The organism is Orbaceae bacterium lpD01 (genome assembly GCA_036251705.1).
In the GTDB taxonomy this organism is placed as follows: Bacteria; Pseudomonadota; Gammaproteobacteria; order Enterobacterales; family Orbaceae; genus Utexia; species Utexia brackfieldae.
Genome location: CP133959.1, coordinates 865,071 through 980,413 on the forward strand (window position 1 = coordinate 865,071; position 115,343 = coordinate 980,413).

A 115,343-nucleotide genomic window follows, 5' to 3' on the forward strand; every position below is an offset into this window, starting at 1 on the left:
TTATGCGCTCTTATTGGTATCAGCATCTAATCTTACTAATATCGAGTCTGTTTTTAATCATGTTGTGTTATTGGGTATTTTTATGGAACAAACATAGCCATCTGGCTGAGCATCAGCTAATGTTACAGGCACTGCAGCAGAAACTTGAACAGATTAACAGCCAGCTAGCACAATTACCCTCGCAGGCCACATTAACCGAAATACTCGCGACCTCCACGACAGATCATTATCGCGATAATATCGCTGATCAAACAATAATATTGGCTAAAGAGAGCCAGATGATGTTGATGTTATTAAAGCGTTATGATGAGCGTCAGGAACCTGTCTGGTTAATCGAATTGCGTGGACATTACGCGCAATTTATCGCTTTCATTCAGCGAGTGAATCAAGCGATTGACCGCTGGCGGATTGTACAAATCACGATTATCCCTGACGACGATATGCTCATTTTTTCTTTAACGCTGAAAAGGTAAATTATGTCTAGCAAAGTGGTATTTTTTATCATTATGATGACGCCATATGCATACTGCCAAAACGCTTTAATCATGCCGACTTGGCATCGAGATCCTTTTCAGACAAAACAGACTGAGTCTTGTCAGCAGCTTAAAAATCACTATTTATCGCAGATTAAGCCTTGGTTTTGGTCTGGTTTTATTCGCGCATCGGCGCCACTTGCGAAGCAGAATAGTCATCGACCTTTTCAGCTCTGGTTAGTGAACGGTGAGCTTTGGCTGGCGATTTCTGCAGAAAAGAGTCAGTTATTTGACTCGTTGTGGACGCTGATTGAGATTCAACGCCATAAGCTGATTTGGCAGCATGTATTACCTGATTATTGTGCCTCTCCGATGATTTATTCGATGCAGTTTGGCGGTGAACAGTGAACGGTATCATTTGCTGTGTTGTTCGATATGCGAGCGTAGGCTATTTAATATTAGCCAGTCATTTTGGTTTTGCTGAGACGACGATATCGTCAAAAGTATCCCTCAATTTTAGACAAGCGCAGATAACCACTGTGTTACAGGCGCTGGCTGAACATCAAAAACTCAATCTGGTGATGATGGATAATACCGATCAGATCATCACCTTAAAATTAAATGATGTTGAGTGGCAAACCGCATTAGATATCGTGTTAAATACTGCCAGGCTCGAAGCAGTCAGACAGGATAATCTGCTCTATATTTCGATAAAACCGAATCAGATCAATGACCTTGAACGCTTGAAAAAAGCGCGCATGATTGCGCTTTATCAAGCGCCATTAGTCTACTTGAAACTGAATATTGATTATGTCGATGCCGAGACGATAGTGAATATGATCAAACAGCAAGATTTACTGTCGGAAAGGGGCACTATTTTTTTTGATAAATCATCATCGAAAATCATCATATATGATATTGCCGATCAATTTTCGGCAATCAAAACCTTAGTCTCTGAATTTGATCAACCACTGCCACAGGTACAAATTCAAGCGCATATTGTTACCATGAATGATGAAAGTTTGAACTCGCTAGGGATAAGCTGGGGATATGATGGACATCGTTCACAAACTGCCCATCAAGTTAATATTGATCTCGCGGTGATGCAGCCGACGGTAAAATTGGGGGTTACACTGGCAAACTTATCGAGTCAATTATTAAATCTAGAACTATCCGCTTTAGAGGCTGAAAATCAGGTAGAGATTATTGCCAGCCCGAGTTTGTTGACAACGAATTTAAGGCCAGCCACTATCCGGCAAGGCGCAGAGATTCCTTATGAGGTCTCATCTGGAAAAAATGGTACCGTTTCGATTGAATTTAAACAAGCCGTATTAGGTTTGACCGTCACGCCAAGGGTGCTGCGTAATGGCTATATTGAATTAGATTTACAGATTAGCCAAAATACGGCCGGACAGGCCATTAAACGCGCCGAGGGCGGGGAGGCTTTAACCATTGATACGCAAGAAATACAGACCCATGTGATTGTTAAACGCGGGCAGACATTAGTGCTCGGCGGTATTTTTCAACAATCGAAAACTCAGCATCAACGGCAGGTGCCTAGTTTATCACAATTACCCGTTGTGGGTCATCTATTTCGTTATCAACAAATGAGAGAGCAGCGTCGTGAATTAGTCATTTTTATCACACCGGAGATTATCGAACGGCCAGGTGAGTGATGACTTTTATGGCGACGATTTTATGGCAATAATTAGTATTTTAATGATTAATCAATGAGATATTGTTTATCTTATGTAGATAAAACTTATCGATGATTTGAGTTATAGGCATCAGTGTTAGAAATTTTTTAATGTTGTTTGAGAGTTTGAGTCAGCTGATGTATCATAATGGCTAAGATCTGCGTTGAGATTATCCATCTCATTTATTTCGGTAATGTTAGCATTATCATGAATTTATAACGAAAATCCCCCTTCATCATTAAACATTAGAGATCACTATGTATCGTATTGTTGCATCAGATTTAGATGGTACTTTGTTGAACCATGAACATCGTTTGTCCGCTTTTACCAAGCAAGTTTTACAAGCGCTTAGAAAACGGCATATTCATTTTATTTTTGCGACCGGTCGGCACCATATTGATGTGGCGCAAATGCGTGAAAATATGGAAATTGATGCTTATACTATTACGTCGAATGGCGCTCGGGTGCACAATAGTCAAGGTGAGTTAATTTTAAGCCGTAGTATTGATGCGTCTCTGGCGCCAGCTATTGCTCAAATGGCTGTTGACGATCCGTTGATCTACACGCATATTTATCGTGGTGATGAATGGCTCATTAATCGTGAAGATAGTTTTTCACTCTCCTATTTTGAAGAGTCTGATTTCTGTTATCAAATTTTTAATCCTTATGATTTTCCAACCAGTGATATTGCTAAAATCTACTTTACGACCGCCGGTGAACAAGATCAATATGCGCATTTGGTGAAGCTCAAAGATAAATTACAGCAACGTTTCGGTAATAATATTAGTGTCGCCTTTTCAACATTGAACTGTCTGGAAGTGATGGGTAAAGGCGTTTCAAAAGGAACAGCGCTTGAGTTTGTCGCAAAACAGCTAGGTTGTGATTTATCTGAGACTATCGCTTTTGGTGATGGCATGAATGATTATGAGATGTTATCGATGGCAGGTAAAGGCTGTATCATGCAAAATGCACCTCAGATGCTTAAAGCGGTATTACCTGATTTAGAGGTGATAGGCCTGAATTCGGAAGATGCGGTGCCCCATTATTTACAAAAACTGTTTTTAAATGAATCCGATGAATGATACCACCCTATTGATAGCTCGTGAACTTGATACCCGCGGTTTACGTTGTCCTGAACCGATCATGCTGATCCGTAAAACGATGCGTGAATTACAAACTGGTGATATTTTGTATGTGATTGCTGATGATCCGGCAACGGTGCGTGATATTCCCGGTTTTTGCCGTTATATGGATCATGTATTGCTTAAATTCGATACTGAAAATAGACCCTTACAATACTGGATTTGCAAGGGCTGATAAGTTGACGGCATGATTTAAATCTGCATTAAGGGTATGCTCACCCTCATGGTGATTATAGCGTCCAATAAATGCTCAGTGGTGTTTTATCCTGATGAAGCACCGCTCTGATTGGCATATCATTAATATCTTTGCCTGCCGATGCCTGACTTAACACCTGCTTTTTATTCTCGCCAACTAAATGGAGATATAATTGACGGCTGGCTAAAATGGTTGGTAGTGTCAAACTAATTCGATCGAGTGGTGCTGTCAGTGGCGTCATCCCGACTAAAGTTCGCCCTGAGTGCATATCGAGTCCATTCGCCAAATTGGCCGCATGTGGGAAGAGTGATGCGGTATGGCCATCATCGCCCATGCCTAGAATTAAGGCATCAAAAGGTAACGGAATCGTCTGTTGGAGGCGCAGTTCTGACTCTTTTTCACCGTCAAAAGGGCTACTCGCCGCGGTTTTTAAGCCAACAAAATGGGCTTTTGACGCATTGTTTTGTAATAAATGGCTTTTCACTAAGCGTGCATTACTGGCTTCATCATGCTCATCTACCCAGCGATCATCAACCAAAGTAATATAGACTTTATCCCAGTCGAGGGTTTGCTGACTGAGTAATTTGAATAATTCGGTGGGTGTTCTTCCCCCCGATACCGCCAGTGAGGCTTTGCCGCGTAACGCGATAGCTTGCGATAGCTGTGTAATAATATCGTGTGCTAAAGCGTGATTAAGCTCTGCTGTCGAATGATATTCATTTAAATGATACATAATAAAATCCTGTTAACTTTTATTCAAATTCGCTCCATGAGCGATCGTCTTTAGTGATTAATGCCACAGAAGAGACTGGGCCCCAAGTACCGGCTTGATAAGGTTTTGGCGGTTCATGCTCATTTTCCCAGGCATTCATAATTGAATCTACCCATTTCCAGGCTGCTTCGACTTCATCTCGATGGACGAACAGTGCCTGTTTACCGCGCATGACTTCGAGCAATAATCTTTCATAGGCATCCGCAATCGGCTGCTCAAAGGCTTCATTGAAACTTAGATCCAGTTTAGTTGTTTGTAAACGGTGATTGTTTTCAAGTCCCGGCACTTTATTGAGAATTTCGATATCCACCCCTTCATCAGGTTGTAGTCGAATCGTCAGTTTATTGGGCGGAAGTTCAGCATATGAGCTCTCAAATAAGTTGAGGGCAGGGCGTTTAAAGTAAACCACTACTTCAGAGGTTTTAACCGGTAGGCGTTTACCCGTACGAAGATAAAAAGGTACACCAGCCCAGCGCCAGTTATCAATATCGGCTCTGATTGCAACAAAGGTTTCGGTGTTACTCTGTTTATTGGCCCCTTCTTCTTGTAAATAACCCGGTACTTTATTGCCTTGGATAAATCCAGCCGTATACTGTCCACGTACCGTGGTCTCTTTGACATTATGCTTATCAATAATACGAAGCGCTTTGAGCACTTTTATTTTTTCATTTCGGATACTTTCATCACCTAGATTTGCCGGCGGCGCCATCGCAATCATAGTGAGGATTTGCAGTAAATGATTTTGCACCATATCGCGCATTTGACCGGCTTGATCAAAATAGCCCCAGCGACCTTCAATACCGACTTGTTCGGCAATGGTGATTTGCACGTGATCGATAGAGTTGCGATCCCAACGGGATGCAAAGAATGAGTTGGCAAAACGTAAGGCTAATAGATTGAGTACTGTTTCTTTGCCTAAATAGTGGTCAATTCGATAAACCTGTGATTCATCAAAATATTCGGCGACGGCATCATTGATTTCTTGTGATGATTGTAGATTCGTACCAAGTGGTTTTTCCATCACAATGCGATTTTTCGATTGGTTAAGCCCAGCTTCTGCCAGACCCTGACAAATCGTGCCAAAAGAACCTGGATGCATAGCGAAGTAGAAAATAGTTGGACAAGTACAATTTAAACGATCAGATAAACGATGGAAACCTGCCATATCATTAACATCTAATTTATGAAAATCGAGACGTTGACTGAATTTTTGCCAAATCTCTTCATCCAACTCATCTTTCATAAAGGTGGTTAGTGCTTCTTTAGCGATCTCTTGATAGTCAGACTGACTCCAGTCAGCACGACCAACACCCAGAATTTTGGTTTCAGGAGGTAGATGTCCATATTTCTCTAATTGATACAGTGAGGGAAGTAATTTGCGGCGAGTTAAATCACCTTTAGCACCAAATATAACCAGCTCACACATTGGTGCAACAGCATTATCTTCTGACATAAAAACATCTCCTAATATACATGAATATCTATTTAATGATAATTATCTTTATTTATCAAAAAAAGATCCAATCATTTATTAATATTAAAATAATAGTTATTCTTGAATGCAGATAAATTCATCTTTTAAGCGTATGGTTTTATCTTCACTGAATTGATTGCTAGCTGTTGAACTCACCCTTGTTGATTAAAGGGATAGCTAAGCATGGTATGAGATTTAAAAGAGAAAAAAAAGGCTACAAAATGTAGCCTTTTATTGCTTTTTCTTAAAAAAGATTAAGCGCGAACGAAATCCATATGAAGCACTTTCGGTTTGAATGGATGACGTTGAACTGCTTGAACTTTTACTTTAGTCGCTTTACCATCAACATTGATAGTTAAAACGTCGCTGTAAAACTCAGCTTTATCTTGGATGTTAAATACAGCATCATGATCGAGTTCAATTGCGATCGGTGCTTCTTCCCCACCATAAATAATGGCTGGGAATTTGTTTGCGTGACGCAGGCGGCGGCTCGCACCCTTACCCTGGTCTTGTCTTACAGTTGCATTCATTGTAAACATAATAAATCTCTTAAATTTGAGTGAGTTTCTATTTAAAATTGTCTATTCATAAAATAGAAAAACCAATTACAGGCGACCCAGCAATTGATACAATTCTTCATAAGCTTAAAAAAAGCCGGCTAATTATAGCGTTTTATTGGCGATGAGGCAACTTTATAAGTGGTTAAGTCATCAAGAGGGCAATTAAAGCCTAAACATAAAGCGCAATGTCACGGCTGATGGTTTTAACCTACCGGTCATCGGCGTGATGAATTTTGATGATTGATAATGATATGCTGTTTGTCGGTGACTATCTGTGGCAGCTGAATATCCCACGGATGATTGGGGACGGATTCAATTTGCTGACAGTCATGTGCTAGTCCTATGGGTAGAAAGGATTGCTTGTGATAATCGGCAAGTAACCGGTCATAGTAGCCGCCTCCCATACCAATCCGATAGCCACGTTTATCAAAAACGACCAGTGGCGTGAAAATAATATCTAACTGCGATGCAGCAACGAGATGTCGAATATCAAGTTGTGGGCGGAGAATGCCAAATGGCCCCGCAATAAGTGGGGTATCCGGTCGATAGGCAATAAATAGCAACTGATGAGGTGTAAAGGGATGAATCAGTGGCAGATAGATTGACTTCTGCTGTTGCCAGAGTGCTGTGATCAGTGGCGCAGTATTGATCTCGCCATCGAAGGATAAAAAGAGTGCAATATGCTTAGCCTGAGTTACACTCGATAGTTTCAGGACATGCTCTTTTAGCGCTTGACCAGCCATTTGTTGTGCTTGTTCGGACAGCGATTTTCTAAATCGACGCATTTGTTGGCGAAGTGTTGTTTGTAATGAAAAGAGATGGTGACTGTTGGATAGATTCAAGTTATACCTGCTACTTTTATCTAACTGATGGGGGAATAGTGGTCTCCAAGATGCCGTTTCGGGGTTGAAACCCTTGAACCCTAGGTTCAAGGTGAATGATACGCTTCAATCTTTAGGTTTCCCTGTCAAGCAGGGCCTACACACCGATTGAGAACCGTAAGATTCTATCTTTTGGAATATCGGCTCAGGGGACTGACCCTTTATCGAACATCTCAGAGATTGATTACATAATACAAAATTATGCCAAGTAAACAATCATCTTTTTACTATTTTTGCGATATGGATCGCCGATTGTTGTTATTTAGAACAGATTCTAGCGTATCTTGTAATGCTTGTAGTCTTTTCGTATATAAATCATTCACTTCGTGTTGACTGGCGCGCGCTTTGGTCAGTTCATAAGCGATATTTAACGCGGCAGTAATAATAATTTGATCGCTATTGAGCACTTGCGATTTATTGCGCAACTCATTAAGCCGTTGTTCCAAATCTTCGGCGGCATGATTGAGTGCCGAAATCTCTTCTTCCGGACAGTTGAATTTCAAATATCTACCAAAAATCTGAATATCGACAACTTTTGATGCCATAATTATACCTTAATAATCATTTTTAAACGTTGTTCTATACTTGTTTGAATTCCTTTGGCATCAAGACCTAAATCGGCAAGAATATCTTGTCGCTCTCCTTGCGCAATGAAACTATCGGGAATACCTAAATTCAGCATATCACATTTCAAACCAAGTTTGTTAATCAGCTCATTGACGCCGCTGCCAGCACCGCCTGCGATCACATTCTCTTCTAGCGTGACAATGCAGGTATGATTTGCGGCAATTTTTTCGATCATAGCTTCATCTAATGGTTTCACAAAGCGCATATCGACAACCGTTGCATTGAGTTTCTCTGCTGCCTGTTGTGCCTGCTCAAGCAATACGCCAAAATTAAGAATGGCAATCTGTTGACCTTGACGTTTTTGAACCGCTTTACCGATCGGTAAAATCGTTAACTCAGTGAGCGGCACATCTTGACCACACCCTCTTGGATAACGAACCGCAGCCGGACCCTGATGATGATAGCCGGTATACAGCATTTGTCGACACTCATTTTCATCACTTGGCGTCATAATCACCATATTCGGTATACAACGTAGAAAAGAGAGATCAAAAGTACCTTGATGAGTCGGACCATCAGCACCGACAATGCCGGCACGGTCGATGGCAAAAAGTACCGATAGATTAGGCAGCGCCACATCGTGGATAACCTGATCATAAGCACGCTGCAAAAAAGTAGAGTAAATCGCCACCACCGGTTTTAATTGACTGATGGCAAACCCGCTTGCCAATGTGACAGCATGCTGTTCGGCAATCGCCACGTCAAAAAATTGTTCAGGAAATTGCTTAGCAAATCGCGTCATGCCCGAACCCTCGCGCATGGCGGGAGTGATAGCCATTAAACGGTTGTCCTGACTTGCTACTTCACATAACCAGTCACCAAAGATATCGGAATAACTTTTTTGGACTGTTTTGGTGGCCGGTAATACGCCACATTGTGGATCGAACTTGGGCACACCATGCCAGCGAATCGGATCGGCCTCAGCCGGTGCGTAACCTTTGCCTTTTTTAGTGATAACATGTAGTAACTGAGGGCCTTTAAACTGACGGGTTTTTCTCAGTGACGAGACTAAATTTTCAATATTATGGCCATCTACCGGGCCAATATAGTTGAAACCGATCTCTTCAAATAGCGTGGCTGGCGTGACTAAGCCTTTAATACGCTCTTCCGTTTTTTTCAATAGCTCTTTAATCGGCGGAAGACCAGACAGGACTTTCTTACTACTTTCACGTAAAGACGTATAAGTTTGACTGGCGAGGATTTCGGCTAAATGCCGATTAAGGCCACCCACATTTTCAGAAATCGACATATCATTATCATTTAAAACCACGACCATATCGGGATGTAAATGACCTGCATGATTCATCGCTTCAAAGGCCATACCGGCAGTAATCGAGCCATCGCCAATCACACTGACGACTTTCCTATCGCTGTGTTTACGCTGTTCGGCGAGAGCGATACCTAAACCCGCACTGATTGAGGTTGATGAATGACCGGTTGAGAGTACATCATACTCACTTTCAGCGCGCCATGGAAAAGGGTGCAAACCATTTTTTTGGCGAATGGTTAACATGGCATCACGGCGACCGGTTAATATTTTATGCGGGTAAGCTTGATGACCGACGTCCCAGATCAGTTGATCGTAAGGTGTATTATATACGTAATGCAGTGCCGTGGTGAGTTCAATGACACCCAAACCAGAGGCTAAATGACCGCTTGAACGGCTCACGCTATTGAGTAAATAACGACGAAGTTCATCACAAAGCTGAGGCAATAACTCTGCAGGCAATAAACGTAAATCAGCCGGAGAGTTAATTCGCATTAATAATGGATAATGACTTGCATCCACCCTGATACCATCCTATTTTTCTCGTTGCACAATAAACTGAGCGAGTGCTTGTAGTGTTTGACTATGATAAGGTAACTGTGTAATCGCATCGATTGCCTGCTGGTGCAGCGATTGGGCGACCTGTTTGGCCTCATCTAAACCCAACAAGGCTGGATAAGTGCTTTTAGCTAATATTTTATCTGAGCCTTGCGGTTTCCCCATTTTACCCTGATCGCCAATGACATTTAAAATGTCATCTTGAACCTGAAAGGCAAGACCGATTGCGGTTGCATATTCATCCAATATATTTTGATAAGCAAGCGCTTTTTCGCCCGCAGCATACATACCTAACCGAATCGCCGAACGGATCAGCAAACCAGTCTTGTAGTGATGAATGGTTTTGAGCTTCGCGAGATCAGCGTGCTGCTGCTCAGCTTCAATGTCCAATACTTGTCCTAGACACATGCCATTTGCACCACTCGCTTTTGAGAGCTCTTGTATCATGGCAAGTTTTGTTTCAGCCGTAAGCGAAGTGGCCGTAGCAAGCACGTCAAATGCAAAACTTTGCAGTGCATCTCCGGCTAGAATCGCATTTGCTTCACCATATTGTATATGACAAGTGGGGCGGCCACGACGCAAATTATCATCATCCATCGCGGGCAGATCATCATGAATCAGTGAGTAGGCATGAATGGCCTCAATTGCAGCCGCAGCAGCATCGAGTTCATTTAAGGGGACACCAAACATTTCACCGGTGGCATAAACCAAAAAGGGTCTAATCCGTTTACCTTCTGCGAGCAGACTATAAGACATCGCTTGGGATAATTGTGAGGGAATCAAACTTTGCAAATAGGTCTGTAAAACCGAGTCAATACGCTGGGTATATTTAGTATGTTCGGTGGTGAAAATTTGAATCGTCATAGTGTATTATTATTCTTCATTATCACTAAATTCAACGAGTTCTGACTCGGCATTCTCATTGAGTAAAATTTGGATGCGTTGCTCCGCTTGTTGTAGCTGATATTGTCCCTGACGTGTTAATTTGACGCCCTCTTCGAACTCTTTTAAAGATTCATCAAGTGACAAACCACCTGATTCTAAGCGGTTAACAATCGACTCTAACGCCTTTAATGTTTCTTCAAAAGAAACTAATTTTGTCGCTTTTTTAGCCATAACTTACTCCATTGATATTCGCAAATAGTATACATGACATTGTCTGGTGAGAATATATTTATATGAAATTGGTCATGATAAGCTAGTGCTCAAGATGATCATGTTCAGCGAGTGGAAGTGATTTTCCTGTGATGAAGTGTAATCCAATTTTCTCATCATAAAATAGGCGGATAATCAGCCGCTAAACGTCATGCTATCATGTAAACAAATAGATAAATACGATAACAATACTATTATTTAGGCGCCAGAATTGTTAAAATTAGCGCTTAATTAAATAAGGTATAAGATTATACAGACATGAAGAAGCATACTGTTGATATTATGATATCAGAACAAGACGTTAAAAATCGTATTGTTGAGTTGGGTAAACAAATAAGTGCAGATTATAAAAATGCACATAATGAGCTGGTTCTCGTTGGGTTATTAAGAGGATCATTTATTTTTATGGCTGATCTGTGCCGGGCGATTTCGGTTGGGCATGAAGTGGATTTTATGACCGCATCAAGTTATGGCAATGCCATGGATAGTAATCGTGATGTGAAAATTCTTAAAGATCTAGATGAAGATATTCGTGATAAAGATGTTTTACTGGTTGAAGATATTATTGATACTGGTAATACCCTAAGTAAAGTTAAAGAGTTACTCTCATTACGGGGTCCTCGTTCACTGAAAATTTGTACCTTACTTGATAAACCTTCTCGTCGCGAAGTACCGGTGAAAGTTGATTATATCGGTTTCTCCATACCTGATGAGTTTGTTGTAGGCTATGGTATTGATTATGCACAGCATTATCGGCATCTCCCTTATATTGGTAAAGTCACGTTATTAGAAGATTAATCTGTTGCTGTGATGCTACTTTTTTTGAAAGACGCCATGTTTGATGGCGTCTGTTGTGGATTAACGGCAATCCTTTTTATTTGAAAAAATAGCGCGCGTTGCATTTTTTTGCGTTTTTGTGCTGCTTGCCTTTATTGTTGGCAACTGGTCACAGGTTAGTTTGTCTAACACACAGTTGGATTATTCGGAGAGAACAGTTTGCGCATTATTTTACTTTTACTCAGTTTGTTATTGTGCGTGTCGTTTGCTCAGGCGCAGACATTACGTTTACAAGTAAAAGGGCTCGATGGTAGTCTTGAACAAAATGTGGATGGTCGTTTATCGACGATTGAAGCCAATGATATCGTTGATACGGCTCAGTTCAGACGATATGTCTCCGATGAAATTCGCAAAGGATTACGTGCTTTAGGTTACTATTTTCCTCAAATATCCTTCTCGCTCAATGAGAGCGCCTTTCGTCCCGCTTTAGTTGCCACTGTCGATGCCGGATTGCCGATACTGATTGAAAGGGTTTCGGTGAATATTACCGGCCAAGGTAGCAAAGATAAAGATTTCGTGGAATTATTAAGAAAGAATACACCGGTTGTGGGCGATATCTTAAACCACGGTGTATACGACGCCTTTAAAAATAGTTTACTCAGTTTGGCCATGCGTAAAGGCTATTTCGATTCAGAGATGACGCGTAATCAACTGCTGGTATCAGAAAAACTGCATGAGGCATTTTGGAATATTGATTTCAACACTGGCGATCGTTATCGCTTAGGTAATGTCACTTTTCGTGAAGGCCCAATTCGCGAGAGTTTTTTACGCAATATCATTCCATTTAAACAGGGCGATTATTATACCTCTGAGCAGCTCAGTCTGTTTAGCCGCCGCCTCTCATCAACGAACTGGTTCAATTCCGTCACGGTGTTACCGAATATCAATCGTGTTGGTGCGGACAAAGAGATCCCAATCTATGTGGTGACAACACCGAAAAAACAGAATCTGATTGATGTCGGTCTTGGCTATTCAACCGATGTGGGTGTGCGAGGTAAGCTGGGTTGGACGAAACCTTGGGTCAATTCGCGCGGACAAAGTTTTCAGAGTAATTTATCGTTATCAAGAGTGGAACAGACGATAACTGGGAGTTATAAGATTCCGTTAGAAAAATCGCCACTCGAAGACTATTATACTGTACAGGGCGGTTTTAAACATCAGGATAATAACGATACTAAAGCCGACTCTTATACTTTTGGTGTCGTACGTTATTGGGATAGTTTTGATGGTTGGCAAAAAGCCATTGGTCTCAACACCAGTTATGATAACTTTACTCAAGCCAATAGTAGCTACAATACCTTTTTAATCTATCCCTCTTTTAATTTATATCGACTACGTCAACGAGGTGGTGTCCTGCCGATGTGGGGAGATTCGCAGCGTTATGCCTTAGAAGTGGCGAACGATAAGTTGGGTTCTGATATCTCTTTTTGGCGGTTTACCACCCAGCAATCTTGGCTCCGTTCTTTATACGATACCCACCGATTTATCGCTAGAGCAAATTTTGGTTATATTAAAGTCAATGAGTTTGATCGTGTGCCGCCCTCTTTTCGCTATTTTGCTGGGGGTGATCGTAGTATTCGCGGTTATAGCTACCAATCTATTTCACCTAAGGACCATGACGGCAAGCTATTAGGAGCCTCACGTTTGTTAGTTGGATCATTAGAGTATCAATATAACTTAACCGGCAATTGGTGGAGTGCGGTATTCGTTGATTCCGGCGAGGCAGTGGATAGTTTTAGAGATAATGATTTCCATACTGGCGCTGGTGTTGGGCTTCGCTGGGTTACGCCAATCGGCCCGGTTAAACTGGATATTGCTGCGCCGGTCGATAATAAAGGCAGTAGTTCTGTGCACTTCTATATTGGTATTGGGGCTGAGTTATGATTAAGCTGAGAAAGCGAAGTATTATTCCATTATCAGTACTGCTGTTTTTGTTGGTTTTTTTTGCGGTATTTATCTATACCAGTTTAGGCTTACGGATGGTCAGTTATGTACTGAATAAATATGTCCCAGAGGTACAAATTGAGCAGGTGGATGGCGCTTTATATGATTTTGAAGTGAAGGGTTTTGCCCTCAAATTAGCGGGTATTGATGTTAAAGTCGATCACGCTGCACTGGCTATTTCGGGATTGTGTCTGCTTGAAGGCAAAATCTGCATTAAAGACTTAGAGGCCAAAAATGTGTTGGTTGATATTGATACCAGCAAATTTACCGCAAGCCCAACAGAGACAGAAGAGACAGATACCGTCTCAGTGATTAAAACACCGATTGCCATCGAGCTGAGAAAATCAAACTTAGATACCGTTAAAGTCAATGTGGATGATATGCATTTTGGGCTTGATCTATTTCAGGGACAGGCATCTTGGGTAAAAAATCAGATCGTGGTTTTTTCCGCTAATATTGATGGCGTGAAAGCGATATTTCCCGATACGGCACCCATATTACCAAAACCGGCGCCTAAGTCAACGGTTTCATTGCAAACCGAATTGCAAAATCTATTTGCTCAACCATTACTCTCCAGTCTGCCGAATGTGAATATTCCCGTCAATGTGATTATCTCTGAATTAAAAGGGGATAATTGGTTGCTGCATATGGGCAACGATTATCGTTTTAATCAAATTGCACTTCAGGGTAATGTGATTGATAGCAAGGTCTCGCTGTCAACATTATCACTCGATTCAATCAATCCATATCAAAACGCGCGAGTCCAAATACAAGGGAATATATTACTGGCTAAAAAATGGCCTTTATCTGCCAAGATTGCCCTGAGCACCCTCTCTGATGATAAATTAGCGACAACAATTAAAAGTCAGATTGACGGTGAATTACTCGGTGTTATCTCTTCTAAAACTGATGTCAGCGGTAAAAATAATTTAAAACTGGATGCCAATATCAACTTTATTAAAGCCTATTTACCGGTAAAGATAAAGTTAACCGGTCAGTCGGTTCAATGGCCATTGACCGGTGATGTGCCGCTGTATCAACTCAATGATTTCAATCTGGATTTAGCAGGTCGTACCCGGCAGTTATCGCTTTCTAGTCAAGGTGCTTTTAAAGGGATTGATTTACCTGATGTGGCGTTTGAGCTTGATGCTCAGGGTAATCAAAATGGCATGGTGCTCAATCATATCCGCTTACAGCTACCACAAGGTAAGATTGAGACTACTGGAAACGTTGATTGGCAGGATAAACTCATCTGGCATCTAAATACTGACTTAGCTGAGATTAATTTACCCAGCGAGATCCCCAATTTTCCGCTTAATTTAAATGGTCAATTGAAGTTACAAGGCTGGCTTGATAAGCAGCAACGCTGGCAGATTGATGCACCTTTGCTCTCATTAAATGGCTCTATGCGCCGGGCACCGTTTTCGCTCTCCGGTGGTATATCAGCCAATTCTGATCTACAAATTAGTGCCCAACAATTTAAGCTGATGTGGGGCAGTAATACGCTGGCTTTAAATGGTGATATGCAAGATGCACATCAGTTGCAACTTGATATCAACATGCCGACTTTAGCCGTGATAACGGATGGATTGACGGGGAAAATAAAAGGGCATTTCGACTTATCCGGTAGTTTATTGCAGCCGAATCTGCAGACAAACGTAGCCGTGGATAATTTTACCTTTAATGGCGTGTCGATAGGGCAAATCTTATTAGAAGGGCGCTCTCACTATAATAAACAAGTTTCCGGTGAATTATCTTTACAGGTTAATAACCTGATTTATGGTGATGGTGTTCATATCAATAATATGGAAACCCGCCTATCGGGCTCAGAGCAAGATCATCAATTGACCGTTAATGTACAAGGTGAGCCGGTTGAAGGTGCCTTAAAACTAACCGGTCATATCAACAGTGCCAGAACAGCCTGGTCTGGTTTATTGGTCAGCGCATCATTAGATACACCGGCAAAAGAGTGGACACTGAATAAATCAGTACCGTTAAGCTATGATTTTAAACAGCCAAAGATAACCGTCGGTGCTAACTGCTGGCTCAATGGCGATTCCAGTATCTGCCTGACAAAAGATATGATTATCACCAATCAGGGACATGCAGATCTCGAACTTAAAGATCTGGATCTGAAGATTTTTGATCTGATTTTAGGGGGCGATACCCAGATTATGGGTAAATTATCCGCTAAAGCGAGTATTGACTGGAATCAAACGGATAGTTTTCCGGTCGTCAAAGCCAATGTGCATAGTAGTGAAGTTTATATTAAGCAAGCCCTTGGTACACAGACGCTGACTATCCCTTTTGATATTTTTGATATTAATCTCAACATGAATAGCCGTTTAGCCAAGCTCGATTGGCGCATCAGTTTAAAAGAGTATGGCGATATCTCCGGACAGGTTGAAGTGATTGAACCTGCTACACAGAAAAAACTGGCCGGTCAGCTGAATATTGATAAATTGTCGCTGTCTATTTTCACCCCAGCCTTACAAGGTGATGATTATGCTGAAGGACTCATCAATGCGCGTCTTAAATTTGGTGGGACCTTAACCAGTCCTGAAATTACTGGAAAACTGGCGCTCAATCAAAGTGATATTAAGGCAAGCCAGTTGCCGGCTGATATTAAATCGATTGCTTTAACCATTAATTTTTTAGGACATTCGTCCAGCCTTGATGGTGTGCTTAAAACCGCACAGGGCAATATTAACCTCAATGGTCAGGCAAGCTGGAAAAATATCGATACCTGGCAAGCGAAACTCGCCGTAAAAGGTGAGGGTATTTTGATTACGATGCCGCCAATGCTGAGTATGACGGTAGTGCCAGATATAAATATTACCGCCAATCAGGATGAGATTAATTTGAATGGGCGAGTTCGGGTGCCTACAGCAAGGATAACCGTGGATTCATTACCGGACTCAATCGTCGATGTCTCTCCTGATGAAGTGCTAGTCAATGAGAATATGGAAGAGATCCAGAAGAAAACGCTGCCTTTCCGCATTAATAGTAACCTGATGGTGATTATTGGTGATGATGTGAAAGTGAATGCTTTTGGCCTTAATGCCGATCTAAAAGGTCAGCTATTTGTTCGCCAGAATAAACAAGGGCTCGGTTTACATGGCCAAATTATCATTCCTAATGGCCGTTTTCATGCCTATGGTCAGGATTTAGTGATTCGTAAAGGGGAGCTGATTTTCTCCGGCCCGGTTGATCTGCCACAGTTAAATATCGAAGCGATTCGTAATCCAGATTCGATTGCCAATAATGTGATTGCCGGTATTCGAGTGACGGGATTGGCTGATAATCCTAAAATCGAGCTATTCTCTGATCCTGCGATGTCTGATCAAGAAATTTTATCTTATATTCTTCGTGGTCAAGGCTTAGAGGGCAGTGACCAGAGTGAAAATGATATGATGACCGCTATCCTGATTGGTTTAGGGACCGCGCAGGGAGGCAAATATGTGGGTAATATTGGTGAAGCTTTTGGGATAAAAGATCTGTCACTCGACACACAAGGTGTCGGTAATAATTCACAAGTGGTCGTTAGTGGTTATATTTTGCCTAATCTACAAGTCAAATATGGGGTCGGGATTTTTGATTCGTTTGTGACACTGACCCTGCGTTATCGTTTATTACCTAAACTCTATTTAGAGGTGGTCTCTGGTTTAGCGCAGTCGGTTGATCTTCTCTATCAGTTTGAATTCTAGCAACAAATATATTTAGGTGATATTCTTGTCACCTAAATAGTTATTTTCACTAATAGTTCTGTTTTTGCATGGTTTTATGACATTTTTATGGTATAACTGTGTAATTTCTAATCAATAATGGCTGGTTTTTGCTTGATAAGATGAGTAAATCTTGTCATCTTTGGCAGATACCGTTATTATCCTTGCCTTAAATTTTCGAATAATAGTCATCAATCACGCTCAGTTTCGCGCTATTATTTAGGATGCGATTAATAAGATATGGTCGTTTGGCGATATTTGTTTGATACAGGCTAAAAGAGTTAATTCAGTCTATTTACTGTTTTGTCTTACCGATAAGTCATCATCATTGATGATAGGCTTAAAGATTATCGGCAAAGATAACATCACCGGTAGGCTCTGAACAGATGTATGCGATTTATCATACATGTGATTAGAGATTTGATTTAAAAAGATGAGGTAATTGATGTCAAGTTGGAAAGAGGGATTGACGATAATCGTTGATATACTGAACACGCATTTAAGTTATGTGCTGATTGCGGTTTTGTTGGTCGCCGGGATCTATTTTACGATTCGGTTAGGTTTTATTCAAATCCGTCATTTTGGTCATATGTTTGGTGTACTGCACAACAGCCGCCAATTAGAAGGTGAAGGGATCTCTTCCTATCAAGCGTTTTGTACCTCAATGGCTGCCCGAGTCGGTACGGGTAATGTTGCTGGTATTGCTATTGCGATTACGCTAGGGGGTCCAGGTGCCATTTTTTGGATGTGGTTGATCGCGATACTGAGTGCTGCCACCTCATTTGCTGAGTCAACCTTAGCTCAGCTATTTAAGCAGAGAGATGATCGTGGCCAGTTCCGCGGCGGCCCGGCCTATTATATGGAAAGAGGACTGAATGCTCGCTGGCTCGGTATTCTCTTTTCGATTTTCTTGATTGTTTGCTATGGTTTCGCTTTCAATGCCGTACAGGCCAATACGATCACAGAATCGATGAGTTCGATATTACATATGCCGGCTTGGGGATCGGGTGTGTTTGTGACTTTTTTCTCTTTCTTGGTTATTTTTGGTGGACTGCGCCGTATTGCCAAGGTTTCTGAGTATGTTGTTCCGCCAATGGCCGGTTTATATATTCTAGCGGCTTTAATCATTGTGGTCGCGAATTATTCACGGATTCCTGATGTTTTTGGTTTAATCTTTCGTAGCGCCTTTGGCCTGCAGGAGTTTGCTGCCGGTGGCTTTGGCGCTGCGGTAATGAACGGGATTAAACGAGGTCTGTTCTCAAATGAGGCCGGCTTAGGTTCCGCGCCGAATATTGCGGCTTCTGCAACACCTTATCCGCCACACCCCGCTTCTCAAGGTTATGTACAAATGGCTGGTGTTGTCATTGATACCGTGGTTATCTGTACGGCCTCAGCAGCAATCGTCTTGTTATCGGGTGTTCCACTTGACTCAACCTCTGGGATCGTCTTGGTTGAGCACGCCCTGAGTACACAATATGGTGACTGGTCAAAATATATCTTATTACTGATTATTCTATTTTTTGCCTTTACCTCGATTATTGCTAACTATACCTATGCCGAGAACTGCTTCTTATTTTTACGAAAAGAGAAAACGGCTAAATTATATGGTTTTAGAGTGATGGTTTGTTTCGTAGTCTTTCTGGGGGCGGTTGCGTCACTGCCACTGGTTTGGGCGATGGCCGATATTGCGATGGCGCTGATGGCCATGACCAATTTAGTCGCCGTCTTATTGCTTTCACGTTTAGTCACCAAACTGGCTAAAGATTATAATCAGCAGCGTGCAGAGAAAAAACTGCCGACATTTGATCTCAATCAGTATCCAGAAGTTAAAGATAAAGTGGCTAAAGGGGTTTGGGAATAGTGAAGATAACCCTGAGTTATCGCTGATTAAAACTAAAAAAGTCTCAATATTGTTGTTATAAAACAGCCGATTAGCGATGATTGGCTGTTTTTTTATCTCTTAATAGACTTGAGTCTTATTACTTTGATATCTATCGCTTAGATTAGTCTACATTAGGTGCATCTGGTCATCGCGATAAAATAGTCCATGATACGATTATCGGGTGTTAATTCTGGATGAAAAGCCGCAACCAATATATTCTGCTGTTTTGCCATCACGATATGATCGTCAATGGTGGCCAGCACCTCAACCCCAGCACCCACCGAGGTGATATAAGGAGCACGAATAAATACTGCCGGTATATGATTACCAATATGCTGAATATCCAGCTCAATTTCAAAACTATCCACTTGCCGGCCGAAACCGTTGCGTTCGACAATCATATCCATTAAGCCTAATGGCTTGATTAAGCTACCGTTTAATGGTGATGGTTTGATTGATTTAGCACATAAAATCAGGCCCGCACAGGTCCCTAAAATAGCTTTGCCCGATTGCGCAAAACGCACAATGGCCTCATGAAAATGATTCTCTTCAATCAGGCGACTGATCGCGGTAGACTCTCCACCAGGGATGATTAAACCATTAAGCGTCTCTAGTTGGTCTGGCTGCTTGATACTGATAGCGTCCACCTGTAACTTTCTGAGCATGGTAAGATGCTCACAGACCGCGCCTTGCAGAGCCAATACACCTATTTTTTTCATTACCAACCGCGCTCCTGCATTCTTTCACTTTGGGTTAATTGGCTGATTTCGATGCCGGTCATTGCACTACCTAGCTGTTTCGATAATTCGGCTAAACGAGCATAATCATCAAAATAGGTGGTCGCTTGGACAATGGCTCGCGCAAATTTTTCCGGATTTTCTGATTTAAAGATCCCCGATCCGACAAATATGCCGTCAGCCCCTAGTTGCATCATTAAGGCTGCATCAGCCGGGGTAGCAATCCCACCCGCCGCAAAGTTAATCACCGGCAGTTTGCGTGACTGTTTAATCTCTTTGAGCAACTCATAAGGCGCGCCAATCTCTTTTGCATAAGCCATCAATTCATCACTATTCATGGCAACCACTTGACCTATTTGCTGATTGATTCTGCGCATATGCCTGACCGCTTCAACAATATTACCGGTACCTGGTTCACCTTTAGTTCTTAACATCGAGGCGCCTTCCCCGATTCGGCGAAGTCCTTCGCCTAAATCTCGACAACCACAGACAAATGGCACGGTATAGTCGCTTTTTAATAAATGATACTGCTCATCAGCCGGCGTTAAAACTTCACTCTCATCGATATAATCAACGCCCATCGCTTCTAAGATGCGGGCTTCGGTAATGTGGCCAATGCGGGCTTTAGCCATGACAGGAATGGAGACGGCCTGCATGACGGCTTCAACAATACTGGGATCGGCCATTCTGGCGACACCGCCAGCCGCGCGAATATCCGAAGGAACGCGTTCCAACGCCATCACGGCAACGGCGCCGGCAGCCTCGGCAATTTTGGCTTGCTCGGCGTTAATGACATCCATGATGACGCCACCTTTTTGCATCTGTGCCATACCGCGTTTTACGATTTCACTGCCGATAACTTTATTCATATGTTTATCCTGAAGAGGTTAGGTTGAAGAGATTGTGACTATTTTGGCGAAGTTTAATGAAGAAAAAAACAGCCAATTGGACTATTTTCAGGTCATCCAATTTGTTATGATGATAAATAGACTTATAAACAGGCAGATGATGATGTGGGATAAAGGGTTATTAGTGCGTTATAGTGGACCACGCTATCGCCGAATTGTGGCTTTAATTGAAGACTATATTCAGCAAGGACTATTAGTCGATGGCGAGCGTCTGCCTGCTGAACGTCGTTTAGCTCAATTGTTAGAAATGAATCGTTCAACCGTGATCCATGCCCTTGATACACTGACTGAACGCGGTATTCTAGTTCGTAAAATCGGTAGTGGCACTTATGTGAATAATCAGAAATGGGGCGTGCTGAATTATCCCGTCATTAACTGGCAGCATCCGGTTTCGATGACGGCAAAAGTCTCTCAATATAAGCAAAAAGTGCAACAGATTAAGCACCAAGCCAGAATTTCTCAGCAGACAGCCTATGATTTGGCCAATGGCGATTTACCGGCTAATCTACTGCCTAAGCTCTCGCTACCGGCCATGACAGCGCAAGAGTTGATTGAACAAGAGGCTGATCCTGCTGCAAGCTTATCGGGCTTACTTTCACTAAAACAACATGTGATTGATTATTTAACCTTTCATTTTGCCATGACGGTCGATCCGGCAGAGATCTTGATAACGTCAGGTACTCAGCAGTCTCTATTTTTACTCTCTCAAGGCCTATTAAAACCAGGGGATGCGGTCGGTATCGAAGCGCCTTCTTATTTCTATTCACTGCCGCTATTTCAGGCGGCGGGACTGCGCATGTATGGCATTGAGTGCGATGAAGAGGGGGTAACCGTGGCTGGACTGGACAAAGTTATGACTGAGCAGCGCTTAAAATGGATATTTATCAATCCGGTCTTCCAAAATCCAACTGGTCGCTGCATGAGCCTTGCTCGTAAACAAACGATTCTCGACTACTGTCATCAGCAATGTATTGGTATTATAGAAGATGATGCTTATAGTGCGCTTTACTTTGATGAGCAAGTTCATCGTGCACCAATCAAACAATTAGATCGTTTTGGACAAGTTATCTATTTAGGTTCGTTATCGAAATATATTGGCCGACATATCCGGATTGGCTGGATGATTGCCCCTGCGCATTTGGTGCGTCAGCTAGCCGAGATTCGTCAATACATTGATTCAGGATTGAGTATCTTGCCGCAGCTATTGGCACAAGACTATTTGGCCAACCATTATCAGCAACATCAGCAGAAATTAAGAACCTGTTTATCGCAGCGGCTGATGGGTATGCATCAGTGGTTAGCCACTGAGTATCGAGATAGCTTTGATTATCAGTTACCGAGCGGGGGATTGCATCTCTATTTAAAACTGCGTGCATCATCTCAGATCACAGAGCCATCGATACTCAATACCTGGTTGTTAAAGCTGGTATTTATTGCGCAAGGCACTGAATTTGGCGATCGCCATGGACACTTCCGTTTAAGTTATGGCCATTTTTCTGGTGACTTATTGGGTGATGATATCACTCAAAAATAAAGGACGATATTTATCGTCCTTAATGTATCGAGCGAATGTTAGGCTTTGACTATTTTAAGAGTGATTTAGCCTGTGCCACGACATTTTCAACCGTGAAGCCGAACTCTTTAAAGAGTAGCTCAGCAGGGGCTGATTCACCAAAGCTGCGCATACCAATAATACGACCATTTAAGCCCACATATTTAAACCAGAAGTCGGCGATACCTGCTTCGATAGCGACGCGAGCAGTGACGACTGACGGTAATACCGATTCACGATAGGCCTGATCTTGACGATCAAACACCTCAGTTGCCGGCATTGACACGACGCGAACTTTATGGCCTTCTGCAGTTAATTTATCATAAGCGGCTACAGCAAGCTCTACTTCTGAACCGGTCGCAATCAAGATAAGTTCAGGCTGACCTGCACAATCTTTCAGAATATAACCACCACGATAGACATTCGCTAATTGCGCTAAATCACGGGTTTGCTGAGCTAAATTCTGACGTGAGAAAATCAGTGCCGTTGGACCATTTTTATGCTCAATCGCATATTGCCAAGCGATAGCTGACTCAACCTGATCACAAGGGCGCCATGTGCTCATATTAGGTGTATAACGTAAACTCGCCAGCTGCTCAACCGGTTGATGCGTTGGGCCATCTTCACCCAGACCAATTGAATCATGCGTATAGACAAAGATATTACGAATTTTCATCAAAGCGGCCATACGAACCGCATTTCGGGCATATTCCATAAACATTAAGAATGTCGCACCATAAGGAATAAAGCCACCATGTAGTGAAATACCATTCATGATAGCCGTCATACCAAATTCACGTACGCCATAATGGATATAGTTGCCGGCAGCATCTTCATTAATCGTCTTAGAGCCAGACCAAATCGTTAAATTACTCGGCGCAAGGTCGGCAGAGCCACCTAGATATTCTGGTAACACTTTACCGAAAGCTTCAATGGCATTTTGTGAGGCTTTACGGCTGGCAATATTCGCTGGATTATCTTGTAACTGTTGGATAAATGCTTTCGCCGTTGTCTGCCAGTTATCTGGTAAATCGCCTTGCATGCGACGAGTAAACTCTTTAGCCAGTTCCGGGAAGGCTTTTTGATAAGCCGCAAAACGATCGTTCCAGGTTTGTTCTAAATGCTGGCCTTTGATTTTGCCATCCCACGCTTGATAGTAATTTTGTGGAATTTCAAATGGTCCATAGTGCCAGCCTAACGCTTTGCGTGTCGCTTCAATTTCAGCATCACCTAACGGTGCACCATGGCTATCATGTGAACCCGCTTTATTTGGTGAACCGAAACCAATGATAGTTTTACAGATAATCAAGGTTGGTTTATCAGTCACAGCCTGCGCTTGTTCAACGGCGAGTTTAATTTTTTCTGCATCATGACCATCTACATCACGAATAACATGCCAGTGATAAGCTTCAAATCGTTTCGCTGTATCATCGGTAAACCAGCCATCGACTTCACCGTCAATTGAGATACCGTTGTCATCATAAAAGGCGATAAGTTTACCGAGCTTTAAAGTACCAGCTAATGAACACGATTCATGGGAAATGCCTTCCATTAGGCAGCCATCACCTAAAAAGGCATAGGTGTAATGATCAACAATATCGTAGCCAGGACGGTTGAATTGTGCCGCTAAGGTTTTTTCGGCAATCGCCATACCCACCGCATTAGAGATACCTTGACCTAACGGGCCGGTCGTGGTTTCGATGCCGGGTGCGTAATCGTATTCTGGATGACCAGGCGTTTTAGAATGTAACTGACGGAACTGCTTTAAATCTTCAATAGAGAGATCATAGCCGGTTAAATGTAACAGGCTATAAATAAGCATTGAACCATGGCCATTTGATAGGACAAAGCGGTCACGATCAGCCCAGTGCGGATTGGTTGGGTTATGTTTTAAAAAGCCACGCCATAAAACTTCAGCGATATCCGCCATACCCATTGGTGCGCCAGGGTGGCCCGATTTCGCTTTTTGAACGCCATCCATACTAAGTGCGCGAATAGCATTAGCGAGTTCTCGATGTGAAAGTGCAGTAGTCATTTATTATATACTCCGTTTAGTCATCTTTATTCTTGTCCGAACAATCGGTTAAATCTGATTTAGATAAGCCCTCGGATGAGGGCTTTGGGGATATTACAGTTGTTGGATGAGCATATCTTCAAGTTTCTGCTGATCGGCCGCGAATAAGCGAATACCTTCCGCTAGTTTCTCGACAGCCATTGCATCTGAGTTATGCTGCCAACGGAACTCAATCTCGGTCATCGGGCTCGGTCTGTTGGTGGCATTTTTTGCCGGTGACAGACGACGTTCGACTGGATCGGTAGATGCTTTCAGTTCATTGAGCAGGGCTGGTGAAATAGTTAAACGATCACAACCTGCCAGGGCTAAAATTTGCTCTTTTTTGCGGAAGCTGGCGCCCATGACAACCGTTTCATAACGATTTTCTTTATAGTAGTTATAGATATTACGTACCGATACCACACCCGGATCTTCATCAGCGATATAATTTGTTACTGGCTGTTTAGCTTGATACCAGTCATAGATACGGCCAACGAAAGGGGAAATAAGGAATACACCCGCTTCAGCACAGGCTCTGGCTTGTGCAAAAGAGAAGAGTAACGTCAGGTTACAATTAATCCCTTCACGTTCTAACTCTTCCGCGGCTTGAATACCTTCCCAGGTTGCAGCAATCTTAATCAGAATGCGTGATTTATCGATACCTTTTTCTTTATATAGTGCGATTAATTTACGCGCTTTAGCCAGACACATTCCTCTATCAAATGAGAGGCGTGCATCCACTTCGGTTGAGATACGACCCGGGACATATTTTAAAATCTCAGCACCAATATTGACCGCAACTTGATCGCTGGCATTAATTAGCTGAGTCTCTTTGTTGCCACCCTGTTTTTTAGCCGTGTTAATCGCATCATCAATGAGATATTTATATTGGGGTAATTGAGCCGCTTTTAAAATAAGAGAAGGATTGGTTGTGGCATCTTCAGGGGAGAATTGCTTAATCGAATCAATATCTCCGGTATCAGCAACAACAACAGTGTATTTTTTTAATTCGTCTAGTTGGCTCATCTTTTTATATCCTCAAGTTTAAATTCTAAGTAAAACTCGTTCGTTAAAATCTGATAAATTAGGTGATGTAATAGGTCAAATTATATCAATAAGCACGAAATAAGCTATGAATAACGTCTCTTTCCATTTTGAAAATCGATAAGTATGATCTAGATCGCATAACTCTGCTTATCTATCGGACTTTAGCTACCTTATTTGCTGAATTAATCAACAGTGACACGGTGAAAATAAATCGTTTTGGCTGATTAATCAGTATGATAATTAAGCGATAACAGCGCTAAATACGCAAACGCGATTAAACTGAACATCGGTTATTGTTTATCATCTCATTAGTTCACTGACATCATTATCTACAGCATCCTTACTGATAGGTTATCATTCATCAAGATGGGTATCTCAGCATGTTGCGTCAGCCTATCGATGTGATCAGTCAATGATGATGATTAAGCAGTCTTATTTTGTTCAAATGAACATGATGGTAACTTTTGTTAATTCAGTATATCGATAATCTCAGTGTTGATCAAGCTATCCCTTTAGCTGAATTGAGTGGCAGTACCGATAGCATTGATTGTAAAATGATATTGTAGACTGCGCGCATACGGGTTAAATCTCTTTGTGATAGTGAGATTTAACCATCCGATTAACAAGCCGTTCGCTTGAACAGTAAAGATAGTCAGCTAAGCGTGATAGTGATAAGCGGTTAAATGCGCTGACTTAAGGTTGATTCTTCAGTAAATTAAGTACCGTACGCGCATTGCTGGCACTGGTAGCAATCACATCGATAACCCCTGAGCGTAACGCACCTAAAATAGCCATGGCTTTGGTATTTTCTGAGGCTATCGCAATGACACAAGGAATCTGTTTAAGTTCTTCAATACTTAAGCCAATCACCCGATCGTTCATCACGGTATCCACACTGTGCCCCTGAAGATTAAAAAAGCCATAACCGGCAATATCACCCACGACACCTTGATTGATACTGGCATCGGTAATCTCTTGTGGGGTAAACCAGCCGAGTTGAACCATATAACTGTTTTCATTCATATCGCCCAAACCGACTAACGCGATATCGGCTTTACGCGCCCGATCCAGTGTCTCTTTGATGACCCGGTTTTGCATAAAAACGTGTTTGGTCTCTCGGTTTTCGACATAAGCCGGCGCATACAGTGTTTCACTGGCGGCGTTAAATTTACGGGCTAGATTTCGGCTAATATGATCGGCATCGATAAATTCACCATCGCGTAGTGTACCGCCAATCCCGCTGATAAATTTGCACTGTTTTTCTGGAAAAACGCCAATGTGGCTGGCCACAGCGGCCACATTACGACCTTGACCGACAGCAACAGTCATGCCATTTTTTAATAGGGTTGAGAGATAGTTGGTGACTAACGAGGCGACTTGCTGACGCTGCTCCGTCTCATCTTGATGATCAACGGCGATTAACGCTCGTTTCAGATTAAAATGTTGTAAAAATTGCTGCTCGATGCGCGAACTGAATATTGGATGATATTTAACATTGATTTCAACAATGCCTTCTGCCCGGGCTTTTTTGAGCAAACGACCGACTTTGATACGTGAGATATTAAATCGTTTGGCGATCTCTTCTTGAGTTTGTTCATGTTGATAGTAGGCTACGGCGATTTCTGTCAGTAACTCACTATCTTGATTTTCTTCAAAAATATCCATTTAGGCGCCTTAATATAACCATGGTGTCTGCTTTTTATCTTGATGATCGAGTCTGCGATGATATCGTCAATATGTGCTTAATCTGCGCATACTTATCAATTATCTGATTGTTATATCATAATTGAGAGATGAAAGCCTAAATAATTATACGGGCTCATCTTTTAACTGCGTCATATCGATTGATGCTTTGGTATGAAACAATCAGGGTAAAATACGCCGAAAGGCCGCTGAACGATATTGATATAAAGTTCGATTGTGGATAAAAAAAGCCTCCAAAATGAAGGCTTTTAGTCTATTTTTATTGCATTAAATTATTTTTTTGCTCGTTCAAATGACGCTAGGATCTCATCACGCGCTGCATCAACATTAGCCCAGCCATCAATTTTTACCCATTTACCCTTTTCAAGGTCTTTGTAGTGTTCAAAGAAATGCGCAATTTGCGCTTTCAGTGATTCAGGCAGATCGTTAACATCTTTAATATGATCATACTCTTTGGTTAATTTTGAGTGAGGGACGGCAACGAGCTTCGCATCTTGTCCTGCTTCATCACTCATATTTAACACACCGACCGGACGGCAACGAATCACTGAGCCTGGTTGAAGTGGGAAAGGGGTTGGAACCAGCACGTCAACGGGATCACCATCAAGTGATAATGTATTGTTGATATAACCATAATTACATGGATAGAACATGGCGGTTGACATGAAGCGATCAACAAACAGTGAACCAGATGCTTTATCTACTTCATATTTGATTGGATCGGCATTGGCTGGAATTTCAATTACCACATAAATATCATCAGGTAACTCTTTTCCAGCTGGTACATTATTTAAACCCATTTCGTTTTCCTCTATAGTCTATAAATTAAGATGTAAAGTGTTATTACTCGATACATCTCTCAATATGTTTTGTTTAATCACTGAATATGGCCCTATGAATTATCGATAGATAGTTTCATGCTGCTTATCGTGACGATATCAATTCGGTCTATATTATAAAGATTATTGCGCTTCACTCAATTCTTTTAAGTACTGGAATATCTGTTTGGCTGATTTATTCGGCTTATTGGTTTGCAGCTCTTTTTTAGCTGTTCGGGCTAATGTGCGCAGTAACTGTCTGTCAGCGGTAGGGTAGAGCGACATAATCTGTTCTGCATCGCCGCTTTCGACTAAATTATCACGCAGTTGCTCTATTCGATGCAATAAGGTGATTTGCTGATTATGCTTATTTTTGAGTTTATCTAACGCTTCATTGATCGGCTCAATATCCCGGCTGCGGAGTAATTTACCCACCCACTGAATTTGTCTGCGATAACCCTCTTTTTTTATTCTTTGCGCAAGTTCAATAGAGGCTTTTAAGCTATCATCAAGCGGAATCTTTTCTAATTCATTTTTACTTAACTTGATTAATTCTACACCAAGTTTTTTGAGCTCTTCAGCATCACGTTTAATCTCACTTTTACTGACCCATATAATTTCATCATCGTCATCAAATGCAGCATCTTGTTCAGGAGAGTGATTGTGCCAAAGTTCATCTTGTTGTTTATTCATAGCGAGCCTGTTGATATAAAATAAATAAAAATGCGCAATAAAATTTGCTGCATGGCTATTTTAACCGAAAAACGTTTGTTTATCAGCACTGATTCAGTGATTAGTGTGCTGTTCTGCGATAATATATCATCAATCAACCTGATATAAGCGCAATTTTTCTTTTTTTTGTATTATTAATCATTAAGTTATGTTTTATTGCGCGGCGCAGAGAACGATAGAATTATTTTATCATCGATAGTCAGATATCGATAAATCGGTGTGGTTGCTGAAGAGGACTATTTTCTCTGTAAATTAGCGCTTGAATAGAGAATTATTGCTGTTTTATTGACTGATAACGTCAGTCGTTATCATGATAAAATCGTCGCTAACTTTAAGATTTCTATATCATGATGAGAATGATTGATACAATAATAAATGAATATAGCGTATGATAATTCTCATTGATTAATGGTATTTGAAAAAGATGAAGATTAACAAAATTAAGCAAGATGCGTCAGCGCAAAAAGAGAAACTTTCTCAGGCGGTTCAGTTGGCTTTAAATGAATCGATGAAGGTGGCAGAGGCCGCAGAAGTGGCGATAACACAATCAACCGGTATTGATGTTAGCACGCGTCTGGGTAATATCGAGAATGTCGAATTTAATAGTGATGGCGCATTAAGTATTGTTGTCTATAGTCAACATAGAAAAGGCAGTGCATCGACTAATGCGCTTTCGCCTCAAGCGATTAAACAAGCGGTCAAAGCGGCATTAGATATCATGCAATATACCAGTGTCGATCCTAATTCAGGCATTGGTGATAAAGCCCTAATGGCTTTTAATGCGCCAGATTTAGATCTTTTTTATCCCAGTGATCTCAATGTCGATAATGCGGTTAAATTGGCGTTAGATGCCGAACAGGCTGCACTGGCTATTCCGCAAATTACCAGCAGTGATGGCAGCAGCTATAGTAGTAGTTATGGTATTCATGTTTATGGTAATAGCCATGGCATGTTAGAGAGTTATTGTGCGAGTCGCCATTCATTATCAACGTGCGTGATAGCGGAGCAAGACGGCCAAATGGAGCGTAGTTACGCTTATACCACAGCCCGAGATACGCGAGATTTACGTTTAGCGCAATGGGTTGGCGAAGAAGCCGCCAATAAGACGATTGCTCATTTAGGTGCAAGGCAAATTGAGACCATGAATGTACCGGTCTTATTTAGTGCTGAGGTAGCAACTGGATTATTTAGTCATTTAGCCGGCGCTTTAAGTGGCGGCGCTATTTATCGTCAATCTTCATTTTTAGTTGATGCGCTCGGTCGTCAAATCTTTCCGTCCTGGCTCAATATTGTAGAAAATCCGCATATTTTAAAAGGGCTGGGTTCGGCACCTTTTGATAGTGAGGGCACGCGTACAAAACAACAAGAGATTATCCGTGATGGTGTTGTCAGTACCTACTTACTAGGTAACTATTCGGCCCGTAAATTGGGGTTGATTACAACCGGTCATGCCAGTGGTATTCATAACTGGCAAATCAGTCCTAATCATGGTGCATTTGAGGATATGCTCAAATTGATGGATCGCGGTTTACTGGTCACCTCATTAATGGGCCAGGGCGTGAATATGATTACGGGTGATTATTCGCGTGGTGCCAGCGGTTTTTGGGTCAAAAATGGCCAGATACAGTATCCGGTCAATGAGGTGACGATTGCCGGTAATTTAAGTGAGATGTTTAACCAGATTATCGCGATTGGACGTGATACAGAAATGCGTGGTCGTATTCAAACGGGTTCAGTATTAATTGAAAATATGAGTATAGCCGGTAAATAGTGACTGCTTAAAGTCAGTATTGCCCTTAATATGACGTTAATATTATTAGACTAAAATAGTGGTTATATAAAAACGATATGATTTATTTTTTCGGTCGAGACTATTTTATCGGCTGAGTTTTTGATTGTGATATGTCTATGCTATTGAGCTTTATGGTTAATAACAAAATTGGCTAACTGACACAGTGTAAAGAAGATAATCGCTTGACCTCCTCGTCCTGTTGCGCTGTTTGCCGATAACAATAATATTCAATAACGCCACCGAATAGTCATAGATATATTGCGATGAGGCAGAAGGAGGAATATTGATGGCCTTAAAAGATCGCGCTTCTTTTCAACAGTTCATGCGCTGGATGCCTGGACTGGAAAGTCTGCTATTTTATCAACGTAAACATTTAAGTGCGGATATTCGGGCTGGATTGTCGGTTGCCGCTGTCTCTTTGCCGGTATCGATTGCTTATGCTGAACTGACTGGCGTCGGGGCGATAGCCGGATTGTACTCGACCATTCTACCCTTAATCGTGTATGCGCTTTTTGGCTCATCCAGACAGTTGATTGTCGGGCCTGATACGGCAACTTGTGCGGTGATTGCGGCGGTGGTTGCCCCTTTAGCGATGGGGGATCCGATTCTACGCTGGGAACTGGTGGTTATCACCACACTGATGATTGGATTTTGGTGTATTATTGCGGCAAAATTTCATCTTGGTTCTTTAGCTGACTTACTCTCCAAGCCGATCTTAATGGGACTGTTAAATGGTATCTCTTTAACGATTATCTTAGATCAGCTCGCTAAAAGTGCTGGTTTTAAATATGAAGTAAATGGTTTTATTGAACGATTAATTCGTTTACCGACCTATCTTTTCGATATGCATATTCCTACCGCGACGATCTCGGCCTGTACTTTATTAATTTTACTTGGGGTTAAAAAAGTCAGACCACGCTGGCCTGCGCCATTAATTGCGGTGGTGATCATGACACTATTATCCTGGATGCTGAACTTTGAAAAGCAGCATGTCGCTATTATTGGCCGGATTACAGCAGAGGGATTACCGCTCTCTTCCTGGCTCGATTTTGATGTGAGCTTGACCCGTGAGCTGGTGGTACCCTCGATCAATATCGCGATTATCTGTTTTGTCAGTATGATGATTACGGTGCGTAGCTTCGGGGTAAAAAATAATTATGATACCAATGCCGATGTTGAATTTAGAGCGTTGGGATTCGCCAATATAGCAGCTGGTCTATCGCAGGGATTTGTGGTCAGCGGCACGTCATCGAGAACGGCGGTGAATGATGCCAGTGGTGGAAAAACGCAATTAGTATCGATTATTGCCGCGGTTTTAATTGGTATTGTGGTGCTATTTTTTCTTAAGCCATTACAGTATATTCCCGTCAGTGTTTTGGGTATTATTTTGATTTACTCCTCCTGGTCATTAGTCGATTTACGGTCTATCTTTCAGCTATTTAATCGTAATCGAGACGCTTTTTATCTCAGTTTAGCGACATTAGTTGCGGTATTAGTGATTGGCATTATTCCCGGTATGGGGCTGGCGGTATTACTCGGCCTGTTTCTATTCCTGCGAAAAATATTTAGACCCACAGAGCAGTTACTGGGCGTTGATAGTAATGGTTTAATTCACTCGATTGGCGGGGATACTAAACCGATAGCCAATGTTTTGATGTATCGATTTAATTCACCGTTAACCTATTTTAATATTGGCTATTTTAAACGTCGCTTACTGACGCTGATTGATGAATCACCCGTGCACTGTAAATGGATTATTATTGATGCGGTGCCGAGCTTCACCTATCCTGATGTCAATGTGTTAAGTGGGATTGAAGAGTTACTGCGCTCATTTAAAGTGCGTGATTGTGTGTTAGTGTTAGCCGGGCGGCGTGGAAGCTTAAAACGCTGGTTTAAGGATATGGATATTGATTTAGATAGAGATCATATCGAATTTGTTTCGGATCTCTATTTAGCGATTCGAATGGTACAGAGTAAAGATCAGGCGAGTTTGACCAGCGTAACAACGGATGAATCAACACCAGCAGAATCGGCATCTCAGGCAAACGGATAACCCACAGTCAATTGGTAAGGAACGCACCATGGCACAGTTAAATAAGATCAACATAGAGATGCTCAGTACCGGTGTTGAGGTTCTCTATGGGCAAATTATTGATACCAATGCCGCTTGGTTATCCGACTTTTTGTTCCAACAGGGCTTTGCTATGACGGCACGTACCACGGCTGGTGATAATCTACAGCAACTTATTGCCATGTTGCAGGCGCGTAGTCAAGAGAATGATATCTTAATTGTCAATGGTGGGCTTGGACCAACACAGGACGATTTAAGTGCACTAGCCGCGGCCATCGCTTGCGGTGAAACATTAGTGCTGAATGAGCCGTGGCTTAGGCAGATGCAGCGTTATTATGCTGCCAGCGGTCGTGAAATGTCACCAGCAAATGAGAAGCAGGCGATGTTGCCCAAAGGTGCGGAGATGATTAGTAATCCGGTGGGTACCGCTTGTGGCTTTTCGCTGCAAATGAATGGTTGCTGGTTATTTTTTACGCCAGGTGTGCCGTCAGAATTTAAAGTCATGATAAAAGATGAAATTTTGCCGCGTATACGTCAATTATATCCTGAGACGGAGCCGATGTTATGTTATCGGTTAACCATACTGGGTCGCTCAGAAAGCGAACTAGCCAGCGAATTGGAGCGTAATCTAGTCCTGCCTGAAGCGGTCTCATTAGGTTATCGCGCAGCTATGCCGATAGTTGAACTCAAACTGACGGGACCGGCTCACTGTCAACCGGCCATGGACAACATTTGGCAGCAGATCCAGCAGCAGGTTAATGACAGTACTATTTTTCATGGTACTATCGGTTTACCGGCACTTATCGCGACATTGTTGGGGCAAAAAAACTTGCATCTGACGGTCATCGAACAGTATACCGCCGGCTTATTAAGCTATCAGCTCTATCAGGCCGATGCCCCGCTGGTAAAATCAACAGTCTGTCAGGGACAGGTGCATGATTTACGGCAACTCGCGGCGCAGCAGCAAGCTGAAACTCAGGCTGATATCGTTTTAGCTATCGGCGATTATCAGCCGGATGAGCACTTTTTTGAGATTGTCTTACTTTCTCAGTCTCAGTCTCAGTGGCAGACCGCCCGCTTTCGCATGACCTATACCAGTCGGCAATATGCCAAACCCATTTTACAAGAGACGTTCTTAACGGTGGCTTTAGATTTACTCAGACGCCATCTGCTTGGTTTGCCTATGGTAGCGCCTAATATTTGGCTCACAGTTGAACCCATTTAATCTGATATTCTAGGCCTCATCCTGCCAGGTTTCCGGTAGATGTTTCCAGAAACGTTTGGGCATAAATTGTTTTTGCAACTTAGGATTTATTCGTTCTTTGATGGTTAATGCTTTGAAATAGTTACGCCACATTTGCATAAATTTCTCTTCCCCTTCCGCCATATATTGCTGATTTAAACGACCATTCACTAAAAAGTCACTGGCGTCATCGAGTGTGATGTCCATGATCTGCTTACCATCAAAAAAATAGCCGTAGCCACGCTGTTCATCATAAATAGCCCATTTTTGATCGGCAAAGCGATCCTTAAAATGACCACAAACCAGCGGTAATACATTGTATCTTGGTGCGATGGGGGAAAAGTAGATATCATCAGCGGTTTTGTTAAAACGCACAAACATCAAGACATAATGGCGTTCGTGGCTCACTTTTTTCGCGAGCTGTTTAACGGCTAAAATATCCGGATCAGCAAAGTGCTGTTCAATATTTCTTGGTGAATCGAAGACTTTACGGATATAACGGAAAATTAGCATGCGGCTTTCCGGTGTTTGCGCCAACCAAACATAGCTCAGCTGATTCAGGGCAAATTTAGAGAGCTTTTTCTGTAGTGCCTGACTCACTCGTTCATATTTACTATTGACCGTATCGACTTGATGAGTCTGCTCAGTGAGTAGCGGTTCAATTTCACCCTGACAGAGTAATGCATCCGGAAATGATTTGAGTTTATAAGCATCAAACACGGCACAAAGCAGGCCCTGAAAAGTATTATCGAAGTAAAAAATATTCATCACTATCTTAATGTTGTAAGCTGCATTTAACCGGTTATCGGTTAAGATTAAAAACCAATCGAGAGTTGCTCAGGTTGGCCACGGGGGATTGGGGTTGGTGCGATCAACGCTAAACGCACATTTTCTGGTTTGGCCTCATGAATCGTCAGCATTGACTTATCCCGACAGTGAATAAAATATTGTGCCCGTTTCAGTACGACCCCAATCCGTTTCAAGGCATTTAGGGTGAGTGCGCCATGCTGACGGGCACTGACAATCATCCGTGCGGATTTAATGCCGATGCCAGGTACGCGCAATATCTGTTCATAACTGGCTCGATTCACGTCGACCGGAAAGTATTCCGGATGGCGAAGCGCCCAGGATAGTTTAGGATCAATATCGAGTTCTAATTCCGGATGAAGATCATTCACAATTTCATTGACGTTAAATTGATAGAAACGCAGTAACCAGTCAGCCTGATAAAGTCTGTTTTCGCGTAACTTGGGCACATCTTTGACGACAGGGAGGCGTTTGTCGTACTCATTGACCGGAATAAAACCGGAGTAGTAGACGCGTTTCATGGTCGGCCTTTGATAAAGCACTGAGGTTAAATTCAAAATATCTTTATCGGTTTCATTAGTGGCACCAATAATAATTTGGGTACTTTGACCAGCCGGTGCAAAGCGGGGAGCATTGCGATGCTTTTTGCGATCTTCTTTGCTTTCCAGCGTATATTGTTGAATATGATGCATCGGCTTATAAATACTTTGATGATCTTTTTCTGGCGCAAGCAGCTTCAGGTTCTGTTCAGTTGGGATTTCAAGATTGATACTCAGTCTATCCGCATAGAGACCAGCCTGATAGGTGAGCTCTTTGCTCGCGCCCGGAATCGTTTTCATATGAATATAGCCATTATATTGATGCTCGGTACGGAGTAATTTAACGACATTAATCATTCTTTCCATGGTATGATCAGGATTTTTGATAATGCCGGAACTTAAAAACAGGCCTTCAATATAGTTTCGTCGATAAAATTCAATCGTTAAATTCGCCAGCTCTTTAGGTGAAAAAGCGGCACGCGGAATATCATTACTACGGCGATTAATACAGTAAGCACAATCATATAGGCAAAAGTTGGTCAGCATAATCTTTAGTAGCGCCACACATCGGCCATCTTCCGTATAGCTATGACAAATTCCCCAACCATTGGCATTACCAATACCTTGTGAGGTATTGTTACGTGTGGTGCCGCTTGATGCACAAGAGATATCATACTTAGCTGACTCAGCCAGAATGACAAGTTTATCTATGATCTCTTTTCGCATAGAATTTCCCAATGTTAACTGTTTATTTATACAGTATAATGCAAATAAGGTAACTTGTCATTGATTAAAAATGACTTTAAATCATGGGACTAGGTGTAATCAATTCACGAAGAACCGTTGGATATGATGATGAAGCGATAATATATTGATGAATGATCAATGATGAATGATGAATTGTGAGCATTTTTGCTGGCTTAGACTATCGGTATTGTCTCAATGAAGCACGGTAACTTTGTAGATGGTAGTTTACAACGTCACCGTGTCTTCTCTTAGGCATTGATATATTTTTCTCTATCGGGTAACCAGCAATCCACTAACTGGCGAGCACTTTGCGGATGATGATCGAGTAGATAGTGAGAGACCCGCTGAATCTGGCCAATTAGATGCTGATCTCGCACCAGATCGACAACTTTAAAATCAGCGGTACCAATCTGTTTGGTGCCCAGTATTTCGCCAATACCGCGAATCTCCATATCTTTTTGGGCGATGACAAATCCATCATTGCTATCGCGCATGACCTGTAATCGTGATTGCGCCGTTTTAGAGAGCGGTGCTTGATAGAGCAGGACGCAATGTGAGACGGCACTGCCTCGTCCCACTCGGCCACGTAACTGATGTAATTGGGATAAACCAAGACGTTCGGCATTTTCAATGATCATTAAGCTGGCATTGGAGACATCAACCCCTACTTCAATCACCGTGGTTGCGACTAACAATTGAATCTGATTATCCTTAAAAGATTGCATGATCTGCTGTTTTTCGGCGGGTTTCATTCTGCCATGAATCAGACCTACGTTGATTGGGGCCAGATAGGCTTGCAGCTCTTGGGCTAAATTTTCAGCCGCTTGTGCGTCGAGGGTTTCCGACTCCTCGACCAGTGTACAAACCCAATAGACCTGACTGCCATGTTTACAAGCTTGTTTCACTCGCTCAATAATCTCCAAGCGACGGGTATTGGCAATCACCACGGTAGTAATCGGTGTGCGGCCCGGCGGCAGTTCATCAATGATGGAGATAGCCAAATCGGCATATATCGTCATCGCTAACGTTCGTGGAATTGGGGTGGCTGTCATAATTAATTGATGTGGGCAGCGCTCATTTTTGACCCCTTTTTGCCAAAGACTTAATCGCTGGTTAACACCGAAGCGATGCTGCTCATCAATAATCACCAAAGCCAGATCGGCAAATTGGGCTTTATCATAAAAGATGGCGTGCGTACCAATGATCATGGTGATCTCACCCCGGGTAATTGCATCAAATTGTGCTTGTTTCGCTTTACCTTGTAAACGACCGGAGACCCAATCAAGCGTAATATTCAACGGTTCAAACCATTTTTTGAAGTTGAGATAGTGTTGTTCAGCCAGAATCTCGGTCGGCGCCATCAAGACAACCTGTTTACCATTTTCGATGGCCATTAATGCTGCCATTGCCGCAACCATGGTTTTGCCGGAACCGACATCGCCTTGCACTAATCGCATCATCGGAACGGGATACTTTAGATCTTGTTCAATCTCTTCTGTTACACGCTTTTGGGCATCGGTTAAGGAGAAGGGGAGCTGAGCCAAAAAAGGGCTAATCAGCTTCTGACTGGCAATGAGCGGATAAGCTTGCTGATCTTGATTGTAATTTTTGGTCAGTTGCATGCTCAGTTGGTAGGCTAGTAGCTCTTCAAAGATTAGCCGTTTTTGCGCCGGGTGCTCGCCGCTATCGATTAGTGCCGGATCAATATCAACCGGCGGCTGATGAATGGTGGATAAGGCAGTGACAATATCTGGCATGGCTTGCATTAAATTCGTCGGTAAGATCTCTTCAGGCTGATTACGCTTGAGTAGTAAAAGTGCTTGGGTAATCAGTTTACGCAGTACGGTTTGCGTCATGCCTTCGGTGGTTGGATAAACCGGCGTCAGTTGACCGTCATCGGTCTGTAGACTGGCTTGATGACGAATAAGCTGATATTGCGGATGGATGATCTCAACACCGCGTTTGCCTTGCTTGATTTCACCATAAGCTCGGACCCATTCACCTTGGCGTAGACTATTTTGGATACCAACATTAAAGTACATAAAGCGTAAATTGGCCAATCCAGTACCGTCAGAAAGGGTACAGACAAGCATTTTACGACGGCCAGCAATAATCTGTTTTTGGACAATTTCCCCTTCAATGGAGATATGCTGACCCACTTTTACATCCGCGATTTTACTGGTGAGTGCACGATTTTCATAACGAAATGGAAAATGTAGTAGGAGATCTTGGATGGTATTGAGGCCCAGTTTATGAAGTTTCTGTTCTAATGCCGGACCAACACCAGAGAGGTTTTTTATAGGAATATGATTAAACAGTCGTGAATTCATGATTGGAAGCTCAATACCGGTAACGCAGAAGTTAAAGTTAACGTGCGGCAGATGACCGCGATTTGCCTTTATTTTATCGTAGAACTTATCAATACACGATACTTTTACTCAACCTTATTAGTCGAAAATGCGCGAGCTGTGGTTGTGTGATTAATTAATATTACGCGAGGCACTCACTACATCAGGTAATGTACTGATCCGATCCATAATCTCGTTAAGCTGACCGGTGTTATTGACTTCAATCAAGATACAGATCGCATGATGACGATCCTCTTTCTCATCGGTACTTAAGCCTTGAACATTGGCATGATGATCATTGATGATGGAGATAATGCTGGCGAGTGCACCTTGATTATTTTTTATCTCAATGCGAAGTTCTGCGGTAAATTTTTGATGTGGTTCTGTTGTCCACTCAAAGGAAATATACTTTTCTGGCTCATTACGATAGTCAGAAATATTTCGGCATGCTTCATGATGAATGGTAAGACCTTTTTCTGGACTCACATAACCAATAATGGCGTCATTTGGAATAGGATGGCAACATTTAGCAAAGTGAATAATATTATTACCGGTATCTTTTAATGCCAGTTTGCGACGTTCCCCGGAAATCAGATCAACGATATCACTATTTTCCAGTCCTCTGGCCACAAAACCACTCATAATATTGCCTGAACCAATCTCTGCAAGCAGATCATCGAGTGTCTCTAATTTCATAAATTCAAGCGAGCGTTGCAGATTAATTGCCGGAATCTTATCAATTCCTCCTTCAATCGAGAGTGCACGATTGAGTAAACGTCGACCGAGTGAGATAGCCTCTTCTCGTTTGAGATTTTTTAATGCCTGACGAATACGAGAACGGGCTTTAGAACTCACCACGAAATTAAGCCAAGCGGCGTTAGGTAAACTCTCTTTATCGGTGATGATTTCGACGGTTTGTCCACTATCAAGTGGCTTGTATAATGAATAGGCGTTACGATCAACAATCGCGCCAACGCAGTGATGACCGATATCGGTATGCACGGCATAGGCAAAATCAACCGCCGTTGCACCTTCCGGTAATTCGACAATGCGCCCTTTAGGCGTAAAGACATAGATCTCTTTCGGAAATAGGTCCGATTTAACATTTTCAATAAATTCGAATGAACTACCGACACTTTGCTGTAATTCCAGCAAATTTTGCATCCAGCGCTGCGCTTTGATTTGTGCGGTGGTGTTGTTGAGCTCATCTTTTTCACTATAAACCCAATGTGCAGCGATGCCCATTTCAGCCATTTGATTCATATCTTCGGTACGAATTTGTACTTCAACCGGTACGCCACGTGGACCAATCATCGAGGTATGTAATGATTGATAGCCGTTGGCTTTAGGAATGGCGATATAGTCTCGGAAACGGCTAATTCTCGGCTTGTAAAGATTGTGCATTAAGCCTAAGACGCGATAACAGGCATCAACATCTTTAACGATAATGCGAAAATCAAAAATATCCATAATAGAGTGGAATTTTTGTTCTTTAAGCTGCATTTTTAAGTAGATATTATAGATATTTTTTTCATAACCTTCGACTTCACCGCTGATTTTCGCCTCGTTCAGACGACCTTGAATTTCCGACAGGATTTTTTGGATCATCTCTTTACGGGTACCACGAGCGGCATTGATGACTTTTCTAATCACATTGGCGCGGTTTGGATACAGGGCAGAGAAACCGAGCTCTTCAAGTTCAGTTTTAAGATTATGAATGCCTAACCGATAGGCTAGCGGTGCATAGATTTCTAGGGTTTCTTTAGCAATTCGACGTCGTTTTTCCGGCCTTAGGGCTCCGAGTGTTCGCATATTATGGGTGCGATCGGCCAGTTTGATTAAAATGACCCGGACATCTTGGACCATTGCCATGACCATTTTACGGAAGTTTTCTGCCTGTGCTTCCTGGCGGGTACGAAATTTAAGTTTATCGAGTTTTGAAACGCCTTCAACTAATTCAGCAATATGGTGGCCATAACGTTTAGTGATGTCTTCATACGTCACTGAAGTATCTTCAATAACATCATGGAGTAGTGCGGCAGCAATGGTCTCTGAGTCCAGACGCATTTCCGCTAAGATACAGCCTACAGAGACTGGATGGGTAATATAGGGTTCACCGCTAGATCGGAACTGCCCTTCATGCGCTTGACTGGCAAAAGTATAGGCATCTTGAATAATTTCAATCTGTTTTTCTGGAAGATAGGCCTGAATAAGATGCTTGAGGGGTTCAAAAATTTGCATGTTAGTCAGACCTTGTTGAAGATTAGAGCGTTGCGTTGTCAAAAAGTACCATTTCGTGCATGGCGGCCCGCGTATCTACTTCACTTTCCTGACGTTCACGGAAATCAGTGGCATCAAGAATATTTTTATTAATTAAGCCTTCTTCAATCTCTCTTAATGCAATAACGGTTGGTTTATCGTTTTCTTCAGGAACCAACGGCGCCTTATTGCCAGTCTGAATTTGGCGAGCTCGTCGGGTGGCAACTAATACTAAGTCAAAACGATTACCAATTGCATCTACTGCATCTTGCACTGTTACGCGAGCCATTATTTACCTCAATTTAAATTACAATTGTATCAAAATGATACATATTTTCAGATGATCTGATTATTTTACTTAATTTATCAGGTTATTGTCTATAATAAACTTATGCCAACCACTCTTTTAGTCAAAAAAAAACCGCCATTAAGTGGTGAAAATCTGATATAAGTCAGCTGCTTATAGGCACTGTTTATTTTTCAAATTTAGTCTATCCGCTTATTAAAATCGTAGCATTAATTCAGCGATCAGTTTTTGATTGATGAGAGATTGTTTATCGGTTTTCAGTTTTTCTACTTGGGTAATCATCTGTAATTGGGTTAAAGAGTGATTAAAATCATCATTAATGATCAGATAATCATATTCCGCATAGTGTGATATCTCTGATTGCGCTTTGAGCATCCGTTTTTTGATGATTTCCTCACTATCCTGACCGCGTTTAATTAAACGATTTTCCAGTTCGGTTAACGAAGGAGGCAGAATAAAAATACTTTTGGCATCCGGCATGGCTTGTCTCACTTGTTGTGCACCTTGCCAGTCAATATCTAAGAAAACATCAATATTTTGTTCAAGGCAGCCTTCAATGGCTTGGCGAGAAGTGCCATAGTAATTGTCGTATACTTTGGCATATTCAATAAAAGCCTGTTGTGCAATCATCTGCTCAAACGTGGTTTTATCGACGAAATGATAATGTTGACCATCTTGCTCGCCAGGACGGCTATCGCGCGTTGTGTGTGAGATAGAGACTTTGGTTTTTCGGGTTGTCTGAGTATTTAAATAGGCATTAATTAAACTCGATTTACCTGCGCCACTCGGTGCTGAGATAATAAATAAGGTTGCGCTATATAATTTTTCTTGCATAGGTTATTTTCGGTTCACAATATGAAAAGAGGAATTTTGCTGGTTCACTTCTGCGTTATCACTTTAGAAGATTAAACCAGTTTCATGATTGCGGCTCATGATATCATCAGTCGCCGCGCAAGCCAATTGATAATCATGACGATTTTGGTGCTTTAATGCGATGAATAGCTAAATAATGTTAGCTTAAAATGGCGTATAACGGATATCCAAAATATAGTAAGTCACCTCACCATTCGGCGTCATTACGTGAATTTCATCATCGATTCTCTTGCCGATTAAAGCTCGGGCGACCGGACTATCGATGGATATCCATTTTTTACTCGGATCAAACTCATCCGGGCCGACTAAGCGATAAATATATTCCTGACCGTTATCATCCTCAACTTTAACCCAAGCGCCAAAAAACACTTTGCCCACTTGTTGTGGACTAGGATCAACGATGGTTAATGCCGCTAATCTTTTGGTTAAAAAACGCACCCGGCGATCAATTTCACGCAGACGACGTTTACCATAAATATATTCGGCATTTTCACTACGATCGCCCATTGCCGCAGCTTCTGAAACTGCTTGGGTGACGCGAGGTCGCTCCTCTTTCCAAAGATATTTTAACTCTTGATCAAGCGCTTGATAACCTGCTCTGGTGATATAGTTGCTTTTAGCCATCTCGGTATTTGATTTCGCCGTCATTGTTAATATTTAAGAGATATTATTATATCGGGAGGAAATAATAATAAAACCCCTTGGCTGCAGACCCAGCTATAAATCTTACGACTAGCATCGGCTGACGACAGGTTGATCATTTGGTATTACTTTGTAGAAAGAATTGCGTATTCTCAAAATGATAACAAATTTTCGAAAAGTCAAAGATATCGCCAGCAGTGGTATAAAAGGTCTCATTCACGAATAAAGCGGGAGAGTTGACCGGTAGCGAGAGATACTCAGCGAGCTCTTCATTCAGTACATTTACTTCAAAATATTTATCAGAAAAACCGATGTTGATATTAAACACTTCTTTGATATAGGTAAAGATTGACCCGCTGGCGATTTCTGTATTGATATAGGGAATCATTTTCTTACGGTAGTAGGATTGCTCAACGCAGTGTATTTGATTATCGACATAGCGTAAGCGTTTAATAAAATAGATGTCCTCGCTAGGATCGCACTGTAACTCTTGGCATAGCTGACTATCCGGCTTGATAATATCGAGCTGTAAAATTTTGGTCGTACTGGGCATATTATTCAAATCGCGCGTAAATCCATGACTTTCGATAAAACTGAAGTAGTCTGATTTTTTCGGTTGTCTGACAAAAATACCGCTACCCTGAGTCTGATAAATCGTCCCTTTTCGTTCGAGCTTATTCAGTGCTTTGATGATAGTACTGCGACTGACCTGATATTGATGAATCAATGCGTCGATATTTTTAAGTTGTGTACCTGCGCTGAGCTGATTTTGGTGAATGTAATGTTCGATTTTTTCAGCGACATCATCATATTTTAACATCGGGTTCTCTTATTTTTGCTATTTATATTGGATAAAACCGCTTTATTTTAGCGGGTATTGGCTTATTTATAAACCAGACGTGATTAAAAACTTTGAGTTTGATCACAAACAATAAAATTGTGCATTACTAATTTACCTTTTCACCTGTACTATAGCCCGACAATCCAAGCAGAGGATAGATTTATGTCAACTAAAGTTAGAGATTATGGCAAGTTAGCCAGTCAAATTATTCAGGAGCTCGGCGGCGAGAATAACATTATTAATGTTTCTCGCTGTGCTACGCGTTTACGTTTAAACGTACAGAATGAGCCTGCAGAAGCTAAAGATAAAATCAGTGAGTTACCTGGTGTCATTACCGTGGTTGAAAAGGGTGGCCAGTTACAGATCGTTATTGGTACGAATGTCGATAAAGTCTATGATGCTTTTATCCAATTAGTTAATGTAGATAAACTCCAAGAGAGCGGTAAAAAAGAGTCAATACTCAATCGCGTGATTGCGACAATGTCAGCTGTTTTTGCGCCATTTGTTTATATTTTAGCCGCAGCCGGGATTATTCAGGGGATGTTGATCCTGATTAAATTGTTTGCGCCATCATTTGGTGATACCGGTACTTATCAGGTTTTTAGCTTTATTTCCTGGTCTCCCTTCGTCTTCTTACCGGTTTTTATCGCGGTCACGGCTTCTAAACATTTTAAATGTAATGTCTATATTGCCATCGCCTGCTGCGCCGCATTGGTATCACCTGGTTGGGCTGACATTGCTAACTTTATCAAAACTGGTGGTAGCGTTGATTTTATCGGGATTCCTTTATCAGAAACCTTATATACATCGAGTGTATTGCCGCCGTTGTTCTTAGTCTGGATATTATCCTATTTGGAACGTTTTTTAGAGGCAAAATTACCGAATGTATTAAGGCCATTATTTGTGCCGTTACTCTGTATGCTGGTCATGATTCCATTCACCATTGCGTTAATTGGTCCAATTACTGCAGGTAGTGCAAACTTTATCGCCAATAGCTATAATGGACTGGTGAATTTAGCCCCAGCGCTAGCGGGTGGTTTGATTGGTGCCGTGTGGGAAATCTTTGTAATTTTTGGTGTCCATTGGGGGATTACGCCAGTTGTTATGGCTAATTTCGAAATGCATGGACATGATTCATTCCAGGCTTTCCAGACCATCGCTGTTGTCGGTCAGGTTGGTGCGGCGTTTGGTTTTTACTTAAAATCGAAAAATCGTGAGATGAAAGGTATCTCATTATCAGCCTTTATTACCGGTATTTTTGGTATCACTGAACCTGCGATTTATGGTGTGAACTTAAGATTCAAAAAACCGTTTATTTATGGCTGTATCAGTGGCATGGTCGGTGGGATTATTTCAGGGTTTTTCACACCTTACTATTTCGCTTATGCTGGATTGCCAGGACCGTTAACGATTGTTAATGCGATCAGTCCTGAGTTCCCAGAGTCTATTATTGGTATTTCGATTGGTTGTTTAATCGGTTTTGTTGGTCCAATTATCTTAATGCAGCTATTTGGTACCGGTGAGAAAAAACAGGATAGCGTTGCAGAAGCTGACCAAGCCAGTATTGTCTTTGAAAGCGTTGATATTAAGAGCCCAATGGTGGGTCAGGCTATTTCACTCACAGAAGTACCCGATCCAGCATTTGCTGAGAAATTAATGGGTGAAGGAGTGGCCATTATCCCGTCAGAAAATCACGTTTATGCACCGTTTGATGGTGAAGTTAAAGTCTTATTCGAACAGTCTAAACATGCGATTGGTCTGGTTTCAAATGAGGGTGTTGAGCTGTTAATTCATGTTGGTATTGATACTGTGAGTATTCAAGAGCCGCTGTTTAGTTATCACGTCACCTTAAATCAAAAAGTCAAACAGGGCGATAAATTAATGACTTTTGATGCTGAAGGCATTAAAGCAGCCGGATGTCCACTCATTACGCCAGTGATTGTAACTAATACCCATGATTACCAGGTGGTCGAGCCGAAAGAGAATATCTCGGTCAATGTCGACTCAACCATATTAGTTGTAAAACAGTAAAATAAAAGGATATTGATGATGCAAAAGAAACCATTTTTATGGGGAGGGGCGCTTGCCGCTCACCAGTTTGAAGGCGGTTGGGATGAAGGTGGTAAAGGTCCTAGCGTTGTTGACGTGATGACTGCGGGGGCGCACGGCGTTGCTCGAAAGATTACTGATACCATTGAAAGTGATCAATTCTATCCAAATCATACCGCGATCGATTTTTATCATCACTATAAAGATGATATTAAACTGTTTGCTGAGCTAGGCTTAAAATGCCTGAGAACATCGATTGCCTGGACACGAATCTATCCGAAAGGTGATGAAAGTGAGCCAAATGAAGCGGGCTTACAATTTTATGATAACGTCTTTGATGAGTTAATTGCTCATGGCATTGAACCGGTTATTACCCTGTCTCATTTTGAGATACCGCTTCATTTAGCCAGAGAGTATGGCGGTTTTAGAAATCGTAAAGTCGTTGATTTTTTTGAGAAGTTTGCAGCAACCTGTTTTGAACGTTATAAACATAAAGTCAAATACTGGATGACGTTTAATGAGATCAACAACCAGATGGATACCACGAATCCGATTTTCTTTTGGACTAACTCAGGTGTGCAGGTAAAACCTGGTGAGAATCCACAAGAGGTCCTGTACCAAGTGGCGCATTATGAATTATTAGCCAGCGCACGTGCGGTCATTGTGGGTAAAAAAATCAATCCTGATTTCCAAATTGGTTGTATGGTTTCTCATGTACCTATCTATCCTTTCTCCTGTAACCCAGAAGATATGATGACGGCTGAACTGGCGATGCATCAACGTTTCTTCTTCGCCGATGTACATGTTCGCGGATATTATCCAACTTACGCCCTCAAAGAGTTTGAGCGTGAAGGTTATCAGTTAGATATCACCGAGCAAGATTTACGCGATCTGAAGCAGGGTACGGTTGACTATATTGGTTTTAGTTATTATATGTCGACGGTGGTTAAAGCCGGTGTACAAAATAAAGCTGACGGTAATGTGGTTAATGGTGCACTACCTAATGCGGTGGATAATCCTTATATCAAATCAAGCGATTGGGGCTGGCCAATCGATCCGGTTGGTCTGCGTTATACGCTCAATCGTCTGTATGATCGCTATCAGTTACCTCTATTTATTGTCGAAAATGGTTTTGGTGCCATCGATCAGATCGATGATAACGGTAAAATCGATGATCAGGCGCGTATTAGCTATTTATCCTCGCATATCAGCGCGATGCTAACGGCGATGGATTATGATGGTGTTGACGTCATGGGCTATACGGCCTGGGGCATTATTGATGTGGTCTCATTCACCACTGGTGAAATGAAAAAACGTTATGGTGTGATCTATGTTGACCGTGATAATCAGGGCAACGGTTCAATGAAACGCTCGAAGAAAGTCTCTTTTGATTGGTATCAACAGGTCATCAAAACCGATGGTAAAAATATTAAATAATTGAGCCCGATAGGTTCGTTTGCGTGATTGATCGCATCAAAGCGCAATAATATGCTACAGCACGATTATGTCTCATAGCCGTGCTGTTTTATTTTATGCTATCTTCGTATGATGTTCTTTATTTTAAACATATCCGCTCAGTCGCTTTGCGATTGATTGACTGATCATCACAAAAATAATCAGCATAAACTGCCAACTCTTGCGTGCTTGTTATATAATGCTGATTAAGCATCAGTATTGAAACTATTTAACCCATCGATTTTTAAGCAGAAATAGCATGAATAATAAAATAAGCCAGATTATTGCAACAGAATTAATGATTAGACCTCAGCAGGTCTTATCGGTTATCAGTTTATTAAATGAGGGCAGCACGGTACCGTTTATTGCACGTTATCGTAAAGAGGTGACGGGCGGACTGGATGATACTCAGTTACGTCAGCTCGATAGCCGTCTCAGTTATCTACGTGAACTTGAAGATCGTCGGCAAACCATTCTTAAATCCATTGATGAACAGGGTAAATTATCGCCTGAATTAGCCGCTAAAATCAGTGATACCTTAAATAAGACCGAACTTGAAGATCTCTACTTACCTTTTAAACCGAAAAGAAGAACCCGGGGACAGATTGCCATCGAAGCGGGCCTTGAATCCTTAGCAGATAGTCTATGGCAGAATCCAACCTTAGATCCTGAGGTTGAAGCGGTTCAATATTTGTCTGCCGATAAAGGGGTTGCCGATACTAAAGGTGCTCTCGATGGGGCGCGTTACATTTTAATGGAGCGCTTTGCTGAAGATGCCACGTTACTAGCCAAAGTGCGTCACTATCTATGGCAAAATGCGCACTTAGTCTCACAAGTGATCACCGGTAAAGAGGAAGATGGCGCTAAATTTAGAGATTATTTTGATCATCATGAACCGATTGCCAAGACGCCGTCGCATCGCGCATTAGCGATGTTTCGGGGTCGAAACGAAGGCATCTTACAGCTAGCACTCAATGCCGATCCGCATCATGATGAACCGCCAAAAGAGAGCTATTGCGAACAAATCATTACTCAGCATCTGCAGGTCAATCTTGCCGATCAGCCAGCTGATAAGTGGCGTAAGGCCGTGATTAACTGGACCTGGCGCATTAAGATTTTGATGTATATGGAAACTGAGTTGATGTCGACTTTACGTGAAAATGCCGAAGCCGAAGCGATTAATGTGTTTGCCGCCAACTTAAACGATATGTTGATGGCTGCGCCAGCAGGTATGCATGTGACGATGGGAATGGACCCCGGTTTGCGTACCGGGGTCAAATTAGCGGTAGTTGATGCCACGGGTAAGCTGGTGGCAACCGACACGATTTATCCGCATACCGGGCAAGCGGATAAAGCAGCTATGGTGGTGGCCGCGTTATGCTTGAAACATCAGGTCGGTTTAGTGGCGATAGGGAATGGTACAGCATCACGTGAAACCGAACGTTTTTACCTTGAAGTGCAGAAAAAATATCCTGAAGTGAAAGGTCAAAAAGTGATTGTGAGTGAGGCGGGAGCATCAGTTTATTCCGCATCAGAGCTAGCAGCGCATGAGTTTCCTGATCTGGATGTTTCTTTACGTGGTGCAGTTTCTATCGCGCGCCGCCTACAAGATCCGTTAGCTGAACTGGTAAAAATTGATCCGAAATCAATCGGTGTCGGTCAGTATCAACATGATGTCAGTCAAACTCAGCTGGCGAAAAGGTTAGATGCGGTGGTTGAAGACTGCGTAAATGCCGTTGGTGTTGACTTAAATACCGCCTCAGTTGCGCTATTAACTCGTATTGCGGGACTCAGCAAAATGATCGCTCAAAATATCGTGCAGTGGCGTGATGAACATGGCCAGTTTAGCAATCGCGAGCAGTTACTTAAAGTAAGCCGGTTAGGCCCGAAGGCTTTTGAACAGTGTGCGGGTTTCTTACGAATTAATCTTGGTGATAACCCCTTAGATGCTTCATCGGTTCATCCTGAGGCTTATCCGGTAGTCGAACGTATTTTATCCGCCACCGATAAAACCTTAAAAATGTTGATGGGCGATGCCGCTTTTCTGAAAACCTTAAAACCGGCTGATTATACGGATGAACATTTTGGCGTGCCAACGGTGACGGATATTATTAAAGAGCTCGATAAACCGGCACGTGATCCGCGACCTGAATTTAAAACGGCGCAGTTTAATGAAGGGATTGAAACCATGAATGACCTCAACATTGGTATGGTGATGGAAGGGGTTGTCACCAATGTGACTAATTTTGGTGCCTTTGTTGATATCGGGGTACATCAAGATGGTTTAGTGCATATCTCTTCGCTCTCAAATAAATTTGTTGAAGATCCGCGTTCGGTCGTCAAAGCCGGGGATATTGTCAAAGTTAAAGTGGTTGAGGTCGATATCGCACGCAAACGTATTGCTTTGACTATGCGTTTAGAGGAGCCAGCTGCGCCACAAAATAGCGCGACCAAAGCGACCATGAAAACAAGTAAAACGAAAAGCCATACGTCAGCGAATACGGCCTCTGCAGCGAGTAGCGCTATGGGTAATGCTTTTGCCGCGGCATTAGGAAAGTTTAAAAAATGAAACCGTTAATTCCGAATACTTTTGGATTGTCTGTCTATGCTAAACAGGTAGAGACGGCAACCTCTGTCGCTCAGTTATTTCAGTACTGGCAGCGAGCGAAAGCACAAAATTTGCCGGTTCTGATTTTGGGACAAGGTAGCAATACGCTTTTTACCTCTGATTTTGATGGTGTGGTGATCTTAAATCGGATCATGGGAACCGTTGTCCGTGAAACAGAGAGCCATATACTATTACACGTAGGCGCAGGTGAAAATTGGCATCAGTTAGTCGATAAAACGATTTCTGAGGGGATTAAGGGACTAGAAAATCTGGCGCTTATTCCTGGCTGTGTTGGTTCGGCGCCGATTCAAAATATTGGTGCCTATGGGGTTGAGTTTCAAAAGTTTGCCGATTATGTTGAAGTGGTTGAACTGGCTACGGGTAAAATCACCACGGTATTGGATGGTCAGTATGGTTATCGTGATAGCATTTTTAAACATCAGTATGGCGAAGGTTACGCGATTGTTTATGTCGGCCTGACATTAGCTAAACAGTGGCAGCCGGTTTTAGCCTATGGTGATTTAAAAAATTTAAATCCCGCTACGGTAACCGCACAAGAGATTTTTACTCATATTTGCCGCGTTCGACAACAAAAATTACCCGATCCTGCTGTGATGGGCAATGGCGGCAGTTTCTTTAAAAATCCGGTGGTCCCGACGGCGGTATTTGAAACCATGCGCGCCAATTATCCAAACATCCCCCATTATCCACAAGCGAGTGGCGAGATAAAGTTAGCCGCTGGCTGGCTGATCGACCAGTGTGGTTTAAAGGGCTATCAAATTGGTGGTGCCTGCGTGCATAAAGATCAAGCCTTAGTGCTGGTCAATACCCATCATCAGGCAAGCGCGCAAGATGTGGTTACATTAGCACGTTATGTGCGTAACCGTGTGGCGGAAAAATTTTCGGTTTGGTTAGAGCCTGAAATTCGTTTTATGGGTAAAGTCGGTGAAATTGATGCCGTTAAATTATTAGCACAGGACTCTTAAGAGAGGGTTATGAAAGATTTAAGCCAACCGTTAAAATTAGTTGAAATGTTATCTGATGGTGAGTTTCATTCTGGTGAAGAGCTGGGCGCCATATTGGGGATGTCGCGTGCCGGCATTAACAAGCATATTAAAACGCTCCGAAGTTGGGGGATTAATCTATCATCAGTACAAAGCAAAGGCTATAAATTAGACTATCCGCTACAGCTGCTCAATGAACAAAAAATTAAACGCTATTGTGCGGATATCAATTCAACTAACTTTTCGCTTATCCCGGTGATTGATTCAACGAATCAATATCTGCTCGACAGAATTAATCAGCTCGACTCTGGCGCAGTGTGTGTGGCTGAATATCAAGAAAATGGTCGCGGACGTCGTGGTCGTCAATGGTTTTCACCTTTTGGCGCCAATCTCTATCTATCGATGTACTGGCGTTTTGAGCAAGGTCCTGCCGCTGCAATGGGGCTCAGTTTGGCTGTCGGTATTGTTATCGCGAAAGTCTTAAGTGCTATTTCTGGGAAAAACGTACGGGTAAAATGGCCCAATGATCTCTATCTTGACGATAAAAAATTAGCCGGTATTTTAGTTGAGATGATTGGTCGTACCGGAGATAGTGCGCATGTTGTGATCGGTGCGGGCATTAATTTAGCTATGCACTATCCTGATCAACAGGTGGTTAATCAGCAGTGGGCTAATTTAGGGGTTATTAACCGTAATGAGTTAGTCGGCATGTTGATGTGTAGCATGAAAGATATGCTGGTTGAGTTTGAACAAAACGGTTTAGCGCATTTTATGCGCGATTGGCAACGATTAGATAACTTTTTGGATAGACCGGTCAAATTACTGATTGGCGATCAAGTGATTAATGGCATAGCGCGTGGTATTGATGAACGAGGTGCTTTATTACTTGAACAACATGGTGAACTGAAGGCTTTTATTGGCGGTGAAATCTCACTACGCATAGCGGATTAAGATTGCCGCCGCAGACGGATCTAATTGAGCGAAGGTAAACAGCCAAACGTGATTGATGGCATCCATCTTCACTTTTTTATTGATTCGCGCGGTGATAGGGTCTATTTTAGAATAATATCGCGTTTGTTATCGTCCTTCTGACCCTATTCGGCGGTTTAATGATGGCAGATTCGATCCGGATTAACGGTAAAGTGATCTTCGGCAACGGTTTTGAATTTTCCTTTTGCCTTTAAAAATGCGATCAACTGCGCTGCGTTCATCGCCGATTTGGAACAGGTATGAAAGGTGGCATCAGCACCGAATTTGGCATTGATTGCAGCTAATAGTGATTGTTCATCCGCATAGCTCTGCGCTTGCATCATAGCGAGTACTTCATGTCCGTGAATGGATGTCATTGGTGACCTCTTATTGAATGAGATAAAAATGGCCTAGTATGCACCGGTTTACTGGTTATCGTGACCTATTTTAATCTATTATCACGAATCATCAAACGTTAAATAGCTGCTTTATTGTTTAAGTCATTCGCAAAAATGAGCGGCTTAAAGTAACAACATAACAGAGACTAGGCTAAAATCTATTCAGCTTAGCTAGCTTGAAATTGAAATAAATGAACCTATTATAGTAGACAAGCACAATAAATATAAATTATTCATCAACAAGATAAACAAATCCTACAATTGTTGGTTATAATAAAAACGGTGTAAGATGGCATGTTGAGAGCCAGATAGACGATCAACGTCATCTTGATAATCAGATTACTGAGGAGATAGCTATGTCAGATCCATTGAAGAAGTGTAAAGCGAACGAAACCGCGGCTTGTTGTTGTGTTGATGTTGGGACGATTATTGATAATGATGAATCTGAAGCCTCAATTGAGCAAGTTTTTGCGACTGAGCAAGAAGCAAAAGCTTTTTTAGTGACATTAACCGAAAAAGCAAAAGAGATTGAATCTGATCCTTGCCAAATCGACAGCCTGATTGAAAAAACCGCCAACGGTTATGTCGTCACGGCAAAATTTACTTTTAGTTGTGGTGCGGAAAGCCTGATTTTCCAGCTTGGTTTACGTTAATCAATCGCGCCATGAAAGTCTATATTATGCGTCACGGTGAGGCGGGATATCACGCTTTATCTGACGCCGATAGAGCCTTAACCGATTATGGGGTAGAGCAGAGCCGAGCTGCAGCGTTGTGGCTAAAATCACAATCAATTCAGCTGGATTATGCTTTAGTGAGTCCCTATTTACGCGCTAAGCAAACCTTTGAGGCTGTTTCTGGTATCATGCCGATTCATCATGTTGAAACCTGTGATGCTTTAACGCCGGATGGATCAAGCCAGTTTATTGCTGACTATTTATCGATTCTGGCGACCAAACAGTGGCAGTCCGTCTTGATTGTGTCACATTTACCTTTAGTCGGTTACTTAGTGAATGAACTCTGTCCGGCAGTGACACCACCGATGTTTGCGACGGCCTCGATAGCCTGCGTGACACTATCTGCTGAGGGCAAAGGGGAGTTAGTGTGGCAGCACCGCGTGGCCTAATATCAAGCGACGCGCCACAGATCTTATCTCCGATGCGGGTTCCTTTGGTTGGTCGCTCACTCATCGAAGCCTCGGCCGGAACCGGCAAAACCTATACCTTATCTCTACTCTATTTGCGTTTATTATTGGGTATTGGCGAGCAAGCTTATCCCCGCGCCTTAACGGTTGACCAAATTCTGGTCGTCACCTTTACCCAAGCGGCAACCGAAGAGCTGCGTTATCGTATTCGCGAAAATATTCACCAATTGCGTATTGCTTGTCTGCGTGGATTTCATACTGATCCGCTTTATCAGGATTTATTAGCGTTAATTGACGATAGGCACTATGCGGCGCAGACGTTACTTTTTGCTGAGCAGCAGATGGATGAGGCGGCAATCTATACCATTCACGGATTTTGTCAGCGCGTACTCAATACCCATGCTTTTGAGTCAGGGGTTCTTTTTGAACAAACCTTAATTCAAGATGAAAGCCAGTTAAGATTGCAAGTCACGCAGGATTTTTGGCGGCGATTTTTCTATCCGTTATCGACTGATTTGGCTCGCGTAATTTTGCAAATTTGGCCAAATCCTAGCGCCTTACTGTCGGATATTACCCGTTATTTGTATCATGATTCACGTTTGAGTCAATCGGTCAGTCAACAGCCGATTGCGGAGCTGATGGCCACTTTTCATCACGACAAGATTGCCAAAATTACTCAAGTAAAATTAGCCTGGCAACAATATCGGGCGGAAATTGAGCCTACATTAATGGCCTCTGATATTAATAAACGATCCTATTCAAGCCGTAATGTGGCTAATTGGTTGATGCAGATTGATCGGTGGGCCGATACGCCGACCCAAGATTATCAACTAGCCGATAAACTGAGTCAGTTTAGCCAAACGGTACTGACTGAAAAGAGTCAGCAGCGCCCGCCAACGCATCGACTATTTGAATTAATTGACCGCTTATGTCGTGAGTCTTTTAATTTAAAACAGCGACTATTATTACCGATTGTCGATGGGATAAAACACGGCTTACGTCAGGAAAAATTACAGCGTGCCGAAATGGGTTTTGATGATCTGTTGGCACAACTTCACCAAGCTTTAATCCTGCAACAGCAAGGGGGACTCTCTGATGCGCTCGCCAAACGCTATCCGGTGGCGATGATTGATGAGTTTCAAGATACTGATCCGATGCAATACCAAATATTTGATCGCATTTATATGCATCGTCAGCAAACCGGGCTACTGTTTATTGGTGATCCCAAGCAGGCGATTTACGGTTTTCGTGGCGCCGATATTTTTACCTATATCCAGGCTAAGTCGAATGTGGATAACTATTTTACCATGGAGACAAACTGGCGCTCCAGTGCTGAGATGGTGACGGCTGTCAATCAACTTTTTCAGCAGCAACATGATCCCTTTATTTTCAGTCAAATTCCCTTTATGCCGATAAAGTCAGCGGCACGTAACCAAACCAAGCAGATTGAGGTAAAAGATAACACCATTGCCGCCATGCAGTGCTATTTTTTACCTGAATCAGTCTCTACAGTTAACGACTACCAGCGTGAAAGTGCCGCTTATTGTGCCCAGCAGATTTGCCAATGGCTCTGCGCCGGTGAGCAGCAGCAGGCATGGCTGATCGACTCACCTGACGTACGTCGGCCGATTGGCTCTGCGGATATTGCGATTCTGGTCAGAACCAGCCATGAAGCTGAGATTATTCAGCAAGCGCTCACTGAACGCGGTATCCGCAGTGTTTATTTCTCTAATCGTCGTAGTGTTTTTGAGTCACCGCAAGCGAAAGAGTTGTTGTGGTTATTACAAGCGATTGAGTATCCGGAGAATATGCGTTATGTGCATACCGCTTTAGCAACGCAGCTACTTGCCGGCAATATGGCTGATATGGATAATTACCATGAAGATCAGGATAGATTTGAAGATATTATCGAAGAGTTTCAGCAGTATCGTGATTGTTGGCGCCATTTTGGAGTTCTGGCGATGTTACGGCAAATCATGGCGCGCCGGCAGATTGCTGAAAATATTTTAGCGCAAGCCGACGGTGAACGGATCCTGACCGATATGATGCATTTAGGTGAGTTATTGCAGACGGCGTCAGAAGAGCTCGATAGTCAACCTGCGCTATTACGTTGGCTTACCAAACAAATTCAACAGCCCGATCCCAATTTAGAAAATCAGCAACAGCGCCTTGAGAGTGATGAAAATCTCGTCAAGATTATGACGATCCATAAATCAAAAGGACTCGAATATCCGATTGTTTTCTTACCATTTATTTGTCATCATCGAGCCAGCGATAAATCTAGCTATCATGATCGCAGCAGTTATGCGTTGACGTTAGCCAGTCCGGATGATGCTGAGGCTAAAACGCTGATAGAGGAAGAGCGTTTAGCCGAAGATTTACGTTTACTGTATGTGGCACTGACCCGCGCAATCTACTATTGTGGTATTGGGGTCGCCGGGCTGAAAGCACGAGGTAGTCAAAATACCCAGTTGCATCAAACGGCTTTAGGTTATTTAGTTCAACAAGGCCAGGAGGGCGATTATTCACTCTTCCAGCAGCAGGTTATGCAACTCTCTGTATGGCATAGCGAATCATCAAAGTTGCATGATGTAACGCCAATGCGATTATCGACGCCACAGGCTGAACCTGCGCAGATTGCTGCGAATCAATTTAAACGCCAGTTAGCCGATCGTTGGCGGGTAACCAGTTATTCTGGCTTGCAGCAGTCGTATGGTGTATTGGGCGAGACGCCGCTAGTTGAAAGCTTAGTACCGGTGTTTGATGTTGAAGCGCGCGTTACAGACTCGGTTGATGGGCCGGATACTGACTTACAATTAGCGCCAGCACAAAGTACGTCATCGCCATTATCCATGCATGTTTTTCCAAAGGGTGCTCATGTCGGCACATTACTCCATAGTTTAATGGAAACCATCGATTTTACTCAGCCCGATAAAGAAAGTGTATTACCGCCATTATTGACTCGACTTAATCTTTCGGCAGACTGGTATGAGGTGCTGTCGTTTTGGCTGGATGACGTATTACACACGCCACTTTCTGACGATGGTTTGACCCTAAGTCAGATTTCTCATGATCAGAAATTAATTGAATTACAGTTTTATCTGCCTATCCGTCATTTACTCTCAGCAAAACAGCTGGATCAGTTATGTAAAACCTACGATCCTTTATCTCAGCAGTGCCGTCAACTGGACTTTGCTGATGTTGAGGGGATGCTGAAAGGATTTATCGATTTAGTCTTTGAGTGGCAGGGCCGCTTTTATATCTTAGATTATAAATCCAACTGGTTAGGTGACAACTTGGCAGCTTATTCACCCGATGCGATAAAACAGGCGATGTGTGAGCATCGTTATGATTTACAATATCAATTATATACATTAGCCCTGCATCGCTATTTACGCCAGCGTATTGCCGATTATGATTACGAGTGTCATTTTGGTGGCATCTATTATCTTTTCTTTCGCGGTATGACACCTTCATTACCACAAAATGGTCTTTTCTTTCACCGTCCCCAGATTAAATTTATAGAGTCGTTGGACCAACTTTTTGGAACGAGTCATTAATTTGATTTTTCATTTAATATCAATGTGTTACGTTTTTATTTGCGGATTTATCTACCTAGTTTATTTTTTCATCACTGTTTATATCAATTAATTTTTCGATTCTACTATTCAAAAATATTATTTTGTGGTAAAAAGTGGGATAAAGTGGTGAACCCATGCTTTACTCATGATAAGTAGGTTTGAAAGGAATTATGTTTAGAGGTACAACAACCATTAATCTCGATAATAAAGGACGTTTGGCTATCCCCACACGTCATCGGGATGCTTTGATGAGTGGTTTAGTTTGTACTATCGATCTCTATCAGTCTTGCCTGCTGCTCTATCCTTTGTCTGAATGGGAAATTATTGAGCAAAAACTTTCTGTTTTATCTTCGATGGATCCTATTGAACGACGTATCCAGCGTCTGTTGCTGGGTCATGCCTGTGAATGTCAAATGGATAATGCGGGCAGGATTCTTGTGCCCGCAACACTCAGGCAGCATGCCAAATTGAATAAAACGATCATGCTGGTTGGGCAGTTGAATAAATTTGAGCTTTGGGATGAAACGATGTGGTATCAACAGATTGAAGAAGATCTGCTGATTGTACCCGCCGATATGGAAAGATTATCGGATAAACTGAAAAATTTAGCTATTTAACTATATTAATATTAACTTGGAATTTGAATGACGTCATTTCAGCATATCACCGTTCTATTAAATGAAGCCGTTGATGCTTTAAATATTAAGCCGGCAGGTATTTATATCGATGCAACGTTTGGTCGAGGTGGGCATTCAAGACTGATTTTAAGTCGACTGGCAGCACAAGGTCGATTAATTGCTATCGATCGCGATCCCTTGGCAATGGCAGCGGCGCAGCAGATTACCGATCCTCGCTTTACCTTTGTACATGGGGCTTTTTCTCAAGTGCAATCTTATGTAGAGGAACTTGAGCTGATAGGCAAAATAGATGGGATTTTAATGGATTTAGGCGTCTCATCGCCACAGCTTGATGATGCGCAGCGTGGTTTCTCTTTTATGCGTGATGGACCGCTAGATATGCGGATGGATACGACTAAAGGTATGTCAGCTGGTGAGTGGCTTGGTCAGGTAAGTGAAGAGGATTTAGCTTGGGTACTAAAAACCTTTGGTGAAGAGCGTTTTGCTAAACGCATAGCCCGTGCGATTGTGGAACAAAATCGTCTTGCGCTAATGACCCGCACACATGAGTTAGCACAGTTGATAGAGAAAGTCATGCCCAGAAAGGAGCGGCATAAACACCCAGCTACGCGAACATTTCAGGCTATTCGAATTTATATCAATAGTGAGCTTGAAGAGGTCGCTCAGGCATTAGCCGCCAGTGAAATGATTTTGGCCCAACAGGGTCGGTTATCGGTGATTAGCTTTCACTCTTTAGAAGATCGTATTGTTAAACAGTTTATTGCCAAACAGAGTAAAGGGCCGGATGTACCGGCAGGTTTACCTTTAACCGAAGCTCAGCTGAGTCAATATGGTGCGAAGATTTTTAAATCATTAGGTAAAGTCAAACCATCACTGGCAGAAGTCGACGCTAATCCACGTTCCCGAAGTGCCATTTTACGTATCGCTGAGAGACTTTAAGTACAAATGAACGTCAAAAAACAACGCAGTCACAGTTTAATTTATCATATTCTTGAAGATCTCTTTCAACACTATAAATTGCCGCTGTTTTTGGTTGTGTTGATTATTATCTCTGCATCGGCAGTATTAGTGGTGACACAAAAAACCCGTTTGCTGATCAATGAACGTGAACAACTATTATTAGAGCGTAATGTACTCGAAAATGAGTGGCGTAATCTAACCCTAGAAGAAAATGTATTGGCTGATCAAAAACGGATTGAGCGTCAGGCCATTAATCAATTAAAAATGCAATATGTGACCGGTAAAACAGAAACGGTCATTGTACTTAAGAAGAAGTCTTAAATAACCAATGAAACCGATATCCGATAAGAAATATAAACGACAAGAAAAGAAAAGCTTCTTTGCAAAATGGCGCTTTTTTATCGTTTATGGTCTGATTTTTATCGCAGTCATCGGACTGGTCGTACATTTAGTGATTTTGCAGGTATTTGCGCCTGAGAAGCTGATTAAAGAGGGTGATAAACGCTCTATTCGTCATCAGGAAATTACCATGCCAAGAGGCACCATCACGGATCGTTCGGGACGTATTTTAGCCGTGAGTATCGGCATGCAAGATGTGTGGGCCGATCCGAAAATTATTAATCAACAAAACGGCGTTGATGTGAACGATACTCGTTGGCGTGCATTAGCCGATGGTTTAGCCATACCAGTGACCGATTTAGCTAAAAAACTCAATGGTAACAGTTCGCGATTTGTTTATTTATCGCGCCAAATTACCACCGAAGTCGCGGATTATATTCGCCATCTAAAACTACCTGGTATCTATTTTGAGCCTTCATCGAAAAGATATTATCCCGCGGGTGAACAACTTGCGCAGTTAGTCGGTTTTACCGATATTGATGGTAATGGCGCGGAAGGTGTTGAGCGCAGTTTTAATAGCTGGTTAACCGGTGAATCTGGCCTAAGAACGATCAGACGAGATCGCTTTGGCCGTGTGATTGAAGATATCAATTCGGTTGCCGGAGAAGTTGCTCAGGATGTGGTACTAAGTATCGATGAACGGCTTCAAAACTTAGTTTTCAAAGAGCTCAGTCTGGCGGTGGAGTTCAATAAAGCGGTATCAGGTACAGCCGTATTGGTTGATATCAAAACCGGTGAAGTGCTAGCGATGGCAACAAGCCCCTCCTATAATCCCAACAACCGCACCGATTTTCAGCGTGATCTATTAAGAAACCGCGCCGTGACCGATGCCTTTGAACCGGGTTCAACGGTCAAACCGTTAGTGGTGATGGCCGCCTTAGAAAATAATATTGTGACGCCAACAACAATCATTGATACCCGACCATTTTATGTTAACCGATTCGAAGTGAAGGATGTTTCTCCACAGCGCGAGTTATCGATACAAGGTATTTTACAAAAGTCCAGTAATGTTGGCGTGAGTCGATTGGCACTACAGATGGACCCAGCTAAAGTGGTCGAGTTTTATTCAAGGTTTGGTTTAGGTCAACCCACCAATTTGGGCTTAGGCGGTGAAACCAAAGGGACGATTTCAGCGAATCGTAAACACTGGTCAGACATTGAACGCGCAACTTATGCGTTTGGTTATGGCTTGATGGTGACCCCATTACAGTTAGCACGTGCTTATGCCACGATTGGTAGTTATGGTATTTATAAGCCTGTTTCGATATTACGTGTCGATGATCCCGTGAAAGGGACGCGCGTGGTGCAAGAAAGTATCGCTAAAACTGTCGTACAAATGATGAAAACGATTGCAGAAACCGGAGGCGGTATTCGAGCTGCTGTGCCTGGTTATAGCGTGGCAATTAAAACCGGTACGGCCAAAAAAGTCGGCAGTTCGGGTAAGTATATTAATGAATATATTGCTTATACCGGTGGGATTGCACCGGCCACAGCACCAAAATACTCGCTAGTTGTGATTATCGATAATCCTAAAGCCGGTCAATATTATGGTGGCTCGGTATCCGCGCCGGTTTTTAGCCGGATTATGGGGGGGGTACTGAGAACTATGAATATCGAGCCTGATAAACCGATTGAGAATTCTCCGGTGATGAATTAAATAGAATCAAGGTTGAAAAAACAGTATGAAGCATGGCCATTTACAAGCACTCTTTACCTATTTGGGTCTCAATATACAAGAGATAGCCGATAATGTGCTGGTATTACCAATAAATAATTTAATTATCGACAGCCGTAAGATTCAGCTGAATGATATTTTTATTGCTTTGAAAGGCCATCATGTTGATGGCCGAAATTATATTGATCAAGCGGTATTATCCGGCGCTGTCGCCGTATTATGTGAGTCTGACTCACCACAACAAGATAAACAGATTCGTTTTTATCACAGTGCACAAAATCAATGCGTACCCGTGGTTTATCTTGCTCAGCTGAGTGAACGATTATCCGCTATCGCGGGCTTTTTTTATCAGCAGCCTTCAAAGCAGATGACCTTAGTCGGTGTGACCGGCACCAATGGCAAAACCACTATTACACAATTATTAGCGCAATATGTTCAGCTGTTAGGTGAGAAAAGTGCCGTAATGGGGACGATTGGTAACGGCCTCTATGGGCAGTTAACACCGTCGCAAAATACCACCATGTCAGCGGTTGAGGTTCAGGCAACTTTAGCCAGCTTTGTTGCGCAGCAGGTGCAGTTTACGGCGATGGAGGTTTCATCTCACGGTTTGGTTGAGCATCGCGTCGCGGGTCTCTATTTTTCGGCAACCATATTTTCTAATTTGAGCCGTGATCATTTAGATTATCACGGCAGCATGGAAGCTTATGCGCAGGCGAAATGGTCGCTATTTGATCCGCAGCATGCAGCAGTTGCGCAAGGTGGCATTGCGGTGATTAATGCTGATGATGAAGTTGGCCGACAGTGGTTATTGCAGTGCCCGGATAGTGTTGCTTTTTCAGTCAATTCCGAAAATTATTCGTTCATCAAGACCTGTGCCTATTATATGCTGGCTTCGCAGATCAGCTACCATAATGATGGCCTCTCGCTGATGATTGACTCAAGTTGGGGACAGGCGCAATTAGAGACTCAGCTGATTGGTCAGTTTAATGTCCAAAATTTATTAGCGGTACTTGGCACACTGTTAGCACTGGGCTATCCGCTCAATCAACTTGTTGCACAAGCTCAATATTTGCGTCCAGTACAGGGCCGCATGGAGATGTTTGTGGCGGCACAAAAGCCTTTGATGATTGTTGATTATGCCCATACGCCAGATGCTTTAATGAAAGCGCTTGAGGCAGCACGTCTGCACTGCCAAGGTAAACTCTGGGTGATTTTTGGCTGCGGTGGTGATCGTGACCGCGGTAAACGGCCGTTAATGGCGAGAGTGGCGCAAGATTATGCCGATAATGTGATGATTACTAGCGATAACCCGCGCACCGAGAACGAACAACAGATTATCGATGATATTGCACAAGGTCTGCTAGATAACAAGTCAGTATGGATAGAACTCGATCGGGAAAAGGCGATTGCCCAAGTGTTCGCCTTGGCACAGCATGACGATACTATTTTAGTGGCCGGAAAGGGTCATGAAGATTACCAAATTATCGGTGATCAGAAACGATATTATTCAGATCGGCAGACCGTGGCTAATTTATTAGGAGTGATACAATGATTGCGTTATCAATTCAGCAACTCGCTGAGATTCTTCACGCTACATTGGTTGGCGTCATAGATCCGGCTATGATGGTACGAGATGTGTCGACGGATACGCGTAAAATTGTGCCGCAATCAGTCTTTTTTGCCTTAACCGGTGAACGTTTTGATGGACATAATTATGTTGAACAAGCCATCGATAGTGGTGCCAGTGTTGCTGTGGTCAGTCGTCGCATCGCCAATGGGCTCCCCCAGTTAGTGGTAAATGATGTGTTGAAAGCGTTAGGTCAATTCGCGCATTGGAACCGCCGACAAGTTAATACGCGGGTGGTTGCTTTAACCGGTTCAAGCGGTAAAACCTCGGTTAAAGAGATGACGGCGGCTATTTTAAAAAATCTCGGACAAACGCGTTATACTCAAGGCAATTTAAATAATGATATCGGCGTACCGTTAACCTTGTTAGCTCTGCAACCTGATGATAAATATGCAGTTATTGAACTGGGTGCCAATCATATTGGCGAAATTGCTTATACGACAGAACTAACGGGCTCGGAAAGTGTCTTAGTAAATAATATTGCCGCGGCTCATCTGGAGGGATTTGGATCACTCGCTGGGGTGGCAAAAGCGAAAGGTGAGATATTCATAGGATTACCTGCATCAGGCGGTAAGGCCTTGCTTAATTATGACAGTTATTCGCCAGAATGGTTAGCCGGGCTGAAACAGCATCAGGTCTATTTTTTCTCATTGCAGTCAGATCAAGCCGACTATTTTGCCAGTGATATTGTTGAATCAGGCTCGCAAACGACTTTTACTCTGCATACGCCTGAGACGCATTTTTTAGTGCGATTGCCGTTAATTGGTCGGCATAATGTGAGTAATGCTATCGCGGCAGCCGCGCTGGCGATGTCGGTTGGCGCGACCGTTAATCAGGTTGTCGAGGGGTTATCACATTTGACGCCAGTCAAAGGGCGCCTGTTTCCGATTATCTTAAATCAGTCACAGCGAATTTTTGATGACACCTATAATGCCAATGTCGGATCAATGTCAGCCGCGATTAACGTGCTGGCTGATCAGCCCGGCTACCGCATTTTTGTGGTTGGCGATATGGGCGAACTGGGACAGGATGCGGTCGCTTGCCATCAGCAGATTGGTGAACTGGCGAAAGCAGCAGGGATTGACTTAGTCTTGAGTTTTGGTCATTTGAGTCAACATATCAGTGCCGCAACGGCCGAGGGTCAACATTTTACCGATAAAGCGGCGCTGGTTGAAATATTAAAAACAATGATTAAAATACATCCCTCGCTGACGATTTTAGTGAAAGGTTCGCGAAGCATGCGGATGGAACAAGTGATAGAGCCATTAATCAAACATGAGTAAGATAACAATGATGATGATACAAGGATTTACCCTATGTTACTTTGGTTAGCAGAATATTTAGTCAAACACTTTACCTTTTTTAATGTATTTACCTATTCAACGGTGCGTTCGATTTGTGCGCTATTAACCGCGCTCTTTATTTCTCTAGCGATGGGGCAAAAAGTGATTGATTGGTTGCAAAAATTACAAATTGGTCAGGTCGTTCGTCATGATGGTCCAGAATCCCATTTAAGTAAACGTGGTACGCCAACTATGGGCGGTACGCTGATTGTTGCGTCGATTACGATTTCGGTTATTTTATGGGCTAACTTGTTAAATCCTTACGTCTGGATTTCTCTCTTTGTACTGATTGGTTATGCGATTGTTGGTTTTGCCGATGACTATTTGAAAGTGATCCGTAAAAATACCCATGGTTTGATTGCTCGCTGGAAATATTTTTGGCAATCGGTGATAGCCCTAATTGCCGCATTTGTGCTATATGCCTATGGTAAAGATACTGGCGTCACGCTATTAGTGGTGCCCTTTTTCAAAGATGTCATGCCGCAATTAGGTCTGTTATTTATCCTACTGGCCTATTTTGTCATTGTGGGTGCCGGTAATGCGGTGAATTTAACGGATGGTCTGGATGGATTAGCCATTATGCCAACGGTTTTGGTCGCGGGTGGATTAGCCTTAGTGGCCTGGGCGACCGGCAATGTTAATTTTGCTGAATATTTGCATATTCCCTATATTAAATATAGTAGTGAGTTGATGATTGTCTGTACCGCGATTGTTGGTGCTGGATTGGGCTTTTTATGGTTTAACACTTATCCTGCAATGGTTTTTATGGGGGATGTGGGTTCGCTAGCGCTCGGCGGGGTGTTAGGTATTATTGCAGTATTATTACGCCAAGAGTTCTTACTGTTGATTATGGGCGGGATTTTTGTGATTGAAACTTTATCGGTGATACTACAGGTCGGTTCTTATAAGCTAAGAGGTAAACGTATTTTTCGGATGGCGCCAATTCATCATCATTATGAGTTGAAAGGTTGGCCAGAACCTCGCGTTATTGTTAGATTTTGGATTGTATCATTGATGTTAGTGATGATCGGTTTATTAACGCTGAAATTGCGTTAATAGTGCTCACAAAGAGGCGAGTGACATGAATTATCAAGATAAAAATGTTGTTATTGTTGGGTTAGGTATAACCGGATTATCCTGTGTAAATTATTTTTTATCTAAAGGCGTTGTGCCACGTGTCATTGATACCCGAAGCCAACCACCAGAACTTGATAATTTAGATAAACGGATACAATACCATGTGGGGAGCTTGCTCAAAGAGTGGTTACTGGCGGCTGATTTAATTGTCGTCAGCCCGGGTATTGCCTTATCAACACCGGAATTAAAAGCCGCGGCAGAGAAGGGTATTGAGATTATTGGTGACATTGAGCTGTTTTGCCGGGAAGTGAATCAGTCACCCGATAAAAAAGTGGTGGCTATTACTGGCGCTAACGGTAAAACCACCGTCACGACACTGGTCGGTGAGATATTGACAGCGGCTGGTGTTAAGGTGGGTATTGGCGGTAATATCGGTTTACCCGCCTTATCTTTACTGGAACAGGACAATGATTTTTATGTTCTGGAGTTATCGAGCTTTCAGCTAGAAACCACCTACAGTTTGCAGGCTAATATTGCCACAATTCTAAATATTACTGAAGATCATATGGACCGCTATCCGGGCGGGATGCCGGAGTATATTCAAGCCAAACAGCGCATTTATCATCATGCACAAGTCTGTATTGTCAATTGTGATGATGCGTTAACGCTGCCTAATGGACGTTATAGTGATCGCTGTATTGAGTTTGGTGCCAGCCAGGGCGATTATACTTTAGATAAAAATCGGGAAAACTTTTTGATTCAAGGGGTGCCGGTTTTAAATACGTCATTGATGAAATTAGTCGGTTTACATAATTATACCAATGCACTGGTCGCTTTGGCGATTGCGGATAAATTAGCGATCACGCGTAATGTCAGTTTATCGGTCATTCGCGCTTTTAATGGCTTACCCCATCGTTTTGAGCTGGTTCATGAGTTTAAGGGCGTACGCTGGATTAATGACTCTAAAGCGACCAATGTTGGCAGTACTGAAACGGCGTTAAACAGTCTGGTGTGTAAAGGTCATCTCTATTTACTACTTGGCGGTGACGGTAAAGCGGCTGATTTTTCACGTTTGATCCCTTATCTACAAGGCAATAATATCTCTGTTTTTGCGTTTGGTCGTGATCGTCAATTGCTGACTAGTTTACGACCTTCGATATCAACCCAAACCACAACCATGGAACAGGCGATGCGCCAAATTGCTGAAAAAGTGCAAGCCAATGATGTGGTGTTACTATCGCCAGCTTGTGCCAGCTTGGATCAATTTAAAAATTATATGGATCGGGGCAATCAATTTAGAGTGCTGGCTCAGGAGCTCGGTGTATGAAATGGTTTGTCATCAGAAAATCGATAGACTGCACCACCAAACATTACGATAGTAGTTTGCTTTGGTGCGTCTTAGGATTAATGATGATTGGTATCATCATGGTGACGTCGGCGTCTATGCCAATTTTGGATAGTCATCCTTTTGCTTATACCCAAAAAGAGCTGGTTCACTTATCGCTTTGCTTTATGTTGATGCTATTGGTGATGAGCATTCCGATGCAGCGATGGCAGCAGTGTAGTAGTATTTTATTATTAGTGACTATTGTTTTATTAGTGGCGGTTCTGTTTGTGGGGTCAACGATTAAAGGCGCAGCGCGTTGGCTACCATTAGGCGTCTTCAACTTCCAGCCTGCAGAGCTGTCTAAATTAGCACTGTTTAGCTATTTAGCCAGTTATTTAACCCGTAAATCCGCTGAAGTTCAGCGGAGTTTTTGGGGCTTTTTTAAACCGATGACGGTAATGTTAGTCTTATCTTTACTGTTGTTGAAACAACCTGATTTGGGCACCGTAATAGTCCTGTTTGTTGTGACATTAGGGATCTTATTTATTGCTGGTGCACGTTTGTGGCAATTTATTGCGATTGTTTTAACCGGACTGTTCTCGGTTATTCTGCTGATTTTATTTGAACCTTACCGAATTAAACGAGTAACCACCTTTTTAGAGCCTTGGCAAGATCCTACTGGCGCCGGTTATCAATTAACCAGCTCATTAATGGCAATAGGTAATGGCGGACTGTTTGGCCAGGGATTGGGTAACTCAGTGCGAAAACTCGGCTATCTTCCTGAAGCCCATACCGATTTTATCTTTTCTATCATTGCTGAAGAACTCGGTTTTATCGGTGTGGTACTGATTCTCATTTTATTGCTATTTTTAGCTATCAAAGCCATGTCGATTGGTTATCGGGCACTACAGGCAGGTATGCAGTTTTCTGGCTATTTTGCTTGCCAAATTGGTATTTGGTTTGGCTTTCAAACCTTTGTTAATGTGGGGGTGACATCGGGTATGTTACCTACCAAAGGATTAACCTTACCCTTTATCAGTTATGGTGGCTCAAGTTTATTGATTATGAGCGTTGCGGTCGCTATCTTATTGAGAATCGATTTTGAATATCGCCAGTTGAAAACGCAAGCGCGTGCAAGGAGTGCATAATGTCTGAGCAATCAGAGAATTCTATTTTGCAGTCGAAAAAATTATTGGTCATGGCAGGCGGCACCGGCGGTCATGTTTTTCCGGCACTGGCGGTGGCGCAGCTGCTGATTAAACAGGGCTGGCAGGTTCGCTGGTTAGGTACGGCTGATCGTATGGAGGCGCAATTAGTCCCTCAGTACGGTATTGAGATTGATTTCATTAAAATATCGGGATTAAGAGGCAAAGGTCTAAAAGCGCTATTAATGGCACCAATCAATATCTTTAAAGCGGTTTGTCAGGCGCGAAAAATGATTAAGGCCTATAACCCTGACGTGGTACTGGGAATGGGCGGTTATGTTTCTGGTCCTGGCGGTCTGGCCGCTAGGCTGTGTGGCGTGCCGATCGTTTTACATGAACAAAATGGTATTGCCGGTTTAACTAATAAATGGCTCGCTAAATTTGCAACCAAAGTATTACAAGCGTTTCCCTCGGCCTTCAAAGATGCGCAAGTAGTCGGTAACCCAGTTAGATCTGATGTAATTGCTTTACCTCAGCCGGCAGTGCGTTTTCGTGATAGAGAAGGCCCAATTCGCGTGCTGGTGATGGGTGGAAGTCAGGGCGCTCAAGTACTGAATACCGTGATGCCGACAGTCTTTACCCAGTTATCCAATCAGATCGTCATTTGGCATCAAACCGGTAAAGGGGCGCAGCAGAAAGTCTTAGCGGCCTATGCGCAGGCTGACCTAATGGGTAGCCAAGTCACCGAGTTTATTGATGATGTAGCGGGCGCTTATGGCTGGGCCGATGTGATTGTTTGTCGTAGTGGTGCTCTAACGGTGAGTGAAATTGAAGCTGCCGGCGTTGCGGCGATTTTTGTCCCTTTTATGCATAAAGACCGTCAGCAATATTGGAATGCGATGCCACTACAAGATGCCAAAGCGGCAGAAATTATTGAACAACCTGATTTCACGGTTGAAAAAGTGGTCAATTTATTACAAAAATGGGATCGCGATATCCTATTAAGTATGGCTGAGAAAGCGCGTGCTTTAGCCATTATCGACGCAACTGAGCGAGTTGCTGACGTAATTAAACAAGTCACTAAACAAGTCGCTAAATAAGTAGTCGACAACAGGATATCGGCTATTTGATACATTGATTTGAGATGAGAAAATAACGTGAAGACGATTAAGTTAGAAGAGTTGCGTATGATCATTCCTGAAATGAAAAGAGTTAAACATATTCATTTCGTTGGGATTGGTGGCGCCGGTATGGGCGGTATTGCCGAAGTATTAGTTAATGAGGGCTATATGATCAGCGGTTCGGATATTGCCGATAATACCGTGATAGACCATTTACGTTCACTGGGCATCATCGTGACGATTGGCCACCACGCCGACAATATTGTTGGTGCGAGTGTGGTGGTGATATCCAGCGCCATTCCTGATGAGAATGAAGAAGTGGTTGCTGCCAGAGAGGCCCGTATTCCGGTTATTCAGCGCGCTGAGATGTTAGCAGAATTAATGCGTTTTCGTTATGGTATTGCTGTTGCAGGAACCCATGGCAAAACCACAACCACCGCGATGGTCACGTCCATTTATGCGGAAGCGAATTTAGATCCAACTTTTGTCAATGGTGGCCTGGTCAAAGCTGCCGGTACGCATGCCAGATTAGGCAGTAGCCGATATTTTATCGCCGAAGCAGATGAGAGTGATGCCTCATTCTTACATTTGCAGCCGATGGTGTCGATTGTCACCAATATCGAAGCCGATCATATGGACACCTATCAAGGTAATATTGAGAATTTAAAGCGAACTTTTATTAATTTCTTACGCAACTTACCTTTTTATGGTCTAGCCATAATGTGTATTGATGATAATATCAACCGCGATTTATTACCGATCGTTGGCCGTAAGATTATCACTTACGGTTTTAGTGATGATGCTGATGTAAGAATCAGCGATTTCTATCAAGAGAAATCGACCAGTTTCTTTACTGTGCATCGACCAGCGCTGCAACCTTTAAAGGTTGAGCTCAATGCACCTGGCCGTCATAATGCCCTAAATGCGACAGCCGCGATTGTTGCTGCCACAGAAGATGGCATTGAAGATGATTTTATTTTAGCTGCTTTAGCTAAATTTGCCGGTACAGGCCGCCGCTTTGATTTTATGGGTAACTATGTCCATCCAGAGGGTGGTGATGTGATGTTAGTTGATGACTATGGCCATCATCCCAGTGAAGTTGATGTCACCATCAAGGCGGCCAGAGATGGCTGGCCTGAGCGCCGGTTAGTGATGCTGTTTCAGCCGCATCGTTATAGCCGCACCCGCGATTTGTATGATGATTTCGCAAATGTGTTATCTCAGGTCGATGCCTTAATTATGTTAGATGTCTATCCGGCGGGTGAAAAACCGATTGCTGGTGCAGATAGTCGTTCGCTTTGCCGAACCATTCGTAATCGTGGTAAAGTTGATCCCATTTATGTGTCAAGTCTGGATAAAATACCGCAGGTGTTATCTGAAATTTTACGTGGTGGAGATTTATTGTTAACGCAAGGGGCAGGTAGCGTCGGACGCGTTGCGCGTCACCTTGCGGAAATTAAGCTTTTTTCTGAGTAGTGATTGAGGTTTTTTTATGTCAGACAAAGTCGCAGTATTATTAGGTGGCACTTCAGCTGAGCGTGATGTGTCACTAAACTCGGGTAAAACCGTATTAGAAGCGTTAATTGCCAGTGGCATTAATGCGGTGGGTATCGATCCAAAAAATTATGCATTGACCCAATTAAAAGAAGATGGATTTACCCGTGTTTTTATCAGTTTACATGGACGCGGTGGTGAAGATGGTATTGTGCAGGGATTACTCGAATATTTAGATCTCCCTTATACCGGTAGTGATGTGCTCTCCTCGGCGTTAACCATGGATAAACTGAAAACCAAACAAGTTTGGCAATCATCAGGATTACCGGTCACCGATTATGTGGTTGTCACCAAGCACTGCGTAGTGGCTGTCGATGATATCATCAGCAAAGTGGGATTACCGCTGATTGTTAAACCGATTCATGAAGGTTCAAGCGTCGGTATGAGTAAGGTTTTTGAGGCCGCTGCGCTGATGCCAGCGCTCAATGAAGCGTTTAAATTTGATGATACGGTGTTAGTGGAAACCTGTTTAACCGGCCCTGAGTTTACGGTCGGTATTGTCGGCGAGCAGGTGTTACCGTCAGTGCGGATTGTGCCGCAAACAGCTTTTTATGATTATCAAGCAAAATATGATTCAGATGAAACCCGTTATTTTTGTCCGGGCGGCTTATCTCAAACGCAAGAAGATGCTTTAAAAGCGCTAGCTTTGAAAGCTTATCAGGCCGTAGGCTGTTCAGGCTGGGGACGTGTGGATATCATGCTCGATGGTGATGGCAATCCTTATTTACTCGAAGTCAATACCGCGCCTGGTATGACTAGCCATAGTCTGGTTCCGATGGCGGCAAAACAGCATGGCTGGCCTATTAATGAGTTGGTTTGCCGCATTTTAGCGCTGGCTGATTAAGCGCAATATAGATGAAACAATGAAAAAAGTACGTCAGGCCGCACCGAAAAAGGTGATTAACAAGAAAAAGCGTCGCTGGCTGTTTCAGAGTACTGAACAGATTGTCGGTTTTTTCTTTTTCCTGTTTGTCATCGCAACGACAGTCTGGGTTGTTGATAGCTTAGTGCGTTGGTTAGATAATCCTGAGCAAGCGGTGTTGTCACAGCTAACGATTACCGGCGATCGCCAGTTTACCCGTGATCAGGATATTCGCGAGGCAATATTATCGTTAGGGTTGCCGGATACTTTTGTTGGACAAGATGTTGATGTTATTCAGCAAGAAGTGTTAAGGTTACCCTGGATTAAACAGGTGAGTGTACGAAAGCAGTGGCCGGATAAACTGATTGTGAATATACTCGAGTACCATCCGATCGCCCACTGGAACGACGCTTTTTTATTGGATGAACAAGGAACGGTATTTAGTTTACCGCCTGATCGGCTCTCACAACAGGATTTGCCTTTACTCTATGGCCCTGAAAATAAAGAGCCGAGTGTGCTTGAGATGTATCAACATTTTTCAACTTTAATGGCACAAATGCGTAACGACCAGGACCAAGTTAAACTGGTGATGACCTCGATTAGCGTGAACGAGCGTTATTCATGGTCGGCTAAAATAAAACCTTGTATAAAAACAACGAATAAAGAACAGGGTTTGCTTTGTATGGATAATCAAAATATCGATATTATAATCGGCAGAAAAAAACTTGATGACCGTTTAAAACGCTTTATGATGATATATCCAGAAATTCAGGCACAAACCACCGCGGATGAGCGTATTCATATTGTTGATTTGCGTTATGATAATGGCGCGGCAGTAGAACGATCAACAGTGATTAATAAATAAGCAGTGAGGATTAAAGGCTAAAAGCATGAAGTTAACAGAAAGGAAGCTCGTCGTAGGACTCGAAGTCGGCACGTCAAAAGTATTGGCGTTAGTCGGTGAAATTTTACCGGATGGTATTGTTAATGTCATTGGTGTTGGCCACTGTCCATCAAAAGGTGTCGATAAAGGCGGCGTGAATGATTTAGAATCGGTGGTCAAATCGATTCAGCGTGCCGTTGATCAGGCTGAATTAATGGCTGATTGTCAAATTTCATCGGTCTATTTGTCACTGTCAGGCAAACATATTCGTTGCCAAAATGAGATTGGTATGGTGCCGATTTCTGACGAAGAAGTGACGCAAGATGATGTCGACAATGTGATTCATACCGCAAAATCGGTCAGAGTATTAGATGAACATCGGATTTTACACGTGATACCGCAAGAGTACTCGATTGATTTACAAGAGGGCATTAAAAACCCGATTGGTTTATCTGGGGTCAGAATGAAAGCTAAAGTGCATCTGATTACCTGTCACAATGATATGGCTAAAAATATCGTTAAAGCTGTCGAACGTTGTCATTTAAAAGTCGATCAGTTGATCTTTTCTGGTTTAGCCTCGAGTTATGCGGTATTAACCGAAGATGAAAAAGAGCTCGGTGCCTGTGTGGTTGATATCGGTGGGGGAACTATGGATATCTCGGTCTATACCGGCGGTGCTTTACGTCATTCGGCCGTGATTCCTTATGCAGGTAATGTGGTGACCAGCGATATTGCTTATGCTTTTGGTACGCCACCAATGGATGCGGAAAATATCAAAATTCGTTATGGCTGTGCGATCGGTGCTTTAGTCGGTAAAGATGATTTCATTGATGTACCAAGTGTTGGTGGTCGTCCGTCAAGACGACTACAGCAACAAACCTTAGCTGATGTGATTGAACCGCGCTATACCGAATTATTGAATCTGGTCAATAAAGAGATTCATACCTTACAAGAGATACTGAAACAACAAAATGTCAAACATCAGCTGGCTGCCGGTATTGTATTAACCGGTGGATCAGCACAAATTAAAGGTTTAGTGGAGTGTGCTGAGCGCGTTTTCCAGACACAAGTTCGTGTTGGTGAACCGCTGAACATCTCAGGCTTAACTGATTATGTGCAAAAACCTTACTGCTCAACAGCGGTCGGGCTTTTACATTACGGTAAAACCAGAATTTTAGCCGATGATTCCGAAGGCAAAAATAAAAAGTCAGTGACAGGAATTTTTAAGCGCGCAACAGGCTGGTTTAAAAAAGAATTTTAATATAAAACGTGACAATTATATACGTGACATTGTACAAGCATGATTGTACAATATTAGCAAAGCGTGATGTAAAGCGTAAAATTGGAGAAGGATTATGTTTGAACCTATGGTAGCAACTAACGAACCGGTAATTAAAGTTATCGGCGTCGGTGGTGGTGGCGGAAATGCGGTTGAGTATATGGTAGTTGAGCACATTGAAGGTGTTGAATTCTTTGCTGCCAATACTGATGCTCAAGCATTAAGAAAATCAAAGGTAGGTCAAACCATTCAGATTGGTAGTAGTATTACTAAAGGTTTAGGTGCAGGAGCGAATCCTGAAGTTGGTCGTACTTCAGCAGAAGAAGACAGAGAAAGTATTCGTAATGCACTTGAAGGTGCTGATATGGTCTTTATCGCCGCCGGTATGGGTGGCGGAACCGGAACAGGTGCGGCGCCTGTTGTGGCTGAAATTGCAAAAGAGTTAGGTATCTTAACGGTGGCCGTTGTGACTAAACCGTTTAGTTTTGAAGGTAAAAAGCGAATGGCTTTTGCCGAGCAAGGTATTGCTGAACTTGCCCAGCATGTTGACTCATTAATTACCATCCCAAATGATAAACTACTCAAAGTATTGGGCCGTGGCGTGACGTTATTAAATGCGTTCTCAGCTGCCAATGGTGTCTTAATGGGCGCAGTACAAGGGATTGCAGAATTGATTACCCGTCCAGGTTTAATCAATGTGGACTTTGCCGATGTGCGTACCGTGATGTCAGAGATGGGTTATGCCATGATGGGATCGGGTAAAGCAACGGGTGATAATCGTGCTGAAGAAGCCGCTGAGATGGCGATTTCTAGTCCATTACTAGAAGATATTGATCTTTCTGGTGCCAGAGGCGTGTTAGTCAACGTGAGTGCTGGTTTAGATTTAAGCTTAGAAGAGTTTGAAACTGTCGGTAATACCGTCAAAGCGTTTGCATCTGATAATGCGACGGTTGTGATTGGTACAACGCTGGATCCGGAAATGTCTGATGAAATTCGGGTCACTGTTGTCGCGACGGGTGTGGGTATGGATAAACGTCCTGATGTGAAAGTGGTCTCTTCATTAGCTTCGCGTACAGCGGCACCTGTTGAGTCGCCACGTTATCAGCCGGCTGTTGCGGCGACAACGCCAGTCCATCAAGAAGTGAGACCTGCACAAGTGGTTAATGATCAACCTGCTGCTGCGCCAGTGAGTAAAGAAGATTATTTAGATATTCCTGCCTTTTTACGTAAACAGGCAGATTAATTGAACGCTTTATCAAAAATTGAGTCTTAATAAATATAAAGTATAAAGATGTTAGGGTAGTTAAGGTAGTGAGGGAATTATGGTAAAACAAAGAACACTAAAACGTACGATACAGACAACGGGTGTTGGTTTACATACAGGTAAAAAAGTGACGCTTATTTTAAGACCTGTGGCAGAAAATACCGGAGTTATTTATCGTCGTACGGACCTCAATCCGCCGGTAGATTTTCCTGTTGATGCCAAATCAGTTCGCGATACGATGCTCTGTACTTGTCTGGTGAATGAAGCTAACGTACGTATTTCAACCGTTGAACATATCAATGCGGCTTTAGCGGCACTGGGTATCGATAATATTATTATCGAAGTTGATGCGCCAGAGATTCCGATTATGGATGGTAGTGCGAGTCCATTTATCTATTTACTGCTTGATGCCGGCATTGAAGAGCTCAATGCGCCGAAAAAATTTATTCGTGTCAAAGAGACGATCCGTGTTGAAAAAGACGACAAATGGGCGGAGATTAAGCCTTACAACGGATTTAAACTTGATTTCACGATTGATTTTAATCATCCGGCCATTGATGCTAGCTCGCAGCGTTATCAGTTAGATTTTTCTGCTGATGCTTTTATGCGTGAAATCAGCCGCGCGAGAACCTTTGGTTTTATGCGTGATATCGAATACTTACAATCACAAGGTTTATGTCTTGGTGGTAGTTTAGATTGTGCGATTGTGGTTGATGATTATCGTGTGTTAAATGAAGATGGTTTGCGTTTTGAAGACGAGTTTGTGCGTCATAAAATGCTGGATACCATCGGTGATTTATATATGTGTGGACACAACATTATTGGTGAAGTCACCGCTTATAAATCAGGCCACGCCTTAAACAATCAATTACTGCAAGCACTGCTGGCTAACCAACATGCATGGGAATTTGTGACCTTTGAAGATGAACAAAGTGTACCGTTAGCTTTAGGAACAAAAAGCTTAGTTCATGCTTAATTGAGTTTTAAGTTTTTCTCTGAAACGCTTTCATCTGCTCAGATGTGAGCGTTTTTGTTTTTCTACTTCTAAGCGGATTATCTCACTATGAAAAACAGCCATTTTTTTGCCCATTTATCTCGTCTTAAACTGATTAGCCGCTGGCCACTAATGCGTAATGTACGAACCGAGAATGTGTCCGAGCATAGCTTGCAAGTCGCTTTTGTCGCTCATGCCTTAGCCGTGATTAAAAATAAGAAGTTTGCCGGTCAGGTTGATGTGCAGCGGGTTGCGTTGCTGGCCATGTATCACGACGCTTCGGAAGTGCTTACCGGAGATATGCCAACGCCAACCAAATATTACAATCCACAAATTACCCATGAATATAAGAAAATCGAGAAAATCGCCCAGCAAAAATTGATTGATATGCTGCCTGATGAGCTACGCGATGATTTCCGGCCTTATATTGATGATGACTATTACAGTGACGATGAAAAGCATTTGGTTAAACAAGCGGATGCTTTATGTGCTTATCTTAAAACGATTGAAGAGATGAGTGCTGGTAACAATGAGTTTAAACTGGCCGAACAGCGTCTGAAGAAAACTCTCTCGGAACGCAATAGTCCAGAAATGGACTATTTTATGCACGTGTTTGTGCCAAGTTTTAGTCTGTCGCTGGATGAAATCACCTTACCGTAATTGCCGCTTTATTTGTTGATGATTGGTATGATTTTAGCCGGGACTCATATCATACTAAGCTGTTTATTCTGTGACCCATTCTCGAAAATTATCACCGCTGATCAAGCCTTGACTTAAATAAAGGGTTGCATATTTAGCCATCCTGTATATAATCACAGTTATCTGTATAAATAGACAGGATTCAAAGATGAAAGCCTTAACTGCACGCCAACAGCAGATCTATGATCTGATTAAATTGCATATTGCTAAAACCGGTATGCCACCAACACGGGTCGAAATTGCCAATCAACTCGGTTTTCGTTCAGCTAATGCTGCCGAAGAGCATCTCAAAGCCTTAGCCCGTAAAGGTGCTATCGAGATGATCGCCGGATCCTCCAGAGGGATTCGTCTGCTATTAGAAAGTGATGAAGCGATGGAGGGCTTACCGTTAATTGGCCGTGTCGCCGCAGGATCGCCGATTTTAGCCCAAGAGCACATTGAAAGTCATTATCAGGTCGATCCGGTGCTGTTTAAACCGAGTGCTGACTTTTTACTGCGCGTTAGCGGTATGTCAATGAAAAATATTGGTATTTTAGATGGTGACTTACTTGCGGTGCATAAAACTCAAGATGTACGTAATGGTCAGGTGGTTGTGGCGCGTATTGATGATGAAGTGACTGTTAAACGGCTTGAGCGTAAAGGCAATAAAGTCAGATTAATCGCTGAAAATGAAGAGTTTATGCCAATTGATGTGGATTTGGCTGAACAAGAGTTTGCTATCGAAGGCTTAGCGGTGGGTGTGATTCGTAATGCCACCTGGATGTAATTGAATTTTAGTATTTTACTTTAACGCCCTGAGTGCTAATATAACCCGAATAATGCTTGATAAGCATGATTATTCGGGTGTTTTTTTATCTGCTGCGTATATCGAGACAGGGTCAGCATAAATCAATATCGACTGTAATAATTATTTTGGAGAGACTCTTATGATCTGGTTTGCGCTGTTTCAGTTACTCGGTTTTATCGCCCTGATTGTGTTGATCGTACTCTATTGCCGTATTCGAAAAGTCGGTTTTTGGTCACTGATTTGGCAGCATTTAAAGTGGTTTTTTGCCGCGGCGGTGGTTATCTTTATTATCATCTCGATTATCTGCTGGCGACCGCTCTATAGCACAACACAATGCTATTTTCGTGGCGTGAGTATGCATGCCGATACCAAGTACTCATGGTATCTGGGCGAGTGTCAGTTTAAAACCAGCTCAGGCTCTTATGTGCCATTAACCCGCGGACGCGGGATCCCAGAAGGGCACGATAATCAATTGCTGGATGATCCGCAAGATATTTACTAACCGTCTGATTCCCTAACCGATAAGCCTCATACTAAACGATGGGGTTTTTTATTGCATCAATAACGCGTGAACTGGTTTACCGATTAGCCTCTAAACTGCGTCTCTACAATTCTTCTCTACAATTTACGTCGATACCAGGCATCTCAATACCTGATATCGCGTTATGCTGGTTTTAGTCTTTGGGTCTGTTAAGCTGCCTTTCGGCGAAAGCCAGCGTCACAATGCCCAGCATAATCAGGCCGGCACCCAGAATACGCAGTGTTGAGAGGCTATCATTAAATAGCCAAACCGAGGTCAGCATGACCGTGATAACCTGCATATGCGAAATGGCAAAGGCTGGACCAATCGGCGCCTTTCTTAATAAGATCATCCAGGTCGCGAAAGCGCCGCTGTAGCTCAATATGGTGAGATACATCCAGCCACTACTCAGCACTCGTCCCACCCAGTCAATATCCCACACAAATGGCATCGCTGCCAGCGCGGTATATTTAAAACAGAGATGGCCAAAGGTATCAAAAAACAGCAGTAATGAAAAACCGCTCAGATAAAATCGCCACATTAGCCAAACCCTACCATGATGACGCCCAGTGTGATAAGTCCGATTCCCATAATACGTAAACTCGTCAGCGGCTCAGCAAATAACCAACGCCCAACCAGCATCACCGTGATCATATTGGCTGACGCCATCAAGATGGCAACGGACAATGGCACCAGACTGACAAAAGCCAGCCATAACAAAAACTGCAGCAGATAGCTGCCAATGCCCAGCCAGACCCAGTAGTTAGTAAACAGATTGAACCAATATACCCAACCGTTCACCTGATTAGGCTGCATCGCAGCGTATTTGAAAGCGGTTTGTCCTAACGTATCCAGGCCAACATTAATCAGCCAAAGCAGGATGATCCAAACGGTCACGTTGAGAGGATATCCAGAACACTTTCTGGCGGCCGACCAATACGCGCTGACTGCTCAGTCACAACGATGGGGCGCTCAATTAATATCGGATTAGCCTGCATTGCCGTCAGTAGCGCCGCTTCAGATAAGTCAGGATTATCTAACTGTAAGGCTTGATAACAGTCCTCTTTGGTGCGCATCAACTCTCTGGCTGAGTGCATCCCGAGTTTACTGAGCAAGGTTTTGAGTTCGGCAATCGTCGGCGGCGTGTCTAAGTAGCGTATCTGCTCCGCCTCAATGCCCTGACTTTCTAACAATGCCAAGGTTTCACGACTTTTAGAACATGTTGGATTGTGGTAGATGATAACGTGTTGTGATGTTTTTGACATATCCGTATCTCTGATGATCATATAATTGACAGGCTATAGTATAGGGCAAAGCGCGCATTACACCAATAGTTTGCTGTCAGAGGATAGATGAGCGGCAGGGGCTGTTTTGTATGATTGGTGGTTTATATAGGTGCCAGCCCTATCTGCTCAAGATTAAGATGACCGGCTTACCGGCAGTGCTGACAAGTACCTTGAATTTCCAGCACGCTATGTTGGATGGTAAACTGATCCTGCTTGGCCATAGCTTGCAGCTCCTGTTCAATAATCGCTGAGTGCTGCTCGTGAATGGTTTGACACTGATTACAGATAAACAGAATCGAGATATGGCTTAAGTCATCAAAATTAGGACAGATAATATAACTATTGAGCGATTCCACTTTATGGATAAAGGCTTGTTCAATTAAAAAATCTAGCGCCCGATAGATGGTAGGAGGCTTTGCCTGTGGCTCAATTTCACGCAGCTGATCGAGCAGATCATAGGCGCTCATGGCGCGATCGGCTTTTAACATCAACTGAATAACCGCTTTACGCTGCGCGGTTAAACGGATATTACGTTTGGCACAGATCATCTCGATTTTGGTCAGGGTATGCTCGTGGCATAGCTGACTGCTTTTGGCATGATGATGCTGGGGATTATCACATTTTTTCATCTTATTGCTGCTCTTTCGCGCGCCGGCGGCGAATCTCTTTTGGATCGCCTAACAGTGGCCGATAAATTTCAATCCGATCGCCAGCCTCAGCAATGTCATCAAGCTCAACGCGTTGACCGTATACACCGACCGCTAAGGTACTGATATCGAGCTGACACTGCGTTAAAAAGCCAGATTGTTTAATCGCGGCCAGTACTGTCGTACCCTCAGCAACCTGACACTCAAGCAGCGTAATATCTGCGGGCAGGGCGTATACCACGCTTAACTTAATCACCGTAAACCTGCTTAGCCCGTTTGCTGAAGGCGTCAACCATATTGGTCATGATCTCTTTAAAAATACGACTGAAAGCCAGTTCAATCAGTTTACTTTTAAATTCAAAGTTCAAGTTTAAGCCAATATTACAACGCTGATCATCCAGCGGCGTAAAAGACCAATAACCGCTAAGTCGGCTAAATGGACCATCCACCAGTTCGATCATAATTTTAGTGTGCTCAATCAGGGTATTTTTGGTGATAAAACGTTTGCGAATCCCCAACTTTTCAACCTCAATAAACGCCGTAATGACGTTATCTTGTTGTGAAAGAATACCACTGTGAATACAATCCGGCACAAACTGCGAATAGGCATTAATGTCATTGACGAGATCAAACAGCTGTTTGGTACTATAAGATTCTGAAACTGAATAACAAATTTGAGGCATAGCTAATCTGAATAGTTAAAATTTTTGCCATTATAGCATATATCCGCTTATAAAAATAAATCTTAATCACAACATATTGATCCAATTAACGCTTTTTATGGCATAATAATCGGTAATAATCATTTTAGGTAATGAGTAAGTATGGTTAAGAAAAAAACATATAAACCGGGCTCGGCAACCATTGCCATGAACAAAAGAGCACGGCATGAGTATTTTATCGAAGAAGAGTTTGAAGCTGGTCTTGAGTTACAGGGCTGGGAAGTCAAATCGATGCGCGCGGGTAAAGCCAATATCAGCGACAGTTATGTGATCTTTAAAAATGGCGAAGCTTGGCTGTTTGGTGCCACCATCACGCCGTTAAATGTAGCTTCTTCGCATGTAGTCTGTGATCCAACCCGTACGCGTAAACTACTACTTAACCAGCGTGAGCTGGACTCTTTGATAGGCCAGGTGAGCCGTGATGGCTATACCGTGGTAGCGCTCTCCCTGTACTGGAAAAATGCCTGGGCTAAAGTCAAAATTGGTACCGCCAAAGGTAAAAAACAACATGATAAACGCGAAGATATCAAAGATCGGGAGTGGCAACGCAGTAAAGAGCGTATGATGAAAAATGCCAACGTACGTTAATCCGCTCAAAATAAATCATCATTTTCCTAAGCCGTTGATTATTATCAACGGTTTTTTTATCCCTTTTTTTCGGTTTGATTGGTCAGTTGATCTTTTGCAACGATAAAAATAAATTTTGTTATTTATCAATAAATTACTGACTTTTTTGTCAGGATTTTGATAGAAATCAAATAGCATGATAGGAAATGCCTATTTCATTGATAAATAAATAGAATGCACTTGAAAATCGTAAGATTAGTAATAGTATGAAAATAATTTGATTGATTAGATAATCAATTAAAGTCGCGCGTTTGGGTATTGTCATGATGACAAATTGCTGGAAAAGGAGAACCTGTGGCTATTAAAATATCGAAAATTTTACTGATTATGGCAATGGCATTTTTTATGAGTTTAGTCATCTTCAGTAACATCACTGATTATGAAACCAACTTTCAGTTTGTCTATCATATGTTTCAGATGGACACTATTAATCCCAACTCACCGATTAAATATCGCTATGTTAGCTCGCCATCTATTCAGCATGGTGGTTTTATCTTAGTCATTATCCTGCAGGCGATTACCTGTGTCTTATGTTGGCTGGGTAGCTTTATCCTATTAAAAAATATCAAAGCACCGGCGCCGGTGTTTAATAAAAAGAAAAGCATTGCTATTACTGGGCTGACGCTGGGGTTTTTAGTCTGGCAGGTCGGTTTTATGTCAATTGCCGGTGGCTGGTATGGCGTGTGGATGTCAAGCAAATGGGATGTGATTCCCGATAGCTTCCGCTTTTTTGTGACCATTATTTTAGTCTTAATCTATCTGGTGATGCCGGAATTTGATCATTATGATGCCGATGAGGACGATGAGTAAAGCAGGGTGCTGATTAATCAACATCGTCTCACCAACCGGCGGATTTTCGGCAAATAAGGTGTCATGATGCGCAATTAATCGGCTAATCCACTAATTGCACTAGTGATATCTGATAAATTTGCTATAATAGCGATTCTGTTCTTGGGGCTGATTCTGGATTCGACGGGATTTGCGAAACCCAAGGTGCATGCCGAGGGGCGGTTGGCCTCGTAAAAAGCCGCAAAAAATAGTCGCAAACGACGAAAACTACGCACTAGCAGCTTAATAACCTGCTCAGAGCCCTCTCTCCCTAGCCTCCGCTCTTAGGACGGGGATCAAGAGAGGTCAAACCCAAAAGAGATCGTGCGGAAGCCTTGCTTGGGGCGGAAGCATTAAACTCAATCAAGCTAGTCGAGAAGTGGCGTGTTTGTTCGCAGCGGTTCGATGAAATCTAAAAACAAACTACGCATGTAGTACCGAGGATGTAGGAATTTCGGACGCGGGTTCAACTCCCGCCAGCTCCACCACATACTGTTCCACAGAAGTCTATTGAAACCCATAATTCATTGTAAAATAAAGAATTATGGGTTTTTTGTTTCCAACACCATCCAGACTGATCCAAGGAAGTCCAACTCAAATTGGTACATTTTTAGGTACACGATTCTATGTTACACTATTTCGTGTATCAATTTTCTTGTGACCGATAGGAGGTGTACTAATGGGAAGATTAACTAAGCCCCTAAGCAATACAGAAATTCAAAAGAAGCGAGCTATTGATAAAGAAATTACTCTTCATGATGGTGACGGTCTATTTCTATTGATCAAACCTTCAGGTAAAAAACTATGGCGTTTTCGCTATCAACGTCCAGATACAAAAGCGCGCACCAATATTAGTCTTGGCGCTTATCCTTATCTGGGTTTAGCTGATGCCAGAAAAATACGTGATGAATACCTGTCCTTATTAGTTAAAGGTATCGATCCACAAACAAAGGCAGCCGAGCAAGAAGAGCAAGCTGAAATTGCTGAAGAGAGCCGTTTTATTAATGTCGCTAAAAAATGGTTTGAGTTTAAGAAAAAGAGCATTACCGAAGATTACGCTAAAGATATTTGGCGCTCGCTGGAAAAAGATGTCTTTCCCTGTATTTAAAATATGGCGATCACCGAGATTAAGGCAAGAACCTTAATACAGGTGTTAGAGCCAATTAAAACCCGCGGTGCACTCGAAACCGTAAGGCGGTTAAGCCAGCGTATCAATGAGATAATGATTTATGCCATCAATACTGGTTTGCTAGAGGCGAATCCTGCCTCGACTATTAGTCAGGCATTTGAAAAACCGAAAAAGCAAAACTTACCCACAGTAAGACCCGAGATATTGCCGCAACTTATGCGTGATATCAGTATGTCTAACTTACAAGTCACGACTCGTGCTTTACTGCTCTGGCAACTGCTCACCTTAGTCAGACCGTCAGAAGCAGCAGGAACAAAATGGGCTGAAATCGATCTTGAAAACAAACTATGGCATATCCCTGCTGAACGAATGAAAGCCAAAAAAGCCCACACCGTACCACTATCTGATGAAGCGTTAGGACTATTAGCACAATTGAAACCGCTGAGTGGTGGTAGTGAATATGTGTTCCCTAGCCGTATTAATCGCAACGAACCCCTCAATCCCCAAACCGCGAACGCAGCACTTAAGCGTATCGGCTATGGCGGTCAATTGGTGGCTCATGGCTTACGCTCTATCGCCAGTACCGCCATGAACGAAGCCAAATTTAATCCCGATGTGATTGAAGCAGCCCTTGCCCATAACGACAAAAATGAAGTAAGGCGCGCTTATAATCGTTCTACTTACCTTGAACAGCGCAAGGAATTAATGGCTTGGTGGGGGAGGTGGGTTTATGGAAATAGGAGTTAACCAGATAAAGCAACCGATATTGTTGCTTTATCTGGTTAATAAAATATTGCTAATTTATTTTCTTTTGTTGTAACTAGTCTTAGCGCGTGAAAGATAGCCTTCATGCTCCATAATTTTTTTAATAAACTCATTTACCAGTTCATAAGAATAATAATGTAATTCGGGATCCTTATTTTTATAGTGAAACTGATTATTTGAATTTTTCCATTTATTTTTATCAATTACAGCTTCAAAACAGTTACTATTAATACAATATTTATTACTTGTTTTATCTTGACAGACTAGATGTTTGGATAATTTATCTTCAATAAACCTTTCCCTTAGTAATTTATTAATTTCAGTAATAGCCTTACTGCGTAAATAAGGGTGTGATATGGCTCTATCTATAGGTTTTTCAATGAAAAGAGCTTTTTTCAAACCTTCAATTCCATCTTCAGCCTTTGCTAATTTAATTAGCGTTTCCCCATTATCAGTGGCATATACCAAACTTACTTTAAGAGGTATGGCAAATTCTATTGCATTATTTTTTTCTATCTCATCTTGTAAAGATGTAGCAAGTTCTAAAATATCATCAGCCATATCACCATAATTAGCTTTCATTACAGAAAGAGGAGGAAGTTTGAATTCACCAACAATAGAAAGCATTCCTGCATGATTACTATTTACTATTGGAATCTCTGTAAATGATTCAAATTCGGATGTGAAGTTTAGGACCCCTGACTGAAAGATTCTAGATGTTACACTTTGAATTTCTGGGATCAGCAAATGAACAGCTTGATCTCTAATATAGACTATCTTTTCTATATTCTTTCTTATGTTTGATTCTATTGCATAGTATGTAGCCAAACAATCTCTTAATGAAATAGTTTCTTTTATTCCTTTTTTCCCGGCTTTTTTAAAAATAGAATCCTCACCATCTTGTTCAATAAGTACCGCTTTTAAGAATTGCTCCCAAGCTGCACAAAAACACATAACAAATACATCCATTCTATTTTCAAGGGATGGCCTATTATAAAGTTCAATCGATAGTTGGAAATTGTCTTTTGCTTTAATTAAAAGTGATTTGGCTAGTTTAGACTTACAATTATGACCTAATCCTCTCCGGTGTTTACTTTGAGATAACATTTTAACAAATTCAATTTCCGTTATATTATTGCAACCAAAGGATTCAAAGTTAGTATCATCAACCTTATTTATAAAATCAGATAGCTGACCTTTTTGCCAATAAGTGTCAAATGTTATTTTTTTCCATCCAGTCGCGCTAATTAATTCTTCAATTGTAAATTGCTTTTTTCTTTCTTCGGCTTGTTTCAAAAATATAAATAATTTAGCTTGTGTCTTACTTATCTTCATATTATTGGATTCCTTTAATAAAATAGAAGGTTAAAGTGTTTTTTTGAACCAGCAAGAGTACTTTATATACTATTTATTATTCTTATATTTCAAAATCATTTCAGCTAATTTATCATCTTCCGCACATAAATAAGCTAATGGTACATCTAATGCCTCAGCCAGTCTTCCTGCTGTATCTAAACTTGCTTCATGAATCCCTTGCTCATAGCGGTTGATACGAGTACTGGCTACAAACTCATCAATTCCAGCTAATTTGCCTAATTCTTTTTGTGATAAGCCTTTTTTAATCGAGCTGCTTTTAGTCTCAAGCAAAAAAGATCCCTATATTTATTGGTATTTTTCACTGTAACCTCTGCAATATAAAATCAGAAGCTACGATAATCGTATATTTTTATCGCTCTAAGTGCTACGTTTATCGTAGTGCAAGAGGTAATGAATATCACTAAGGAGAAAAAGTTATGATGAAAAAAGACTGGCATCCTGCGGATGTTATTGCTGCTCTTAAAAAGAAAGGTACATCGTTATCCACGTTATCAAGGCAATCAGGATATGCACCTTCAACTTTACCCAGCACACTTGTGCGACCGTGGACAAAAGGGGAGCAGATTATTGCTAGTGCGCTTGATATGCAACCTGAACAGATTTGGCATTCTCGCTACGTGAACAAAACTAGAGTAGTGAGGATAAAAAATGCGGATGAAAACAACCAAATCCCTTTTAGCACCTAATTTAAATTAGGTGCTAAAAGGGATTGCCATGGTTTTAAGTTAAGTGGGCACTCCGAGCAACAGCATAAGCACAGCCGTCACTGCTTCGCAGTGACGGCGACGGCAATCCCAAGCAACACCACTATTTTAACGGCTATTATAGACATGACAGACACATGATGAGGGGCTGAAAAAAATATTTTTCGCCCAAGGACGTACATAAAAGACTTTCGCTCAATAACCGAATTTACAGCACTTTTTAGCTTGTTATAATCATTTTAAAAGACGTGCTGGTGCAGCGCGCAAACCCAGGGTTACAGGTTTTTTAAGTCACCGTTCGGTCGTCGACCGAATAAACCATGACCCAGAGTGTGATGTCCCGTTAGCACACTGCTTGTTACCCAAACAAGAGGGGCGAGAGCTACTTATTTGAGTAGTCACTTTAACATAACTCGCCATTATCGTTCTTTATGGCATAACGCGTTTTTATTAATCTTAACAACCGCGTTATGCCTAAACAGGTAATGCATATATCAAAGGAGGTTCATTTAACTTTAAACATAAACTTTATGTGATTGGCTTACAGGCTAACGCATAAACGTCTCATTGGAGACCTTGAATGTGCTGAACATTCAGCCCTAAGATCTGTTTTACAGATAATTTATTACTTCTGGTAATAAATGGGCATTAACACTAACCAATTTTTTTCAGCAAATGAGTAAAGTGAGGTAAAAATAGATAATTTGACTTATGATTTGCGCTGCTTATGTCAGCGTAACAAAGATGGTAGCCATGCAACACAAGCGGAACGGTTAACCAACTTAACAATGATTAGCAAACAGCTTAAAAGCGCAGGTTTTAAGCGCATGAATGCGAGTTCACTCAAACCTAAGCACGTTATCTATTTAGTCGAACAATGGCAGGCGCAAAATTTATCCATTGGCACGATCAAAAACCGCATGACACATCTACGTTGGTGGGCGGAAAAAGTCGGTAAAAGTAGCGTCATACCTAAAGACAACATTCAACTTGGTATTGAACATCGACAATATGTAACGCCAGAAAATAAAGCGAAACATATCGCTGATGATGCGCTGACACAGATCACCGATTCTTATGTGCGGATGAGTTTAATCTTGCAACAAACATTCGGTTTACGGCGTGAAGAATGTATCAAATTTCAACCAGCCTATGCGGACAAAGGTGATCATCTTTTACTAAAAGGCAGTTGGACAAAAGGCGGTCGGCAACGAATCGTCCCCATATTAACCCAACATCAACGTGATATCCTAAACCAAATCCACCATTTTGCAGGTAAAGGTTCCCTTATCCCTGCCAATAAAAGCTACATCCAACAACGAAATACCTATGACGGACAATGCCAAAAAGTAGGACTCAACAAAATGCACGGCTTACGGCACGCTTACGCTCAAACAAGATATGAAACGCTAACCGGTTGGAAATCACCTAAAGCAGGTGGATTAACCAGTAAAGAACTAACACCTGAGCAGCAGATAAAAGATCAATGGGCTAGGCAAGTAATTAGCCGGGAACTTGGGCATGAGCGGATTGAGGTGGTGGCCGTTTATTTGGGAGGATAAGTCTTATTTATATCAAAATAATAACTATCAAGAAACTGATTACATATTTAAATTATTATCATATTAGTTGATCAAATTTGACTAAAATGATAGTTGATATTTTCTTAGATTTGATAAGTTTATCCATGATAAAACCGCTAAACAAACAGCGGTTCCTTCTTATAGCTGGAATGTGAGATTAATGTGTTGATTTAGCTGTATTTGCAACAACTTTAATTATAACTAACTAGTGCACCTATAACTTTTAGCAAAATAAGTGATACTAGTGTCATTTTAAAAGCAATAATCAGAACACTAGACTTAGATATAAATGACCTGCTCCATATCATTAATATTTTTTTATTCAGATCCGTTCGAGAGTAAGTTATCTTTAAACTCAGCCGGCAATATTTCATTAAGCTCATTAACTCGACTTTTTAGCCGAAGCCAACATTCTTCCTTTTTACACCATTCAGTTACGTTCGATATTCCTTGTTTTGGCTGAATAATATCGTCATGTACCAGTTTTGCCGTAATTATTATGGCTTTTTCAAAAGATTCAGGAACCAACTGTAATTGCCATATTTTGATAAAATCTATTGATTTATGCTCTAATGCCACAAAATAACCTAAGATTGCTAATGTATAAGCAACTATATTTGCCCTGTATCCTCCGTTATACCAGAACTGAGCTGAAACTAATTTTTCCGTTTTCTTAAATAAAATAGCCCTCGCAATCGCCTTTTTATAGTACAGCTCATTAAAATGGTCAGAGGATTTTTCCCACTCTTTACCAATACGTTTAGCATATTGAGCAAAGTTTTTTTGTGCGCCCAAATTAACAAATCGTGGATTTTCATCCCAGACATTTTCAAACTTAGCCAAATCCGTTTTATTGAACATTTGCTGTTTTGGGTTTTCAGCTTGGAATTTTTTCTTTTCACCACTGGTTAACTTACTCTGTGCATCAATATACTGACCACGGGCTCGCTCATAAAACCACTTTGTTTCCCTTTGCGCACCAGGTTGTGCTGGTGCCCATATCCGTCGGGAAAATGCTTCCATAGAAATATGAAAGGGGTGATTTGAAAAAAAATCTGCAACATTAACCTTATTTTGCGTATTAGCGTACTCAGAAATTTTAGGTACAATAATTTCATTTTCATCACTATCAATTACTGAAAGCTTCATTTGAACAAATATTCCATTTAAAGAGGCTTTGTCTTTGTAGTGCGTGTGGAATAAAGATGCGGTAGTTTGTCCACCATTAACAATCTGGAGATCTTTAACTCTGATAATTTCCAGCCCAGACTGACCATTAATAACCTCAACTTCCTGAGCCGTTGCTGTTATTCCATTATTATAAGCAAAGAACATTTGAGGCTCATTGATAATGGTATATCGAATACCTTTGTTGACATTCCCTCTAGCCTGTAGAAAGCAGCGAACATTTTGTTCTAATAATCTTGCGCCATATTTTTCATAGAGTGATGCTAATGTTGTCGCTGGCATAACTATCAGAAAGGATTGGTAACTGTCAGAGCCCAAGTGTGCGGGTAAGCAGGGAATACCAGCACCATAACTATCCGGAAAGTTTATATCTAATGCTTCTTTATGCCCTCTAGAGCTCCGCTGGCGATAAAGCCGGGAGATATCCCAAATATGATATGAGGTAGTAATACCACATACTTGGTTGTTGTCAAAAGAGTGAATGCGGTCACTTAATGTTCTTTCGGAAATGAGATAGAAATTGATTTTTCTGATCAGCTCACTGTGCTCGTTTATCTGGCGGGATAAGCCATACTCAGGCGTTGTCTCTTCTAAATCACGATATAACCCTTTTTCTTTACTGGCGATAAAAAAATTTACCGCTCTTTTAAATGCAGCATTGACTTCCGTTTTGGTTAGAGATTGCAGTTGTTCTCTACATTCAAAGTCTGCAATTAACAGATCTAGAATTCCTTCATCATTGAACCAGTATCCATCGATACGCATACCTTTTTGAGCACGATAATGACAGAATTCAATCTCTTCGAGAAAACCTGTTTCAATTAATTCATTAGTAACAGACTCAATAAATGCTGAAAGTTGAAAATGGTTGTTTGCTTCAGCATCAGCAATAAACCCTTGCCTAAAATCATGAAAAAATTGCTGGAGAGTCTGTTCCATATTATTTACTCCATATCTCATTTTCTGGGCATATATATGAAGTTATCGCCTCAAGTTTGATTTCGTAATTTACGTTTACTATGCCTGGTAATAATTGTGTTCGCACTAACTTAGGAAAATGGTCTTCTAAGCGATAAGTTTGTTCATCAGCTACAATGAATTTAGCTGTATCATATGCCGGTAACGTGATATATCCCAGTTTGGCTAGTTTATTGTAAAATAGTTCAAGCGCTTCAGAATCAGTAAAAGAATCTTGAATATGCTTAACTAAAGAATTTAACGAGCATGACTGTTCAGATTCCGGCATATTAATTAATCTAAACACTTTGAGGAATAGATTATTATTAACGCTTTCAAGCTGGTTTTCTGAAGAAATCCTAATGGTGTTTTTTTCTCTTCCAGAAAGAGATTTTATCTCTACCGCCGTATCGAAAAAAATGAAATCTTGGTGTAATGTTTCTGGGCCTTGCCAAGATTCACACGCTATATATTCAGACTTTGTTTTTTTAATCATCTGTTTCAAGAATATCAGCTCAGCAAACAACCCGCGGATTTCTTCTGGGCTTAATATTTTCGCGTTTGCACTAGCCATAAAAATTTTCCATCTTTTTATTTGTGATAGCGCTACGGATAAGCCCACAAGTGGATCTAAAACTTCATTTAATGCTTGTATTAACGTCTGACAAAGATGATAAAAGAGATCTTGATCAATATGCTTACCGAGCGTTAAAACCAGTGCCTGATTGCCTGTGGTTTTCAACTCGTTAAGATTAATATTGATTCCATAAATAGATATCTCATTGTTATTAAATAGATCTTTTCCATTAGCTTCAATTTCAAAAATGAATAAACAGTGACCCTCAGCATCTTTCCCCCAATATAATGGTAGGTTTTTAGATTGCCGAATTTGCCTTACGCTGAATTCATCTTTAGGCGTTTTAATATCATGCCAAGGTAGTGTTTTATTCATCATCTTCCTCATCCTCTGGCGCATCAAATACCCCTCCATGCAGTTGATTAATCCACACCATGTTGGCAACAACCGTAATACCTTGGGAATATTCGCCTGGAGGAAAGCTGATTCCAAACGCTGGTATATTTTTTTGAATCTTATTATCTTCACCTAAATCAAGGTTATGCAGCATTAAAAGTGGTTTTCTACGTATACTTCGATAGTGAAAATCTGAGGGCTTTTTTCCTCTTTTGGCAGCCAGCGCTATAGCCTTATCACATTGGTTTGAGGTTAAACCAATTTTTTCATCACCTCTACTTGCAACTCGATCTTTTTGGAGACGCCAGTAACCATTTTCTTTTAATGTTGCGCTTTTTCTTTCTTGGGCACCTAGAGTAAACTCTGTTTGGGTTGAATTTTCATTCAAAGATATTAAGAGTACATCACAATGGGGGAATAAATGAGATATCGATTTGAGATACGTTACAACAGCTGAACGCTTTTCTAAAAAATCAGGGTGTGTTTGAAAAGACTTCAAAAATTCTTCAATTTGATTTAGCTCCACATTTTCAATAGACCAACCTTTTTGGGTTCGTTCTATTGATTCAAGTCCACGACCAAACCCTGAGCTCCAATACTTTTGAATTAACTTATGATTTGAACTATTTACCTTTTCATCAATCGGAAGAATATAACTTTCAACAAGTTTACCGCTAAAGTTATGTTTAAATGTGCACTTTTCTCCATTACGCATTTTATTTGTTGCGGTAACTAGCAAACGGTCAGGATGATCTAAAACGTATAGACCAAATTTTTTCGGACTTAAGCCATCTTCCTGCATCTGCTGAATTTGTTCTCTTAAATCATCAGCGGACTCGGCAATATGTCCATACCAATTTATTGAATCTTCGGATAGATGAATCCGACATAAATCTTCATAATCGGGACGATAACCAAACCATCGCCCCATTTGCATTAAGGTATCATACATTCGCGTATTTCTGTACATATAGCTAATGCATAATCCTTCAATTGTGAGGCCTCGGGATAAACTTAGTCCACCAATGGCAATAACCGTTAATCCTGTTCCGTTTTTTTCATATTTTTTGTAATTCAAAGATTCACCTGATGAACTGTTGACTACAACAGTGCGAACCGCAGTGATTGCATTCAATAATTCAGTTTTAACTTCACACCAAGTCACATTACAGTCACTAAAACTCTTTTTAAATACTTTTTGTAGTTGCTGCATATAGCTATTTTTTACTGAAAATGCTTCAGGCATCGCGTAGTTAGCTTTGATTGCTTCTTTTACACTCTTAAGATACATATTGATATGTAATTGAACGCTTTTTTGTATATCAACAAATCGGGAAACATTAATCATCATCGAGCAGTGTTTGCCGTGATGTCGACGTAAGTTGCGAATGGCTTTAACTATAACAAATTGGCAAATAGCTTCGTATAATGAAGGCGGTAAGGCCTGAATTTCAAAATTTTTTTTATGGCAAAATGGTAGATAGTTTTCAGCATCAGTGATTTTTTGTAAAATTTGCTCGGAGCTTTTTTCATCAAGAAAAACCTTATCCGGGCCAAAATAAGTGGTAGGAGCATCTAAGCAATAAATAAAGTCTTTTGGAAATAACTCTTGCCGTAGTTTTTCATCGCCATAGGCCTCTGGGTTTATGAAAATATTGGCAAAAGGTGTTGCGGTATAGCCAACGTAGCATGATTTTTCGAACAGACTTAGGATTTCTCTTATTTTTCGGTTAGTTTTGGTCGGGTCATTATCTTCTTTTTTTGTATTGATTGAGGCATTGTCAGCTTCATCGTCAATCATTAGCATCGGAATATCAGAAATTTTTCCATTGCCTTTAGCATTAAGATCTTCTAACCAATCACGTAATGATGTAAGTGTGGATACATTTTTTTTTATTACTAGCACAACGGGTTTACTAAAACCGTTAATACTCCAGCCACTGTTATTCGCCGTTTGTTTATTAAAATCAGCATAAATATTGGTTAATGTAGCAGGATATGGAAATTTATTGTGACTGGCGCCAACGCCAACAATTTTCCATTTATCTTCATCTCTGGTTCTTCCAACAAAACCTTCATCAATTCTCTCCTGAGTTTGTTTTCTCAGATTATTATGAATACCAGCAATGATAATAATAAATTTATAGCCTGCATCAGCCGCTTTAGCAACGAGGCCTAAATAATTAGCTGTTTTTCCAGACTGAACATGGCCTATGACTAAACCTCGTTTATCCCAAGTCCCTGGCGAAGTTGGATCCTGAAGATAGCCCAGTATTTTGCTTCCTACATCACTTAACGACTGCACAACTGTCGGTGACCATTTTTGTTGCTTGAGATATTTTTCATAAGCATCGGAATAAAACCAGTTAATATCTTCTTGTTTATTTACCCACTCACTATCGTGTTGAGCTTCAGGATCGATTAAGGAGACACCAAGCCCCATTTTACAATCAATTTCAAAGTAAGCTTCTTTTATTAAATCTTGAATATCACCATTTATGCCCATCATGATAGCTAATGTTTTACCAAGTTCTTCTACATCCTCTCGTGTTGGAACATCTTCAGTCCAGCGAATTTTTGACAAACTCACCAAACTAACTATGAAGTTTTTATTCGCTTCTAAGTGCTTTTTATCAATTTCCACTGAATTTTTCCCTAATATATTTTTCACTTATTTCCGGGTAATCATTAAACATGCGCATTGACGAAATGATATCTCTGAAGGTATCAGAATTTATTTTATTATTAGCTGATAATGCTTCTCTTATGACTTCTAGTTGCTGAAAAACTGTATTTTCATCAGATGAATATTGGACTAAAGCTCTTGGCGCTGATGAGTAATCTGAATAAATCATTTCTATGGGTAATGATCCCATAACGGCATTTAAATATGAGGTCAATATTTTCGCCTGACTTTCGGTCATCTCTTTTTTTAATGAATCGAGTAGAGGATGAGCCAAATTAAGCTCAAAACGTATTTGTCCTTGATCGGAATAACGTTCCCATACTGGTGCTTTTGCTTCCTGAAAGAGTTTTTGTCCTCTTCCTCTATTTATCCTGATATTAACATAAGTGACCTTTGAAATGATTTGCCTCAGTCTATCTTTTACTTCATTTGGTAGGCTGACACGAGATTTTTTAATATCAATAGTCCAGCTTTCATCTAACGCATTGGGGAAATCAATCTGTACTCTAACCAGCTTAGTGGCTTCACCTTTTGGGATTAATCTAAACCAATCACCCCATGCCATTAATCTGTCATTTCGGTATATATAAACACCTTGATTAGAAATAAAGCTGCTGCGATCTTCATAAAAATCATATTCATCAGCAGTTAGTTTACTATGATGGGGCAGAACATAAGGCTGAATAGCGACGTCTTCACTATGAATTCGAACAATTTCTTTAGGCAATAGCTGAGTCGCTTTATTTTGTCGACAAAAGGGGTCAAAAGGAGTTATGGGGTGCCCATTGATTCTAATCGATATTTTGGGATGTAATTTAGCTTCGCCTGATAGATAACGATGGAAAACCAATGAGAGATGTTGGCCGACAAGATCAAGTTTTTCATTAACAATTTCGTCTCGTTTAGAGATATTAGAACTTTCACATAGACGGTCTAATTTTTGCCATATAACTGCAGTACCTGTTTGAGGGAGCAATTCAGTATAATCAATAGCAGAAATTTCATCTTCATTCAGAATTGCCAGTAACCATTCATCTTTTTCACTAATATAATCTAGGTCCCATTGAGCTGCACTCCTGATGGTGTTGATAGAGCTTACAACCGTTAAGCAACGACATTGAGAAAAAGACGCCGTTTTCATACCTAAGCCAAAACGACCAAGATCATCAGGTTGTCTATGTACTTTAGGATTAATCGCACCATGTTTCATCGCCAGAATTAAATCACTCGGAGACATTCCATGTCCATTATCAATAATAATTAATAAAGGATCTTGCTTTGATAAATCACAGAAAATATCTACCTGAGTTGCTTTGGCCGTAATGCTATTATCAATAATGTCAGCGATAGCAGTCGCGAGAGAATATCCTATATCTCTCATTGACTCCGATAATGATGATGCGCTTGGTATAAGCTTATAGTCCGTGGGCATTTTACATTCCTGCGAATAACTTATATCACTAATTATATTTTATGCTATTTTAAATACAACTTTCAGTATTGTAAAAATAAAAAGTAATTAACTTATTATTTATAAAGTAATTTCATGACGATCTCTCCAATCTGCTTCGCTAAAAAAGGCGGAACTGCATTCCCCACCTGAACGTATTGCTGAGTTCGGTTTCCTTCAAAATAATAGTTATCAGGAAAGGTTTGTAAGCGAGCCGCTTCACGCACAGTTAGGCTACGGCATTGCGTTGGATCGTAGTGAATAAAATAGTGCCCATCTTTAGAAATATGGCTGGTTATTGTTGTCGCAAAGTTCTCTGCTGACTGAACACGGAATCTATCTGCGTGTGAACCTGTTTGCCAGTTTGCATGCATGGGAGCAAGTTCTGCAGGAAAATCTCGAGATTTGGGTGAAGTGCCATTATTAAGCAGAGCATAAATCGCACAAAATGAATAACGCAGTAAGTCAGACTCAATATGTCCTCTAGTTTCATGATTAAGTACACATTGTAATTTATTGTCTAATAGCCAGCTTTTCAATGGCTCTTCTATTGACGTTATCTTTTTATCATCATATTGACTACTCTCTCGAGGAAGTTCCCTTCTTGGTTCTAGTTTCAGTGATGCTAGTACATCTTGGTCATATTGCTTTTCCAGTAGTTTTTTTAACCTAGTTATATGAAGAGAAATTGTTTTAGCCCATAATTCCTCAGTATCTTTTTGCTTAGAAAGGCCACTTCTTAATACTGGTAAATCATTAATAATACTTTTCACTGTAACAGGGTAATGTTCAGAGCGGGTTAATATATCGGGTATAGCTTTAATATCATTTCTGACACCTAATAAAATGACTCGATGTCTTGCTTGAGGAATACCATAACGTTCAGAACGAATTAAAAAATCAGATAAGTTTTTATAATCAGGATGAGCAGGATCATCTGCTTTGGTCACCAGTGAATAAATTTTATACTCTGACATATCTGGTGTATTTGTTGCAGCGCCAGGATTACGCAAGTCTTTCAAAATATCAGGGAATATCAGTTTATTATTCACTTTGGCAGACAAAATACCTCTGACATTTTCCATCACAAACACTTCTGGCTTAGCAATAGACAATACTTTTAAATATTCTTTATATAAGAAATGTCTGTGATCCTCTTCTGCTTTATATTCTTTATTACCAGCATTACGTGAACGACCAGCCAGCGAATATGCCTGACAAGGCGGACCACCAATCACTACTTTAGCCCCTTCATGATGTTCAACTAACTCTTTTATTTTTTCATGAATAAAGGAGTTATCCTCTCCTAGGGTTTGAGGTGCTTTTAACGTCTCTTCAAGAGCTAAAGCCGATTCGGCAGGATATTTTTCAAAAAGCTGTTCTTGGGTTATTTTGCCCTGTACATAATGATAGTAATCTTTTTTGGCTTCAGGATTATTTGCTAGCTTTCTAAATAAGGCTCTGGTTGTTAAGGTTCTGTGAGCAGAAGGATCTTTTTCTATCGAAACACCAATTTGAAAAACAGCCTCTCCGGTTGATGTCTGGCACGAGCTAAAACCTTCACCTAAACCACCCGGTCCTGCAAATAAATCAATCACCAGAATTTTATTATTTTTCATACTATTAATATTTTTCTAACCTACATTTTCATAGGTAGTATGATACTAGGCTGTTTTTTTTCAGCAATCAATTATTCCATATTTCTGAATTTAGTTCGCAAGTAGAATGTGAAAAGATAAAATTTAATAACTCTATTCATCAATGTTTCATGACTGTTCCCCAGTCACTCTGTAAATAACATTGCTAATGTTCACTATAAAGAAACCCGTAGTAAAAATATGCCTGCCATTAAAACAAAAGATACGTTGATTGAACAAAGCATATTGAATAAAATTTGTAAAAGGGACAGAAAAATTATTCATGATTTAATACAATCTTATTGTAATGCTTTGATTATTTTTTAGTTGTTAGATTGGAAGTAGGCTTAAGCTACCTGATGTGATGTTGTTAGAGAGAATTGAAGAATGGTTATATTCCTATGAATGTAATGCACAAATTAATATGTTAGTGTTAATGAAATCTTCATGACTAGCATCTAAATATGGATTTAAACAGGAATAAACGAATCGAAGGTTTTAAAGAGATACTTGACATTATTTTATGTGCTTAGTCCGACGAATTACCAATAGACTGACTTAAAGCCGTACTTTGTGAGCAAGGAACTATTGAATTTGATATAATAAAGCCAATTTTTATATTTTCTCGTCCGAATAAATTGAAAGCCTCCCCATTTCCCCAACTGGCACACAAATTGGCCTACGAAAAAAAATTAAAATATTTTTATTTTAATTAATCAAATAACTATAAAATAATTCAACTCCCGCCAGCCCACTTTGTCTTTCAGTTGTATTTTTTAATACCGATTAAATGTATCAAAGATAGATAAATAAAGGTGTTAAAGCCTTATTTACTAGCATTTAAACAAGGCTTTGTAGGATATTCAGTAAAGTGTTAGCTTATTGTTAATCATCCTTATTTGATTGTAGGTCTGCTTCATATTCCAGTAAATCTGCGGGTTAGCAGTTAAGGTATGCACAAATAGCAGCCAATGTTTCAAATCGTATCCCTTTAACTTTCCCTTGTTTTAAAAGAGATAAATTAACTTCGGTAATACCAATCGCGGCAGCCAAGTCTTTGGACTTCACTTTTCGCATTGCCAATATAACGTCTAACCTTATAACAATAGGCATAATAGATCTCTCTCAAACAAAGGATTGGTTTTCAATGTATACAGTACTGGCTTGTCCTAGAATTCGAGCAATAATATAAAAACAAGCTGAAAGAAATAGTGCAATGATATCTTCAGAACCCAATCCTAGCGTAATCATTCTGTGACCAATGGGGGCATTCATTGTCATCCAATAACTGGTAGCGGGCTGACATAAAAAGTTTAAGATCACCCATAGCATCACAAATTTACCAACGCGTTCGAGATAAAGCGCTGCCTGTTCAGAAAAATACTCTTTTCTGGCATATAATCGAAAAAGTTTAAATAGACTTAAAGCCGCTAAAACCAGTGTTAAGAGCGGCAGGCTTGAAACGACAATACCACCAAAACGTTGCCATAACAGCAGATCGATTATTTCAACCCCAATCATTTTTGCTATAGAAATACTGAACGAAAAGCCAAACCATGAATAAGCAAAGTCAGGCCAAAGCCAGTAAATCACATTAATTAGCAGTATCAGAACCATTAGAACCAAAGTGGCTACTGCCATATACTGACTAAAACGTGCCAAACGTTGAGATTTCTCTTTTTGTACCGGATATTGTGACGATTGCATATATTTTTCTCCTTAAGTAAATGATAATTGTTTTATAATTAAAAATTATCGTAATTCAATAATTATTTATCGAAATTTAATTTTTTGAGGGTGTGGTTATTTGAGGTACACAACGAGTAGTGTTGAAATATATTGTTAATTCAGATAAAGGTCAGATATTTCAAGGTCTATTTGATAAGCAAAATTGTGCTAGGCTAAGTATCGATTCAAAACCCGGCAACGTGATAATAAAAATTGAAAGCTTGGAAAATAATAATATAGCTAAAAATATTACCGAGATTCTTTTAGATAAAATTAAAGGAGCATATTAATGGAATATAGAGATATTCATGGTGAGTATGCAACTGAAAAAGAATATTTAATCGCAGGTGATCAAATATTAGATAAAGCAATAGCAGCTTTTGAAAGTGCGGCTACCAGATTTCTGTTGATGTTAAAAATGATGCGAATGTGAGAGTAAGTTATACTCAACATATTCAAAGAGTGGTAACAGAAATCACCATACTTGTTAATTGAAAAAATTTCAGTTAAAGGGGCAGCTGAATTTTGTTATGAAATGAGAAATCAGATTATGGTTAAGCATAGAAAATATACTTCAGTGCAAGAACTCGCTAAAGCAGAACAATATAAAGCAGCGCCGAAATCATTAGATGATTTAATGAATAAGTATGCTCAAAAAATTGTCTAAAATTTCTCGGCTAATCTCATTAAGGTAAACTAAGACAGTGATTACACACTTCATTGCAATTTTCTAAACGCAATAAAATAAAGCCATCATTGAAGGATGGCGGCAGCATTACTGCGGTGATGATATTACACCGCAGTTATATTGAATGTATATAAGTCAATTAACGAGCTGGACAGCCAGTAAAGAGGCGGCGGATATAGGAGCGATTATAGGTATTAATCACCTGACCGGTTTTGATATTATACTCTTGATAATAGCAATAAACATTGAACGAATCTGATTGCGTCCACGCTAACCTAATCGCGGTAGCTGGCACAGGTGCTGATCCACTTATTTTTTTAGCATATGATGGTGAAGATATCAACATTATAGCTAAAATAGCACTAACAATTAAAATCAATTTTCTCATGTCACTCTCCTTTTTGATTGTTTAGGTTAAAAATACAGCAGTTGAGATAAATTTTAAATCATTACAAATTGTAAGTCATTATAAATTAAAAAAGAATTTTCCAAATTGCCTAATAAGAACTAGGTTATATCCCAAAAAGGCGGATGCATAAAACCAACGATAAAATAGCATTATGACTATTGAGAGTTATAAAGTTATAGCGTTAAGGTGATTTCATCGACATTTTTTAAGTTGTCATCAACTTGCCATATGAACACTTGGTTGTTAAGGCTGAGGCAAGCGTATAACTTGCTTGTCATTAACGATGGGGGGGAGAATAGTTGATTAGAATGCACATAATAACCATTGAGCTCGGTATTGTTAAAATAGTTATAAGCATATAAATCGCGCCAGCCTCAATTAGTTGGCGCAATATCAACCCAAGATCGCTGGCGGTCACTGAGCAATAAACCGCTGATCCAGTATATAGCTATTCATTAATCCGCGGATGCTGATCAACCAGACGGCTGCGCTGTTTCTGCAGGTCTTCAATCTGGGCGTCGAGATCTTCAATCTTATTCTCAATATGATCTTCGTGTTCGCGCAGAATCTCCTTAGCTTCCTGAATATCCGAGGCGGCCGGGGTGGCGCCTTTTAGGGGACGATTAGCGGTCTCTTTCATGGTGAATCCGGTGACCACACCAATAATCGCCACGGCCATTAGATAGTAGGCCGGCATCATTAAGTTATCAGTTACCGCCACCAGCCAGGCTGCCACAGTCGGCGTTAGACCCGCAATCAATACTGAGATATTAAAGGCGATAGCCAGCGCACTGTAACGGATCTCGGTGGGGAACATGGCAGGTAAAGAGGAGGCCATCACGCCGATAAAGCAGTTAAGGATCACCGCCAGAATTAGCAGACCGGCAAAAATTAGCCCCAGTACATCACTGTTAATCAACATAAATGCGGGTATCGAGCAGATAAACAGCAGAATGCTGCCACCTAGAATAAACGGCCGACGGCCAACTCGGTCACTCGTCAAGCCAATAAACGGCTGGACAAATAGCATTCCTACCATGATAGCGATGATAATGAGTACGCCATGGTCTTCAGAGTAGTGCAGATTGTGTGACAAATAACTTGGCATATAGGTCAGTAGCATGTAGTAGGTGACGTTGGTCGCCAGTACAATTCCGATACAGACCAGCAGTGAGCGCCAATGTTTGGCCGCAATCTCTTTGAAAGACACTTTCGGACCCTCTTGCAGACCCTGACGATCGCCTTGTTCAAGCTGCTCAACATGCTGTTGGAACGCTGGCGTCTCTTCCAGTGCATGACGCAGATATAGGCCGATAATTCCTAACGGCAGCGCCACAAAGAAGGGGATACGCCAACCCCACTCAAGAAAATTGGCTTCGCCGACAATGGCAGAGATCAGCACCACCAGACCGGCGCCCAGCACGAAGCCGGCAATCGAGCCGAAATCCAGCCAGCTACCCATAAAGCCACGTTTACGGTCAGGTGAGTACTCGGCCACAAAGATCGAGGCACCGGTATATTCGCCGCCGACTGAGAAACCCTGGGCGATTTTACACAGTAATAGTAAGATCGGCGCCCAGATACCGATGGTTGCATAAGCCGGAATCAGACCGATAGCAAAGGTACTAATCGACATGATGATAATGGTAATAGCGAGTATTTTTTGGCGGCCATATTTATCGCCTAGTCTACCGAAGAACAGACCACCCAGCGGGCGAATCAAGAATGGTACCGAGAAGGTCCCCAAAGCGGCAATCATCTGCACAGCCGGGTTGGCATCGGGAAAGAATACCTTACCTAGTGCGTAAGCCACAAACCCGTACACGCCGAAGTCGAACCACTCCATCGCATTGCCCAGTGAGGCGGCGGTAATGGCTTTACGCAGCTTACTATCATCAATGATAGTCACATCACGTAGTGTGATAGGTTTTACTCTTTTTTTCCTTTTAAGCATAGTTATCCTCGTTAGTTTTATCATGAGCGCATGCTCAGGGTCGAATAAAATTAGTTTAAATCATTTAGGCACAATTAATCAAATAGTTAAAATTTTGAGCAGTGATTGTCTAAGTCATCATCCTCTCATGCTATCTATCCAATATAAAGAATATATTTAGTTTATGCATGCTATTGATGCAATCAAAGCAATCTATATTAAGACGCTGACCTATTAGGCTTTTATCTAAGCATAAAAAATCACCCTAACTGAATGAATCAAAATAATTTTTGAAATTAAGATTTCCTTAATCTTTATCGCGTTAAATAACCGGGTAAAACAACACAAAGATTTAATTAACAAGGAATGAAATATGAAGAAATTAACCTTGGTCTGCCTAATTACCACATTATGTCTTTCAGGTGCCACAATGGCCAAGTCCCATCCGCAAGGTGGATTTAATGATGGCACTATGCATCCTGAGTTAAGTGCCGGTGGTTTTCAAGGTGGGTTAGTTTCAGCCAATACGGTTGAGCAAGCTAAACAGCTGCCGGATGATGCCTGGGTTGTGTTAAAAGGCCATATCGTCAAACAGACCGGTAAAGAAGAGTACACCTTCCGCGATAGTACTGGCGATATTCAAGTTGAAATTGATCGACATAGATGGCGCGGCCAGACTATTAACCCAGATGATGTAGTGGAAATTGCCGGTGAGATAGATAAAGACTGGAACTCGATTGAGATTGAAGTCAAAGAGATTAAGTTGGTGACGGCTACGCCGGCTAAGTAGTGATAGAAAGTGTATTTGCGAATAGACCGCCTTTGAGCGGTTTTTTACGTTTGGATTTTCGCGGAGTGATATTTTTTTAATTATCACTATTTCTAAATAGGCATAAAATTTGATGCTATTGGCTATCCAATCTTGAAAAAATAAACCGCTAGCGCGGTTTATCCCATCACTCAATACAGTTATTCCTATTTATCATCTCTCTTTAACAGCGGCATAGCGACAAATATCGCGGTTAACAGAATAAAGGTGGCAAAGGTATAGGCTTTGGCTTGACCATTCATCTTATTAGCCCACATCGAGAAGTATTCGCCGCCAATTACCGCAAAGCCAAAGTACCAGATCAGGACGGCAATGACGGCGCCAGCCAGATAAATTACCTGACCATTAACAAAACGCGCTTTTTTGATGGAGGCAAACATCGTCAGTGAACCTATCATACACACGGTGCCGGCCACCAGTTCACCGATAATAATCAGCCAATAACCGGCCAGATGCAGCGTTGGGCTCTCAATCGCCCGCGAGGTGATGGCAGTGCTGCCAGAGAAAAACGGTTCCATGGTATTCATCGACAGTACGCTATTGACAAAACCATAGTTAGTCTGAAAATCGATAATATTGTCGTAACCTACGATCAGACAGAAAAAACCGACCATCAAGGCGACTGTGGCTTTTAATAGCTGCTGCGTGGCGATTACATCGAATTTACTTTTCATTATCACTCCATATTAATTGTTGTTTTAAGACTTGGCTAATAACCTAGTGGCGACGCTGCTAGATAATGGTATCTTGATGCCGCATATTAGAAGGCAAGCTGCTCGTCTATCTCAAGCTATAGGCCATGGAAAGATGATTCACTTGCCGATGAACAGCCTATTCAGTATAACGGGTTAACCATAAAAATAAATAATCTGAGTGATTAGCGTTGGGGGCTTTATTCCGGCATGGCTGGTATAGACGGTTTTTCTTGTTGGGGACGTCATGTTTTAGTCAGTATGACTGAATATAAGGGAAATTGATTAAGCCAGCACGCATTTTGGTAGGCAGAAGGTCGCGAAATCAATATAATAGCTGATTCGATTGCAAGCGAGTTTGGGTAAAAAACCATTTTAATCAGGGGGGTCAACAGATATGGAACAGAAACAATTTGCCGATATTTTTCTTTTAACCAATGCTAATAAATTACCGAGTGATAAAGTCTATTTGCTCAAAGATAAATTAAGCTACATGCCAGAAGAGAGACAAGTGAGTATTCAAAGTCTCAGTTTAACCGACCCGATGGTGATACTGATTATCTCCTTACTATTTGGCTGGTTAGGACTCGATCGTTTTATGCTGGGTGATATTGGTCTGGGCATCTTAAAGCTGATTTTAAATCTACTATTTATCGGCATGATCTGGACGGTGATTGACTGGTTCCTGACTTATAAAAAAACCAAAGAGCGCAATTTTCAAAAAGTGATGCAAGTGATCTAAATGATCAAATTACTCTCTCTTTTATGATGACGATTTCCCAGCATATTGATTGAATTTAGCGCGATAATATTGCCGGGAAATTTTAGCGTTTACTTCATTAAATCGGCTATTTCAGTATAGTCGCTATTTTCAATAATAAAAACATCACTTATTCCCTCTGCTTCTTGGTCATTATTTCTGGTGGCAACCCGGTTTTTGAGTAGTAAACCGTAATACTTTTTATCTTCTGCATTTTCATAAATGTGAAGTGCAATACTATTTTTCTGTTTAGTTTCAGTCCCCTGAAAGTGATTGATTAATTCGGCAAATTTTTTTCTGGAAATGAGATTGGTTAAGGTCGATAACGGTATTTCTGGATCTGACAGCGTATTATAAAATTTGTGTTTTATCTTTCCACCGGTTTGTTTATTCTGAAAATAGCTAAACTCATATTTTTTCTGATGTCGCCTTATTACAAAGAGATATATAAATAAGAAGGTCATAATACCAAATGGTATGGATATGATGGCAAAAAATAGTGAAATCAGCAGAATAAAACCCGTAAATATGAGTAATATTCTATTCATACCTTTGGGTTTAAAAATTAGCGGGGAGGCTAAAAAGTAATCATCAAGCGAGTCGGGATATTTTTTCAATTTTTATTCCAAGATGCTTATCAGGAGATAAGTGATGGTGTAGTATTGTTTTTTTGTTTTTCAGGCGCGATTAGATTTTTTAAGGCCCGATAATCATGATTTTCTAAAATCATTACCTCGCTTATAGCGATCTCGTCATCTTCATCATCTAGGGCATATTCTTGGGATTGCCAAAGTAAACAGTAATATTTTGGGCTATTGATCTCTTCATCGACTTCTAAATAGATATTATCGAAATAACGTCGTTCTTGTTCATCAAGCATCGCAATATCATCTGTGTAAATAGGAAAATCATGATCAGCATAAGCTTGATTTTCTGGCTGATCGAGTAATTGAATCAAACGATTAAATCTTTTGTTTAAGAAGCAACTGATAATCTCTTCTTTGTTCATTACATAATTAGCAAAGGGTGCTTCCATGACATCTTCAATCTTATGATTGTTATTTAGATTAAAGAAATAGCGTTGGGGTCTTAGCAGAACAAAAAAGATCAAGATGAATAAACCAATAACGCTAATAATCGGATGGATAAAAAATCCAACAACCATAATCATTAGCCAGAAAATAATCAGAAATCGGGAATAAACTTTTCTTCTCTCAAATTGCTGTGGGTTTTCCTAAAAATATTCAAATAACGAACTTGGTTTTTTATACATACTTTATCTTATTATTTTATTTATGATGATATTGCAAAATCATCGCGGCCAGACCATCATCTTCAGCATAAAAGTAGGCTAGGGGAATCGCTAAGGCTTCAGCGAGTCTGCCGGCAGTATCCAAATTGGCTTCATGAATGCCTTGTTCATAACGGTTGATACGCGTGCTGGCGACAAACTCATCAATACCAGCTAATTTGCCTAACTGTTTTTGGGACAGACCACGTGCCAGTCGGATCTGCTTAAGCCTTGCACAAAATATAGCGCGATATTTATTCATATTAGCTGTCGTTCCTCAGAAATGGCGTTGCTAGAGGTAACGATAATCAGATATTTGTGATAGACTCGATACTACGCATAACGTAGTATGGATCGCTTAACGAGTTAGCTACACCTGTGGTGCTAAGCAAACTCACTGATTGAGTAGTCAGCGCGATGTCGTATGATGGTGATAAGGCTCAGCTGTGATTCCGGTACATTTATGGCGGAAAAGATATTGATGCGGGGTATTAGCGGTCGGCATAAATAAATTTCCCTTGCTTATCTGGCGTGATTCAGATAAAAAGGCGGTCTATTTTTTCAGATCGGTCTTTATGGTTATTTTTAGGTCGATAGTATCAAAAGTGAGCCATATTGAGGTCGCCAATAAGTGACCGGTGTCAAAATTGATACCTTACGGTTTTTTTAGGGTTAAAGCATCAAAATTTGTTTTGTAAGTTATTGAATTTATTCAATTATTTTATCTATTTTGTGATTCGGCTCACAGCGCAGTTTCTGGTTTTTTGATTATAATAGCCCCGATAAATTAAATTCCTAACTTTAAAAAGAGTGATAATACATGAGTCAAAATGTCAAACAAGAAACCGCTTCTGCGGGCGTGATGCCAAAGTGGCGATCGAGCGATACGATCTGGATGCTCAGTTTATATGGCACCGCGATTGGTGCAGGGGTACTATTTTTACCGATTAATGCCGGTGTTGGTGGACTGATTCCTTTATTAGTGATGTTAGTTCTTGCCTTTCCAATGACCTTTTTTGCCCATCGTGCTCTATGCCGTTTTGTTTTATCCGGTAAAAATCCTGATGGTGATATTACCGAAGTGGTGGAAGAAGCGTTTGGTCGCACTGCCGGTAACTTCATTACTGTGCTTTATTTCCTAGCCATTTATCCCATTTTATTGGTCTATAGCGTGGGGATTACCAATACGGTTGAAAGCTTTATGACCCACCAATTAGCGATGACGCCACCACCAAGAGCGCTACTCTCGTTCATTTTAGTGGCGGCTTTAATGCTGATTGTGCACGTGGGTGAAGAGCTGATTGTGAAAGTCATGTCGGTACTCGTCTTCCCATTTATCGCGGTATTAATGATTTTAGGTCTGTTCTTAATTCCAGAATGGAATGGCCTGATTTTCACTGATTTCTCATGGTCAGGTAGCACAGCGGCGGGTAGTCAGGGTATCTGGATGACGCTATGGTTAGTGATCCCAGTGATGGTATTTGCCTTCAATCACTCGCCAATTATTTCATCATTAGCGGTGGCGAAACGTAAAGAGTACGGCGAAAAATTTGCGGAACCCAAAAGTAGCAAAATCATTGCAGCGAGTAATGTGATGATGGTTGTCACAGTTATGTTCTTTGTCTTTAGCTGTGCATTATGCTTAAGCCCGGCTGAACTGTTAGATGCAAAAGCGCAGAATATCTCTATTCTATCTTATTTAGCTAATCGCTTTAATTCACCCGTTATTGCCTATATTGGACCACCAATTGCTTTCATCGCGATGGCTAAATCATTCTTAGGTCATTACTTAGGCGGTAAAGAGGGCTTTAACGGTATCGTGAATAAAGCGTTACGTAGCCGCGGTAAATCGATTGATCAAAAACGTTTAGACAAAATTGCTGCACTCTTTATGTTTGTGACGGCTTGGTTAATTGCGACCCTAAATCCAAGTATCTTAGGTTTAATTGAATCATTAGGTGGCCCAGTTCTCGCGCTGATCTTATTTATCATGCCGATGTATGCGATTCATAAGTTACCGGCATTAGCCAAATATCGCGGTAAGTTAAGCAACGTGTTTATCGTGGTGATGGGATTAATTGCCATTTCAGCGGCAATCTATAGCCTGGCCCATTGATAACCGACTAGACAGAACCTATATATAGAAAGACGATAACAAGTATGAATCTTAAGTTTCATACTTGTTTTTTAACCTATAAAAAACCCTTTAATCAGTTGGCATCATTAAACAACGCTCCCTCTATCATGATGATTGCGTTTGGTTAAGTCAGGTTTCAGGGGAAGCTGAAGAGAGAGACAATCGTGGACTCCGTATTTAATATTTTTAAAATTGGCATTGGGCCATCTAGTTCGCATACCGTTGGTCCTATGTATGCAGCGAAAATGTTTATTGATGAGTTAATTAGCCGTAATTTAATTCAGCAAGTTACCAAACTTGAGGCGGATGTGTATGGCTCGTTATCACTAACCGGTAAAGGTCACCATACCGATATTGCGATTATTATGGGACTGGCGGGTAACCAACCGGATATGGTCAATATTGATGCCATTCCGGGCTTTATGGCGCAAATAGCCCAAACTGCACGTCTGCCTATTTATGATGGTGAGTATGAGGTGGATTTCCCACTTAGCACCAGCATGAATTTCCATTCAAAATTTTTACCTTTGCATGAAAACGGCATGACATTGTCGGCTTATAACGGTGATGCGTTAGTGTTGCAAAAAACCTACTACTCAGTCGGTGGCGGTAAGATTGTTAAGGAAGAAGATTTCGGTGTGCAATCGAATGAAACAGTGCAGGTACCATTTCCGTTCTCAAGCGCTGAAAAGCTGTTAGCGTACTGCTCGGAAAATGCACTGTCTATCTCGAGTATTGTGATGAAAAATGAGCTGACCATGCACTCGTATGAAGAGATTGAAGCTTATTTCACCCGCGTGGGTAACACCATGGAAGCGTGTATTCGTCGTGGTATGAATACCGAAGGTTTACTGCCTGGTCCGTTAAAAGTGCCACGCCGGGCTTTCTCGCTGAATCGTCAGCTCTCATCAATGCCAGATAAAGTGATCTCTGATCCGATGATCTTGATCGACTGGATTAACATGTTCGCTTTAGCGGTGAGTGAAGAGAATGCCGCGGGTGGGCGTGTGGTTACTGCACCAACCAATGGTGCTTGTGGCATCATTCCGGCGGTACTGGCTTACTACCACAAATTTGTGCGTCCAGCCACGCCAGATATCTATATTCGCTTCTTCTTAACTTGTGGCGCGATTGGTCTGCTTTATCAAATGAATGCTTCCATTTCCGGTGCTGAAGTGGGTTGTCAGGGCGAAGTCGGTGTGGCGTGTTCGATGGCTGCGGCCGGTCTGGCTGAGCTATTAGGCGGCAATCCCGAACAAGTGTGTATGGCGGCGGAAATTGCCATGGAACATAATCTTGGTCTGACTTGTGATCCGGTCGGTGGACAGGTACAAGTGCCGTGTGTTGAGCGTAATGCGATTGCGGCGGTAAAAGCGATCAACTCAACACGTATGGCGTTAAGAAGAACAACAGCGGCAAAAGTGTCATTAGATAAAGTGATTGAAACCATGTATGAAACGGGTAAAGATATGAATTCAAAATATCGTGAAACGTCTCGTGGTGGGTTAGCGATTAAAATTCGCTGCGAATAAGCGCTATTTTCTAAACTTGTTACCCTTAACGTTATTGACGTTAAGGGTATTTTTTTGTCGCTAATCTTTTATTGCCGCTTTTTATGGACATTTTTGAGCGACGAATATTACTCTTTGGGATGTAAGTCTGCACCGATCGAGACTTTATGGTGTGCGCCTTCATTGCTCGATCAAGATCAGTCGACATCGCCGGTGAGCACCCGCTGAGCGTCAGCGGCTCAAGCCCATTTTATGCTGATAAATAATTGTTAAAATTTCCAGTGCATATTATTGCGGTGGGTACTGATAAAATCATGCTCAATCGCCGGTTTACTCTCTTCGCTGGCAGAAACGATTTTACGTTTTCTTTTACGCTGATGCTGCTGATTATGGCCAACTTCAATATGGGCGAGTAAATTATTGAGCTGATCTAACTCATCGAGCCCACGTAACACCGAGATTAACGTAGTGAGTGAGACCGATTCACCCAGTTCAATGCGTTTAATCGTGGCAATGCCTACGCCGGATAGCTGCGCTAATTCGCACTGCGATAAGTTTTTCCTGATGCGGGCAATTTTGATACGCCGGCACAACAGGGCAATAACATCTGCATTTTGATCCATGAATATTAACCTAAGGTACCTTTTCGTGACGCTAAGTGTATCTAGTCAGATTCAGATAACACGATCGTTTTCACTCCTTCGTTTTTCCGGTAGACTGACATCGATACCTTGGTGACGGGAATGAGACTATAAAATAGCGCTGCATATTATAGGAGAATCGTGATTACGGCGAGGATCGATAGCACAAAAAACGAATAAATTAAGCGTTATACGCTTATTTTACGTTATCTTGTTGATATTTTAAACGATAACTGTTTATTTTTTTAATTGAGCAGAACAAGTTGGCGCACACTTTTTTATCATGTGCGCTCACTTTTGAAAGTTTAACTTAGGATTCAATTTTTTTATTGGTGTTTTTAAGTTTAAATCCGGCCACCATCAGGACCAACCAGCCAAAGATAAAGGCAAAGCCGCCAATAGGCGCCGTGCCGATATTGGGTAGCGCAAAGCAGGTGATGCCATAGAGGGTGCCAGAAAAGAACACGATCCCGATGATAAACAGACCCGCCGCCAGGCCAAGTAACCGGTTTGGCTGAAAACGCAACCAGATAGCCAGTGCCAGTAAGGCTAACGCATGATACATCTGATACTCAACGCCAAGTTTAAAGATCTCCAGTTGCGGCAGGGTAAGGTGTGCTTTTAAAGCATGAGAGGCTAAGGCACCCAGTATAATGCCGGTCATGCCAAAAAAACCGGCGGCGATTAAACATAATTGACTTTTCATTTTTCTCTATCCTGTTGAGGGGTAGTGAGGGTGGCAAGCCACCCAGTTGGATTATTGGGATATCTCGGTCGCTGACGGCGGTGTGGCCGCTGCTGCAGGTGTCGTCACTGCGTCTGACGTGGCCGTGGTGGTTACCACGCTTTGCGATGTCGGGGCGCCGGTCAACTTACTGCGTAGATGAAAGGCATCTTGGTGCCACAGCCACGCACCGGTTGCGACTGCGCCAAGCAAAATCGCTAGCCAGAACACCAGCCAATATTTTAAATAACGTTTTTTCATCGGATCAATTAGGGTGCGGCTGGCATTTTTCGGTAGCTCGGCCCGTGAGGTCAGCTGGCCGCCAAGAAACAGATTGATTTTTAGCTTACCATTGATAGCCCAGCCAGACGCTTCCAGTAGTGGCCCTAAAGTTCTTTGACGTAGTTTTAACCAGGCCATAATCACTGATGGCCCGGAGATCAATAAAAACAGCGCGACAAACACTAACGGCAGCTGCCACCACTGTAGTTCAAACAGCGAACGCGCAATACTGGCAATCGCGGTACCGATGGCGCCAATGGCTAAACCGATAGCGGCAAAAATCCCCACGCTGCGGCCGATATCGAATTTAGAAGGGGCGGCATCGGCAGCAGGGGTGATGCTCACATTCTGGGCCGCTTTACTGGCCGCATCGACTAACGCCTGATCCTTAGAACCGGCCCATTTATTAATCTGATCTGTAATAAAACGACCAAAGCGCTTATACGGATCCCAAATGGCTTGATGTAGGCTGATCGGTTTGGTGATAATCTTCACCACTCTGGCATCCCAGTCATTACTTTGATTATCAATAAATACGCCATTACGGCCATCGAGTAAGAAATCGGCATCGCCAGCGGTCATCGCCGCCACAATAGTGCGCTTAACCTGACTGCCATCCGCCGGTGGATTTTTGCGAGTACATTCACAGTACATTAAAAACAGTTCGGAGTAGTTAGCCAGGGTGAGATGTTTGCTGACATCAGTGACTGGAATACATAATGAGCAGCAGCGCCCGTCGATATATAACCGGCCACTTTGGAAAGCGGCCCGGCGGTCGAGATCGAAAAAGTCATGGAAAGACACAAAATTCATCAGTAAGCGATAAAGATTTTTATGGTACATGACTAAGCGTTCAACATCCGCTACATCGGCTGCCGCGGCCGGTGTTTTGCTATCTTTATCCGCTAATGCAGCAAATCTGTCGGCCACATCGCTATTTAAGATTTCGGTCGCTCGTTTATCACCGAGTTTATCAATGGTGATGCTCGGCGCTTTGGTCACGGTCACTTTAACTAAGGTCGGTTTGGATTCGACGGCGGTGGCATAAGGTGATAATAACTGAAGGATATTGAGCCACTCTTCATAGGTGAGTTTGGTCTTATCGGCCAGAAAAGCACTCACCAGCGCACCGAAACGTTCAACGCGTAGACGCCAGATAGGATTAATCCCCTGAGTCAGATCTAGCGGTTTATCCGCTTCGACTTTGGATAACGGCAGCTCTGAGAGCGCTTTGTCTTCCAGTAGACCATTTTCAGCGGGGACAATAAACTTTTCATCTACATTTAACGCATTTTGGGCTTGCGGTGCATAGCTGGCGATTTGGGTACGCATAAAATAGTCATCGACTTTATCTTTTAAGCTCTGGACCAGTTGCCAGACTTCCGCGGTATCATCACCCAGTGGCGTGGTGGCTGAGCCCACGCCTTGTTGCCAGGTTAGCCAGCTGCTTAATGAGCTCATAAAGGCTTTGGCAATCTCATTATTGATGCCATCAATACCGCTGACATCTTTGACGCCACCCATCACTTTGACGGCATCATTGATAAAGGCCACAATATCGGCCTCAAATTGAGGATTGGGCGGTAGCACGCCATCACCATTAAACAGGTTTGAAGCATTGAGTAGGGTCGATTGACTGAGATCGGTTTCGGAAATCGCGCTGGCATCGGGTTTATTGATATTATTCAAAATGGCTTTGGCGGTAAAAGCCAGTCGCTGACCTTCGGCAGTCTCGCTATTGATAGCCGATAGCGGCAGTTCGTTGGCACAAGCCACTATCGAATCAAGTCGGGTTAAACGAGGTTTTAGCCAGTTGACTTCATCGATAATATCGGGAATACGGATACGGTCGTCTTTATCCTTATCCAGCAGCGACAGGGTTTTTTGATCAAACTCTAAACCAGAAGCCGGGCAGCTTAAGGCGACCCACAGTTTAGGATCTAATGTATTGAGATGGGCAATATCGTCTGCGGTGGATAAGATGACTTGATCGAGTCCACCAATTCGTTGAAATTTCCATGCATAGCCTTGCGATTTCTGATCCATTGTTGCTCCATTTTCATCTTATGCAAAAGCCGGTTGTCTCATCCTGTTATCGCGCTTATCTGTGCAGATAAAGCGACAGTTCAACGGGCACTTTTTGATTTTGTCTTGCACTGAGTATCGGGCCAAGCCTACCTGAATATCCCAATGAGTTTGACTAAATATTACAATAATCTCGACATTTATACTATATTTTCTATTCTTGCTGTGTGCCGGCTTGTCTTTGGGCTAAAAAAGCATCAATCTCATCCCGCCAGGGGATCGAGGGCTGGGCACCAGAACGGGTTACGGCGATCGCCGCGCCGGCATGGGCATAAGTGACCGCCTCATCCAGGCTTTTCTCTGCCAGTAGTGCGGTAACTAACAGACCATTAAAGGTATCACCGGCGGCAATCGTATCAATAGCGTTGACCTGAAAACCGGCGATTAATCTTCCCTTTCCAGCCACACTGACCCAGGCACCTTGATGACCCAGTGTAATAATCACGGTGGGGATACCTTTTTGATGCAGCGCCTGGGCAGCACTGTCGGCGTCCGTCAAGTTGCTGACTTTTATTCCGGTTAATGATTCGGCTTCAGTCTCATTCGGCGTAATGATATCGATATGCTTTAATATCTTATCGCTTAATTGCGTAGCGGGGGCGGGATTGACGATCACCTGCGTGTGATGCGCTTTAGCCAGTTTAACCGCTGCTTCGATGGTCGGCAGCGGGATCTCTAGCTGGATTAATATGGCATTGGCCGCAGCGATATCTTGTGCGTAATGCACCAGATAAGGCGGCGTGACGGCGGCATTGGCACCGGGATAAACCACTATCTCATTTTCGCCTTGAGCATTGACAAAAATTAAGGCGATACCGGTTTTTTCTTGGGTAATGGTGCTGACTGAAGCAGTCTGAATCTGGTCTTTTTGCAGTTGCTGGCGGATTTGCCTGCCGCCTTCATCCTCACCAACCGCGGCAATTAATTGAATATTGGCACCGCCGCGACCAGCAGCCACCGCTTGATTGGCGCCTTTGCCACCAAAAGCGATTTGATAGTTTGAACCGGTCAGGGTTTCGCCTGGTTTGGGGAACTGTTTGACGGTTAAGATATGATCGATATTAATACTGCCCAAGACGATAAGTTTTTTGATCATTATCCACCTGCCTGTTTATGATACTCACCGTCAGACAGTCTGCTGCGGTAAAGTAATGGGATTGGTATGCTATTATTGAACTATGTTTACTAAGTATATTTATTAAATACGTTTATTCAACTACGATTCTTAAACTACAGTTCTTAAACTACAGTTCTTAAACTACAGTTCTTAAACTACAGTTATTAAATCACAGCTATTAAACCACAGTCCGGATAAGGATGAAAAGGCCTTCATTATCCAGACTGACAACCTGAGCGTCGTGGCTTCAGGCTATCTGCGCTGCCACTGCTTATCCTGATGGTTGTGGCATTTTGTTACTGATCACCAGGCGACTTGATCGCGGCCCACGATTGGCGGTGAGCTTAAAACAATCAGTATTTATCGCTATTTAACGCTAGAATATCAGTGCTTTTACGCTATAATAACAGATTAAAAATCACATTTAATGATGTTGTGTTAATTTGTTAGGATGATCGAATTGATGTATTGGCGATGAATTATACCAAAAGAGATCAAGCTATTTTTAATTGATAGCTTATAATGCGCGCTGATTTTACCAACCAAGAGAGAAATTTTATGTTAAATAATTTAAAAGCCCTCATTCAATATCTATTGCCTAAGCAGCTTTTAACCCAGTTTTTCGGCTGTTTAGCCAGTAAACATTTAGGTGTGGTCACCACCTGGATGATTAAAGGATTTGCCAAGCTGTATAAAGTCAATATGCATGAAGCCAGCGAAAAAAATCCCGAAAAATACCGCACATTTAATGACTTTTTCGCCCGTCAATTAGCGCAGAATATGCGTCCGATTGCAGAAGATGAAAAGGCAGTTGTGATGCCAGCTGACGGTATGATTAGCCAGTTTGGCCGCATTGAAGCGGGCCACTTAATTCAAGCGAAAGGCCACACTTACTCATTAGCCTCACTGCTAGCCTGTAATACGCCAATGGTGGATGCACTACAAAACGGCCACTATATGACCACCTATCTATCACCACGTGATTATCACCGTGTCCATATGCCGTGTGATGGGATCTTACGTGAGATGATCTATGTGCCGGGTTCGCTTTTTTCGGTTAATCAAGCCACGACGGCAACGATTCCGAATATTTTTGCGCGTAATGAGCGCGTAATCTGCTATTTTGAAACTGAATATGGCCCGATGGTGCAGGTGCTAGTTGGTGCAACGATTGTCGGTAGTATTGAAGTCTCATGGCAGGGCGTGGTCACGCCACCGCGCGATGGCGTGTTAAAAAGCTGGCAGTATGAAGATGTTCGTCTGGCTAAAGGCGATGATATGGGCTGCTTTAAACTTGGTTCTACCGTAATTACGCTATTTGCAGAAAATAGCATGACGTTTGCCGATAAAATTGAAGTCGGTATGCAGACTCGTGTGGGTCAGGCGTTTGGGGTAAGGATTTAGTGATGTTGATGAGAAATAATCGGCGGAATAGGTTGGTACGACCACTCTGCATGCTGTTATTGTGGGTGAGCTGTCTGTTTTCAGTGTCCGTATTCGCGCAAAGTGTCAGTAATATTATTTCTCAACAAGATGGCCTCGAGCAGCTGATAAAAGAGCTCTCTGAACGTAATTCTGAGCTGCAACAAGAGCAGACCATGCAGTCAGAGCAGCTCAGCTATATCGTCACCGAAAAAAATAATATCTCGCAGCAGATCAGCCATGTGCAAAATACCTTATCCATGCTTGATGAGCAGGGGGAGTGGTTAAGTTTTTCAACCGCGTTAGGTGAAACCCTGCGCCGCCAGCTATTGAGTTTACCCGAAAAACCCAAGTCACAGCCGCTCGATCAGGATATTGCTAATATTCGGGTTAAACAGCTCAATTACCATGAACTGCTGGATAATCTGAGTGATTTTCCCGCTTTATCGAGCACACTTGCCGGCACTCCTTCAGGGGTACAGTATCGTAAATTACTGCAAGAACGCCGTGAGCTGCTGCAGTCGTTATCCGCCGGTGGCGACAATCTGGTTTTAGAGCTGACCAAACTTAAAATCGTCAATAAACAGTTAAGTGATGCCATTGATGCCGTCGATAATGCTGCGCATCGTTATTTCTTCTGGGTGGCCGATGTTAACCCGATTTCGACTAAATATCCGGTCGAATTAATCAAAGATTTAAGTTTAGTGCTGTTTTCGTTAGATACCGGTCATCAGCTATTAGGGGTGAGCGGTCAGATCTTCACTACGCCAGCAACCGTCATATTACTGTTGGCTTCGGTGGTGTTTGTGATCTTACATTTTCGTTTTAAAACCAGCTTTAGTGAATTATTAGCCAATACTGCCAATCGGGTTGGTAAAGTGACCCAAGATCGCTTTTCGCTAACGCTGCGGGTGGTTTTTTATTCGGTGTTAATGGCTTTACCACTTCCGGTATTGTGGGCTGTTGTCGGCTATATCTTACAAATCTCTTGGGATTATCCCATCGCCATGGCGTTAGGTCAGGGGGTCAATGCCGCGGCGCCGATTTTATGGGTGTTTATGATCAGCGCCTATTTTGCGCTGCCTAATGGTCTGTTCATTGCCCATTTTAAATGGCCGGTTGCTGGGGTAAGAGCCGCCATGAAATATTATCAGCTCTCGGTCTGGGTGGTGATCCCACTAGTGATGCTACTGATGAGTTTTGATGTCTATAATGGCCGAGAATTTGCCAGTACCATTGGCCGCCTCGTGTTTATTCTGCTCTGTTTTGCCCTAGTCTTTATGACCAATGCGATTCATCGCGCCGGTGTGCCGATGTATATCGATAGAAAAGGCTCTGGTGATAACCTATTAAGCCGTATTCTATGGCTGATTCTATTATGTGCGCCCTGGATTGCGATTGTCGCTGCCTGCCTTGGCTATTTAATGACCGCACAGGTCCTGTTAGGTCGTCTGGAAGCCTCGGTCGGTATCTGGTTTGGCTTACTGGTCATCTACTTTATGATTCGGCGCTGGATGTGGATTCAAAAGCGTAAAATTGAGTTTGAGCGGGCAAAGCAAAAACGATTGGAGCGTATCGCGCAGCGTGCCCGAACTGACGATGAGTTGAATAATGAGGCGATTGAAGAGCCGGTGGTGGATCTCGATACCATTAGTTCACAATCTCTGCAGCTGGTCCGTTCCATTTTAGTCATGATCGCCTTAATCTGCATGATTTTACTCTGGTCAGAGCTGCACTCTGCATTTGCCTTTATGGAGAATATCAAGCTATGGACTTCGAGTGTATCCGGGCCTAACGGTAGCGAAGTCGATCAAAGTATCACGCTAGCTTCGGTGTTTATTGCCATTTTAGTGATGACCATTACCGTGCAGCTGGTGAAAAATTTACCGGCTTTACTGGAGCTGGGTATTTTACAGCATCTCGATCTCACGCCAGGTACCGGTTACGCGCTGTCAACCTTAAGCAA

Annotated in this window: 101 protein-coding genes, 2 other RNA genes and 1 pseudogene (2 of these 104 cut by a window edge); 54 read left to right on the forward strand and 50 right to left on the reverse strand. The window is 41.8% G+C overall.

The annotated features are described in order from the left end of the window. The 5 genes from RHO15_03910 to tusA form a co-directional block, all read left to right on the forward strand. Positions 1-473, forward strand: the 3' portion of a protein-coding gene (locus tag RHO15_03910) for a hypothetical protein (GenBank protein ID WVD64666.1). It extends 28 nt beyond the left edge of the window; 473 of the gene's 501 nt are visible here — the last part of the coding sequence; the start codon falls outside the window, past its left edge; the stop codon is at positions 471-473. Between the two features lie 3 nt (positions 474-476). Then, entirely contained in the window at positions 477-881 is a 405-nt protein-coding gene (locus RHO15_03915) for a hypothetical protein (protein WVD64667.1), read from the forward strand. Continuing rightward, complete coding sequence (locus RHO15_03920; protein WVD64668.1) at positions 878-2,149, forward strand: hypothetical protein; 1,272 nt, start codon at positions 878-880, stop codon at positions 2,147-2,149. Before RHO15_03915 ends, RHO15_03920 begins: the two co-directional genes overlap by 4 nt. Before the next feature lie 278 nt (positions 2,150-2,427). Next, positions 2,428-3,252, forward strand: a complete 825-nt coding sequence (locus tag RHO15_03925) for a Cof-type HAD-IIB family hydrolase (GenBank protein ID WVD64669.1) — start codon at positions 2,428-2,430, stop codon at positions 3,250-3,252. After that, positions 3,245-3,487: a sulfurtransferase TusA gene (tusA, locus tag RHO15_03930; protein WVD64670.1), complete on the forward strand. Its 243-nt coding sequence runs from the start codon at positions 3,245-3,247 to the stop codon at positions 3,485-3,487. Before RHO15_03925 ends, tusA begins: the two co-directional genes overlap by 8 nt. A 55-nt stretch (positions 3,488-3,542) precedes the next feature. Here tusA and pgl read toward each other — a convergent pair whose 3' ends face one another. The 9 genes from pgl to xseB all read right to left on the reverse strand — a co-directional run bounded on the left by pgl (position 3,543) and on the right by xseB (position 10,763). Next, complete coding sequence (gene pgl / locus RHO15_03935; protein WVD64671.1) at positions 3,543-4,241, reverse strand: 6-phosphogluconolactonase; 699 nt, start codon at positions 4,239-4,241, stop codon at positions 3,543-3,545. Between the two features lie 19 nt (positions 4,242-4,260). Beyond that, positions 4,261-5,733, reverse strand: coding sequence for a glucose-6-phosphate dehydrogenase (gene zwf / locus RHO15_03940; GenBank protein ID WVD64672.1), 1,473 nt, complete (start codon positions 5,731-5,733; stop codon positions 4,261-4,263). A gap of 275 nt (positions 5,734-6,008) precedes the next feature. Then, positions 6,009-6,293 carry a 50S ribosomal protein L25 gene (rplY, locus tag RHO15_03945; protein ID WVD64673.1) on the reverse strand — a complete coding sequence of 95 codons (285 nt, stop codon included), beginning with the start codon at positions 6,291-6,293 and terminating at the stop codon, positions 6,009-6,011. 236 nt (positions 6,294-6,529) lie between these two features. Continuing rightward, entirely contained in the window at positions 6,530-7,156 is a 627-nt protein-coding gene (locus RHO15_03950) for a 5-formyltetrahydrofolate cyclo-ligase (protein WVD64674.1), read from the reverse strand. A gap of 38 nt (positions 7,157-7,194) precedes the next feature. Then, positions 7,195-7,378: non-coding RNA, 6S RNA (gene ssrS, locus RHO15_03955), on the reverse strand. A 44-nt stretch (positions 7,379-7,422) separates the two neighbouring features. Beyond that, a complete protein-coding gene (gene zapA / locus RHO15_03960; GenBank protein ID WVD64675.1) occupies positions 7,423-7,740 on the reverse strand; it encodes a cell division protein ZapA in 318 nt (105 codons plus the stop codon). 2 nt (positions 7,741-7,742) lie between these two features. Then, on the reverse strand, positions 7,743-9,611 hold the full coding sequence (dxs, locus tag RHO15_03965; protein WVD64676.1) for a 1-deoxy-D-xylulose-5-phosphate synthase: 1,869 nt from the start codon (positions 9,609-9,611) through the stop codon (positions 7,743-7,745). Between the two features lie 12 nt (positions 9,612-9,623). Next, a complete protein-coding gene (gene ispA, locus RHO15_03970) occupies positions 9,624-10,511 on the reverse strand; it encodes a (2E,6E)-farnesyl diphosphate synthase (GenBank protein ID WVD64677.1) in 888 nt (295 codons plus the stop codon). Between the two features lie 9 nt (positions 10,512-10,520). Then, on the reverse strand, positions 10,521-10,763 hold the full coding sequence (gene xseB / locus RHO15_03975; protein WVD64678.1) for an exodeoxyribonuclease VII small subunit: 243 nt from the start codon (positions 10,761-10,763) through the stop codon (positions 10,521-10,523). Between the two features lie 297 nt (positions 10,764-11,060). Here xseB and hpt point away from each other — a divergent pair, with 297 nt between their 5' ends. From hpt to RHO15_03995, 4 genes are all read left to right on the forward strand, one after another. Next, positions 11,061-11,600 (forward strand): hypoxanthine phosphoribosyltransferase, encoded by a 540-nt coding sequence (hpt, locus tag RHO15_03980; GenBank protein WVD64679.1) that lies wholly within the window; start codon positions 11,061-11,063, stop codon positions 11,598-11,600. A 198-nt stretch (positions 11,601-11,798) separates the two neighbouring features. Continuing rightward, positions 11,799-13,523 (forward strand): autotransporter assembly complex family protein, encoded by a 1,725-nt coding sequence (locus RHO15_03985; protein WVD64680.1) that lies wholly within the window; start codon positions 11,799-11,801, stop codon positions 13,521-13,523. Then, on the forward strand, positions 13,520-17,290 hold the full coding sequence (locus RHO15_03990) for a translocation/assembly module TamB domain-containing protein (protein ID WVD64681.1): 3,771 nt from the start codon (positions 13,520-13,522) through the stop codon (positions 17,288-17,290). Before RHO15_03985 ends, RHO15_03990 begins: the two co-directional genes overlap by 4 nt. 463 nt (positions 17,291-17,753) lie before the next feature. Further along, positions 17,754-19,169, forward strand: a complete 1,416-nt coding sequence (locus RHO15_03995) for an alanine/glycine:cation symporter family protein (protein WVD64682.1) — start codon at positions 17,754-17,756, stop codon at positions 19,167-19,169. A gap of 152 nt (positions 19,170-19,321) precedes the next feature. Here RHO15_03995 and pdxT read toward each other — a convergent pair whose 3' ends face one another. Further along, positions 19,322-19,909 carry a pyridoxal 5'-phosphate synthase glutaminase subunit PdxT gene (gene pdxT, locus RHO15_04000; protein WVD64683.1) on the reverse strand — a complete coding sequence of 196 codons (588 nt, stop codon included), beginning with the start codon at positions 19,907-19,909 and terminating at the stop codon, positions 19,322-19,324. Beyond that, positions 19,909-20,796, reverse strand: coding sequence for a pyridoxal 5'-phosphate synthase lyase subunit PdxS (gene pdxS, locus RHO15_04005; GenBank protein ID WVD64684.1), 888 nt, complete (start codon positions 20,794-20,796; stop codon positions 19,909-19,911). Before pdxS ends, pdxT begins: the two co-directional genes overlap by 1 nt. A gap of 142 nt (positions 20,797-20,938) precedes the next feature. On the opposite strand from pdxS, the gene RHO15_04010 reads away from it, so the two are divergent. Beyond that, a complete protein-coding gene (locus RHO15_04010) occupies positions 20,939-22,369 on the forward strand; it encodes a PLP-dependent aminotransferase family protein (GenBank protein ID WVD64685.1) in 1,431 nt (476 codons plus the stop codon). A 49-nt stretch (positions 22,370-22,418) separates the two neighbouring features. On the opposite strand, the gene tkt is transcribed toward RHO15_04010, so the two are convergent. From tkt to yjgA, 5 genes are all read right to left on the reverse strand, one after another. Continuing rightward, a complete protein-coding gene (gene tkt, locus RHO15_04015) occupies positions 22,419-24,422 on the reverse strand; it encodes a transketolase (GenBank protein ID WVD64686.1) in 2,004 nt (667 codons plus the stop codon). A gap of 93 nt (positions 24,423-24,515) precedes the next feature. Continuing rightward, entirely contained in the window at positions 24,516-25,466 is a 951-nt protein-coding gene (tal, locus tag RHO15_04020; protein WVD64687.1) for a transaldolase, read from the reverse strand. Positions 25,467-26,180: 714 nt separating this feature from the next. Then, positions 26,181-27,152 carry a sugar-binding transcriptional regulator gene (locus tag RHO15_04025; GenBank protein WVD64688.1) on the reverse strand — a complete coding sequence of 324 codons (972 nt, stop codon included), beginning with the start codon at positions 27,150-27,152 and terminating at the stop codon, positions 26,181-26,183. 311 nt (positions 27,153-27,463) lie between these two features. Then, positions 27,464-27,991 carry an inorganic diphosphatase gene (ppa, locus tag RHO15_04030; protein WVD64689.1) on the reverse strand — a complete coding sequence of 176 codons (528 nt, stop codon included), beginning with the start codon at positions 27,989-27,991 and terminating at the stop codon, positions 27,464-27,466. Positions 27,992-28,153: 162 nt separating this feature from the next. Next, positions 28,154-28,702 (reverse strand): ribosome biogenesis factor YjgA, encoded by a 549-nt coding sequence (gene yjgA / locus RHO15_04035; protein WVD64690.1) that lies wholly within the window; start codon positions 28,700-28,702, stop codon positions 28,154-28,156. Between the two features lie 463 nt (positions 28,703-29,165). Between yjgA and pmbA the strand changes: the two genes are divergently transcribed. From pmbA to RHO15_04050, 3 genes are all read left to right on the forward strand, one after another. Then, positions 29,166-30,512 (forward strand): metalloprotease PmbA, encoded by a 1,347-nt coding sequence (pmbA, locus tag RHO15_04040; protein WVD64691.1) that lies wholly within the window; start codon positions 29,166-29,168, stop codon positions 30,510-30,512. A 307-nt stretch (positions 30,513-30,819) separates the two neighbouring features. Beyond that, complete coding sequence (locus tag RHO15_04045; GenBank protein WVD64692.1) at positions 30,820-32,586, forward strand: SulP family inorganic anion transporter; 1,767 nt, start codon at positions 30,820-30,822, stop codon at positions 32,584-32,586. A gap of 28 nt (positions 32,587-32,614) precedes the next feature. After that, positions 32,615-33,829, forward strand: coding sequence for a CinA family nicotinamide mononucleotide deamidase-related protein (locus tag RHO15_04050; GenBank protein ID WVD64693.1), 1,215 nt, complete (start codon positions 32,615-32,617; stop codon positions 33,827-33,829). Between the two features lie 9 nt (positions 33,830-33,838). Here the strand turns inward: RHO15_04050 and RHO15_04055 are convergent, their stop codons facing one another. From RHO15_04055 to RHO15_04090, 8 genes are all read right to left on the reverse strand, one after another. Then, entirely contained in the window at positions 33,839-34,615 is a 777-nt protein-coding gene (locus RHO15_04055; GenBank protein WVD64694.1) for a TIGR03915 family putative DNA repair protein, read from the reverse strand. A gap of 47 nt (positions 34,616-34,662) precedes the next feature. Beyond that, positions 34,663-35,919: a putative DNA modification/repair radical SAM protein gene (locus RHO15_04060; GenBank protein WVD64695.1), complete on the reverse strand. Its 1,257-nt coding sequence runs from the start codon at positions 35,917-35,919 to the stop codon at positions 34,663-34,665. 269 nt (positions 35,920-36,188) lie between these two features. After that, a complete protein-coding gene (gene recG / locus RHO15_04065) occupies positions 36,189-38,270 on the reverse strand; it encodes an ATP-dependent DNA helicase RecG (GenBank protein ID WVD64696.1) in 2,082 nt (693 codons plus the stop codon). A gap of 150 nt (positions 38,271-38,420) precedes the next feature. After that, positions 38,421-40,529 carry a bifunctional GTP diphosphokinase/guanosine-3',5'-bis pyrophosphate 3'-pyrophosphohydrolase gene (spoT, locus tag RHO15_04070; protein WVD64697.1) on the reverse strand — a complete coding sequence of 703 codons (2,109 nt, stop codon included), beginning with the start codon at positions 40,527-40,529 and terminating at the stop codon, positions 38,421-38,423. Positions 40,530-40,551: 22 nt separating this feature from the next. Then, positions 40,552-40,836 carry a DNA-directed RNA polymerase subunit omega gene (rpoZ, locus tag RHO15_04075; GenBank protein WVD64698.1) on the reverse strand — a complete coding sequence of 95 codons (285 nt, stop codon included), beginning with the start codon at positions 40,834-40,836 and terminating at the stop codon, positions 40,552-40,554. A 213-nt stretch (positions 40,837-41,049) separates the two neighbouring features. Further along, positions 41,050-41,688 (reverse strand): guanylate kinase, encoded by a 639-nt coding sequence (gmk, locus tag RHO15_04080; GenBank protein WVD64699.1) that lies wholly within the window; start codon positions 41,686-41,688, stop codon positions 41,050-41,052. Positions 41,689-41,871: 183 nt separating this feature from the next. Beyond that, positions 41,872-42,351: a transcription elongation factor GreB gene (greB, locus tag RHO15_04085; protein ID WVD64968.1), complete on the reverse strand. Its 480-nt coding sequence runs from the start codon at positions 42,349-42,351 to the stop codon at positions 41,872-41,874. Positions 42,352-42,484: 133 nt separating this feature from the next. After that, positions 42,485-43,189 carry a GntR family transcriptional regulator gene (locus tag RHO15_04090; protein WVD64700.1) on the reverse strand — a complete coding sequence of 235 codons (705 nt, stop codon included), beginning with the start codon at positions 43,187-43,189 and terminating at the stop codon, positions 42,485-42,487. Between the two features lie 183 nt (positions 43,190-43,372). Here RHO15_04090 and RHO15_04095 point away from each other — a divergent pair, with 183 nt between their 5' ends. From RHO15_04095 to birA, 5 genes are all read left to right on the forward strand, one after another. Then, positions 43,373-45,241, forward strand: a complete 1,869-nt coding sequence (locus RHO15_04095; GenBank protein ID WVD64701.1) for a glucose PTS transporter subunit IIA — start codon at positions 43,373-43,375, stop codon at positions 45,239-45,241. Positions 45,242-45,259: 18 nt separating this feature from the next. Then, complete coding sequence (locus tag RHO15_04100; GenBank protein ID WVD64702.1) at positions 45,260-46,696, forward strand: 6-phospho-beta-glucosidase; 1,437 nt, start codon at positions 45,260-45,262, stop codon at positions 46,694-46,696. A gap of 277 nt (positions 46,697-46,973) precedes the next feature. Beyond that, positions 46,974-49,283 carry a Tex family protein gene (locus RHO15_04105; protein WVD64703.1) on the forward strand — a complete coding sequence of 770 codons (2,310 nt, stop codon included), beginning with the start codon at positions 46,974-46,976 and terminating at the stop codon, positions 49,281-49,283. Then, positions 49,280-50,308 (forward strand): UDP-N-acetylmuramate dehydrogenase, encoded by a 1,029-nt coding sequence (gene murB / locus RHO15_04110; protein ID WVD64704.1) that lies wholly within the window; start codon positions 49,280-49,282, stop codon positions 50,306-50,308. The genes RHO15_04105 and murB overlap by 4 nt, the downstream gene beginning before the upstream one ends. Positions 50,309-50,317: 9 nt before the next feature. Next, entirely contained in the window at positions 50,318-51,277 is a 960-nt protein-coding gene (birA, locus tag RHO15_04115; protein WVD64705.1) for a bifunctional biotin--[acetyl-CoA-carboxylase] ligase/biotin operon repressor BirA, read from the forward strand. A 155-nt stretch (positions 51,278-51,432) separates the two neighbouring features. Here birA and RHO15_04120 read toward each other — a convergent pair whose 3' ends face one another. Then, the gene (locus tag RHO15_04120) at positions 51,433-51,672 is read right to left on the reverse strand and encodes a YecH family protein (protein WVD64706.1); all 240 of its coding nucleotides are present in this window, start codon (positions 51,670-51,672) and stop codon (positions 51,433-51,435) included. 377 nt (positions 51,673-52,049) lie between these two features. On the opposite strand from RHO15_04120, the gene RHO15_04125 reads away from it, so the two are divergent. The 22 genes and pseudogenes from RHO15_04125 (at position 52,050) to RHO15_04230 (ending at position 76,551) form a co-directional block, all read left to right on the forward strand. After that, entirely contained in the window at positions 52,050-52,346 is a 297-nt protein-coding gene (locus tag RHO15_04125; GenBank protein ID WVD64707.1) for a YfcZ/YiiS family protein, read from the forward strand. Positions 52,347-52,357: 11 nt separating this feature from the next. Beyond that, a complete protein-coding gene (sixA, locus tag RHO15_04130; GenBank protein WVD64708.1) occupies positions 52,358-52,816 on the forward strand; it encodes a phosphohistidine phosphatase SixA in 459 nt (152 codons plus the stop codon). Continuing rightward, on the forward strand, positions 52,795-56,394 hold the full coding sequence (gene recB, locus RHO15_04135; GenBank protein WVD64709.1) for an exodeoxyribonuclease V subunit beta: 3,600 nt from the start codon (positions 52,795-52,797) through the stop codon (positions 56,392-56,394). Before sixA ends, recB begins: the two co-directional genes overlap by 22 nt. A 191-nt stretch (positions 56,395-56,585) precedes the next feature. Continuing rightward, entirely contained in the window at positions 56,586-57,032 is a 447-nt protein-coding gene (mraZ, locus tag RHO15_04140) for a division/cell wall cluster transcriptional repressor MraZ (protein ID WVD64710.1), read from the forward strand. 27 nt (positions 57,033-57,059) lie between these two features. Further along, positions 57,060-57,992, forward strand: a complete 933-nt coding sequence (gene rsmH, locus RHO15_04145; GenBank protein ID WVD64711.1) for a 16S rRNA (cytosine(1402)-N(4))-methyltransferase RsmH — start codon at positions 57,060-57,062, stop codon at positions 57,990-57,992. A gap of 6 nt (positions 57,993-57,998) precedes the next feature. Continuing rightward, positions 57,999-58,334, forward strand: a complete 336-nt coding sequence (gene ftsL, locus RHO15_04150; protein ID WVD64712.1) for a cell division protein FtsL — start codon at positions 57,999-58,001, stop codon at positions 58,332-58,334. Positions 58,335-58,341: 7 nt separating this feature from the next. After that, positions 58,342-60,069: a peptidoglycan glycosyltransferase FtsI gene (ftsI, locus tag RHO15_04155; GenBank protein WVD64713.1), complete on the forward strand. Its 1,728-nt coding sequence runs from the start codon at positions 58,342-58,344 to the stop codon at positions 60,067-60,069. 25 nt (positions 60,070-60,094) lie between these two features. Beyond that, positions 60,095-61,639 (forward strand): UDP-N-acetylmuramoyl-L-alanyl-D-glutamate--2,6-diaminopimelate ligase, encoded by a 1,545-nt coding sequence (gene murE, locus RHO15_04160; protein ID WVD64714.1) that lies wholly within the window; start codon positions 60,095-60,097, stop codon positions 61,637-61,639. Continuing rightward, positions 61,636-62,997 carry a UDP-N-acetylmuramoyl-tripeptide--D-alanyl-D-alanine ligase gene (gene murF, locus RHO15_04165; protein ID WVD64715.1) on the forward strand — a complete coding sequence of 454 codons (1,362 nt, stop codon included), beginning with the start codon at positions 61,636-61,638 and terminating at the stop codon, positions 62,995-62,997. Before murE ends, murF begins: the two co-directional genes overlap by 4 nt. A gap of 33 nt (positions 62,998-63,030) precedes the next feature. Continuing rightward, entirely contained in the window at positions 63,031-64,113 is a 1,083-nt protein-coding gene (mraY, locus tag RHO15_04170) for a phospho-N-acetylmuramoyl-pentapeptide-transferase (protein ID WVD64716.1), read from the forward strand. Positions 64,114-64,138: 25 nt separating this feature from the next. Next, complete coding sequence (gene murD / locus RHO15_04175) at positions 64,139-65,461, forward strand: UDP-N-acetylmuramoyl-L-alanine--D-glutamate ligase (GenBank protein ID WVD64717.1); 1,323 nt, start codon at positions 64,139-64,141, stop codon at positions 65,459-65,461. 14 nt (positions 65,462-65,475) lie between these two features. Next, positions 65,476-66,609 (forward strand): annotated as a pseudogene (gene ftsW, locus RHO15_04180) (cell division protein FtsW). After that, the gene (gene murG / locus RHO15_04185; protein ID WVD64718.1) at positions 66,609-67,706 is read left to right on the forward strand and encodes an undecaprenyldiphospho-muramoylpentapeptide beta-N-acetylglucosaminyltransferase; all 1,098 of its coding nucleotides are present in this window, start codon (positions 66,609-66,611) and stop codon (positions 67,704-67,706) included. Before ftsW ends, murG begins: the two are co-directional and overlap by 1 nt. Positions 67,707-67,808: 102 nt before the next feature. After that, positions 67,809-69,203, forward strand: coding sequence for a UDP-N-acetylmuramate--L-alanine ligase (gene murC / locus RHO15_04190; GenBank protein ID WVD64969.1), 1,395 nt, complete (start codon positions 67,809-67,811; stop codon positions 69,201-69,203). 16 nt (positions 69,204-69,219) lie between these two features. After that, on the forward strand, positions 69,220-70,125 hold the full coding sequence (locus tag RHO15_04195; GenBank protein WVD64719.1) for a D-alanine--D-alanine ligase: 906 nt from the start codon (positions 69,220-69,222) through the stop codon (positions 70,123-70,125). Between the two features lie 19 nt (positions 70,126-70,144). Continuing rightward, positions 70,145-71,008, forward strand: a complete 864-nt coding sequence (locus tag RHO15_04200) for an FtsQ-type POTRA domain-containing protein (GenBank protein ID WVD64720.1) — start codon at positions 70,145-70,147, stop codon at positions 71,006-71,008. 25 nt (positions 71,009-71,033) lie between these two features. Next, the gene (ftsA, locus tag RHO15_04205) at positions 71,034-72,287 is read left to right on the forward strand and encodes a cell division protein FtsA (protein WVD64721.1); all 1,254 of its coding nucleotides are present in this window, start codon (positions 71,034-71,036) and stop codon (positions 72,285-72,287) included. Positions 72,288-72,381: 94 nt separating this feature from the next. After that, positions 72,382-73,548 (forward strand): cell division protein FtsZ, encoded by a 1,167-nt coding sequence (gene ftsZ / locus RHO15_04210; GenBank protein WVD64722.1) that lies wholly within the window; start codon positions 72,382-72,384, stop codon positions 73,546-73,548. Between the two features lie 79 nt (positions 73,549-73,627). Then, positions 73,628-74,545 carry a UDP-3-O-acyl-N-acetylglucosamine deacetylase gene (lpxC, locus tag RHO15_04215; GenBank protein ID WVD64723.1) on the forward strand — a complete coding sequence of 306 codons (918 nt, stop codon included), beginning with the start codon at positions 73,628-73,630 and terminating at the stop codon, positions 74,543-74,545. 87 nt (positions 74,546-74,632) lie between these two features. Then, positions 74,633-75,223, forward strand: a complete 591-nt coding sequence (gene yfbR / locus RHO15_04220; GenBank protein WVD64724.1) for a 5'-deoxynucleotidase — start codon at positions 74,633-74,635, stop codon at positions 75,221-75,223. Between the two features lie 187 nt (positions 75,224-75,410). Beyond that, positions 75,411-76,028 carry a transcriptional repressor LexA gene (gene lexA / locus RHO15_04225; protein ID WVD64725.1) on the forward strand — a complete coding sequence of 206 codons (618 nt, stop codon included), beginning with the start codon at positions 75,411-75,413 and terminating at the stop codon, positions 76,026-76,028. Positions 76,029-76,188: 160 nt separating this feature from the next. Continuing rightward, entirely contained in the window at positions 76,189-76,551 is a 363-nt protein-coding gene (locus RHO15_04230; GenBank protein WVD64726.1) for a hypothetical protein, read from the forward strand. 172 nt (positions 76,552-76,723) lie between these two features. Here RHO15_04230 and RHO15_04235 read toward each other — a convergent pair whose 3' ends face one another. The 6 genes from RHO15_04235 to RHO15_04260 form a co-directional block, all read right to left on the reverse strand. Next, positions 76,724-77,110: a hypothetical protein gene (locus RHO15_04235; GenBank protein ID WVD64727.1), complete on the reverse strand. Its 387-nt coding sequence runs from the start codon at positions 77,108-77,110 to the stop codon at positions 76,724-76,726. Then, positions 77,110-77,466 carry a hypothetical protein gene (locus RHO15_04240; GenBank protein WVD64728.1) on the reverse strand — a complete coding sequence of 119 codons (357 nt, stop codon included), beginning with the start codon at positions 77,464-77,466 and terminating at the stop codon, positions 77,110-77,112. The genes RHO15_04235 and RHO15_04240 overlap by 1 nt, the downstream gene beginning before the upstream one ends. Then, the gene (gene arsC / locus RHO15_04245) at positions 77,463-77,834 is read right to left on the reverse strand and encodes an arsenate reductase (glutaredoxin) (protein WVD64729.1); all 372 of its coding nucleotides are present in this window, start codon (positions 77,832-77,834) and stop codon (positions 77,463-77,465) included. The genes RHO15_04240 and arsC overlap by 4 nt, the downstream gene beginning before the upstream one ends. 167 nt (positions 77,835-78,001) lie before the next feature. Beyond that, entirely contained in the window at positions 78,002-78,484 is a 483-nt protein-coding gene (gene zur, locus RHO15_04250) for a zinc uptake transcriptional repressor Zur (GenBank protein WVD64730.1), read from the reverse strand. A 1-nt stretch (position 78,485) separates the two neighbouring features. Next, on the reverse strand, positions 78,486-78,758 hold the full coding sequence (locus RHO15_04255; GenBank protein ID WVD64731.1) for an RnfH family protein: 273 nt from the start codon (positions 78,756-78,758) through the stop codon (positions 78,486-78,488). Then, the gene (locus RHO15_04260) at positions 78,751-79,185 is read right to left on the reverse strand and encodes a type II toxin-antitoxin system RatA family toxin (GenBank protein ID WVD64732.1); all 435 of its coding nucleotides are present in this window, start codon (positions 79,183-79,185) and stop codon (positions 78,751-78,753) included. The genes RHO15_04255 and RHO15_04260 overlap by 8 nt, the downstream gene beginning before the upstream one ends. A gap of 141 nt (positions 79,186-79,326) precedes the next feature. On the opposite strand from RHO15_04260, the gene smpB reads away from it, so the two are divergent. The 5 genes from smpB to RHO15_04285 all read left to right on the forward strand — a co-directional run bounded on the left by smpB (position 79,327) and on the right by RHO15_04285 (position 82,555). Next, positions 79,327-79,812: an SsrA-binding protein SmpB gene (gene smpB, locus RHO15_04265; GenBank protein ID WVD64733.1), complete on the forward strand. Its 486-nt coding sequence runs from the start codon at positions 79,327-79,329 to the stop codon at positions 79,810-79,812. A 333-nt stretch (positions 79,813-80,145) separates the two neighbouring features. Beyond that, positions 80,146-80,661 (forward strand): DUF2165 domain-containing protein, encoded by a 516-nt coding sequence (locus tag RHO15_04270; protein ID WVD64734.1) that lies wholly within the window; start codon positions 80,146-80,148, stop codon positions 80,659-80,661. A gap of 143 nt (positions 80,662-80,804) precedes the next feature. Continuing rightward, positions 80,805-81,167: a transfer-messenger RNA gene (gene ssrA, locus RHO15_04275) on the forward strand. A 191-nt stretch (positions 81,168-81,358) separates the two neighbouring features. Continuing rightward, complete coding sequence (locus RHO15_04280) at positions 81,359-81,787, forward strand: integrase arm-type DNA-binding domain-containing protein (protein WVD64735.1); 429 nt, start codon at positions 81,359-81,361, stop codon at positions 81,785-81,787. Positions 81,788-81,829: 42 nt separating this feature from the next. Beyond that, a complete protein-coding gene (locus RHO15_04285) occupies positions 81,830-82,555 on the forward strand; it encodes a tyrosine-type recombinase/integrase (protein WVD64736.1) in 726 nt (241 codons plus the stop codon). Between the two features lie 54 nt (positions 82,556-82,609). Here the strand turns inward: RHO15_04285 and RHO15_04290 are convergent, their stop codons facing one another. Further along, a complete protein-coding gene (locus RHO15_04290) occupies positions 82,610-83,908 on the reverse strand; it encodes a DUF3644 domain-containing protein (GenBank protein WVD64737.1) in 1,299 nt (432 codons plus the stop codon). A gap of 69 nt (positions 83,909-83,977) precedes the next feature. Then, a complete protein-coding gene (locus RHO15_04295) occupies positions 83,978-84,220 on the reverse strand; it encodes a helix-turn-helix transcriptional regulator (protein ID WVD64738.1) in 243 nt (80 codons plus the stop codon). 146 nt (positions 84,221-84,366) lie between these two features. Between RHO15_04295 and RHO15_04300 the strand changes: the two genes are divergently transcribed. After that, positions 84,367-84,636: a helix-turn-helix transcriptional regulator gene (locus RHO15_04300; protein ID WVD64739.1), complete on the forward strand. Its 270-nt coding sequence runs from the start codon at positions 84,367-84,369 to the stop codon at positions 84,634-84,636. 722 nt (positions 84,637-85,358) lie between these two features. Continuing rightward, complete coding sequence (locus tag RHO15_04305; protein ID WVD64740.1) at positions 85,359-86,216, forward strand: integrase domain-containing protein; 858 nt, start codon at positions 85,359-85,361, stop codon at positions 86,214-86,216. A 339-nt stretch (positions 86,217-86,555) separates the two neighbouring features. On the opposite strand, the gene RHO15_04310 is transcribed toward RHO15_04305, so the two are convergent. From RHO15_04310 to RHO15_04340, 7 genes are all read right to left on the reverse strand, one after another. After that, positions 86,556-88,364 carry an AIPR family protein gene (locus RHO15_04310; protein ID WVD64741.1) on the reverse strand — a complete coding sequence of 603 codons (1,809 nt, stop codon included), beginning with the start codon at positions 88,362-88,364 and terminating at the stop codon, positions 86,556-86,558. 1 nt (position 88,365) lies between these two features. Further along, positions 88,366-89,337: a PD-(D/E)XK motif protein gene (locus RHO15_04315; protein WVD64742.1), complete on the reverse strand. Its 972-nt coding sequence runs from the start codon at positions 89,335-89,337 to the stop codon at positions 88,366-88,368. After that, positions 89,327-92,026, reverse strand: coding sequence for a Z1 domain-containing protein (locus RHO15_04320; protein ID WVD64743.1), 2,700 nt, complete (start codon positions 92,024-92,026; stop codon positions 89,327-89,329). The genes RHO15_04315 and RHO15_04320 overlap by 11 nt, the downstream gene beginning before the upstream one ends. Continuing rightward, complete coding sequence (locus RHO15_04325; GenBank protein ID WVD64744.1) at positions 91,989-93,473, reverse strand: ATP-binding protein; 1,485 nt, start codon at positions 93,471-93,473, stop codon at positions 91,989-91,991. Before RHO15_04325 ends, RHO15_04320 begins: the two co-directional genes overlap by 38 nt. A gap of 95 nt (positions 93,474-93,568) precedes the next feature. Further along, positions 93,569-95,110, reverse strand: coding sequence for a DNA cytosine methyltransferase (locus RHO15_04330; protein ID WVD64745.1), 1,542 nt, complete (start codon positions 95,108-95,110; stop codon positions 93,569-93,571). A gap of 957 nt (positions 95,111-96,067) precedes the next feature. Then, complete coding sequence (locus tag RHO15_04335) at positions 96,068-96,241, reverse strand: helix-turn-helix transcriptional regulator (protein ID WVD64746.1); 174 nt, start codon at positions 96,239-96,241, stop codon at positions 96,068-96,070. Between the two features lie 12 nt (positions 96,242-96,253). Continuing rightward, positions 96,254-96,835, reverse strand: a complete 582-nt coding sequence (locus RHO15_04340; GenBank protein ID WVD64747.1) for a DUF2975 domain-containing protein — start codon at positions 96,833-96,835, stop codon at positions 96,254-96,256. Positions 96,836-97,145: 310 nt separating this feature from the next. On the opposite strand from RHO15_04340, the gene RHO15_04345 reads away from it, so the two are divergent. Next, positions 97,146-97,289 carry a hypothetical protein gene (locus tag RHO15_04345; GenBank protein ID WVD64748.1) on the forward strand — a complete coding sequence of 48 codons (144 nt, stop codon included), beginning with the start codon at positions 97,146-97,148 and terminating at the stop codon, positions 97,287-97,289. 394 nt (positions 97,290-97,683) lie between these two features. On the opposite strand, the gene RHO15_04350 is transcribed toward RHO15_04345, so the two are convergent. Next, on the reverse strand, positions 97,684-97,932 hold the full coding sequence (locus tag RHO15_04350; GenBank protein WVD64749.1) for a hypothetical protein: 249 nt from the start codon (positions 97,930-97,932) through the stop codon (positions 97,684-97,686). Positions 97,933-98,401: 469 nt separating this feature from the next. Further along, positions 98,402-99,907: a glycine betaine/L-proline transporter ProP gene (gene proP, locus RHO15_04355; GenBank protein ID WVD64750.1), complete on the reverse strand. Its 1,506-nt coding sequence runs from the start codon at positions 99,905-99,907 to the stop codon at positions 98,402-98,404. A gap of 352 nt (positions 99,908-100,259) precedes the next feature. Between proP and RHO15_04360 the strand changes: the two genes are divergently transcribed. After that, the gene (locus RHO15_04360) at positions 100,260-100,676 is read left to right on the forward strand and encodes a YgiW/YdeI family stress tolerance OB fold protein (protein ID WVD64751.1); all 417 of its coding nucleotides are present in this window, start codon (positions 100,260-100,262) and stop codon (positions 100,674-100,676) included. A 185-nt stretch (positions 100,677-100,861) separates the two neighbouring features. Here RHO15_04360 and RHO15_04365 read toward each other — a convergent pair whose 3' ends face one another. Then, complete coding sequence (locus RHO15_04365) at positions 100,862-101,389, reverse strand: DUF2165 domain-containing protein (protein WVD64752.1); 528 nt, start codon at positions 101,387-101,389, stop codon at positions 100,862-100,864. 415 nt (positions 101,390-101,804) lie between these two features. Between RHO15_04365 and RHO15_04370 the strand changes: the two genes are divergently transcribed. Beyond that, the gene (locus tag RHO15_04370; GenBank protein WVD64753.1) at positions 101,805-102,149 is read left to right on the forward strand and encodes a TM2 domain-containing protein; all 345 of its coding nucleotides are present in this window, start codon (positions 101,805-101,807) and stop codon (positions 102,147-102,149) included. Between the two features lie 89 nt (positions 102,150-102,238). Here the strand turns inward: RHO15_04370 and RHO15_04375 are convergent, their stop codons facing one another. From RHO15_04375 to RHO15_04385, 3 genes are all read right to left on the reverse strand, one after another. Further along, positions 102,239-102,784 carry a hypothetical protein gene (locus RHO15_04375; protein WVD64754.1) on the reverse strand — a complete coding sequence of 182 codons (546 nt, stop codon included), beginning with the start codon at positions 102,782-102,784 and terminating at the stop codon, positions 102,239-102,241. Positions 102,785-102,804: 20 nt separating this feature from the next. Further along, on the reverse strand, positions 102,805-103,332 hold the full coding sequence (locus tag RHO15_04380; protein WVD64755.1) for a hypothetical protein: 528 nt from the start codon (positions 103,330-103,332) through the stop codon (positions 102,805-102,807). Between the two features lie 124 nt (positions 103,333-103,456). Then, on the reverse strand, positions 103,457-103,720 hold the full coding sequence (locus RHO15_04385) for a helix-turn-helix transcriptional regulator (protein ID WVD64756.1): 264 nt from the start codon (positions 103,718-103,720) through the stop codon (positions 103,457-103,459). 558 nt (positions 103,721-104,278) lie between these two features. Between RHO15_04385 and RHO15_04390 the strand changes: the two genes are divergently transcribed. Continuing rightward, the gene (locus tag RHO15_04390; GenBank protein WVD64757.1) at positions 104,279-105,574 is read left to right on the forward strand and encodes a serine/threonine transporter; all 1,296 of its coding nucleotides are present in this window, start codon (positions 104,279-104,281) and stop codon (positions 105,572-105,574) included. Positions 105,575-105,759: 185 nt separating this feature from the next. Continuing rightward, positions 105,760-107,127 carry an L-serine ammonia-lyase gene (locus RHO15_04395; GenBank protein WVD64758.1) on the forward strand — a complete coding sequence of 456 codons (1,368 nt, stop codon included), beginning with the start codon at positions 105,760-105,762 and terminating at the stop codon, positions 107,125-107,127. A gap of 248 nt (positions 107,128-107,375) precedes the next feature. On the opposite strand, the gene RHO15_04400 is transcribed toward RHO15_04395, so the two are convergent. From RHO15_04400 to rbsK, 4 genes are all read right to left on the reverse strand, one after another. Beyond that, positions 107,376-107,729, reverse strand: a complete 354-nt coding sequence (locus tag RHO15_04400; GenBank protein WVD64759.1) for a helix-turn-helix transcriptional regulator — start codon at positions 107,727-107,729, stop codon at positions 107,376-107,378. Between the two features lie 328 nt (positions 107,730-108,057). Continuing rightward, positions 108,058-108,453, reverse strand: a complete 396-nt coding sequence (locus RHO15_04405; GenBank protein ID WVD64760.1) for a DUF423 domain-containing protein — start codon at positions 108,451-108,453, stop codon at positions 108,058-108,060. A 51-nt stretch (positions 108,454-108,504) separates the two neighbouring features. After that, a complete protein-coding gene (locus RHO15_04410) occupies positions 108,505-110,799 on the reverse strand; it encodes a hypothetical protein (protein ID WVD64761.1) in 2,295 nt (764 codons plus the stop codon). Positions 110,800-110,992: 193 nt separating this feature from the next. Beyond that, positions 110,993-111,934 carry a ribokinase gene (rbsK, locus tag RHO15_04415; protein WVD64762.1) on the reverse strand — a complete coding sequence of 314 codons (942 nt, stop codon included), beginning with the start codon at positions 111,932-111,934 and terminating at the stop codon, positions 110,993-110,995. Between the two features lie 579 nt (positions 111,935-112,513). Between rbsK and asd the strand changes: the two genes are divergently transcribed. Together asd and mscM are read left to right on the forward strand one after the other, a co-directional pair. Then, entirely contained in the window at positions 112,514-113,359 is an 846-nt protein-coding gene (gene asd, locus RHO15_04420) for an archaetidylserine decarboxylase (protein ID WVD64763.1), read from the forward strand. An 83-nt stretch (positions 113,360-113,442) separates the two neighbouring features. Continuing rightward, positions 113,443-115,343, forward strand: partial view of a miniconductance mechanosensitive channel MscM gene (mscM, locus tag RHO15_04425; protein ID WVD64764.1) — the 5' portion only. The gene runs 670 nt beyond the window's last position; 1,901 of the gene's 2,571 nt are visible here — the first part of the coding sequence; its start codon is at positions 113,443-113,445; its stop codon lies off the right edge, out of view.

Bases quoted from the DNA above. Each gene is read 5' to 3' on its own strand.
- RHO15_03915 (WVD64667.1), top strand. From the start codon at position 477: ATGTCTAGCAAAGTGGTATTTTTTATCATTATGATGACGCCATATGCA.
- RHO15_03925 (WVD64669.1), top strand. From the start codon at position 2,428: ATGTATCGTATTGTTGCATCAGATTTAGATGGTACTTTGTTGAACCAT.
- tusA (WVD64670.1), top strand. From the start codon at position 3,245: ATGAATGATACCACCCTATTGATAGCTCGTGAACTTGATACCCGCGGT.
- pgl (WVD64671.1), bottom strand. From the start codon at position 4,241: ATGTATCATTTAAATGAATATCATTCGACAGCAGAGCTTAATCACGCT.
- zwf (WVD64672.1), bottom strand. From the start codon at position 5,733: ATGTCAGAAGATAATGCTGTTGCACCAATGTGTGAGCTGGTTATATTT.
- rplY (WVD64673.1), bottom strand. From the start codon at position 6,293: ATGTTTACAATGAATGCAACTGTAAGACAAGACCAGGGTAAGGGTGCG.
- zapA (WVD64675.1), bottom strand. From the start codon at position 7,740: ATGGCATCAAAAGTTGTCGATATTCAGATTTTTGGTAGATATTTGAAA.
- ispA (WVD64677.1), bottom strand. From the start codon at position 10,511: ATGACGATTCAAATTTTCACCACCGAACATACTAAATATACCCAGCGT.
- xseB (WVD64678.1), bottom strand. From the start codon at position 10,763: ATGGCTAAAAAAGCGACAAAATTAGTTTCTTTTGAAGAAACATTAAAG.
- hpt (WVD64679.1), top strand. From the start codon at position 11,061: ATGAAGAAGCATACTGTTGATATTATGATATCAGAACAAGACGTTAAA.
- RHO15_03990 (WVD64681.1), top strand. From the start codon at position 13,520: ATGATTAAGCTGAGAAAGCGAAGTATTATTCCATTATCAGTACTGCTG.
- RHO15_03995 (WVD64682.1), top strand. From the start codon at position 17,754: ATGTCAAGTTGGAAAGAGGGATTGACGATAATCGTTGATATACTGAAC.
- pdxT (WVD64683.1), bottom strand. From the start codon at position 19,909: ATGAAAAAAATAGGTGTATTGGCTCTGCAAGGCGCGGTCTGTGAGCAT.
- pdxS (WVD64684.1), bottom strand. From the start codon at position 20,796: ATGAATAAAGTTATCGGCAGTGAAATCGTAAAACGCGGTATGGCACAG.
- RHO15_04010 (WVD64685.1), top strand. From the start codon at position 20,939: ATGTGGGATAAAGGGTTATTAGTGCGTTATAGTGGACCACGCTATCGC.
- tkt (WVD64686.1), bottom strand. From the start codon at position 24,422: ATGACTACTGCACTTTCACATCGAGAACTCGCTAATGCTATTCGCGCA.
- tal (WVD64687.1), bottom strand. From the start codon at position 25,466: ATGAGCCAACTAGACGAATTAAAAAAATACACTGTTGTTGTTGCTGAT.
- RHO15_04025 (WVD64688.1), bottom strand. From the start codon at position 27,152: ATGGATATTTTTGAAGAAAATCAAGATAGTGAGTTACTGACAGAAATC.
- ppa (WVD64689.1), bottom strand. From the start codon at position 27,991: ATGGGTTTAAATAATGTACCAGCTGGAAAAGAGTTACCTGATGATATT.
- yjgA (WVD64690.1), bottom strand. From the start codon at position 28,702: ATGAATAAACAACAAGATGAACTTTGGCACAATCACTCTCCTGAACAA.
- pmbA (WVD64691.1), top strand. From the start codon at position 29,166: ATGAAGATTAACAAAATTAAGCAAGATGCGTCAGCGCAAAAAGAGAAA.
- RHO15_04045 (WVD64692.1), top strand. From the start codon at position 30,820: ATGGCCTTAAAAGATCGCGCTTCTTTTCAACAGTTCATGCGCTGGATG.
- RHO15_04050 (WVD64693.1), top strand. From the start codon at position 32,615: ATGGCACAGTTAAATAAGATCAACATAGAGATGCTCAGTACCGGTGTT.
- RHO15_04055 (WVD64694.1), bottom strand. From the start codon at position 34,615: ATGAATATTTTTTACTTCGATAATACTTTTCAGGGCCTGCTTTGTGCC.
- RHO15_04060 (WVD64695.1), bottom strand. From the start codon at position 35,919: ATGCGAAAAGAGATCATAGATAAACTTGTCATTCTGGCTGAGTCAGCT.
- recG (WVD64696.1), bottom strand. From the start codon at position 38,270: ATGAATTCACGACTGTTTAATCATATTCCTATAAAAAACCTCTCTGGT.
- spoT (WVD64697.1), bottom strand. From the start codon at position 40,529: ATGCAAATTTTTGAACCCCTCAAGCATCTTATTCAGGCCTATCTTCCA.
- rpoZ (WVD64698.1), bottom strand. From the start codon at position 40,836: ATGGCTCGCGTAACAGTGCAAGATGCAGTAGATGCAATTGGTAATCGT.
- gmk (WVD64699.1), bottom strand. From the start codon at position 41,688: ATGCAAGAAAAATTATATAGCGCAACCTTATTTATTATCTCAGCACCG.
- greB (WVD64968.1), bottom strand. From the start codon at position 42,351: ATGGCTAAAAGCAACTATATCACCAGAGCAGGTTATCAAGCGCTTGAT.
- RHO15_04090 (WVD64700.1), bottom strand. From the start codon at position 43,189: ATGTTAAAATATGATGATGTCGCTGAAAAAATCGAACATTACATTCAC.
- RHO15_04095 (WVD64701.1), top strand. From the start codon at position 43,373: ATGTCAACTAAAGTTAGAGATTATGGCAAGTTAGCCAGTCAAATTATT.
- RHO15_04100 (WVD64702.1), top strand. From the start codon at position 45,260: ATGCAAAAGAAACCATTTTTATGGGGAGGGGCGCTTGCCGCTCACCAG.
- RHO15_04105 (WVD64703.1), top strand. From the start codon at position 46,974: ATGAATAATAAAATAAGCCAGATTATTGCAACAGAATTAATGATTAGA.
- murB (WVD64704.1), top strand. From the start codon at position 49,280: ATGAAACCGTTAATTCCGAATACTTTTGGATTGTCTGTCTATGCTAAA.
- birA (WVD64705.1), top strand. From the start codon at position 50,318: ATGAAAGATTTAAGCCAACCGTTAAAATTAGTTGAAATGTTATCTGAT.
- RHO15_04120 (WVD64706.1), bottom strand. From the start codon at position 51,672: ATGACATCCATTCACGGACATGAAGTACTCGCTATGATGCAAGCGCAG.
- RHO15_04125 (WVD64707.1), top strand. From the start codon at position 52,050: ATGTCAGATCCATTGAAGAAGTGTAAAGCGAACGAAACCGCGGCTTGT.
- sixA (WVD64708.1), top strand. From the start codon at position 52,358: ATGAAAGTCTATATTATGCGTCACGGTGAGGCGGGATATCACGCTTTA.
- mraZ (WVD64710.1), top strand. From the start codon at position 56,586: ATGTTTAGAGGTACAACAACCATTAATCTCGATAATAAAGGACGTTTG.
- rsmH (WVD64711.1), top strand. From the start codon at position 57,060: ATGACGTCATTTCAGCATATCACCGTTCTATTAAATGAAGCCGTTGAT.
- ftsL (WVD64712.1), top strand. From the start codon at position 57,999: ATGAACGTCAAAAAACAACGCAGTCACAGTTTAATTTATCATATTCTT.
- ftsI (WVD64713.1), top strand. From the start codon at position 58,342: ATGAAACCGATATCCGATAAGAAATATAAACGACAAGAAAAGAAAAGC.
- murE (WVD64714.1), top strand. From the start codon at position 60,095: ATGAAGCATGGCCATTTACAAGCACTCTTTACCTATTTGGGTCTCAAT.
- murF (WVD64715.1), top strand. From the start codon at position 61,636: ATGATTGCGTTATCAATTCAGCAACTCGCTGAGATTCTTCACGCTACA.
- mraY (WVD64716.1), top strand. From the start codon at position 63,031: ATGTTACTTTGGTTAGCAGAATATTTAGTCAAACACTTTACCTTTTTT.
- murD (WVD64717.1), top strand. From the start codon at position 64,139: ATGAATTATCAAGATAAAAATGTTGTTATTGTTGGGTTAGGTATAACC.
- murG (WVD64718.1), top strand. From the start codon at position 66,609: ATGTCTGAGCAATCAGAGAATTCTATTTTGCAGTCGAAAAAATTATTG.
- murC (WVD64969.1), top strand. From the start codon at position 67,809: ATGAAAAGAGTTAAACATATTCATTTCGTTGGGATTGGTGGCGCCGGT.
- RHO15_04195 (WVD64719.1), top strand. From the start codon at position 69,220: ATGTCAGACAAAGTCGCAGTATTATTAGGTGGCACTTCAGCTGAGCGT.
- RHO15_04200 (WVD64720.1), top strand. From the start codon at position 70,145: ATGAAAAAAGTACGTCAGGCCGCACCGAAAAAGGTGATTAACAAGAAA.
- ftsA (WVD64721.1), top strand. From the start codon at position 71,034: ATGAAGTTAACAGAAAGGAAGCTCGTCGTAGGACTCGAAGTCGGCACG.
- ftsZ (WVD64722.1), top strand. From the start codon at position 72,382: ATGTTTGAACCTATGGTAGCAACTAACGAACCGGTAATTAAAGTTATC.
- lpxC (WVD64723.1), top strand. From the start codon at position 73,628: ATGGTAAAACAAAGAACACTAAAACGTACGATACAGACAACGGGTGTT.
- yfbR (WVD64724.1), top strand. From the start codon at position 74,633: ATGAAAAACAGCCATTTTTTTGCCCATTTATCTCGTCTTAAACTGATT.
- lexA (WVD64725.1), top strand. From the start codon at position 75,411: ATGAAAGCCTTAACTGCACGCCAACAGCAGATCTATGATCTGATTAAA.
- RHO15_04230 (WVD64726.1), top strand. From the start codon at position 76,189: ATGATCTGGTTTGCGCTGTTTCAGTTACTCGGTTTTATCGCCCTGATT.
- RHO15_04235 (WVD64727.1), bottom strand. From the start codon at position 77,110: ATGTGGCGATTTTATCTGAGCGGTTTTTCATTACTGCTGTTTTTTGAT.
- arsC (WVD64729.1), bottom strand. From the start codon at position 77,834: ATGTCAAAAACATCACAACACGTTATCATCTACCACAATCCAACATGT.
- zur (WVD64730.1), bottom strand. From the start codon at position 78,484: ATGAAAAAATGTGATAATCCCCAGCATCATCATGCCAAAAGCAGTCAG.
- RHO15_04260 (WVD64732.1), bottom strand. From the start codon at position 79,185: ATGCCTCAAATTTGTTATTCAGTTTCAGAATCTTATAGTACCAAACAG.
- smpB (WVD64733.1), top strand. From the start codon at position 79,327: ATGGTTAAGAAAAAAACATATAAACCGGGCTCGGCAACCATTGCCATG.
- RHO15_04280 (WVD64735.1), top strand. From the start codon at position 81,359: ATGGGAAGATTAACTAAGCCCCTAAGCAATACAGAAATTCAAAAGAAG.
- RHO15_04290 (WVD64737.1), bottom strand. From the start codon at position 83,908: ATGAAGATAAGTAAGACACAAGCTAAATTATTTATATTTTTGAAACAA.
- RHO15_04300 (WVD64739.1), top strand. From the start codon at position 84,367: ATGATGAAAAAAGACTGGCATCCTGCGGATGTTATTGCTGCTCTTAAA.
- RHO15_04310 (WVD64741.1), bottom strand. From the start codon at position 88,364: ATGGAACAGACTCTCCAGCAATTTTTTCATGATTTTAGGCAAGGGTTT.
- RHO15_04315 (WVD64742.1), bottom strand. From the start codon at position 89,337: ATGATGAATAAAACACTACCTTGGCATGATATTAAAACGCCTAAAGAT.
- RHO15_04325 (WVD64744.1), bottom strand. From the start codon at position 93,473: ATGCCCACGGACTATAAGCTTATACCAAGCGCATCATCATTATCGGAG.
- RHO15_04330 (WVD64745.1), bottom strand. From the start codon at position 95,110: ATGAAAAATAATAAAATTCTGGTGATTGATTTATTTGCAGGACCGGGT.
- RHO15_04335 (WVD64746.1), bottom strand. From the start codon at position 96,241: ATGCCTATTGTTATAAGGTTAGACGTTATATTGGCAATGCGAAAAGTG.
- RHO15_04340 (WVD64747.1), bottom strand. From the start codon at position 96,835: ATGCAATCGTCACAATATCCGGTACAAAAAGAGAAATCTCAACGTTTG.
- RHO15_04345 (WVD64748.1), top strand. From the start codon at position 97,146: ATGGAATATAGAGATATTCATGGTGAGTATGCAACTGAAAAAGAATAT.
- RHO15_04350 (WVD64749.1), bottom strand. From the start codon at position 97,932: ATGAGAAAATTGATTTTAATTGTTAGTGCTATTTTAGCTATAATGTTG.
- proP (WVD64750.1), bottom strand. From the start codon at position 99,907: ATGCTTAAAAGGAAAAAAAGAGTAAAACCTATCACACTACGTGATGTG.
- RHO15_04360 (WVD64751.1), top strand. From the start codon at position 100,260: ATGAAGAAATTAACCTTGGTCTGCCTAATTACCACATTATGTCTTTCA.
- RHO15_04365 (WVD64752.1), bottom strand. From the start codon at position 101,389: ATGAAAAGTAAATTCGATGTAATCGCCACGCAGCAGCTATTAAAAGCC.
- RHO15_04370 (WVD64753.1), top strand. From the start codon at position 101,805: ATGGAACAGAAACAATTTGCCGATATTTTTCTTTTAACCAATGCTAAT.
- RHO15_04380 (WVD64755.1), bottom strand. From the start codon at position 103,332: ATGGTTGTTGGATTTTTTATCCATCCGATTATTAGCGTTATTGGTTTA.
- RHO15_04385 (WVD64756.1), bottom strand. From the start codon at position 103,720: ATGAATAAATATCGCGCTATATTTTGTGCAAGGCTTAAGCAGATCCGA.
- RHO15_04390 (WVD64757.1), top strand. From the start codon at position 104,279: ATGAGTCAAAATGTCAAACAAGAAACCGCTTCTGCGGGCGTGATGCCA.
- RHO15_04400 (WVD64759.1), bottom strand. From the start codon at position 107,729: ATGGATCAAAATGCAGATGTTATTGCCCTGTTGTGCCGGCGTATCAAA.
- RHO15_04405 (WVD64760.1), bottom strand. From the start codon at position 108,453: ATGAAAAGTCAATTATGTTTAATCGCCGCCGGTTTTTTTGGCATGACC.
- RHO15_04410 (WVD64761.1), bottom strand. From the start codon at position 110,799: ATGGATCAGAAATCGCAAGGCTATGCATGGAAATTTCAACGAATTGGT.
- rbsK (WVD64762.1), bottom strand. From the start codon at position 111,934: ATGATCAAAAAACTTATCGTCTTGGGCAGTATTAATATCGATCATATC.
- asd (WVD64763.1), top strand. From the start codon at position 112,514: ATGTTAAATAATTTAAAAGCCCTCATTCAATATCTATTGCCTAAGCAG.